We start from the raw sequence: 114,326 nt of genomic DNA, 5'->3' as shown, positions 1-114,326 counted from the left end.
CAACGACTCGCCGCTGCCGGGTGTTCCTCCGGTGCGCGACCGGCGGCGGCCGAGCAGTACCGCGGCGCCGCAGGCCAGCAGGCCCGCGACGGCCAGCGTCCACTCGGGCACGGCGCCGACCCGGTCGGCCACCGTGATGCCGTCACGCAGCGGGACGACGGCGGACAGCTCGGCGGCGGTCAGCTCCTCGGTCTGCTGGACCACCGAGCCGTCGGGGGCGATCACGGCGCTGATGCCGCTGGTGGCGGCGATCAGCACGGCCCGGCCGTGCTCGACGGCGCGCAGCCGGGACATCGCGAGCTGCTGCTCGGGCTGGCCGGTCCTGGCGTAGGTGGCGTTGTTGGTCTGCACGACCAGCACCCGGGCGCCCTGGTCGACGGTGTCGCGGACGATCTCGTCGTAGGCGACCTCGAAGCAGATCACGTCGCCGATCCTGGCCGGTCCGAGCTGCATGACGCCGTTGTGGTCGCCGGGGTAGAAGTCCTGGGCGACCCGCTGGAGGCGGGTGATCACCTTGGAGAGCTGGTCGCGGAACGGCACGTACTCGCCGAACGGGACGGGGTGCTGCTTGGTGTAGGAGGCGCCGGGGCCGGTCTTCGGGTCCCAGACGATGCCCTCGTTCTGGACGTGCTGCTCGTCCGGTCCCTCGACCAGGGTGCCGACCAGGGTGGGCACCCCGATCGCCCTCACGGCCTCGTCGATGCGCTGGTAGGCGAGCGGGTCGGTGAAGGGGTCGAGGTCGGAGGAGTTCTCCGGCCAGATCACGATGTCCGGGCGCTCGACCTTGCCGGCCTTGATGTCGGCGGCGAGCCGCTCGGTCGCGGAGGCGTGGTTGTTGAGGACCATCATCGGGCGGCCGAGGAAGTCCATGCCGGGGTTCGGCACGTTGCCCTGGACCAGGGCGACCTTGACGGTGTCGGCGGGCGCGGTGGGCACCGGGACGAGGTATCCGCCGGCCAGTGCGCCGACCGCCCCGAGGGCGGCGAGCGCGGCGGCCCGCGGCGACCGGCGGGGGCCGCGCAGCCGCAGGGCGGCCCAGGCCAGCAGGGTGCCGCTGAGCGCGACCGCGAAGGTCACCAGCGGGGCACCGCCGAGCGCGGCGAGCGGGGTGAACGGGGTGGCGGTGTTCGCGAAGGCCAGGCGCCCCCACGGGAAGCCGCCGAGCGGCAGCCGGTCGCGGGCCCACTCCTGGGTGACCCAGAGGCAGGCCGCCCACAGCGGCCACCCGGGCAGGCGGGAGGCGACGGCCAGCCCCGCGCCGAGGGCTGCCAGGAACAGCGCCTCGATGACGGACAGCCCGATGGTGGCATCCCAGCCGACCACCCGCAGCCAGCTGAGCAGCAGCAGGAAGAACGGCAGCCCGAAGGCGAACCCCGTCCACGCCCCCTGTCGGGCCGTGCGGCCCCGGGTCAGCAGCGAGAGCACCGCGACGCCGGCGATCGACAGCGGCCACAGGTCGAACGGCGGGAAGGCCAGTGCCAGCAGCAGGCCGGCGAGCACGGCGAGGCCGGTGCGGGGCAGCCCGGCACGGACCTTCGCGAGGGCCCGGGCGGCCCGGCCGGGCCCGGCTGCCACGTCGGGTGTCTCGGGTGCGGCGCCGGGCCGCTCCTGGGTGACGGGCATGGCCACCTGCGCACCATCTTCTCTGGGGGCCGTCCCCGCGGGCGCGGGGCGACTGTTCGGACGCTGTCCGAAGAAGGTACCCCGGAATGACACCCGGCCGTGAGGTCGGGTTCCGGTACCGGCCACCGGCCCGCGTCAGCGCGGGGTGTAGCGGACCTCCCCGAGCGGCCAGGCCTCGGCGAGCCAGCCGGCGACGGCGCGGTACAGCGGGGCGTCGAGGTGGGCGCGGTCCGCGCGGACCCAGGAGCTGACCTTCGCCACGGACGGCTCCTCACGGTCCGGGTAGATGTAGACGCAGCCGATCACCTCGTCGGCGGCGGGCTCCAGGACGGTGTAGGTGAAGCCGCGGCGGTTCTCGAAGTCGGCGGCGTGGCGGCGCAGGTCGGCGAGGTTCTGCTCGGGGGACATGCCCTCGCCGGGCGGCCAGGTGCCCGTCCAGCCCGGGGTGGCGTGGATGTGGTCGATGCTCGCCGTCCAGGCCAGGAGGTCGGAGGTGTTGTGCTGCTCGCCGAGGGGCTCCAGGCGGAACCCCTCGGCGACGAGCTCGCGGGGGACGGTGAAGTCGGCGGGTACCAGCGGGTGATCGGTCATGGCGGCCAACCTACGCACCGGCGGCGCGCCGTTCACCGCGTTTTCGGACCGGGACTCCCCCGGGCGGGGGCGCCGCTCAGGCGAGGTAAACCGTGCGGCCCCGGACGACGGTGCGCAGGCAGGCCGGCAGCGGGCGGCCGGGGGTGAGGTCGGGCAGGCCGGGGGTGCCGGAGCGGGGGTCGGTGGACCAGCCGGCGACCCGGGAGTCGGGGGCCTGGACGACCAGCTCGTCGGCGGCCCAGACCGCGTAGCTGGCGATCGCGCCGGGGACGAGGACGCCGTCCTGGTCCCGGCCGAGCGCCCGCCAGCCGCCCCGGGTGTGGGCGGTGAAGGCCGCGCGGACGGAGATCCGGTGCTCGGCGGTCCGGTGGAAGGCGGCGGCGCGGACGGTGCCCCAGGGGTCGAGCGCGGTGACGGGGGCGTCGGATCCGAAGGCCAGCGGGACGCCGGCCCGCAGCAGGGCCGCGAAGGGGTTCAGGGCGGCGGCGCGCTCGGCGCCCAGGCGCTGGACGTACATGCCGTCCGGGCCGCCCCAGGCGGCGTCGAAGGCGGGCTGGACGGAGGCGGTCAGGCCGAGTTCGGCGAACGCGGCGATGGACTTCCCGTCCAGCGCCTCGGCGTGCTCGACCCGGTGGCGCAGCGCCCTGACCCGGTCGGCGCCGACCCGGTGGCCGGCCGCCCGGACGCCGTCCAGGACGGCGGTGACGGCGGCGTCGCCGATGGCGTGGAAGCCCGCCTGCAGGCCGGCCTCGGTGCAGGCGGCGACGTGGTCGGCGACCTGCTCGGCGCTCAGGTAGGACGTGCCGGTGTGCTCGGCGTCGGCGTAGGGGGTGTGCAGGCAGGCGGTGTGCGAGCCGAGCGCGCCGTCGACGAAGAGGTCGCCGCCGGCGCCCACCGCGCCGAGCCGCCGGGCGGTCTCCACGCCGGTGCGGCCCGCTCCGCCCAACTCTCCCCAGTACCCGAACACTTCGGGTCCGTCGCCGGCGGCGGCCAGGGCCAGCAGGGCGGTCAGGTCCTGCTCGGAGGAGATCTCCGGTCCGGCACACTCGTGCAGGGCGCCGATGCCGAGCTCGGCGGCGCGGTCGAGGGTGGCGCGCTGGGCGCGGCGGCGCTGCTCGGGGGTGAGGTGGGCGAGCGCGGTCCGCCGGACGGCGTGGTGGGCGTCGCGGGTGAGCGGGCCCTCGGGGTGGAAGCCGGGCCGGTCGGCGAGGCCCTCGGTGAGGGCGCGCAGCGCGGTGGTGGCGAGCGCGGAGTGCACGTCGGTGCGGGAGAGGTACACGGCGGCGCCGCCGGCGGCCGCGTCGAGCTCGGCGAGCGTGGGCGGGCGGCCCTCGGGCCAGCCGGTCTCGTCCCAGCCGTGGCCGATCAGGACGCCGTCGGGCTCCGGCCGGGCCGCGACGAAGGCGGCCACGGCGTCGAGTGCGGCGGCCAGCGAGGGGCTGCCGGTGAGGTCGAGGCCGGTGAGCGCCAGTCCGGTGGAGGTGGCGTGCACATGGGCGTCGACGAAGGCGGGGGTGACCAGCGCGCCGTCCAGGTCGACGATCTCGTCGGCGGTGTCGGCGTACGCCTCGGCGGCGCCGTCACTGCCGACCCAGGCGATGTGTTCGCCCTCGACGAGCATCGCGGTGGCGAAGGGGTCGGCGGGGCTGTAGACGGCGCCGCCGCGCAGCAGGACGGTCCGGAGGGTGCGTTCGGTCATGACGCCAAGTCTGCACCTCGTCGGCGCTGCTCAGAGCTTGGGGGGGCGCGCCTCGTACGGGGTGGAGAGGACCACGGTGGTGCGGGTGGAGACGCCGGCCGCGCTGCGGATGCGGGCGAGCAGGTCCTCCAAGTCCCCCGGGGCGCCGACGCGGACCTTGAGGATGTAGTTCTCGTCCCCCGCGACGCTGTGGCAGGCCTCGATCTCGGGCAGGCCGGCCAGCCGCTCCGGTGTGTCGTCAGGGGCGCTGGGGTCGAACGGCTTGACCGAGATGAACGCGGTCAGGGCCAGGTCGACGGAGTCGGGGTCGATGATCGCGGTGTAGCCGCGGATCACCCCGCGCTGTTCGAGGCGGCGCACGCGCTGGTGCACCGCCGAGGTGGACAGGCCGGTGGCCTTGCCCAGGTCCGTGTAGCTCATCCGGCCGTCCTCAAGGAGCAGCTGAACGATGCGCTGGTCGAGATCCTCCACAAGGCGCAAACCTACCCGGTCGGGGGCGCGTGCGGCGCCCGGGTGGGCGCACGCGGTGGCACGGGGGGCGGTGCGGCGTGCCGGGCGGGCACATGCCGGACGAATGTGGCGAAGGACACACCCGGTGCATCACAGTGCGGCGGGCCGCAGGATTATGAGTCCGCGTCGCAGGGAAGTGCTGGTTGTGGCCCCGGGCGACCACGCCGGGCCCGATCCAAGGGGGATCACCATGCCTGCAACTGACGAGCGTTCGCTGGGCGCCGACGACACCCACGATACGAGCGGCCGCGAGGATCTCGCGGTCGGTCACGACCCGGCTCCGGGGGTCGACCCGGGCGAGGGCGACACCTGGGAGATCTTCCGGGTGCACTGCCCCGAGTGCCGCCGCCCGATCGCCCTGGTCGGCGACGAGGAGCGGCTGCCGCAGCACGCGGTGCTGCCGACCGCCTGGCACCCCTTCTCCCCCGCGCTCTGCCCGGGTTCGGGCGTTCCGGCGGACGACCTCGCGGAGGTGGAGGACGCGCAGGACGCGGACGCCCCCTGCCTGGAGGCGCTGCTGACGCTGCCTACCGAACTCGACTGGCGCACGCAGCCGTTCTCGCACGCGGTGGCGCACCGCCCGGTGCGGATCGAGGCGGCCCCGGCGATCCCCGAGCAGCGCCGTAGGCTGGCGCGCCGCTGACGGGTGGCCGACCGCACGCCATCGGGCCCGGCCCGGGCCTGAGATGCCTCCGGGCGTCACTCCGCACCCTGGAGTGACGCCCGGAGGCCGTTCGCGGGGGCTGTCGTCAGCCGTTGGTCAGGTGGCGGCCGATGACCAGGCGCTGGATCTGGTTGGTGCCCTCGACGATCTGCAGGACCTTGGCCTCGCGCATGTAGCGCTCGGCCGGGAAGTCCTGCGTGTAGCCGTAGCCGCCGAGCACCTGGACGGCGTCGGTGGTGACCTTCATCGCCGCGTCGGTGCAGAACAGCTTGGCCATCGCCGCCTCCTTGGAGAACGACAGGCCGGCGTCGCGGCGGCGGGCGGCGGCCAGGTAGAGCGAGCGCCCGGCCTCGATCTGGGTGGCCATGTCGGCGAGCATGAACGACAGGCCCTGGAAGTCGGCGATCGCCCGGCCGAACTGGCGGCGGGTGCGCGCGTAGTCCACGGCGAGGTCGAGCGCGGCCTGGGCGACACCGACCGCGCAGGCGGCGATGCCGAGGCGGCCGGAGTCGAGCGCGGAGAGCGCGATCTGGAAGCCCTGGCCCTCGGTGCCGATCAGCCGCTCGCGGGCCACCCGGGCGCCGTCGAAGTGCAACTGCGCCGTCGGGGAGGAGCGCATCCCCATCTTGTGCTCCGGCGGCGCCGCCGAGAGGCCGGCCGCGGTGCCGGGGACCAGCAGGCAGCTGATGCCGCGGGCGCCCTCCTCGCCGGTGCGCACCAGGGCGCTGTAGAAGTCGGCCTGGCCGCCGTGGGTGATCCACGCCTTGGTGCCGCTGACGACGTAGTCCTCGCCGTCCAGGTCCGCGCGGGTGCGCAGGGCGGCGGCGTCCGAGCCGGACTGCGGCTCGGAGAGGCAGTAGGCGCCCAGCTGCTCGCCGGAGAGCATTCCGGGCAGCCACTCGGCCCGCTGCTCCTCCGTCCCGAAGGTGGCCAGGGCGTGGCAGGAGAGGGTGTGCACGCTGACGCCGAGGCCGATGGCCAGCCAGCCGGCCGCCAGCTCCTCCAGGACCTGCAGGTAGACCTCGTAGGGCTGCTCGCCGCCGCCGTACTGCTCGCCGTAGGGCAGGGAGAGCAGGCCGGCCTCGCCGAGGGTGCGGAAGACCTCGCGCGGGAAGCGTCCGGCGGCCTCGTCCTCCGCCGCGCGGGGCTGGACCTCGCGCTGGACGAGGTCCCGGGTGAGGCTCAGCAGCTCGCGGGCCTCCTCGCTCGGCAGCTGGCGGTCCACGGCTTTCGCAGGGGCGGGGGTCATGGCGGTTGGTCGCCTCCTCGGTCAGGCTCCGGCACCCCGGTGTGAGGGGTGCGGAGCGGGTGTGGCAGGTCGGCCGGACCGGCACCGGGTTACGGTGAACGGCCGTTCACATGGCGGCGATGCGAGTATGCCTGATCAGGGCGCCGCCGTCACGACCTGCATGGAATCACTGTCCGTACTGGAGTGCGGGTCACCGTAGGGTTGCCGTTGTGGCTGCTTCCGAAATCCCCGAGACCGCTGCTTCGGCGCCCGCCCGCTCGGACGGCCTGACCCGGTTGGCCGGGGAGCTGCGCGCCCTGGCGCCGTCCTGCGGACCGGTCCGGCTGGTCGCGGTGGACGGGCACGCGGGCTCGGGCAAGACGACGTTCACGGCCCGGCTGGCGGGGGCGCTGGGCGGGGCGCCGGTCGTCCACCTGGACGACCTGGCGACGCACGCCGAGCCGTTCGGCTGGCCCGGGCGGCTGCAGGCCCAGGTGCTGGAGCCGCTGGCGGCGGGGCGGGACGCCGCGTACCGGGTGTACGACTGGACGCTGCGCCGGTTCGCCGGGACGGCGGCGGTGCCGCTCGCCCCGGTGGTGCTGGTCGAGGGCGTCGGCGCCGGGCGGCGCGAGGTGCGGCCGTGGCTGGCCCGGCTGATCTGGATGGAACTGGACGCCGACTCCGCCCGCCGACGCGGCGAGGAGCGGGACGGGCCGGCCCTGGCGGAGTTCTGGGAGGGCTGGGCGCGGGCCGAATCGGCGCATTTCGCCGCCGACCCGAGCCGTCCGCACGCCGGGACGACGGTGGACGGGGTGACCGGACGGATCTCGCCGGGCACCGTCGGTGAACCTTCAACAAGCCCTTGACCTGCGGTATCGCCAGGACTTAGGTTCTCACCAGTTGCTCGATTAGTTGATCGCGCAACATCGGGCCCGGCATCCCCGGCTTGTTCCCCCGTGAGCCGGGGATGCCGCCCCCTTCTCCCGCCCCCGTGCACCGCGCCCTCGACCGGCGCCCCGGGGAGCCCAACGGACCGGCCCCCGATCGCATTTGACCCGGCGCGGCACCCTTCCGGATCAGCGCTGCGCCGGTACGATTCCTGGCAGGCGCATCTGCGCCCCGGGGGCTATCGACCACCGGCCGGATCTGCGCACCCGACCCGCCGGCCGAGCCCCGAGGCACACCGCGGGGGGCGTGAGTGGCGACGGTGGACAGTTCCGACAGCAACGACACGGGCGGCGGCCACCCGGACGGTGACGGCGCGGTCGGCGGAGCGGGCGGCCAGGCAGGCGGCCCGGCCCCGAACCTGCTCGCCGACCGGGCCTGGCTGCGCGCCATGGACGCCTACACGGCGGGCGCGTACACCCGCGCCGAGGAGGAGTTCCGCGCGGCCGTCCGGCTGGACCCGGGAATGGCCGACGCCTGGCTCGGCCTGCACGCCCTGCGCAGCGACACCTCCGGCGCCCTGCTCGCCATGCACCGCAACCAGAAGCGGTTCGGCGAGCAGCGCCGGATCCACCGGCGGCCGCTCAGCTCCTGGTACTGGCTGGGGTGGTGGGTCCAGCCCGTCCTGGAGGACGCCCGCGACCTCGCCCTCGCGCACGCCTCGCACTGGCTGGACGGGCGCCACCTGGCCAGGCTGGACCAGGCGTTGGAGCAGTGCCCGCCCGCCGAACACGACCCGTCGGTGCGCTTCCTGCACGCCTGCCGCTCCTATCTGCTCAAGGACTGGGAGCAGTTGATCCGGGACACCGACCGCCTGCTCGACGACCAGCTGCTCGGCATCGAGGCCGGGCTGTTCGCCGGGATGGCGCGGGTCCGGCTGGACATGTGCGCGCAGGCGCAGGCTCCGCTGGCGGCCTCGCTCGCCCGCTGCCGCTCCGAGCAGCCGCAGCGCAAGGAGCTGCGCTACTGGCTGGGCCGCGCCTACGAGGGGGCTGGGCGCAGCGCCGCCGCACTGCCCCTCTACCGGGCGGTGCACCGGGCCGACCCGGCGTTCATGGACACCGCGGCCCGGCTCGCCGCGATCTCGGCCGAGGACGGCGTGGTCGACGCGCTGCTCGACTCCGCCGGGACCGGCCGGGAGGCCGGGAGGCCGGCCGGAGCGGGGTCGGAGGACCCGTACGACCCCGCCGGGCTGGACGTCGACCTCGACCTGGACCCGTACGGCTTCCCGGAGTTCGCGGACGAGGAGGGCCCCGCGGCCGACCCGCAGCCGACGCCTGAGCCGGAGGCGGACAGATCCGCCGAGGGGGCGCCGGGCGGCGGATCCGAACCGGTGGAGGAGGAGAGCGAGGCCCTGCCGCCGGAGGCCGGCGAGCGCTCCGGCCCGCCCCTCCCGGCAGACCCGCCCGCCGCCGCGGCGCCCGTGCCCGTGCCCGCCCGCGGCGAGGCCCCGCCCGGCAGCTTCGGCGGATACGGCGCCGAACGCACCGGAGACGACCGGGAGTTGGACGCCGCACTGGCCGAACTCGCCCAAATGGTCGGGATGGAGCCGGTGAAACGGCAGGTCCGGGCGCTCTCCGCACAGCTGCGGATGTCCCGGTTGCGGGCCGAACAGGGCCTGCCGGTACAGCCGCCGAAGCGGCACTTCGTCTTCTCCGGCCCCTCGGGCACGGGCAAGACCACCGTCGCCCGGATCCTCGGCCGGGTCTTCCACGCCCTCGGCCTGCTCTCCGGCGACCACCTGGTGGAGGCCCAACGGGCCGATTTGGTCGGCGAGTTCCTCGGCCAGACCGCGGTCAAGGCGAACGAGCTGATCGACTCCGCGCTGGACGGCGTGCTCTTCATCGACGAGGCCTACAGCCTCTCCAACTCCGGCTACAGCAAGGGCGACGCCTACGGCGACGAGGCCCTGCAGGTCCTGCTGAAGCGGGCCGAGGACAACCGCGACCGGCTGGTGGTGATCCTGGCCGGCTACCCGGAGGGCATGACCCGGCTGCTCGCCACCAACCCGGGCCTCAACTCCCGCTTCACCACCCGGGTGGACTTCCCCAGCTACCGCCCCGGCGAGCTGACCGCGATCGGCGCGGCGCTCGCCGGCCGGGACGGCGACGGCTGGGACGAGGACGCGGCCGAGGAGCTGGCCAGCATCTGCACCCACGTGGTGCGCGAGGGCTGGATCGACGAACTGGGCAACGGGCGGTTCATCCGCACCCTGTACGAGAAGTCCTGCGCCTACCGCGACCTGCGGCTCTCCCTGCTGCGCCGGCCGCCCGGCCGGGAGGACCTGGCGACGCTGCGCCTGCCGGACGTCGTCCAGGCGTACGGGGAGCTGATCGACGGCCGGGGCTGAGCCCGCGCTCCCGGCCGTCGACGCGCCGTCCGGTCGAGATGGTCAGGCGCCCAGGGCCTTGGCCTCCTGCTCCGGGGTCAGGCCGACCACCCGACGGTCCGAGCGCTGCGGGGCGGTGCCGCCGATGGACTGCAGCCACTCCCAGGTGTCGGCGACCGTCTCCGCCAGCGGGCGGCAGCGCAGGCCGGCGGCGACCGCCTTGGCCACGTCGGCGCGGTACAGGGTGTCGTGCAGCTCGCCCGGCGGCACCCAGAACGGGAGGTCCCACCACGGCTCGATCCCGGCGTCGGCGATCGCCTCGGGCGTCGTCCAGCGCAGCTCGGCTTCGGAGCCGGTGACCCGGGCGCACTCCGCCAGCAGCTCGGCCATGGTGCCGTGCCCCTGCGGGCTGACCAGGTCGTACGCGCCGTGCAGGCCGGCCGCGAGGGCGTCCAGGGTCCAGGCGGCCAAGTCCCGGACGTCGATGAACTGCAGTGCCAGGTCCTGCGGGCCCGGGGCGAGCACCGGGCCGCCGCGGGCGATCCGGTTGAGCCACCAGGGCAGCCGGCCGATGTTCTCGTACCGGCCGACGATCAGCCCGGCGCGGGCGAACAGCGCGCGGTCGCCGAACGCGTCCAGCACGGCCAGCTCGCCGCCGCGCTTGGACTGCGGGTACGGCATCTCGCCGTCGTCCGGCGAGCCCTCGACCAGCGGCGCGCTCTCGTCCGCGTCGGCGGGCGTCGGGTACGCGTACACCGAGCGGCTCGACACGTAGGCGTAGCGCCCGACCCGGTCGGCCAGCAGCCGGGCACTGTCCCGCACCGCCGACGGGGCGCCCGCCCAGGTGTCCACGACGGCGTCCCACTCCCCCTCGGCCAGTGCGGCCAGGCCGCCCTCGGCCGTCCGGTCCCCGTGCAGGGCCCGCACACCCGCCGGCGGCGCGTGCGTCCCCCGGTGGAAGACCGTCACCTCCCATCCCCGTGCCAGCGCGTCCTCGGTGAGGGCGCGACCGACGAATTCCGTACCACCCAGCAGTAGAAGCCTCATGCCGACCACCCTGCCCGCAGGTGGTCGGCATGGGAACAGCCGAATGCTGAGAGCAGAATCGCTCTGAGCGGACACCGGGTCAGGCGGCGGAGCGGTGGTCCGGGTCGTGCACCTCTCCGACGAGCTCCTCCAGCACGTCCTCCAGCATGGCCACGCCGAGCGTGCGCCCGTCCTGGTCCAGGACGGCGGCCAGGTGGCAGGCGGCCCTGCGCATCGCGCCGAGGGCGTCGTCCAGCGGGAGCGTGCCGCGCAGCACCGTGATCGGGCGCCAGTGGCGGGCCGGGACGGGCACGGACGGGTCGTCCACGTCCAGGATGTCCTTGAGGTGCAGGTAGCCGAGGTAGCCCTGGCCGGCCGGGTCGCCGTCGGTCACCGGGAAGCGCGAGAAGCCGGTGCGCAGCGCCAGCTCCTCGACCTGCGCGGCGGTCACCTTGGTGTCCACGGTGACCAGCTGCTCGGGCTTCAGCAGGACGTCGGTGACCGGGCGGTGGCCCAGCTCCAGGGCGTCCTCCAGGCGCTCCTGGCGGCCCTGGTCGAGCAGGCCGGCGTCCCGGGAGTCGGCCAGCAGGTACATCAGCTGCTCGGTGGTGAAGACCGACTCCACCTCGTCCTTGCCCTCGACCCTGAACCGCCGCAGCACCGCGTTGGCGAAGGCGTTCAGGAAGCGGATCACCGGGGCGAGCCAGCGGGCCAGGCGGTCCAGCGGCGGGCCGAGCCAGAGGGCGGCCTTCTCCGGGCCGGCCAGGGCCATGTTCTTGGGCACCATCTCGCCCATCACCATGTGCAGGAAGACCACCACGGCGAGCGAGATCCCGTAGGAGAGCGGGTGCATCAGCCCGGCCGGGATGCCGATCGCGTGGAACGGGCCCTCCAGCAGGGCGGCGATGGTGGGCTCGGCGAGCGCGCCCAGGCCCAGCGAGCAGACGGTGATGCCGAGCTGGGCGGCGGCGAGCATCGCGGAGACGTTGGAGAGTGCGTGCAGCACGGTGCGGGCGCGCTTGTTGCCGGCCTCGGCGAGCGGTTCTATCTGGCTGCGGCGCACCGTGATCACGGCGAACTCCGCGCCGACGAAGAAGGCGTTGCCGAGCAGCAGCAGGACGGCGGCGGCCAGTTGGAGCGCGGTCATCGGGTCCCGTCCTCGTGGTCACGGCCGGAGCGGTGGCGCTCGCCGGTCCGCTCGATCCGCACCCGGCTGGTGCGGTGGCGGTCGACGGCCTCCACGGTGAAGCGCCAGCCGGGCAGCTCGGCCTGCTCCCCGGGGACGGGCAGCCGGCCGAGCAGGTCGGAGACCAGGCCGGCCAGCGTCTCGTACGGGCCGTCGGGGGCGTGCAGGCCGATCGACTCCAGCTGGCCGGTCCGGGCGCGGCCGTCGGCGGCCCAGACGGGCAGTCCGTCGACGGGCGGCAGCGGGACCAGCTCCGGGGTGTCGGCGGGGTCGTGCTCGTCCTGCACCTCGCCGACGATCTCCTCGACGATGTCCTCGACCGTGACGACGCCGGCGGTGCCGCCGTACTCGTCGACCACGATGGCCATCGGCTGGAGCCGGCGCAGCTGGTCGAGCAGCCGCTCGGCGGGCAGGGTCTCGGGCACCAGCAGCGGCGGCGAGACGAGCTCGGAGACCCGGACCAGGCCGCGGCGCGCGGGCGGTACGGCGAGCGCGTCCTTGAGGGTCACGGTGCCGGTGACCTCGTCCAGGCTGTCGGTGTAGACCGGGAAGCGGGAGAGGCCGGTGGCCCGGGTGAGGTTGACGACGTCGGCGGCGCTGGCATCGCCCTGCAGGGCGGAGACGTCGACGCGGGGGGTCATCACCGACTCGGCGGTGAGCTCGCCCAGGCCGAGGGTGCGGACGAAGAGCGTGGCCGACTCCTCGTCTATCGCGCCGGCCCGGGCGGAGTGCCGGGCCAGCGAGACCAGCTCGGCGGGGGTGCGGGCGTGGCCCAGCTCCTCCTGCGGCTCGATGCCGAAGGCGCGGACCGTACGGTCGGCGGCGCCGTTGAGGAAGCTGATCAGCGGCCGGCAGACGAAGGAGAACGCCATGTGCGGGGCGGCGACCGCGCGGGCCACCTGGAGCGGCCGGGAGATCGCCCAGTTCTTCGGGACGAGCTCGCCGATCACCATCTGCACCACGGTGGCCAGCACCATGCCGATGATCAGGGCGACGCCGCGGGCGGCGCCGTCGGGCAGGCCGACGCCGGTGAGCACGGGCTTGAGCAGGACGGAGAGCGCCGGTTCGGCGAGCATGCCGACCACCAGCGAGGTGACGGTGATGCCGAGTTGGGCGCCGGAGAGTTCGAACGAGAGGTGCCGCTGGGCCCGGGCGACCCGGCGGGCCTTGGTGTCGCCGGCCTTGGCGGCGCGGTCCACCGCGCCGCGCTCCACGGTCACGAAGGCGAACTCTGCGGCCACGAACAGGCCGTTGGCGAGGATCAGCAGGAGCGCCGCGAACAGCAGCAGCCAGGCGGTGATCACAGTGCCGCCTGCCTTCCGACGGGCGGAAGCGAGGCGGCGCAGGTACTACCGGACGGATCGTCCATCGAGGGGGTGTGTCACTCCTCAGGTCGTTGCGGGAGGCGTTTTCGGGCAGCGCGAAACGTTTGCCCTGCTTTTTCCAGCGTAGACGATACCCCGACGGGAGTCGGATCCCTGTTCGGACCCGCGCTGCGGTCGACGCCCCGGACCGGGCTCGGGCTGGGTCTGGTCAGGCTCGGGCCGGGCTCGGCCGGGGCTCAGGTCAGGCTCGGGCCGGGGCTCGGCCGGGGCTCAGGTCAGGCTCGGGCCGGGGCTCAGACCCGGCCGCGGCTCTCGACCAGGTCGCGCAGGGCGCGGGCGTCCGCGATGGCCTGGGCCTTGCCGACGCCGGACTGGATGCCCACGGCGGCGAGCGAGGTGCCGTCCGCGAGGTCCAGCGTCGCCCACGGGTCGCCCTGGCGGAAGTTGACCCGGACGATCTCCTCCCAGGACAGCCGGCGGCTGCGGACGAAGTTGACCACGGTGATGCCGTCCGCGTCGGCGCTCACCCGGGGCCGGGCCAGCATCAGGCCGGCCGCCGCGAACAGCGCGCCGCTGAGCGCCATCATGATCCGGTCGTTGAGCTGCCAGTTCTGCGGGAGCGCGACGGCGATCGCGGCGAACATCACGACCAGCAGCGCGCAGACCGGCAGCAGCACGGCCCGGGTGCGGCGCGGGGCCCAGGTGACGGGGAACTCGGCGGGGGTGGTCACGTGGGTCTCCGGTGGGGGTTGCCAGGGAACCGGCGGGGTTTCCAGGGAAGGGGGCGGGGACGCTCTGCGCGTCCCCGCCCCCATTGAACCGCTGTTTAGCTCCGCGCCCGGAGCCGGGTCGCCGGTGTCAGAGCCGGCAGGCGTGGATGTTGGTCACCAGGATGGCCCGGGCGCCGATGCTCCACAGGTCGTCCATGATCCGCTGGGCCTCCTTGCGGAGCACCATCGAACGGACCGCGACCCAGCCCTCGGTGTGCAGCGGGGAGACGGTCGGCGACTCCAGGCCCGGGGTCAGCGCGACGGCGGCGCCGACCTGCTCGGCACGGATGTCGTAGTCCATCAGCACGTAGCGGCGGGCCACCAGTACGCCCTGCAGACGGCGCAGGAACTGGTCGACGCCCGCGTCCTCCCCCGCGCCCTTCGGGCGGATCACCACGGCGTCGGACACCAGGATCGGGTCGCCGAACACCTCCAGGCCGGCGTTGCGCAGGCTGGTGCCGGTCTCCACCACGTCGGCGATCACGTCGGCGACGCCCAGCTGCACCGCGGTCTCCACCGCGCCGTCCAGCTTGGTGACGGTGGCCTTCACCCCGTGGTCGGCGAGGTGCTGCTCGACCAGCCCGGTGTAGGAGGTGGCGATCCGCAGGCCCTCCAGGCCCTGGACGTCCTTGACCTCCACGCCCTCCGGGCGGGCGAAGCGGAAGGTGGAGCCGCCGAAGCCGAGCGCCAGCACCTCCTCGGCGTTGGAGTGCGAGTCCAGCAGCAGGTCGCGGCCGGTGATCCCGACGTCCAGGCGGCCGGAGCCGACGTAGACGGCGATGTCGCGCGGGCGCAGGAAGAAGAACTCGACCTCGTTGTTCGGGTCGACGAGGACGAGCTCCTTGGGATCCTTGCGCTGGCGGTAGCCGGCCTCATGGAGCATCTCCGCCGCGGGACCCGAGAGCGAACCCTTGTTGGGGACGGCGATGCGCAGCATGGAGGTCGGTTCCTTACCTGGTGGGGAGTGGAGTGGCACGTCGGCCGGTTCAGAGGTACTTGTAAACGTCTTCGAGCGTCAGCCCGCGGGCGACCATCATCACCTGAAGGTGGTAGAGGAGCTGGGAGATCTCCTCGGCGGTCTGCTCGTCCGACTGGAACTCGGCGGCCATCCAGACCTCGGCGGCCTCCTCGACAACCTTCTTGCCGATCGCATGGACGCCCTGCTGGACGAGCTGCGCGGTACGGGAGGACGAGGGGTCGCCGGTGGCGGCCTTCTGCTGGAGCTCGGTGAAGAGCTCCTCGAATGTCTTCAGAGCCATGATGGACTCACCTTACGGCGTGCGGGCTTACGGGCGGTAAACGGTCCCGGACCGTGGACAGTCCAATGGACGTCCACGGTCCGGGACCCGGTGTGCTGGTCGTACCGCCGGCTCGGGCGGGCTCGGGTGCGGCCGGGGGCTCAGGCGATCGCGCGGAGCACCGCGGCGGTGGCGACGGCCGCGGTGACGGCCTCGTGGCCCTTGTCCTCGGCGGAGCCGGGCAGGCCCGCGCGGTCCAGCGCCTGCTCCTCGTTGTCGCAGGTCAGCACGCCGAAGCCGACGGGGACGCCGGTGTCGACACTGACCTGGGTGAGGCCGGAGGTGGCGGCCTGGCAGACGTAGTCGAAGTGCGGGGTGCCGCCGCGGATGACGACACCGAGGGCGATCACCGCGTCGTAGCCGCGCTCGGCGAGCCGCTTGGCGGCGACCGGCAGCTCGAAGGTGCCGGGCACCCGGAGCACGGTGGGCTCGTCGATGCCGAGCTCCTTGAGCGCCCGGTGGGCGCCGTCCAGCAGCCCGTTCATCACCTGGTCGTGCCACTGGGCGGCGATCACGGCGACCTTCAGGCCGGCGGCGTTGTCGATGGTCAGCTCGGGGGCTCCGTGGCCGCTCATGTGCTGTTCCCTCTCGGTGGTCGGTACGGGGGGTGGGGTGCTTCAGGAGTCCTGGCCGAGGCCGGGCAGGTCGTGGCCCATCCGGTCGCGCTTGGTGCGCAGGTAGCGCAGGTTGTGCTCGCCGGGCGGGGTCTCGATCGGCTCCCGGCCCTTGACCTTGAGGCCGTGCTCGGTGAGCGCGGCCAGCTTGTCCGGGTTGTTGGTGAGCAGGGTCAGCGAGCGCACGCCGAGGTCGCCGAGCATCTGCGCGCCGATGCTGTAGTCCCGGGCGTCGGCCGGCAGGCCGAGGTCGAGGTTGGCGTCGACGGTGTCGCGGCCCTGCTCCTGCAGCTCGTAGGCGCGCAGCTTGTGGGCCAGGCCGATGCCCCGGCCCTCGTGGCCGCGCAGGTAGAGGACGACGCCGCGGCCGGCCTCGGCGACCTTCGCCAGCGAGGCCTGGAGCTGCGGACCGCAGTCGCAGCGCAGCGAGCCGAACACGTCGCCGGTCAGGCACTCGGAGTGGACCCGGACGAGGACGTCCTCGCCGTCGGGCAGCCGGCCGTCGGCGTCCAGGCCGCCGGCGACCAGCGCGAGGTGCTCGACGCCGTCGATGGTGCCCCGGTAGCCGACCGCCGTGAACTCCCCGTACGCGGTGGGCAGCGCGGTGACGGCCGCCCGGTCGACGTGCAGCTCGGTGCGGCGGCGGTAGGCGATCAGGTCCTCGATGGAGATGATCGCCAGGCCGTGCTCGCGGGCGAAGGCGACCAGCTCGGGCAGCCGGGCCATGGTGCCGTCGTCGTTGACCACCTCGGCGATGGCACCGGCCGGCGCCAGCCCGGCCAGCCGGGCCAGGTCGACGGCGGCCTCGGTGTGGCCGGGGCGGACCAGGACGCCGCCCTCGACGGCACGCAGCGGGAAGACGTGCCCGGGGCGGGTGAGGTCGCCGGGCTCGGTGCCGGTGGAGGAGAGCAGGCGGACGGTGCGGGCGCGGTCGGCGGCGGAGATGCCGGTGTCGACCCCGTCGCGGGCGTCCACCGAGACGGCGTAGGCGGTGCCCTTGCGGTCCTCGTTGACCTGGGTCATCGGGGGCAGCTTGAGCCGGTCCAGCTCGTCGCCGGTCATCGGGGTGCAGATCACGCCGGAGCTGTAGCGGATGGTGAAGGCCATCAGCTCGGGGGTGGCGGCGGAGGCGGCGAAGACGATGTCTCCCTCGTTCTCGCGGTCCTCGTCGTCGACCACGATCACGGCGCGGCCGAGGGCGATGTCGGCGATGGCCCGCTCGACGGGGTCGAGCACCAGGTCGAGGTCGTCGCCCGGGCCGGTGGCCTGGTGCGCGGTCCTGCCGGCGGTCTGGTGCGCGGTCTGCTGCGTGGTCCGGTTGGCGGTCATGCCGTGACTCCCTGCGGGACGGTGGCGGACGAGGTGCGCGGCTCACGGGTGCTCAGCCACCAGGAGCGCAGGCCGAGCAGCACCAGGACGAAGTAGATGGAGTAGGTGAGGCCGGAGAAGGCGTAGCCGCTGTTGAAGGCCAGCGGGACGCCGACCACGTCGACGGCGATCCAGGCGAACCAGAACTCGACCCAGCCGCGGGCCTGGGCGACCATCGCCGCCAGCGTGCCGACGAAGATGTACGCGTCCGACCAGGGGCTCCACGACAGGCTGGGGTTGGCCAGGAACAGCCAGGCCAGCGCGCTGGTGCCGAACGCGGTGCCGGCCACCAGCACGGCCCGCTCGGGCCAGGTGGCGAACCGTACGGAGATCCCGCCGGTGTCGCGGCGGCCGCGCTGCCACTGGTTCCAGCCCCAGGCCGCGGTGGCGACCACGATCAGCTGCTTGCCGATCAGGCCCGGCACATGGCCGTTCAGGTACGCGGTGATCAGCACGGCGCCGGAGAGCAGTTGGACCGGCCAGCTCCACACCGAGCGGCGCCAGCCGAGCGCCAGGGCGGACAGACCGAGCAGGTTGCCGATCATGTCGGCCCACTTCACGTGCTCGCCGAAGGCCGTGAAAGCGATTCCGCTGAGCCAGTTCACTGGGGGTCTCCGGCGATGGTGGTGGGGAGGGTGCGGGATTCGAGCAGGCGCTCCACGTACTTGGCGAGGACGTCCACTTCGAGGTTGACGCTCTCGCCGGCCGACTTGGCGCCGAGCGTGGTCAGCGCGAGGGTGGCGGGGATGAGGCTCACGGTGAAGCTGTCGCGGGCGGCCTCGACCACGGTGAGGCTGACGCCGTCGACGGTGATCGAGCCCTTCTCCACCAGGTAGCGGGAGATGGTGGCGGGCAGCGAGAAGCGCAGCACCTCCCAGCGGAGGTTGCCGTCCGCGTCCCGCTCGCCCGGCTCGCGGGCCAACAGCGTTCCGGTGGCGTCGACATGGCCCTGCACGAGGTGCCCGCCGAGCCGTGCGCCCAGCGCCATCGCGCGCTCCAGGTTGACCCGGGAGCCGGGGGCGAGTTCGCCGAGGCTGGAGCGGTGCAGCGTCTCCGCCATCACGTCCGCGCTGAACTCGCCGCTGTCCGCGGCCAGTTGCTCGGGGGTGTCGACAACGGTCAGGCAGACGCCGTTGACCGCGATGGAGTCGCCGTGGTGCGCGTCCTGACAGACCACCGGGCCGCGCAGACGGATTCGCGAGGAGTCGCCGATCTCCTCGATCGACACGACCTCGCCGAGCTCTTCGATGATGCCGGTGAACACCCGGGTTCTCCTCGCGCTTAGGGGCGCGGACTCCGGGGCGGCATGGGAGAGGACACGGACGGGCACGGGTGCGCGAGCCGACCGGGCGGGGCCCGTCGTCGCGGTGGCCGGCCCCCTGAGGAGGGGTGTCGGACCGCCGGGAGGGAGCCTCCCGTCGCACACCTTCCCGAGGTCCACCGGGGGACCACGGGCACTGCTCTTCGTCCGCCGCGCACACCTCCCATCCGGACTTTAACCGTCGGTCCAGGAATTTCACCTGGTCAACCGGCCGCTGGCTGCGGACGGGTCGCGGACTGTAACCGCCGGTTCGGATTTTCACCGACCCCGGAGTGCGCTGAACGTCACTGCTACTTCTGACGTCATTGTGCCATGGTCCGCGCAAGCCCAGGGAGAGGCTTCCACTGTGGTCTGTTTCACGCGACGGCCGGGAATGCGCCGGGGTGCGCTCCACCGCGTCCCCGTCGCCTCCCGCCTTGGTGCGGGCGGCACTCCGGTCTCCGGTGCGCCACCACCGCGGCGGCGTGCCGTCGTTGCAGCTCAGCGTCGCGGTCGTCGCTGCGGTGGGCGGGGATCCGTGCGCTCGTACCGGCCCCGGGCGTCGGTGTGCACCGGCTCGCGGGCGTACCGGGGTTGGCCGTCCGGATCCAGCATTCCCGGAGTACCGGCGGGAGGCCGGTGGACGGCGGGTGGAATCGGCGGGGCGGGGCGGTGGAGGGTGCCTTGAGGGGCTCCGCGTCCTACCCGGCGGCTGCCTTGGCGGCTTCCCTGGCGGTGTCCGGAGGCGTCCCGCGTGGACGGCGGCACGGTGGGCGGCGCACCCTGGAAGGACAGCAAACCCGAGCGGGCCCGGTCGGGGCGGGCGGGCACACTCCCCGATCAGGAGGTACGAGGACGATGGCCAAGTTCATGGACGTCCACCACGGGATGACCGGGATCACCGGCGAGGAGCTCCGCAAGGCCCACCAGGCCGATCTGGCGATCGAGGAGAACGAGGGCGTGCACTTCGAGCAGGCGTGGGCCGACCCGGAGTCGGGCACCGTCTACTGCCTCTCCGAGGCACCCTCCAAGGAGGCCGTGCAGCGCGTCCACGAGCGCACCGGCCACCCGGCGGACGAGATCCACCCGGTGCCGCTCACGGTGTGAGCACGCTCGGCGGTTGCGGGCGGGCCCGGCCGTGCGCGGGCGGGTCCGGCCGTATGCGGGCGGGCTGTGACCGCTCGATCCGGCGGCTGCGACCGCTTCGGACCCCGCGGGTCAGGCGGTCGGGATCGGCGTGAAGTGGGTGACCTCCGGCGGGTGCGCGAGGTACCGGAGTTCACCCTCCGACCAGACCGGGCGGATCCGCCACATCGGCCCGGCGTACCCGCGCAGGGCGGCCTCGTCGCGCCAGCGGCTCACCACGAGCACCCGGTGGCCGTCGTCGGTCACCGACTGCATCAGCTCGCCGCCCAGGCACCCGTCCGTCCGCACGAGCTCGGGGATCACCCGGCTGGTGAGCAGCGAGCGGAACTCCTCGATTCGGCCGGCCGTGACCTGTCCGGCCCAGATCCTGATGATCATGGCCGCCACCTCCCGCGAAAGCGCGTCCCTGGCCCCCATTATCGGCGGAAAACCGCTGGTGGGGAGGGTTCGGGCGAGGTTTCCCAGACGGTGGCCAAAGAGCCCGGCAGAGCCCTCGGCTAGATTTCCGGTATGACCACCACACCGGAAACTGCCGCTCCGTCAACCAGCCCGTCGGGCGCCCCCGGGAGCCTTTTCGCGGCTCTCGACGCGGGCGCCGTCCGGGATACCGAGAACCTGCGGGAGATCTACGAGCAGCCGGGCGACCACGCCCGACGCAAGCAGGTGGACCACATCCACGAGGTGGCCCGGCAGCTGATCGCCTGCTCCTCGCTGGTCTTCGTGGCCAGCGCCGACGCCGCCGGGCGCTGCGACGTGTCGCCGCGCGGTGGACCGGCGGGGCTGGTGTCGGTGCTGGACGAGTACACGCTGGCCATTCCGGACGCCACCGGCAACAAGCGGCTGGACACCCTGCACAACATCGTCGAGACGGGTCGGGCCGGGTTGATCTTCGTGGTGCCCGGTCGGGACACCACCCTCCGGGTCAACGGGCGGGCCTGCGTCTCCACCGACCCGCAGCTGCTGGAACAGCTGACGGCCGTCGGCAAGCCGCCGCGCAGTGCGATCGTGCTGGCGGTCGAGGAGGTGTACGCGCACTGCCCGAAGGCGTTCCTGCGCAGCTCGGCGTGGAAGCCGGAGAACTGGCTCGGCAAGGACGAGCAGCCCAGCTCGGCCGAGGTCACCCTCTCCCACCTGCGGGATCCCTCGCTCACCGTCGAGATGATCGAGCAGAGCGAGCGGGAGTCGCTGCTGTACCGGTACGAGTGACCACGCGGGGCTCGCGAGGGGGCGGGGGCCGGGTCGCCGGTGCGGGTGCCGGGTCGCCGGTGCGGGTGCCGGGTCGCCGGGGCGGGTGCAGGCCGGTGCGGGCCGTTCCGGGGCTGCGGTCTCGGGCACCGGCATCAGGCGGCGGTCTTGGCGATGTCCACCACCGGGGCGCCGGCGGCCGCCCGTTGGACCGCCTCGACTCCCTTGTGGGCGGCCTCCTTGCTCGGGTAGCCCTGGCCGGTGGCGACGATCTCGCCGTTGCCCGCCTTGAGCCGGAACCGGTACTTGCCGCCGGCGTCCTCGTAGACCTCGAACCTGCCCGCCATCCGGGCCACCTCCTCGCGTGGGACGCACGGCGCGCCCCCTCCAGCACGGTGCGCCCCTCCGGCGCCCGTCCGCACCCGGGTCTCCGCCGGACGGGTGAAGCGGCGCCGACGGCGTGCCGGGGCCGCGGGCGGCGGCTTGAATGGACGGATGGACTGCGTCTTCTGTGCGGTGGTGGCGGGCGACGAAGCGGCCCACCGGGTACTGGACGACGAGGCGGCGGTGGCGTTCCTGGACCGGCGACCGCTGTTCCCCGGCCATGTGCTGGTCGTCCCACGCGCCCACCACCGCACGCTCGCCGACCTGCCGGCGGCCGAGGTGGGCCCGTTCTTCCTCCAGGTGCAGCGGGTGGCCGCCGCCGTGGAGCGGGGGCTCGGCGCGGCGGGCAGCTTCGTGGCGGCGAACAACCGGATCAGCCAGTCGGTACCGCATCTGCACGTCCACGTGGTGCCGCGCAACCCGAAGGACGGGTTGCGCGGCTTCTTCTGGCCGCGCGGGCGGTACCCGGACGAGGCGGGCGCGGCGGAGGTCGCCGAGCTGCTGCGCGCCGCACTCGCCGAGCCCGGGTGACCGCCGCACTCGCCGAGCCCGGGTGACCGCCGTCGCGCGCTGTCAGCCCACCCGGACGTTGTCGAGCACCCAGTACCAGTTGTTGTCGCCGGTGTAGCGGAAGCGCAGCCGCAGGCCGGTGGCACCGGCCGGGACGGCGAGGGTGAGCGTCTGCGGGCCGTTGACCTGGGTGGTGTGGCTCCTGACGACGGTCGGCGTGCCGCCGTCCCAGACCGCCAGGACCTGTGCGGTCTGGCTGCCCTCGGGCTGGTAGTAGGTGGTGTAGGAGACGGTGACCGTACCGAGCCCCGCCACCGGGTAGGACGGGCTGACCAGGGTCGAGTCGTAGACCCCCTTGAAGGTCTTGTCGGCCCACTCGTCCGAGTCGGCGACCGCGAAGACGTTCCGGGAGCGGACGTTCAGCTCGCGGTTCTGGTCGCGCTGGGTCTTGGTCCAGAACTCGTCGGTGGTGAAGCTCCAGCCGCGCCACTCGGTGATGCCGCCGGTGCCCATGGCGGAGTTGTCGACCGACCAGCCGCTCGGCGGGGTGTGGGTGAAGCCGAGGGTGCCGGCGGCGATCCCGGTCTCGTCCACCCGGCCGGTGAGCTGGGGGCGCAGTGCGTCGAAGGCGTCCGGGACGAGGCTGCCGATCGGGCTGCCGTCGAGGCCCCAGGCCGGGTCGACGGCGATCCCGAGGTGGGCCAGGGCGGTGGGCGCGATGTCGACCATCCGGACGTCGTGGCGGACCGAACCGGCCGGGAGGCCACCGCCGTTGGCGATCACGAAGGTCTGCCGCTCGCTCCAGCTGGAGCCGCCGTGGCCGCCCAGGTCGGTGTGGCCGTGGTCGGCGGTGACCATGATCAGCCAGTCCTCCTGGGCGTAGCCGGCCCGGCCGCGGACGGCGGCCACCAGCTGGCCGACCTGGGCGTCGACGCCGCGGATCGCGTCCAGATAGGCCTGGCTGGCGGCGCCGCTGGAGTGGCCGGCGTGGTCGACGTTGTCGAGGTGGACGAGGAGGGCGTCCGGGCTGCCGTCCCGCAGGAGGGCGACCGCGCGGGAGGTGGTCCCGGTGTCGTACTCGGCGGACGGGGTGGCGATGCGGGTGTCGACCCTGCCGGAGCAGATGGTGGTGGCGACCGGCCCCCAGGACGCGATCACGTGGGTGGAGAGTGCGGGGGCGGCCGTCTCGACGCGGGTGAGGAAGTCGGGGTAGGCGGCGAAGGCCGGGGCGGTGAAGTTGTTGTCCCTGACGTTGTGCTTGTCGGGCCAGACGCCGGTGGCGACGGTGGACCAGCCCGGGCCGGAGGCGGTCTCGGCCATCGGCTTGGCGTAGAGGCTGCCGGCGGCGGTGAGGCCGCCGGCCATCAGGGCGTTGAGGTTGGCGGCGCCGGCGTCCTTGATGCGGTTGAGCATCGCGCCGTCGAGGCCGATGAGCAGGACCTTCGGCGTACGGGGCGTGGTGGCGGCGGCGGTCGCGGGGGTGGTCGTGGTGCCGGTGGCGGCGGTACCGGTGGCGGCGGCCACGGCGCGGCCGGCCAGCGGGCCGGTGGCCAGCAGGGCGGCGGCGGTGCCGAGGAGCAGTCCTCGGCGGGGGATGCCCGCGGGGCGGGTTCCGGCGGTGCGGGGTTCGGTGGTGCGGGGTTCGGTGGTGCAGGGCTCGGCGGCGGGGGTTCCGGCGGTCACGTCGTCTCCTGAGGCTGCGTCATGGAGCGGGAGGGAGCGGAAGGGGGGAGCGGTGACAACGGTCGGAGCGGCGGGTGGCCGGAGGTCGCCCGGGTTTCGTCCCGGGCGTGAACAGCTCTCGAATTCGGTCCAGACCCGTTACCTTTTGGTGATCAAATGGGGGCGGCGACGGCCGGGTGGCGGCTTGGCAGCTGCAGTGCGGAGCCGGCCTCAGTCGGCGGCGAGGTGGGTGGTGAAGCTGAACCGGTCCCCGCGGTAGAGCGAGCGCACCCGCTCCACCGGGACTCCGGCCGCGTCCCTGGTCAGCCGGTGCAGCAGCAGCATCGGCAGGGCGGGCGGCGTACCGATCAGCAGCGCCTCCCGCGGCGAGGCGAGGACCGTCTCGATCCGCTCGTCCGCCGCACCGAAGGCGATTCCCGCCTGCTCCTTGAGGAACGCGTAGAACGACGACTCCGGGTCGAACTCCCGGTCCAGCCCGGGCACCCTCGCCACCGCGACGTACGTGCTCTCCAGTCCGATCCGCTCGCCGTCCGCCAGCAGCACCCGCTCCAGATGCCAGACCGACTCCCCCACCGGCAGCCGGAGTTGACCGGCCAGGTGGACGTCGGCGGCGATCCGCTCCAGGCCGATCAGGTTGCGGCCCGGGGTGCGCCCCTGACGGCGGACGCCCTCGGTGTAGCTGGACAGCGACAGCGGCTGCTCCAGCTTCGGCCCGGCTACCACGGTACTGCGGCCGCGCCGGCGGACCCGCCCCTGGATCAGCAGATCGCGCAGCGCCTGGCGCAGGGTCTCGCGGGCCACCTCGAAGCGGGCAGCCAGCTCACGCTCGGTCGGCAGCACGCCGCCCTCGCCGAGCTCGTCGATCAGCGCCTCCAACTGCCCCTTCACCGCGTAGTACTTGGGCACCCGACCGTGCTCCGGAATGCCCGACCGGATCGGCCCGCCGGGGCCGGGCAGGGCGGCGGAACCGGGAGTGTCGTCCATCCGGACATCCTCGCAGACCCAGCCGATTCCGGCCGAATCCGGCACGACCGGCACCGCATCACCCCGCAACCCCTTGACAGGTATAGACCATTCCGCTTGAGTCTGGGTCAGCCCCGTCGTCATCGGCGCACCGGCCCGCACCCCGGTCGGCCCGTCCCCCACGACGTGCCCGCGCCGCAACCCCGACGAGGCCCGGCTCCCCTGCCCGAACGCCCTTCCCCTGTTTCCCGCTTCCCCTGCTCCTCCCTTCCTCCCTTCCTCCACGACCGTGCGGCCCCCACCGCACAAGGGGTGATGAAGTGTCCATGAAGCGTCTACTCGCGCTGCTCTCCGCCGTGGCGACCGCGCTGGCGATCGCGCTGCTGCTGCCCGCCTCCGCGGCCAACGCGGCGGCCTGCGCCGCCCCCTGGAACGCGTCCACCGCGTACACCGGCGGCGCGGCCGTCTCCTACAGCGGGCACAACTGGTCCGCCAAGTGGTGGACCCAGAACGAGGCCCCGAGCACCGCCGGCACGGGTGTCTGGGCCGACCAGGGCACCTGCGGCGGTAGCGGCCCGACCTCCCCGACCCCCACCTCGGGCAACTGCTCCTACCCGGACTGGGTCGCCGGGCGCACCTACACGACCGGCACGATCGTGCACTACACCAACGGCGGGCTCTACCGGGCCACCCACGACAACCCGGGCTACGACCCGGTGATCAGCACCTGGTACTGGGAGCCGTTCAACTGCGGCTCGACGCCGACCGCCACACCGACCTCGACCCAGACGCCCAACCCGGGCGGATTCCCGGTCAGCGAGGCGCAGTTCCAGCAGATGTTCCCGAACCGGAACCCCTTCTACACCTACCAGGGCCTGATTGACGCCACCGCCGCCTTCCCCGGGTTCGCCCGCACCGGCAGCGACACCGTCCGCCGCCAGGAGGCCGCGGCATTCCTCGCCAACGTCAACCACGAGACCGGCGCACTCGTCTACGTGGTCGAGCAGAACACCGCCAACTACCCGCACTACTGTGACAGTTCGCAGCCGTACGGCTGCCCGGCCGGACAGGCCGCGTACTACGGGCGCGGGCCGATCCAGCTGAGCTGGAACTTCAACTACAAGGCGGCCGGCGACGCCCTGGGCATCGACCTGCTGCACAACCCGAACCTGGTCCAGACCGACCCGGCCGTCGCCTGGAAGACCGCGCTCTGGTACTGGAACACCCAGACCGGCCCCGGCACCATGACCCCGCACAACGCCATGGTCAACGGGTACGGCTTCGGTGAGACGATCCGCAGCATCAACGGCTCGCTGGAGTGCAACGGCGGCAACCCCGCCCAGGTGCAGAGCCGGATCAACGCCTACCAGAGCTTCACCCAGATCCTCGGCACCGTTCCGGGCTCCAACCTGAGCTGCTGACGCCGCCGATCGGGGGCGGGGGCCGGGTGACCGGTCCCCGCCGTTCGGGCCGGGTCCTCGGGCCGGGCCTGGCCGTTCGGGATAGGTCGTTCGGGATAGGTCGTTCGGGCCTGGCCGACTGCCGTGTTCGGCTCCGGCGGTCGCTCACGTATCCCTTTGGGCATACGCCTGTGGGCGGACCGGCGGGGACCGGAATCATCGCTACGGCTGACGACCGGGCAGGTGGCGGGCACCTAGGCTCACAGGCATGAGCGATCTTGGCAGCCTTGTCCAGCAGACCGCCGACCGGCTCGCGGGCCAGCAGGTCGGTGTGGTCGTCGCCGGGCTGGCCGGTGACGCGGTGGAGATCCGCGGCGCCGGCCGCACCGGCGCGGGCCCGGCCGCCGACGTACCCGGAGCGCACACGCTGTTCGAAGTCGGCTCGGTGACCAAGGTGTTCACCTCCCTCACCCTGGCCCGGCTGGTCACCGCCGGGTCGGCCGCCCTGGACGAGCCGCTCGCCGACGCGCTGCCGGCCGGCTCCACCGTGCCGAGCAAGGGCGGAACGGCGATAACGCTCCAGCACCTCGCCACCCACTCCGCCGGGCTGCCCCGCCTACCCGCGGGGATGCTGCTGCCGGCCCTGCTCAACCCGCGCAAGCCCGACCCGTACGTCCACTGCACCGGCGAGGCCCTGCTCGCCGGACTCGCCCGGACGCGACTGCACAGCGCGCCCGGCCGCGGCTTCCGCTACTCCAACCTGGGCGCAGGGCTGCTGGGCCTGGCCCTCGCCCACCGGTCCGGCATCGGGTACGGGGAGTTGGTGGCGCGGGAGATCGCCGAGCCGCTCGGGCTCGCCGACACGGTGATCGAGGTGAGCGGGGAGCAGTCGGCCCGACTCGCCCAGGGCCACAGCCCGCGGCGAAGGCCCGTACCCCGCTGGAACCTGGCCGATCTGGCGGGCGCCGGCGCGCTGCGCTCGACCGCCGCGGACCTCGCCGTGCTCCTCCGCGCCCAACTGGCCTCCGGCCGTGGCGAGGACGGCCCGCTCGCCCCCGCGATAGCGCTCACCCGCGAGGTCAAGCACCGGGTCAACCCCTTCGCCTGGGCGCACCTGGGCTGGCTCGGCCACCGCCTGCACCCGCACCAGGGCGGCCATCTGCAGATCTGGCACAACGGCGGGACGGGCGGCTTCGCCTCGTTCGTCGCCTTCGACCCGGAGAAGCAGGTGGGCGTGATAGTCCTGGCCAACACCCGCCGCTCGGTCGACCCGGCGGGCACGGCCCTGCTGCGAACCCTGCAGACCGACCACGCGACGGCCGGGTAGGTCGGCGGCCCGCAGACTGATCGCTCGCCGTCCGCCAGGCCAACGGGCGGTTCAGACGGTCAGGGGTTCACGGGCGGGGGGGTGGATCGCCCCCTGATCAGGCGAGGGGCGAGCCGTCAGTCGCGGTCCGCCGGCGGACCAGCACCCTGGTGGTGCTTCCGTCCTCCTCCTCGACGTCCTGGACGTGCTCGAACCCGATCCGGTCCAGCAGGGCCAGTGAGGCCGTGTTCGATGCGGCCACGGTGGCGTGGACACGGGCCAGTCCGAGCGTGCCGAAGCCGTAGGCGGTGACGGCCTCCGCCAGCTCGGTCCCCAGGCCGAGCCCCCAGGCCGCCGGCGCCAGGGCGTAGATGATCTCGTGCCCTCCGGTGGCCTCGGTCGCCTTGATCTCGGCGTGCCCGACCAGGAGTCCGTCCCGGCGGACGGCCCAGACGTCGAAGAGGTCCTGGGCGTAGACCTTGGTGAAGATCCGCCCGAACAGTGCCCGGTCCGCAGCTTCGGAAGCAGGGCCGTCACCCATCCAGCGCGACACCCTGGTGTCCTGGAACAGGGCGACGAAGCCCTCTTCGTCGTCGGGGAGGTAGGGCTCCAGGAGCAGCCGCTCGGTGCGCAGGGTCGGGGTCACGGAAGGCGACGCTACCCACGCGGCGCGCGGTCGGCAAACACTTTCACGGATGCGGCTTGGCCCTCCCGCGAGGCGCCGTAGCGGGCCGGGAGGTGTGGCCCGCACCACATCTTCGAATAGTTGGAATTCCAAACCCACTAGACCTATGGTGGGTTTGCTTTTCCAACTGCCGCCGGAGCCCTGACCGGCCCGGCACCACCCGGAGGAAGGCGGCCGCCATGCGTGACGCCGTGATCGTCGAAGCCGTTCGCACCCCCATCGGCAAGGGCAAGCCGGGAGGGGCCCTCTCCGGCGTCCACCCCGTCGAGCTGCTCGCCCACACCCTCCAGGCCCTGATCGGGCGCAGCGGAATCGACCCGGCGCTGGTCGACGACGTGATCGGCGGCTGCGTCGACCAGGTCGCCGAGCAGGCCATGAACACCACCCGGAACGCCTGGCTGGCGGCCGGGCTGCCGGAGTCCGTCCCGGCGACCACCGTCGACCGGCAGTGCGGCTCCTCCCAGCAGGCCGTCCACTTCGCCGCCCAGGGGGTGATCGCGGGCGCCTACGACGTGGTGGTCGCCTGCGGGATCGAGTCGATGAGCCGGGTGCCGATGTGGTCCAACGTTCCGCCCGGGGCGGACCCGTTCAGCACGGCGATCACCACCCGCTACCCGGGTGGGCTGGTCCCCCAGGGCATCAGCGCGGAGCTGATCGCCGCCCAGTGGTCGCTCTCCCGTGCGGCGATGGACGAGTTCGCCGCCGGTTCGCACGCCAAGGCCGCGCACGCCCATGCGGCCGGGCTGTTCGAGCCGGAGCTGGCTCCGGTCACGACGCCCGGCGGCCTGGTCACGATGGACGAGTCGGTCCGCCCGGGCACCACACCCGAGGTGCTCGCCGGCCTGCGGCCCGCGTTCGCGGACCCGGGTTTCGGCGAGCGGTTCCCGCAGATCGACTGGTCGGTGACGGCGGGCAACAGCAGTCCGATCAACGACGGCGCCTCGGCCGTCCTGATCACCGACGGCGAGACGGCGGCGCGGCTGGGCCTGCGTCCGCTGGCGCGGCTGCACTCCTTCGCGGTCACCGGGTCGGACCCGCTGCTGATGCTGACCGGCGTCCTGCCCGCGACCGAGAAGGTGCTGCGCCGCTCGGGGCTCTCCCTCGCGGACATCGACCTGTTCGAGGTGAACGAGGCCTTCGCCAGCGTGGTGCTGACCTGGCTGCAGGAGACCGGCGCCGACCCGGCGAAGGTCAACGTCAACGGCGGTGCGATCGCGCTCGGCCACCCGCTGGGCGCCAGCGGCACCCGGCTGATGACCACCCTGGTGCACGCGATGCGCGAGCGCGGCGCCCGCTACGCCCTGCAGACCATGTGCGAGGCGGGCGGCCTGGCCAACGCCACCATCCTGGAGGCGCTGGACTGACGCCGACCGGCGGGCCCGAGCCCGCCGGATGCGTCCGCACCGCCGGCTCGGATGCCCGCCGGGTCGGGTACCAGCCCGGTCGTCGCGGACCCGGGGCTCGTGACGACCGGTGACCGCTATCGGCCCGGTCCGGCGGGCACCGTTCCGACGGCCAGCACGCTGCCCTCGCTGATGTACCCCTGCGGATCGCGCAGCGGGTGGTCCGCACTGTGCGGATCGGCGAACGCCGCCCACGCCGCGCCCATCCCCAGCCCCGCCGCCTGCCGTGCGATGCTCGCGCAGGCCTGGCCGTAGAAGTCCAGTACGGCCGCAGGCATCGGGGCGTAGTGCTCGATCAGGACGGTCTCCTGCCGGACCTCTTCCAGGCCGGCCCCGGCGAGCCGGTCGCGCAGCTCGCGTGAGCGCAGCAGCTGGGCCGGGTAGCCCCCTGCCCCGGCGGCCCGGCGGAAGAAGTCGACCGCCTGGAAGGGCTCACCGGGACGGACCGAGACGAGGTCGGCGGCGAGGTCCTTGACGGCGACCAGGCCGCCGGGGCGCACGACCCTGACCAGCTCCTTCAGGACGAGGGCGAGGGCGTCGTCGTCCAGGTACTGGGTGGTGTTCGAGCACCAGACGGCATCGAAGGTGTCGTCCTCGTAGGGCAGCGCGAGCAGGTCGCCCTGGCGGACGTCCACCTGCCCGGCGAGGCCGAGGGCGCTCACCCGGCCCGCGGCCAGCCCGGCGTTCTCGGGCGCGAGATCGATCGCCGAGAGCCGGCCCGAGGGGCCCACCAGCTCGGCGAGCCAAGGGAGGAAGGCGCCGCTGCCGCAGCCGGCGTCCAGGACGTGCCAGCCCGCCCGGATTCCGACCTTGTCCAGCGCGGCGCGGTAGTAGGGGGCGCAGGCGGCGAAGTGGGCGTCCATGATGCCGTCGCTGGTGTAGCCGAGGCCGGTGGAGGCGGTGTGGCCCCACGCGCGGTGCTGGTCGGCGCGGGTGGCCTCCTCCTCGCCTGCGAGGCCCGCGTCGCCCGCGTCGCCCGTGTCGCCCGCTGCGACCCGGGTGAGCAGCCCGAGCAGGGCCTCGGTGACGGCGGCCGGCTCCTCCAGCGGCTGGAGGTGGCCCGCCCGGGGGAGGGTGACGAGGACTCCCCGCCGGGCCAGGGCGGCCAGCGACCGGGCCTCCTCGACCGGGACGAGTTCGTCCTCCGCACCGGCGACGACCAGGACGGGAACGTCGGCGGCGGCCAGCCGGGCGCTGCTGTCCGGGCGGTCCGCGATGGCGCGCTGGGCTGCGGCCACCGCGGCCGGCGCGGCCGCGGCGACCTGCTCGGCCACCGCCGCTGCGACCGCGGGGCGCTCCGCCTTGGTGGTGGCGCCGATCAGCCGCGGGACGGCCGCGGCGACCACGGTGTCGCGCAGGTCGTCGTCGAGCATCGCGGCGGCGAATCGACGGCGCGCCTCGGCCTCGGCCGGCGCGTCGGCGGTGGCCCGGGTGGCGAGCAGGGCCAGACCGCGGACGAGATGCTCGTGCCGGCGCAGCAGCGCCAGGGCGAGGTAGCCGCCCATCGAGCTGCCGACGAGTACGGCGTCCCGGAATCCCTGCTCGTCCAGGGAGTGGGCCAGCCGGTCGGCGAGCTGGTCGAGCGAGAGCGGGGAGTCGTCGAGCGGTGCGTCCCCGAAGCCGGCCTGGTCGGGCACCAGGACCTGGTAGCCGCGGGCCCGGAGTTCGGCGGCCTGGTCCTCCCACATCCACGAGGAGAGCGCCAGGGCGTGCAGCAGGACGACGGCGGTGCCGGGCAGCGGGTTCACCGGCTCTCCTCCTGCTCCGCACCGGAGACCAGCCGGGTCACGGCGGCCGGCTGGGCCTCGCCGCGCAGCCAGGCGAGCGCGACGGGGGCGGGCGGCAGGTCGTGGACCGGCACCGCGACGGTGCCCGGTGGCAGCGCGTCGGCCAGTGACAGGAACGACACGTGCACGGAGCGGCCGTCGGCGAGGACGGCCGCCATCGCCGCCAGGGTGGTCATCGGGTGCACCCGGCGGATCGGGCGGCCCCCCGGGGTGGTCCTGGGGACCACCAGGTCCCAGACGTTCGGGGGGAAGTCGCCAGGCCGTTCGAAGGCGTCGTACCCGGCGACGTCCTCCAGGCTGACGCTCTCCCGCGCGGCCAGCGGGTGTCCGGCGCCGACGATGACGGCCCGGGTGTCGAGGGCCACCGGGCGGCTGAAGGCGATGTCGGGCTCCTGCAGGGTGTACTTGACGATCATCACGTCCACCTGGCGGGCGCGCAGCGGGCCGAACGGGTCGCGTACGTCGTACGGGACGAGTTCGGCCTCCCCCGGGAGCAGGCCGGCCTTGGCGAGGATCGACCGGGCCAGGTGCGGCGAGCCGTGCATGCCGAGCCGGAGCGGGCGGGTCGCGACGGAACCCGTCACGGGGGTGTGGGGCTGATCGGGCATGAGGTCCTCTCTCAGTGGGGCACGGGGGCGGCCTCGGCGGGGCACGGGAGCGGTCGGCCTCAGCGGGGCACGGGGGCGGTCGGCCTCAGCGGGGCACGGGGGCGGTCGGCCTCGGCGGGGCACGGGGGCGGTCGAGCTCAGCGGGGCACGGGGGCGGTCAGCGCGGCGTAGGCGCGCAGCCGGTCGGGGTGGCGGTCGTCGGTGTCGACGCGCAGCGCCTCGACGGGCGCCGGCAGCTCGGTCAGCCGGGGGACGTGGCGCACGGTGAGCTGGTCCCCCGGCGCGATCAGCCCGTCCAGGACCGCCTCGGCGAGCAGGTGGTTGAGCTGGACGAGTGTCGCGGTGAGGGTCAGCCCGGCCGCGGCGACGTACAGGTCGCGGTGGACGGCGCGCGCGGGCGGTCCGTCCGGGGCGGGCAGCCGCACGGTGACCGGCGGCTCGGCGGTGACCGGACGGACGGCCACGAGCGTCTTGAGCAGTCGGCGCAGCGTTCGGCCGGCCTCCTCGGGGGCCGGGCCGAGCCAGGCCGCCGAGCCGTCGGCGGCCAGGTGGTCGAAGCGGAACCGCTCGCGGAGGTTGTCCGGCCGGCCGGCCAGGAAGACCGTCCTGGTGAAGGACGCCCGCCAGGCGAGGGCGTCGGACTCGCCCAGCGAGAGCGCGAACCGGCAGGTCTCGCGCACCCAGTCGGGGAGCACCACGGACCGCACCACGGCGACCACCGTCCGGTCCTCGCTCCGGGCCCGGTCACCGGCCTGTCGGAGGGCGTCCCGGACGGCGGCCAGCCCGGCGGGGGTGGAGAGGTCGTGGCCGGCCGCGAGATCGGGCCGGGCGGCCACCAGCCTCCGGACGGCGGAGTCCAGCAGGACGTCGGGCGAGAGGATCACAGGTACACCTCCGAGAGCAGTCCGCGGTCCGGTGCGGGTCGGCGGCTGCCCAGCAGGGAGGTCGTCAGCCGGTACGGGTCGACGTAGAGGTGGTCGCGCCGGTGCCGCCCGAGCCGGTCCGCCAGGGCCGGAGCGGGGTCGGCTTCGGCGTCGGCGTCGCGGGAGCGCTCCAGCAGCCGCTCGGCGCGGATCGCCCACTGCCGGAGCAGGTCCAGCCGGAAGGACTCCCGCTGCCCGGGGCCGAGCGAGGCGATGAAGTACAGCCTCAGCCCCAGTCGGCCCGCCTCCGGCGTACAGGTGTCGTCCAGCGCGCGCAGCAGGGCTCCGACGGCGTGGTCGCGCCAGCCGCCGTGCCGGGCCGAGGTGATCTTCCCGTCGATCGGGACCCTGCCGATCGGCACCCGCCGCACGGTCGGTCCCGTGGCGGACAGGACCCGCTCCAGCAGCTGGTAGTCGGCGTCGAGTCCGCTGTCGTACAGCAGGACGATCTCGTCGTACCCGGGCGCCAGCGGCAGCAGCTCGCGCAGCGCGCAGGCCAGGTAGTTGGGGCGTCCGTCGGCGGCCACGATCTGGCGCAGCGGCAGGCCGAACCGGGTGGCGTCGAGGTAGACCGGGCCGCCCTCGGGCCGTTGGTCGAGCACGGTGCCCGCCCGGGCGAGCCGGTCGATCGCCTCCTCCAGGCCGAGGCCCGGCGGCTGGTGCGCCTTCAGCCCGGGGTCGTGCAGCCCCAGCCGCGCGTAGTGGCCGGTCCACAGTTGCAGCACCCGCGCGCCGGCCGGGTGGACCCAGTCGGTGTGCTCCACCGCGTCGGCATACGGCTGCAGGCGGTCGGCCGGTACCGCTGCGGCGTCGGCCCGGAAGCGCACGTACAGTTCGCCGATGTCCTCCTCGGACAGGACCGAGTAGTCCGTGTCGCCGTGGGTCTGGTCCAGGTAGTACCAGAAGCCCAGCGTCTGCTCGGTGGGCCGGTAGGTGGTCGGGCTGTACCGGAAGGTGACGTCGGCCAGCCGCCCGGTCGCCCGGTACATCACGTCCGTCCAGAGCAGTCCCTTGAGGTGACTGGGGGTCAGCGGTTTCGACGGGGTCACCGTGACGGGTGCCACCAGCACCCGGGGCTGCACGGTCATGGCCGGGCTCCTTCCGCGGCGGCGACGGCCTCCAGGAGCCGCTCCCTGGTGGGGGGCGCGGGCGTGCCGGGCGGCGGCTCCGGGGGTGCGGCCTGCACCCTGGCCCGGAAGTCCGGGTCGTCGAACACGGCGGCAGGGGTGTCCAGGCTCATCAGGACGCGGGTCAGGCCCCGCCAGACGGCGCCGTCCCAGGCCGCCGCGACCGCTGTCCGTGCCAGGGAGGGGCGGCCGGCGGGGGGTTCGGTCGGCTCGGCCGACTCGGTGGCGGTGGTCGGCCCCGGGGCGGGGGCGCCGGCGGCCGCCTGCCAGGCCCTGGTCCGCAGCGCGGTGTCCTGCACCGCCTGCTCGTACCAGGGCCGCAGCAGGTCGTCGGCCAGTGCCCCGGCCAGCTTGCGCTGGGTGTCGTCGGGCACCGGGTGGGCGGCCAGGACGTCCGCCAGCCCGAAGGCGTGCACCAGCGCGAGCGACATGCCGCGCCCGTACGTCGGGTCGGTGACGCAGGCGGCGTCCCCCACGGCGAGGACCCCGTCCAGGTGGCCGTCGTCGGCCGGGCCCGGGTGCAACGTGTTCGGCGGGAAGGAGATGGCGCGGACCTCGGTGACCGGTCGGGCGGCGGCCCGGTCCAGCCAGGGGGTGACACCCGGGGAGAGCCCGGCCACCGCCGTGAAGGCGCCAGCGCGGCGCAGCGCCGCGGTGCCCGGGTCGCCCGGCAGGACGCCCAGGGTGACGGCGAAGAGCCCCTGCTCCGCGGGGTGCACCACCGCCGCGTAGTGGTTCCAGATGCCGCCGGCCGCGTTGCCACGGTTGAGCGGCCCGGGCCTGCTGCCGGGGTCCGTCAACCGGTAGAAGCGGGTGAGGGCGCGGAGGGTTGTGGGTGTGGTGCGGCTCTCGCCGCGGGCGCCGGCCCAGCCGCGCGAGACGGCCCGGCGGCCGGTCGCGTCCAGCACGATGTCGGCGGGCACGTGCTCGCCGGTGTCGGTGACCACGGCGGCCGGCCGCCGACCCGAGGCGTCCGCCACCAGGCCGCGGACCGTAGTGCCGTACGAGATGGTGACCCCGGGCAGCCGCAGCGCGGCCCGGCGCAGCACGTCGTCGAGCACCACCCGGCGGACGGCCAGCGCCGCCAGTTCGGCGTCCTGCCGCTCCCGGACGAACGGGGTGCGCGCCGCCGGGGCCGCGGCGGTGAGGTCGAGGAGTTCGGCGCCGGCCGCCAGTGCGTCCGCCAGCACTGCGGGGGCGCGCTCGCGCAGCAGGCGCACGCCCAACGAGGTGAGGATGTGGGAGTGCCCGCTCTGCGGCACGCCGGGCCGGGGTGGCCAGGCGGGCCCGGCGGGGGCGGGGGCCTGGGCGGGGGCCGGCGCTGGGACTGGGACTGGGACTGGGACTGGGACTGGGGCCAGGCTTGGGGCCGGGCTTGGGCTTGGGCCGGACGCCGGTGCGGGGGCCGGTGCACGCTCCAGAACCCGGACCGGGAAGCCGTGGCCGGCGAGGGCGACCGCCACGGCGAGGCCGCTGACGCTCCCGCCGGCCACCACCACGCGGGGCCTGCTCAACGCCGGTGCCCGTGGACGAAGAACACCCGTCGGACGCCGGGCACCGACCGGTCGGGCACCGGGTCGGGCCAGCGGCCGAAGTGCGCCTCCGGGTCGCCCGGTTGCACCGCGCGGACGTCGAAACCCAGCTCGTCGAAGAGCTCCTCGGGAGTGTCGCTGCCGAACACCCACGGGCAGCCCCAGCCCTCGAACACGTCCAGCAGCGGCCGCATGTGAGGAAGTGTCAGCGCCGCACTGTTGACGATGTCGGCGGCGACCAGACTGCCGGGGGCGCAGTGCGCGGCGACCCGCTTCAGCATCCGCCGACCGTCCGCCTCGGGGATGTAGTAGAGCAGGCCCTCCAGCAGCCAGATGGACGGTTCGTCCGGTCGGTAGCCGGCGGCGGTGAGGCGCTCCTCCCAGTCCGGTGCGGTGAGGTCGGCCGCGACCGTGCGGTGGTCGACCCGCGGGGCCACGCCGCTCAGCCGCTCGGCCTTGAAGGCGAGGACGTCGGGCCGGTCGACCTCGAAGTACCGGATGTGCTCCGGCCAGTCGAGCCGGTAGGCGCGGGAGTCCATCCCGGCCGGTGCCAGCACCACCTGTCCGATCGCCCCGTCGCGGACGGCGTTCCGGAGGTGGTCGTCGAAGAACCGGGTGCGGATGGCGTTGTAGTCCGGGGTGCTCGGGACGGTCCGGACGCCCTGTGCGGGGAAGGTGGCGCGGCGGATCTCGGCGAGCAGCTCCGGCCCGGTCTCGCCCACCAGCTGCGCCGCGTACGGGTCCTGGTACAGCCGGTCCTCGCGGAGCGTCTCGGCGGCCCGTAGGGCGGCGGTCAGGAGTGCTGTGCGCTCGACGGGGTTGAGTGTTTCGGTCATGGGGGCTTCCTTGGGTGGGGGGCTGTCGGTTCGGAGCAGGCGGGATCGGCGCCCCGGTCAGGTGTTCTCGGTTCGGAGCAGGCGGGATCGGCGCTCCGGTCAGCTGTTCTCGGTCCGGAGCAGGCGGGTCCACTGATCGGGGTCCTGCCGGAACAGCCGGTCCTTGACCTGGGTGGGCCGGATGCCGGTTCCGACGGTCCGCTGCCAGTCGTGCAGGAAGGCGTCCGGGGCCAGGCGCAGCAGGGAGGGGGCGCCGAGCCGGCGGTCGGCGCGGGCCGTGCGGTAGCCGGCCGACTCGCGGCCCAGGGCCTCGTCGAGGAGACGGGTGAAGGCACTGCTCTCGTCCGCACTCCACGGGGTGCGCGGGGCCACGGCGAACTCGTAGGCGGGAGACGCCGGTTCGGTCGCTTCGGCCGTCGTGGCCGGCGCGGCCGTTGCCGCTGCCGTGTCCGTTGCGGCCGGGCCGGTCTGCACGTGGCAGGCCACATTGCGCAGTTCCAGGCCGGTGCCGCTCAGGGCGGCGGCCAGGGCGCGGATGACCTGGCCGTCCCGCAGCCGTTCCCCCGCCGCGTCGGAGCGGGTGTTGCGGCCGGTGTACTCGACCCGGGGTACGCCGCCCACGCGGTCGACGACCCGGACCACGTCACCGACGGCGTACCGGTAGAGCCCGCCGACATGGCTGAAGACGACGTGGTAGTCGCGGCCCGCTTCGAGTTCCTCGAACCCCAGGGTCTCGGTGTCCGGGCGGAGGTCGTCCTCGGCGTCGGCGAACTCGTGGACGGCGGCGGTCACCACCAGGCTTCCCGCGCTCCCGTGCCGGTCGAGCGCGACGCCGGTGGGCCCCTCGGAGGCGGCGACCGGTGCGGGCAGGACGGTCACTCCCGCACCGAACTCCTCGCGCAGTCGCGGCAGGTAGAGGGCGGCGAGACCGGTGGTCCAACAGAACAGCGCGCGCATGTTCGGCCAGATGTGGGCGGGCCGCACGGACCCGTGCCGGGCCGCGATCCGTTCGAGCTCGGCGGCGCGCCCCGGGTTGGGGTCGCCGTGGGGCAGGCCGCCGAGGGTGCCGTCGGCCACCTCCTTGACGATCCTCGACCACCAGAGGTTCAGCTGGTACGGCACGGCGGCGATCATGGCGGGGTTGATCCCGATCACGCAGCGCACGTCGCTCTCCACGGCCAGCCGCAGCCGCAGGTACATCTTCTCCAGGTGTGCGTCGGCATCGACGTGGACGGGCAGGGCCGCCCAGGGCGCGCCCGTCCCCGGTTCGGCGGACAGCGACTCGCCGAACCTCTCCCCGAAGTCGACCTGGCTGGCGCCGACATGGGGCCGACCGGAGCCGGTGGTGGGCGGGGCCGACAGCGGGTCGTGCTTGAGGTTGAGGACCGCGTCCGGCCGGTCGAGGACCTCCGGGAAGTGCTCGATCAGCGGCGCCCAGGCCGCGTAGTAGAACGGGAAGAACGTGGTGCGCATGAAGCGCGGGGTGACGGGGATCTTCTTGTGCGCCCCGGTGCTGCCGCTGCTGGTGAAGTACACGGCCGGCTGGTCGGCGGTCAGGACGTTGTGCTCTCCGGCGGCCGCCCGTTCGATCCACGGCCCCAGCACCGAGTAGTCCTGGACCGGGACCGCCCTGCGGAAGTCCGCCAGGGTGCGGATGCTGCCGAAGCCGTGCTGCTTTCCGTACTGTGTACCGGCGTTGAACTCCAGCAGGTCCGTCAGGACGCGCTGCCGGTGCCCATCGGCGTCCGCGAGGGCGGAGCGCAGCCGGTCGCGCTCCTGGAAGACGCGCTCGCGGTAGCGGCGCAGCCGGTCCTGATCCGTCCAGGCTTCAGCCGAATTCATTCGCGAGCACCTTTCGTATCGCCGCCGCGGTCTGTTCGGGCCGCTCCTGCGCCTCGATCACCGTCACCGGGAGGTGGGCGATCTCGTCGTGCATCGTCTTGGCGAGATCGGTCTGGTATCGGCTGAAGCCGTCCCAGGTCGGGTGATCGCCGTAGTACTCAAGGCAGTTGAGGTCCGCACCCTCGCCGCTGCGGCGCCAGGCGCTGTCGGGCGCCACGTCGAGGTAGACCACCCGGCGGGGCTGGGGGAAGGAACGCCACCAGGAGAGCAACACGCTGTCGTGGGCACCGGCCAGGCGGCACTTGGCCAGGAACTTGTAGTAGTAGGAGTCGACGACGGCAGGGGTGGCCGGGTCGTCGCCCAGTTGGTCGCGCAGGTGCACCACTGCGGTCTGCAGCATGGTGGCGAGGAAGTCCGGGGACCATGCGCCGGCCCGTCCGGCGACCTCCTGGACCACGTTCCGCCGCAGTTGGGTGAGCAGCGCGTGCTCCGGCGCAAGGTAGTCGTCATCCACGGAGACCGTCCGCCACGGCGATTCGGCACCCTGCAGCAGGGACATCGCCGAGGACTTCCCCGCGTAGTCGGGGCCCAGCAGAACGCAGAAGGCGGGACAGGGTTCGGGCATTGACCATCATTCCTTTGTGGGGGATTGGTTGCACCGCGCATCCGGTGACCTGCCAATCTGAACGAACGCCACATGGCACTGCGGCTGCCGATTTCGGCTATCGGATCGACCGACGCCCGGATGCTTTGAGGAATGGGCAATCCCCCCCCCAGGGTGTCACCGGAGATGGCAGGCAGGGCGAGGCGGACTCCTTGCATACTGGGTTGATTCTCCGCGTGGTCGCCAGATCCGCTACATCAGTTGCCAGTTGATTGCACGCTGACGCCCTGAATGGCGACTCTGATCAACCTTTCGCGCCACCACGGACCACGCCGCCTGCGGTGTCGAGGATCCACAGCGGGGGCCGGCGGAGGTGGAATGCACCCTTCCGCACGATCGGTCGCGGACGGGCCCGGCCGGCCGGAAGGGCCGGACAGGTCTTGCGCATGCAGTGTCTCCAATCGATCGTCAGATCCATCTGCCCGCCCGAGGGCCAGGGCATGGCAATGCCGCCTGACGCGCTCAAAGCCGCAGTGAGACAGTCGAGTTGATTGGGTCACCGAGCATCGAGCGGTGTCGTCCCCGGGTCGCGGGGCTCCGCCGGACTTTTGCGGGTGACCTGAATCACCACAGTGGACTAGACCAACTTTGGTGTCAATGACGCACTTTCAGGGATCGGGTGACATACGTCGACACTGCCCGATTGGGCAGGCCGCCCTGCCCTCGTACGAACCTCGACGGGACTCGCCGGGACTCACCGATACTCGCCGGGCGGGCCCGCGGATGCGGTCCGCGAATCGGTCAGGCGTCCCCGGCCAGTACGTCCGATAGGGCAATTGGCGAGAGTGGTTTGACCTCCATCCCACAGTGGTACTCCGTTGGGATGGGATGTCGGCTTCGGCTTATGGACTTCCCTGCAGGGAAAAGGCGTTGGCAGGCACGGCAGGTGGGATCGATGGGGACGTGGCGATGGACTCCACCACCATCCGCGCGCACGGACCCGCCGCCTGCGCTCGCCGCATCAAAAGACATGCCGGTCGGCTGGTGGAGGTCGCGCGGGAGGGGATCCGACTTCCTCGACACCATCACCGTCGCAGCCGTGGTTGTCCGGCTGCGAGCCCGATGCCCTCCTCACAGCACGAAGGGCCGATACTCCAGAGCCTGATCGACCACTCCAGCGACTGCCAGGTCCGGCCCAGCGTTGCCAGGGGTGGCCAGACAGTACTCGGACACCCTGGGCACGGTCGGCGTCAGTGTCCGCGCGCTCCCCGGCACCGTCTCCTGCCCGATGCGCTGGCGACTGCCCCCCCCCCCCCCCCCCGAGTCGTGGGACGAACCCCAGGCGGCGGGCGGCCTGCCGGATCCCCGAGAACGGACGCCGCCGACCGAATGGCAACTGGCCCTGGAGATGCCCGACGAACTCGCCGGCACCCTTTGCGGCCTGCACCTCCGCCGCAGTCCCCGACCCCATCTGGGCCCGCCGCAACATCCTGTGGAGTTCCGGAGTGGGAAGTCGGCAGGTCCGACTTCCCACTCCGGAGCGGTTTGGTGCGGCGGGGGATTATGTAGACCGGTCTAGTGAATTTGTGCACGTAGGCAATTAATATAGAGATCGGTCTACATATTTTGTGCTCCCAGGGCGGATAAGTCAGTAGACCGGTCTGCATATTCGGTCCAGGCCGCCCTCAACGGCCACTCCCGGGCGGGCGAGGGTGTGGCGGTCATGTCCGGCGCGGGAGGTGTGCCGGGTGGCGGCGAGGCAGAGGGCACGCCTCGCCGCCATGGGGAGCTGGTTGGGCGGGAGGGGGAAAGCGGGAGGCGGGAGAGGCGGAAGGGGGTGGCAGGTCACCGGAAGTCGGACGGCAGACAGCGGTCGACAGGTAGCGGGGGCCGGGCGACAAATGGCGAGCGGGGGTAACGGGCAGCGGGTGGGCTGGGGGCGAGGTGGGGTGCTGCTGGGGCGGGCCCTTCCGGAGGGGCGGGGCCGGCACGGAGAGCGGTTCGCCGGGGCAGCGTGGGAAGATGGCAGGGCTGGTGGGAACGATCTCCGGGCGGTTCTCTGGCTATGGTGAACGAGCAGCGAGGTACCGGTCGGGGGCAGCACCAGGACGCCCTGTTGATGGTGCCGATCGCGACCGCGCTGATCGAGGCCGACGGTCGCATCCTGCACTGGAGCAGTGACGCGGAGGCCCTGCTCGGCTTCTCCGCCAAGGAGGCGATCGGCGCCCGGGCCGCACAGCTGCTGGCCACGGACAGCCAGCGGCCGGAGATCCTGGAGCTGTTCCAGGGGATCCTGGACGGCCGCGGCTGGTCCGGCGTCTTCCCGGTCCGGCACCGGGACGGCCACCATGTGAACCTGGAGTTCCGCACCCACCCGATCTCCGGTCCCGGCGGCAGCCCGCTGGTGCTGGCCGTCGCATCGGACGTCACCACACTGCGCCGGATCCAGGCGGACCTCGCCGTCCTGGACGGGTTCTTCACCCAGTCGCCGGTCGGCATGGCGGTGTTCGACTCCCGGCTCGCCTTCGTCCGGCTGAACGAGGCCCTCGCCCGGGTCAACGGCCTCAGCGTCGAGGAGCATCTGGGCCACACCCTCAGCGAGTTGCTCCCGGGGATCAACGGCGAGGAGAGCGAGGCGGTGATGCGGCAGGTACTGGAGAGCGGCGAGCCGGTCATCGACGCCCGCTCGCACGGCCGCACCCCGAACGATCCGGAGCACGACCACGCCTGGTCCGCCTCCTACTTCCGGCTGGAGGAGCCCGGCGGCGAGGTCCTCGGCGTCAGCTCGACCCTCATCGACATCACCGAACGCTTCCGCGCGGACGCCCGCGCCGCCCGGGCGCAGGAGCGGCTGTCCCTGCTCGTCGACGCCACCACCTCCATCGGCACCACGCTCGACCTGCGGCAGACCGCGCGCGAACTGGCCGACGCGATGGTGCCCAGGGTCGCCGACATCAGCGGAGTGTTCGCGCTGGAGGTGCTGGTCTCGGGCCGCAACGTGGAGCCGCTGGACCCGGCCGTCCCCCAGCTGGTGCGCCGCCTCGCGCTGGCCACCGACGACCCGCTGTACCCGGCGGACGCGCTACCCGTCGAGGCGGTGTACGAGGTGGCGCCGGACTCGCCCTACGCCCGCGCGATGGCGAGCGGCCGAACGGTGGTGGTGCCGTCCTGGGAGCTGCCGCTGCTGAGCAAGGGGATCACGGAGAGTCGCCGCCAGGCCTACCTCGGCGACCGCCCGCGCTCGGTGCGGATCACCCCGCTGGTGGCCCGCGGCACCACGCTGGGCATGGTGGTGTACTCCCGGCGCGGCGAGCGGGAGTCCTTCGTCGCGGCGGACATCACCCTCGGCGACGAGTTGGCCTCGCGTGCCGCGGTCGCGATCGACAACGCCCGGCTCTACCTGCGCCAGCACCAGACCGTGCTCGCCCGCCAGCAGGCGCTGCGCGAGGCGAAGGCCGCACAGGAGCGGCTGGCGCTGGTCAACGTGGCATCCACCCGGATCGGCACCACACTCGATCTCGCCCAGACCGCCATGGAGTTGGCGGAGGTCGCGACGCCGAGACTGGCCGACACCGTGGTGGTCGAGGTGCTCGACGACCTGGTGCGCGGCGAGCGCGAGGCCCGGGTGCAGAAGGACGGTTCGGCGGTACTGCGGCGGATGGCGTTCCACTCGGCGCAGGGCTCCACGCTGGAGCCGATCGCCCGGACCGGCGGAGTGCACCGGTTCCAGCCCGGATCCCCGTACGCCTGGAGCCTGGCGAACCGGGCCCCCGTGCTGGTGCCCCGGATGGACGAGGCCGGCATGGCCTGGTTCGCCGACGACCCGGTGCGGCAGTCGGCCGTTCGGAAGCAGAACGTCCGGTCCTTCATGGTGGTGCCGCTGATCGCCCGCGGTGCACCCGTCGGCGTCGCGGGCTTCTACCGGACGGTGGTGGAACGCCCCTACGAGGACGAGGACCTGGCGCTGGCCGGGGAGTTGGCGGTCCGGGCGGCCGTGTCGATCGACAACGCACTGCTCTTCACCCGCGAGCGCGACGCGGCGGAGGCCCGCCAGCGCGCCCTGGACGAGGCCTGGGCGGCCCAGCAGCGGCTGTCACTGCTCAACGAGGCCAGCACCCGGATCGGCACCACGCTCGATCTGCACCGCACCGCCCAGGAGTTGGTGGAGGTGGTGATCCCGCGCTTCGCCGACTTCGTCACCGTCGACCTGCGCGACGCGGTACTCAGCGGCGAGGAGCCGGGACCGGTCCCGGACGACGGCTCGGTGCTGATGCGGGCGGTGGCCGTCGGCGAGTTGGGACCGGAGGGGACGATGTCCTCGGCGGCGGACCAGATCGGCGAGACCTCGATGTCCGCGCAGGTGTACGCGGAGAGCCTGCGGACCGGGCGGTCGATCCTGGTGTCCGAGGTGGACGAGGCGGCGCTGCGTCGGATCGTGGCCTCGCCGGACCGGGTGCAGCCGGGCCTGGACGCCGGGGTGCACTCCTATCTGATGGTGCCGCTGCTGGCGCGTGGCGTGGTGCTGGGCGGCGCGGAGTTCATCCGGATCCGCAATCCGCTGCCGTTCGGCCCGGCGGACCGGGCGCTGGCCGAGGAGTTCGCCGCCCGGACCGCCCTCGCGATGGACAACGGCCGGCTCTACCGGCGCGAGCGGGACACCGCGCTGATGCTCCAACGCAGCCTGCTCCCCCAGGACATCCACCGCACACCGGGGTTGGAGATCGCCTACCGCTACCTGCCGAGCAGTGTGGTGAGCGAGGTCGGCGGCGACTGGTTCGACGTGGTGCCGCTGTCCTCCGGACGGGTCGCCCTGGTGGTCGGGGACGTCATGGGGCACGGCATCCGGGCGGCCGCCACCATGGGCCAGCTCCGCACGGTGGCAAGGACGTTGATAACCCTCGACCTGGACCCGACCCGGGTGCTGCACCGGTTGGACGAGGCGACGACGGCGATCGGCGAGGGCCAGTTCGCCACCTGCGTCTGCGCCGTGTACGACCCGGTGGACCGGCTCTGCACGGCCGCCTGCGCCGGCCATCTGCCGCCGGTACTGGCCGACACCGAGGGACGGGCCGAACTGGTCGAGATGCCGCCCGGGGCGCCGCTGGGCGTCGGCGGAGTGCCCTTCGAGAGCGTCGAGTTCACCCTCCCCGAGGAGGGCATCCTGGCGCTCTACACCGACGGCCTGGTCGAACGGCGGGGCCGCGACCTGGACGAGGGCCTGCGACTGCTCTGCCGGACGATCGCCGACCGCCGCGGCTCGCTGGAGCAGACCTGCGACGCGGTGCTTGCCGAACTCACCGGCCGCACCAGCGAGGACGACATCGCGATCATCCTGGCGCAGGTCCAGCCGGTCGGCACCGACCGGATCGCCACCCTGCCGCTGACCGGCGACCACTCCATGGTCGCGCACTCACGCCGGTTCACCCGCGAGACGCTCGCCGCCTGGGGGCTCGGCTCGCTCGCCGACTGGGCCGAGCTGCTCACCAGCGAGCTGATCACCAACGCCCTGGTACACGCCGGATCCCCCACCCAGCTGCGGCTGTTCTGCAACCGGGTGCTCACCATCGAGGTCGCCGACCAGGAGAGCGAGGCACCCCGGATGCGGCGCGCCCGGGAGGAGGACGAGGGCGGGCGCGGCATGCACCTCGTCAACGAACTGGCCCACCGCTGGGGCAGCCGCCGCACCCGGGACGGGAAGGTGGTCTGGTTCGAGCTGGAACTGCCGCCGGGGATCCACACCGACCACTAGCCGTTGCTGCTGTCGGACGAGGAGCGTGCGGCGCTCACGCGGTGGGCCCGCGGAGCGACGTCCGCCCAGGCGCCGGCTCTGCGGGCGCGGATCGTGCTGGCCTGCGACGGCCCCGATGTGCCGTCGATCGTCGGTGCGGCAAGGGAGTCCTCGTGGATCAACCAGGTCGAGCGCTGGTTCGGCTTCCTCACCGACCAGATGATCCGCCGCGGATCCCACCGGAACGTCCAGGCCCTCGAACGCGACATCCGCACCTGGGTCAAGCGCTGGAACGAGGACCCCACACCGTTCACCTGGAGCAAGACCGCCGACGAGATCCTCGACTCACTCGCCCGATTCTGCCGACGGATCTCCGGCGCAGGACACTAGTACTGGAAGAGTACTTCCGGATTGTTCGGCGAGGGGCCGTCCAGCAGCGGACTGTGGATCCCCTTCAGCGTCTGGTCGAAGAACGCCGTCACGTACTCGCGGGTGATCACCACCCCGCGTTCCGGGGAGAGGGGCGGCGACGGGAACCCGGCCTCCTCCAGGAGCAGGTCCAGGTCGGTGAAGCTGAAGTGGTCGGCGTCGGTGACCGTCAGCCACTTCTTGTAGCCGCCGAGGGCGGCCCAGGTCTGCTCCCACTCGCCGCCGGCCGAGTGGTGGTCGGCGGCCGCACCCAGCATGAGGAACGGCCGGTTGATCTGGCCGGGCATCGGGGCCGGGTGGAAGGAGCCGTCCATGTTCACTCCGGCCCGTACTCGCGAGTCGGCGATCATCGTGGCGGCGGCCGCCGCTCCGCCGAGGGAGTGTCCGGCCATTCCGATCTTGTGCTTGTCGATGAGGTGTGCCAGGCGCCACGCGGTATTGCCGTGCGTCAACTGGTCGATCACGAACGACACGTCCAGCGCGCGGCTGGCGGCGACGGAGTCGAAGTCGAGCCGCGCCGGGTCATCGCAGATCGCGCACGGCGGCGTCTGGCCGTTCGCCAGCGTCTCGCCGCTGTCCTCGTATGTGTGGCCGACGAGCGCGACGATGTAGCCGTGACTCGCCAGGTCGGTCGCGAGCGAGGTGAGCACCATGCGCGGGTCCTCGTACCCGGGTGAGAGGACCACCAGCGGATGCTTGCCGCGTTGCGGCCGCGCGCCGTCGAAGGCGTGAGTGGTGACGCTGGAAAGGTTCTGTGGGGTGACGCCGGAGCTCGCCGGTGTCTTCCGGTGCTGGAGGGATCCGGCTGCCTCGGCGAGGGTCATATAAGGGGCCGGAGTCCCGGTCCCGGGGACGGCCGGGTAGACCATCGTGACGGTCAGTTGGCGGGGGCCCGATGACGGCACCCACGGGTCGGGACGACTCGCGTCGGTGAGGTGGATGACGTCCTCGCCGGCGGCGTAGGGGCCGGTCGGCACGGGGAGCGTGCCCTGGAAGGACCGCGGGGGCGCGGCGGCAGCTGTGGCGGCGGTCGCGTGCACGGTGGACGGCGGGGTCGTGGCGGCGAGTCCGGTGCCGGTCGCGGCCACTGATGCGGCGAGACCCAGGATTGCGACAGTGCTGATACGGCGCTTGCGGTTCGAGGTGGTGTTCACGGGCACGATCCTGCCCGGCCCCGCCCTGACGCTCGATCATGCGGGCTTCCGCCTTGAGGGTGGTGCTGGCTACACCCTGAGATCCCCAGCGGCGCGAGGTTCCCTTCGTCGGCATCGTCGAGCGCCACCTTCAGGGCTTCGTCCCGTAGCCGAAACGGTGGGTGGTGGAGCAGACGAACGGCACCTTGATGCTGCATCGGCGCCTCGCCCGCGAGTACGACCACCGGCCCGACAACTCCGCCTCACGCGTCTACTGGGCCTCCACCGCGAACATGACCCGCCGCCTCACCACACCGGCCCCGGCCTGGCGCGACACCCTCGGACTGGCCGCGTGAACGTCGCCGAACTCCTGGCAGACCTCCAGACCCGGCAGGACGAGGCCACCGCCCGGGCCGCGGAACCACGCGCCCGGATCGAAGAGCTCGCCACCGACCTGACCGAGACCGAAGCGCGGCTCACGGACCTGGCCACCACCCGAAAGATCATCGCGGAGGTCACGCCGGCAGGAACCGAATCCGAACCACCCGAGACGAACACCACCTACCAGGCCATCGTGAACGCCTTCAACCAGCACCCCGACCAGGCATTCCGGGCAGGCGAGCTGCACGAACTCCTCGGCATGCCCACCGACGAGGCGTCCGTCAACATCACCCGCAGCCGCCTCGGACGCCTCACTCGCCAAGGCCTCCTCACCCAACCCGGACGAGGCCGCTACCAGAACGGACTTAACGTCCACTCAGTACCTGTCGATCGGCTCGCGGAGGGCATACCTTTCCGTCGCGACCGGCCCGCTACCCCGGTATCCGGGCTCGCAAGGCCCGGATGAACCAGCCGAGCTCCCGTGCCAGGCTTTCCGGGGCAGACCAGCCGTTGATCACTGCGAGCAACTGAAGGTACCGCTCCCGGCGAGGGTCGTTCACGGTCTCCAGCCGGGTCAACAGCCGACGCCGAAGATCGACGTCGTCGGGGCTGTGCAGAACGTGCGCGTACTGAGCCATGACCGCCGCGACGACCGGATCGGCCTGGTGCGAGGCCGGGTCGATGCCGGCTACCAGGGCCGGGCCGACGTGGTCGCGGACCGCTGCGGCAGGATCGCGGCGCAGGCCCGCGGTGCCATCCTGAGCACGATCGGCCACATAATGGCCAGCCATGCGCCGCATGCCGGCGCGGAAATCCGGATCCTGGGACAGCTCGGCCAACTCCACCCACGCCTCGACCTGCTCGGCCTCGGGGCTGTCGGGCAACTCGGGGGTCATCGACCGCATGATCCCCACGAATTCGGGATTGGCGTCCAGGCCGCCGAAGGCAGTGTCGAGGAAATCGCCGATCAGACGTCGGCGTTCGTCCTCGGAGAGCTTGGCCAGCTTGTGCATGAGATCCATCTCCTCAGGGGTGGACCCGCGCTTGGCAACCGCCGTCAGCACCGCGCGCCGCAGGCGCAGGGTGCTGATCTGCACCGCCAGCGCTTCGGCGTGCGCTGCGGCGACCTCGGGAAGCGAGATCTCCCGGTCCACGACCTTTCGGATCGTGGGCAGGTCCAGTCCCAGGTCACGCAGCGTCCGCACGAGGTCCAAGCGTGCAACAGCTTCGATGCCGTAGAGGCGGTAGCCAGCCGGGCTACGGTCAGTCGGCGGCACGATCCCGCAGTCGGAGTAGAACCGAATGGCCTTGACCGTCAGCCCGGTCCGCCGGGCCAGATCACCGATCGAGTAGAGCGTGTCGCCGTCCATTCCCACACCCTCTCGCCTCCCCCTACTGGAGACTCAAGCCCACGGAACCCAAGGGCCATCGCAAGAGAGTGATTTGAGTCACGTCAATGCCTTCGGAATGCAACACCACGTAATTCAAAGGCAGCGAACGCGTCTTCCGGGCACCACCAGCTCGATGACAACACGGGACCATCTGCACACGGCCTCTGCGGACAGGAGGCGGACGCTGGCCTGGTTCATCGCCCGCCGCCCCGGCGGCGTCATCGCCGGCGCGCTGCAGTACCGGCACCTGCGAGTGCAGATGTTCGAGGGCTACGCCGGTAACTCCAGCTCCGGGTTCCGCGACGAAGTCGAATCCGAGGAGGCCATCGCCCGCGGCGAGAAGCTCGGCGACCTGATCATCAAGGCCGCCCTCGCCGGCCAGTCCTTCGTCGGCCCCGACGAGATCGACCAGGCCACCCGCCTCGCAACCACCCAGCTCAACGCACGTGCCAAGCCCTGGATCTGGGGCGGACCGCTCCCACCAACCCGCCAATGCCGACGGCGATTTGTGTACCGCCTTTGAGGAATCCAGCACTAGAGCCAGTCCGTGTAGCGGGTGGGGGCGAGATGGGCGTCCTTGTCGGTGAGGACGTCGCCCCTGACGGCGGCGAACATGCCGGCGGTGCGGTCGGTGACGACGGTACGGCTGTCGCCCTTGTGGGACAGGGTGATCCGGCCCAGCTCGTCCAGGGGGAAGACCTCGGGGCCGGCGATGTTGCGGATGCCACCCAGCGGGGCGCCCGCCGCGACTTCCGCCACCGCGGCGGCCACGTCCTTGGAGGCGATCGGCTGGATCGGCGTGGCGGGCAACCGGACGGTGTCGCCGTCGGCGGTCCAGGACAGGACGGCGTCCATGAACTCCATGAACTGCGTCGCCCGGACGATCGAGTAGGCGATCGGCCCGGCAGCGAGGATGTCCTCCTGGAGCGCCTTGGCGCGGTAGTAGTCCAGCTCCGGGACCTGGTCCACGCCGACGATCGAGAGGATGACGAAGTGGCCGACGCCACCCTTCTGGGCCGCGGCCAGAAGGGTGGTCATCGAGGTCCGGAAGAAGGCGAGGGAGGCTTCGTCGAAGGTCGGGGAGTTCGTCAGGTTGACGACGACGTCGGCCCCCGCCACCGCCTCGTCCAGTCCCTGGCCGCTGATGACGTCGACTCCGGTGGACTGCGAGTGCGGCACCGCCTCGTGCCCGGCGGCGTTCAGGTTCCTGACGACCTGTGACCCGATCAGCCCGGTACCGCCGATGACTGCGAACTTCATGACATGCCTTTCGTCGGGAGCCTGTCCGAAATATGGCATATGGACCCACCGATGGCGGCCCGGGACGCATCCGGGGACGGCGGCACAGCCGGACGGCGGAAGGCGGGGACGGTCGATCTGACCGGGTTGCGACCTCGGCCGACAACTGGCGGTTGTCGGCGCTCCCGCGCGGTTGTTGGACCGCTCGGGCGGCCCGGGGTTGGCTTGGTCCCGGGCAACCGGCCCGATCCCGATCCCGATCCGCCAGCACAGGAGTCACCGTGGACCAGCTCGACCCCCGGACCGTCGTGGAGCGCTACGTCACCGCCGTCGCCGAGGGCGACCTCGACACCGTCGTGTCCTCCTTCGCCGAGGACGCCACCTGGACGTACCCGGGCAACCTGCCGCTGTCGCGGCAGTGGCGCGGCCGGGACGCCATCGTCCGGGACTTCCTCGGTTCGGTCGGCACCCTGTTCGCCCCCGGCGGCGCCCCCGCGGTGGCGCTCACCGGCCTTCTCGCGGACGGCAACCAGGTGGTCGCCGAGTGGAGCGCCAAGGGCACCGCCGCGAACGGGTCGAGCTACGACAACCAGGCCCTGGGCATCTTCACCGTAGAGAACGGGCTGATCACCTCGGTGCGCGAGTACCTGGACACCCAGCACGCGGCGCAGACGCTGTTCGCGGCCCCGGCGGACCCGGCGGACCCGGCGACCCCTGCTGCCTAGGCAAGCTGAGGCAGCAGGCAGGCGCCGACCGCCGTCAGAGGCTCGCCCGGAGGCCGGGCGGCGGGACGATCCCGAACTCGCCCTCCAGCAACTCGACCACCTCGTCCGGGCTTTCGAGCTCCCGGACCGCGGTAGTGCCGTCGGCAGCGGTACGGGTGAAGGTCATACCGTCGAGCCTCAGGTGGCCGGCACCCTTGGTGTACTGGATGTACAGCCGCTTGAAGGGCGAGCGCGGGTACGTCGCCACGTGCCAGTTGGCGACCCCGATGTCCGGGGTGGGCACCCGGTCCAGGGTGAAGGCGACCTGGCCGTCCCAGACACCGTCCGTCTCCGCCTGGAGCACCCAGACGGGCGCGGGACCGTCCGGCTCCTCGACCAGGAGGCGGTGGTGGCGCCCCGCGCCGTCCCGGACCTGGTCGGGAACCATCGGGAGGGGCTCCAGCAGCGCGCCGCGCCCACCGAAACCGACGTCCGCGAGGTGGCGGCCGGACTCCCCGGGCACCCGGACGGCCAGCACCATATGGGTCCGCGGACGGATCTCCCCCGGGCGTGCGCCGACCAGGACGCGGCCGGTGAGCCGGGTGACCTCGAAGCCCAACTGTTCCAGTACCGCGGCGAACAGGGTGTTCTGCTCGAAGCAGTAACCGCCTCGGGAGCCTTCGACGAGCTTGGCCTGCAGGTCGGCGAGGTCCAGTGACGGGACCGAGCCGACGACCACGTCGACGTTCTCGAACGGGATGCCGAGGACGTGCGCGCGGTGCAGGGAACGGAGGGTGGCGAGGGTGGGCTCGGGCTCGCCGTCCCATCCGATGCGTGCGAAGTACTTCTCCAGATCAACGGTCATACGGCCACCCTACGAACCGTGCAGGGCCGTTGACCTCCACCCGTGGGCCTGACCGCGATGGACCGCGCGACCTAGGACCTGCTAGGACCAGCTAGGACCGGTCGGCCTGGTCGGCCTGGTCGGTCCGGTCAGCCCGGGCGGCTCGTCGGCGGCTCGATGGGCGGCATCAGTTCGGCAGCAGCAGGTTCACATCGCCGAACTCGTGCCACAGGTACCGCTGCTGGACGGCCTCCGCGTAGCAGCGCCGCAGCAGTGGGCGGCCGGCGACGGCGGCGAGCATCAGCAGGTGCGAGGCCTGCGGCTCGTGCCAGCCGGTGAGCAGGCCGTCCACCACCCGCACACCGCGCTCGGGCGTGATGACCAACTCCGTCCAGCCGTCCGCCTCCTGGACCTCTCCCCCAAGGCCGCCCGCCGACTCCAGGGCCCGGACGACGGTCGTCCCGACCGCGATCACCCGCCCGCCGCCGGCCCGGACGTGCCCGACCAGCCGGGCGGTGGCGGCCGGCACGTGGAACCGTTCCGCGTACGGCGCCTCGTGCGCCTCCGGCGAGGCCACGCCGGTGTGCAGCGTGACCGGCGCGACCAGCACCCCCCGACCAGCCAGCCGGGCCACCACCTCGGCGCTGAACGGCCGGGCGGCGCTGGGCATTTCACTGCTGCCGGGGACGGTGGCGAAGACCGTCTGGTAGGCCTCGATCGGCCAGTCCCGGTCCACGTAGCCGTACCGGATCGCCCGCCCGTGGCGGCCCAGGTAGCGCAACAGCGGTACGGGAAGGTCCAGTCGGGCGCGCCAGAGCCGGGGTGTGAACGGTTCGGTCAGCTCGGCCGACGCACCGCCGGGCAGCGCCACCCGCAGCCCCGGGCGGGCCGGCGACTCGGCGGGTGGATAGTAGGCGGCGGCCTCACCGGGGGCGACCCGGCGCAACTCCACCAGGAAGGCGCCGCGCTGGTCCGGCTGGGCGGAGGAGAGGTGCAGCGCGACCGGGGTGCCGTCGGGCAGCCGGCCGGACAGCGCGGCGGGCAGGGTCGCCGAGTTGTTGACCACCAGCAGGTCCCCCGGGCGCAGCACCTCGGGCAGGTCGGTGAAGCGGTGGTGCTCGACGGCCGTCCCGCTCCGGCGGCCGACCAGCATCCGTACGCCGTCCCGGGCCGTCCCGCGGGCCTCCGCCGGTGCGCGGGCGGAGAGTTCGGGCGGGACGACGAGGTCGATCCCGGGATCCGTGCGTGCGGTCACCGGTCCTCCCGGGCGGCCGCCAAGCCCGCCTCGGCCGGCAGGTCGGCGGCGCGGTAGCGGCCGGAGGCGGCGCCCTGCAGCAGGCCGAGCAGTGCGGGTGCCACGGCCTCGGGCGGCAGTTCGCCGGAGATGTCCTCGCTCGGGTAGGCGTCCTGGTACATCCTGGTCCGCATGGTGCCGGGGTCGACCGCCCAGACCTTCAACTCCGGCTCCTCCCGGGCCAGTACGGCGGAGGCCTGGTCCAGCGCCGCCTTGCTCGCGCCGTAGCCGCCCCACCCGACGTAGGCCTCGACGGCCGCGTCGGAGCTGATGTTGAGGACGGCCCCGGCGTGCGCCCGCAGTTGGGGCAGGACGAGCTGGGTCAGCGCGATCGGCGCGAGGGCGTTGACCTCGAAGGTCTCCAGCAGGTCGGGCAGCGGGACGTCGGCGAGCCGGGGCAGCGGCGCACCCTGACCGTCCGAGCCGTTGAGCGTCCCGGCGTTGTTGACCAGCAGGCTTGCCCCGCCCAGGCCCGCGGCGGCCTCGGCGAGCTGGGCGCGGTGGGCGTCGTCGACGACCGACCCGGCCAGTGCGACGACCTTGGTGACGGCGGCCAGTTCGGCCTCGGCGACGGAGAGTTCACGCTCGTTGCGGGCGGTGACGACCAGCTGCCAGCCAGCCTCGGCGAGCGCCTGCGCGAGGGCGCGCCCGAGGCCGCGCGAGGCCCCGGTGACCAGCGCGACCGGGGCGGCGGGAGCGGAGGGAGCGGTGGACCGGGTGGAGCTGTCGGCGTTCTGCGGTGCGTTCATGGCACCACGATCGCTCCGCAGGGGTCCGGAGTGGATCGGCCGCCGGTCCGGTGACCGGGTCGTTCCTTCGGCGTAGTCCTTCGGCGTGGGCGCTGCTGATCGACTTCGCCGTCAACGTATTGCCGTCGAGAACCTCGGCGTCCTCACTCCTGGCAAGCCAGGAGCGAGGACGCCGAGGTTCTCATGGATTCAAGAATTCGAATCCGCTATGGCAACAATGCGATCCTCAGGTCAATCTTCCAATTGGATGCCAAGCTGACTGAGATAATCCAACTGTTCCGCATCCAGCATCTCGGACTTGAGCAGCCGCAGCGGATAGAGCAAATCATTTCCCACTGCGACCGAGTCGGAGATTTCAAGGATCGCATGGAGCTGAGCCTCGCGAACCCGCCCGTGCCGCTCAACCGAAGCCGAGACCGCGAGCATCCGAACAACCGAATCCGCCTCTTCCTGAGAAAACAGACGCGACCAGTCGCTCGCGTTCTCAGCACCAGCCTCCCGCTCGCCAGGAGACTCCGAGACGATTCGCCTCACCAACTCAAGCACGCTCTCAAAACTGACAGTCATCGCAACCCCGGAAACCTCTTGGGCCATGGAATGTGCGTATCATTTGCCGCACCCGAATTGTAGTGTGGACTCTTGTCGTTATGCACCTGACGATGGTAAAGGGTCCCCGCCTCGTCCTGGTACTGATTTCCAATCTGCACTCTGTACGTCTCCCCCGTCGCGGAGTTTGATCCTGCGGGGGCCGTGCCGTCCGGACCATGGATCCGAAGACGGACAGTCTTGCCCTCCTCGTTCTGCCACTTGAACTCAATGCCGTACTGCGATCCGCCGTCCGGGTGCGGCTTCAGTTCTCGCACGCTCGCATTGTCGGGGACGATGCTCAGCGGGTCCTTTCCCCTCAGGTCGTATCCCTCGCAGTTATGAACGAGGACCGGCGTGATGTCTGCGAGCACGTAGTACGTGTGGAGGTTCGAGACTGTGAGGTCGTAGGTGCGCCCCTCGCCGACACGCTGGTCGACTGCGGTCAGCGTGGCGGAGCTCCCGTCCGAGCTCTGGAGCAGATCGCCGGCCCGAAGGTTGCGGGCCTCCTCCCATCGCTGGGTAGCGGCGTTCCAGAACGGATGGCGCGCGGTCGTCGTGAGGGTGGCGGGCTTCGTGCCGGACGAGCCGATGGAGAGGTCGGTGAACTCCTTGTCGTCGTCCGTGACGATCACATCGGTGACGGGCTCGGGACTGGTAAGTCCCTGGTGGGGGTCGGCGGACAGGACCTGGTCCCCCGTCTGGACCTGCTCGATCGGCACCAGGGTGCCATCCGCCATCAACACCAGTGTCCCAGCAGGGAAGCTGTGACACACCATCCGCCAGCCGCCACCGTAGTCGATGTCGTAGGCGCCCGGACCGGAGTTGTTCTTGTCGCCGAATGTCCCTTCGTCGTCCGTGACGAAGGTGGCGTTGTTGCCGCTTCCGCAGGAGCTGTGGAAGGCACAGGAGTTGACCAGCATGCTGGCCCGCTCCATGGGAGCATCCTGCCCGTTGCCACCGAAGCCGTTGATGATGGCGATGTGCTCGATCATCTCCTGGACTTCGCGCGTGCAGGCCGGGCCGATGGCCTTGCACGCGGCGGCGAGGGCGGAGTTCTCGTCCTTCACCGTCATGTACTCGGGGTACGGGACCTTCTTGACCTCGGCCTCGTAGGCCTTCTGGAGCTTCCGGGCCAGACCGGAGCCGTCGTCCTGCACGGCGACGGTCATCGTGATGGCCACATAGACCCGCTGGGTCGAGGCGGCCACCGGGGCCGGGCCCGAGCCGCTGCCGCCACCGCCCCCGTCCCCACCGGTGCCGGTGGTCACGCCGGTCCCGCCGCTTCCGCCGTTGCCGGCGGCCTTCTTGTCCTCCTCGGCCTGGGTCTGCTCGGCGCAGGCCTGGGTGGCGCACCAGCTGCCGTAGAGGCCGCTGGGGTCGCTGGTGTTGACCGGGTCGTTGTAGCTGTAGGCGTAGGCGTTCCACTGGAGCGGGTTCGCCGGGTCGAGGATGGGGTCGGGGCTGATGAAGCGGCCGGTGGCGGGGTCGTACTGCCGTGCCCCGAGGCTGGTGAGGCCGGTGGTCTCGTCCGTGAGGCCGCCGACGAAGCCCTTGGTGCCGGCCCAGGCGGAGGCCGCGGGCTGGGTGCCGCGCGGGTTGCCGAAGGGGTCGGTGGCCCGTCGGGTGACGGTCATCGCGGCGTCGATGCCGATCTGGACGCCGTTGGTCCCGTGCGGGTCGGCGGCCTGGATCACCACGGTGCCGCCGCCGACCGGGGCGGTGACGCGGGTGAAGGTCAGCCCGCCGCCGCCGGCGAGGGAACGGGTGTTGGTGGTGGCCCCGGTGGCCGTGTCCAGGGTGAGCTCGTCGCTGCCGACCACGAGGGTGGTCTTGCCGGGGCTGTGCCGGACCAGCTGGTTGCCGTCGGCGTCGTAGACGTACGTGGTGTCGCCGGTGGTCCCGGTCCTGCCGATCGTGGTCGGCTTGCCCTCGGCGCTCCAGGCCAGGCTGGTGGTACCGGAGGTGTCGGTGATCGCGGTGGTGTTGCCCGCCGCGTCGTACTGGTAGCGGGTGGTCTTGGTGCCCGCCGGGCCCGTGCTGGTGGAGTTCAGCAGCGCGTGCGGGCCGCCGGTGCCGCCACCGGTGTTGGGGGCGCTGGTCGGGGTGTTGCGGGTGCCGGTGGCTCCGAAGGTCTGGGTCGTGGTGGTGTCGTTGAGGCTGTTGCCGGAGATGTCGTGCTGGACCAGGCCGGTGCGGTTGCCGGTGGCGTCGTAGCTGTAGGTGTTCCAGTACGGCGCCGGGCCGCCGACGGTGCGCCCGCCCGGGTTGACGGCCGCCGGGCCGGTGGCGTTGTCGCAGCCGCCCACACCGGGGACGTTGGTGGAGCTGCCGGTGCCGTGGGTGACGCCGGAGGAGTCCGTCCAGTCCGCGGTGGTGTGGGTGGCGCCGGTGTCGGTCCAGGCGTTGGTCAGCCGGCCGAGCGCGTCGTAGGTGAAGCACTGCAGGTCCCGGTCACGGGCGTCCTGCAGGTCGGTCACCGAGGTGAGGCGGCCGGAGGCGGTGTAGGTGTAGGTGGTCTGGTCGGCCGAGACGGTGCCGTTCTGCCGGTCGACGAAGGAGTTGACGACCCGTCCGGTGGCCCAGTCGTACTGCTGGGTGGAGGCCACCTGGCGACCGTACGGGCCGACGGTGGTGCGCACCGGCCGGGCGGCGGCGTCGTAGATCACCTCGGCCACCACGGACTTCTTGAGGCTCTTGCTGGAGACCAGCAGCCCGGTGTCGTTGTAGGTGTAGCCGATGGTCTCCGACGGGAGCCCGCCGGCGGCCGGCAGCGTGAGGGTGTCCACCAGTCCGAGGACGGGATCGTAGGTGGCCGCCGTCTCGTAGATGCCGGCCAGCGCGCCCTCGGCGGAGGGGATGGTCACCGCCGTGCCGGTCGGCCGGTAGCCGACGTCGTAGCCGGTGACGGCGTTGACGTAGGCCGCGCCGTCCGCGCCGCCGACGTAGCGGGTGGACGAGGTGGGCTTGCCCTTGGCGAGCGTGTCGTACGTCCAGGAGCCGAGCTGGTTCGCCGGGGCGACGCTGCCGTTGTACTGACCGGTCTTCCGGCCGATCAGGTCGTAGGTGTAGGCGAGCGTGTTGCCCTTGGCGTCGACGGTGTGGTCGACCCGTGCGTTGGCGTCGTAGAACGTCCTGGAGGTGCCGGCGTCCGGGTCGGTGATCGAGGTCTGCCGCCCGAGCAGGTCGTAGGTGTAGCTCCAGGTGTTCCCGGCGGAGTCCTTGTGCGTGGCCGGCTGGCCGAGCGCGGTGTAGGTGTAGGTGCTGATGTCGGCGTCGGCCGGGTTGCCGGTCGGCGTCGCGGTGCGGTACTGCCAGGCGGCGACGGTGCGGCCGCGGGCGTCGGTGATCGTGGTGGTCGGCGCGCCGCCCTCCGGCGGGGTCACGTCGACGCGGTCGGCGCCGCGGTAGGCGGTGGTGGTGGCCCACTGCAGGTTGGCGTTGGAGCGGAACTCGGCGCGCACCGGGCGGCCGAGGCCGTCGTACGAGGTCCAGGTCTGCGCCGGCACCTGCGAGTCCTGCGGGAGGTACAGCGCGGTGCTGGGCGCGGTGGTGGCCTCGTAGTAGGGCGCCGAGGTCTTGATCACCCAGCCGTGCGAGTCGTACACGGTGTCGGTGATCAGCCGGCCGGTGGCCCGGGCGTCGCTGGTCTGCTGGACCTGCCGGGTGCGGCCGAGGCCGTCGAAGAGCTCACGTCGGCCCGAGTAGGTGCCGCCGCTGCGCTGGAGCCACTCGCTGGTGATCACCGAGGGGCCCGAGGTGCCGTTGACGGCGTAGCTGAACCGCTGGTTGGGCAGCTCGGCGAGGTCGCGGCCGGCGCTCCACACGGCGGTCCGACGGCCGAGGCCGTCGTACTCCTGCGTGGTGGTCCGCTGGTTGGCGTCGGTCTCGTCGAGCGCCAGTCCGCGGCCGGGCTCCTGGTTGACCACGGCCGTCCAGTCGGCGCCCAGCGGGCCGGTGGTGGTGACGGTGGTCGGGAACAGGCCGGTGGCCGGGCTGCGGGTGGTGCCGGTGACGGCGGGGGTGAGCGTCGCGCCGCTCAGCTGCGCGCCGTTGGCGTCGTACGACGACCCGTTCGAGGTGGCGGTGGTGACGGTGCGGCCGTAGGCGTCGTAGGTGGTGCTGCCGCCGTGGGTGTAGACCGGCTTCCCGGCGCCGTCGTAGTGGTCGAGCACCTGGACGCCGGTGGCGTCACCGATCGTGCCGGCCTGCTTGAACGGCCGTCCGTCGTACAGCGTACGGCTGCCGCCGACGGTGTTCGCGGCGGTCGCCGTGGTGCCGCACGGGCCCTGCACGGTGGTCCGGCCGGCCGGCAGGATCATCAGCACCGGGTTGTCGGAGGCCGCGTACTCGATGGTGGTGCACAGCTCCGGGGTGGCGGCGGTGCCGTCGCCCTTGTCGGTGGTGGTCAGCACCCGGTTGCCGTGCGCCGGGTCGGTGGTGGTGACCGACGTGGTGGTGTTCCAGGTGCCGTTCGCCAGTTTGGCCCTGCTGATGTCGGTGACCTGGGAGTCCGGGTAGCGGGCGTAGATCTTCGGCGCGCCCGCGCTCTGGGTCTGGGTCGCGGTGTTCTGCTGGCCGGAGCGGACGCTGCCGGCGACGGACACCACGGCGCCGCCCGCCTGGTCGAGGACCTCGGTGGCGACGACCGTGCCGGCCAGCCAGTCGCTGTCCTTGACGGTGCCGCCGAGCGGGCTGGCGACGTCGACGCTGCGGGTGGTGCCGTTGGCGAGGTAGTCGCCGTCCATGCCCCGCAGGTAGGTGACCTTCCTCTGGGTCTTCGGGGCCTCGCCCGGGGCGGCGCTGCCGGTCGTGGTGGTGACCGCCTCGTAGCCGCGGAAGTAGTCCCAGGTGCGGGCCTTGGGGTCGGTGAACTCGGCGTCGTCGCGGTGCCAGGCGGCGGGACCGTGGTAGGTGTACTCGGTGGTCCGGGTGGTCGACGGGCTGGTGACCAGGTCCTGCTCGGTGACCGTCTGGACCAGCGGCTTGTTGAACCAGTCGTGGACCGGTTGGACCTCGGTCTGGCCGGGAATCGGGATCCGGCCCGGCGGGTACCAGTTGACCGGCATGCAGGCCCTGGTGTTGCCGTCGGCCGAGGCCGGCATGGTGTTGTTGACGCGCGAGCACTCGGCGTCGGTGTAGCGGACGTTGATCCGGCCGCCGGTCTCGGTGGTGATCTCCCGGACGCGTGGGCGCATGAACATCGGTGAGGGCGGCACCAGGCCGTCCACCCGGTTCGCGATCATCTTGTAGGCGAACGTGACGGCCGGGAGCTTCGCCTCGGGGTGGCCGTTGGTTCCGGTCCGCGTGATGGAGTCCAGCCACAGCGTCCGCTTGGTGCCGTCATCCGGGTCCACCAGGGACTGGCCGAGGGCCCAACTGTCCACGGTGACCGGACCGGAGGCGGTCGTCACCTCGGTGCTGATGGAGGTGAGCCGCTTGGTGGAGAAGAAGCTCGGCGCGTAGTTGGTGCAGGTGCCCGAGGAGGCGCAGAGCTGGTCGACCGGCACGTCCGGCCAGGCGTCCGCGTTGGCGGTGGTGCGCTCGCTCTCGGCGCAGGTGACGGCCCCGCCGGGGTTGCAGCGCTCGGCGGTGGCGTCGAACCGCACCAGGGCGCCCGGGGTGAGCGCGCCCTTCGCGGCCTTCTGCTCGTCGTAGCGCTGGTTGTAGCCGATCTGCGTCAGGGTGACGGCCCGCTCGTAGGGGCTGAGGGCGCCGTTGCCGTTGTTCTGCCCGCCGCCGCGGCTGTAGTGGTTGGTCTCCGGCGCGTAGCGGTAGGTGATCAGGTTCTTGTGCGTGTCGACCACGTGGTCGAGCTGCCAGCGCCACGCCATCTGGCACCAGGAGCCCTTGCCGGTGGACGCGCTGTAGCAGGGGTCGCCCGCGTTCGGCGAGTAGACCGGGCTGGTCAGCACGGACTGGGCCGCCGGGTCGGTGCCGTCGCCTCCGGGCAGGTGGTTGCTGCCGAAGTAGTACTCGGTGCCGTCCGGGGTGGTGATCCGCCAGTACTCGGTGTCCCGGTACTCCCGCTCGCCGGCCCCGCGCGGGGCGCCGGTGAGCTGCTCGACCTTGGACCCGTCGTCGCTCTGCAGGTGCCAGGCGCCGGTGGTGTCGTCGCGGACGAGCGTGCCGGAGCGGCCGGCCAGCGACAGCGTCGCGTTCTGCCCGCCCCAGCAGCGGTCGCCCGAGTCCTTGATGCCCTTGTCGCCGGCCTTGTCGCAGGTGCGGTAGGAGCGCTCGATGAAGCCGGGCTCGTACGACCAGCCGTCACCGATCCAGGAGGACTGGGAGTTGGTGGCGGAGGTCCGGCCGTCGACGGCCGAGGAGTTGTAGCCGAGCACCACGGACGGCGCCAGGCCGCCCAGGGTGGGCGGGGTCTGGACGGTGTAGTTGTAGGTGAAGCTGCCGACGTTCGAGCCGGCGCTCCAGTCCATCGACGGTGCCAGCGGCGTCGCCGCGTAGCTGCCGCCGCCGCCCGACGCGGTCGACTCGGCGGCCAGGACCATCGGGGCCGCCGGGCTGCTCTGCGCGGCCGGAGCGGCGTCCGTGCCCGGTGCGGCCTTCGCGGCCGGCTCCTTCGCGGACTTCGCGGTGTCGGCGGGCGGGAGGAGCACGTCGGCGGAGAGCCTGCCGCCCGCCTCCACGGTGGACTCCACCGGGGTCCTGGTGCGGCACACGTCCCGCTCGGGCGTGGTCAGCGCACAGGCGGGCAGCGCCACGAGCCGCGCCCGGTCCGCCCAGCCGGCCGCCTGGAGGCCCTTCAGGTCCAGGGTGACCCGGGTGCGTCGCCCTTCGGCGGACGGCGCGGGGTCGGTGTCGGTCAGCGCGACCAGGGCGCTGCCCGCGCCGGCGGCCCGGCCCTTGGCGGTGTCCGTCACCTCGACGGCCACCGAGGTGGCGGGCGGCGCCGCGGTGGCGGATGCCCCATCGGCGGCGGGCGCCGAGCCTGCGGGCGCCGAGGCCGCGGACGCCGAGCGCGCGGAGGCCGCGTCACCGGCGGCGGGTGCCAGCAGGACCGGCAGCGTGCCCGCCCGGCTCGCCGTGGCCCCGCCCGAGGCCGGGGAGGCCCCACCGGTCGCCGCGCGGGCGGCCTTGGCCGCCGGCCCGTCGGCGCCCAGCAGCACGGTGGCCTTGCCGGGCACCACCGGGGGCGCCACGACGGGCGTCCAGGACTCCGGACGCGGCGCCGTCTTCCCACCGTCCTTGCCGCCCTTGCCGCCTGGCAGGTGGTCACGGCCGGGAACCGACGGTGTGTCAGCGCCCAGCGGTGTCTGCGAAGGGGACCAGACCAGGTCCTCCGGCTCCGGTGCCGCCCAGGCCACACTCGGTGGCACCACCACGCCGGTCAAGGTCAACGCGAGCAGGGCGGCCAGGCCGGGAGACCAGCGGCCGCGCCGCCTCGCCCTCCTGGCCCGCCCCAGGGCATGCCGAAGCTCCACTACTGTCCCCTCCGTCAAGCGGTGTGACGCCGCCTCAGTAGTGGGCGCGCCCCCTCCGTGCACATCAATCGCGCACGGACCTTATTGACCGTCGGCCCCGGCCTGCCACCACGAATCGGGCAAACCGGAATTGGTTTATACCTTTGTTACCGAGCATCGGCACACCAATGGGATATGTGAAGACAAAGCACCGAACGGGTTTGACGATTCGCCAGGTCAGCCAGCATCGTTCGTTCCCGTACGCGCCGCCCGGGACGGGCGGGCTTCACCGGAGGGGACCGATGTCGTCCATCAGATCCGCACAATCACCACAGAACCGGATACCTCGCACCGGCCGTCGCCGATCACCGAACCGGGCCCTCGCCGCGCTCGGCACCAGCCTCGCGCTCGGTCTCGGGCTGCTCGGCGGGACGGGCGCCCCCGTGGCGGCGGCCGCACCGGGCCCGGCCGGCGGCACCTCGGCGACGGCCGCGCCGATGGGCCCCGCGCCGGCCCGCACCCCCGAGCAGCAGGCGATGCTCGACGCGGTCACCACGGCGAAGTCGACCGGCAAGCCGGTGGTCGTCGAGGCGATGACCACCGAGGCGTCCCGGACCGTCGCCAACCCGAACGGCACCCTCACCACCACCGACGACAGCGTTCCGGTCCGCACCAGGCGGTCCGGCGGCTGGGTCGAGCTCGACGCCACGCTGCGCGCGAACCCCGACGGCACCCTGGCGCCGGCCGTCGCCTCCACCCCGGTCTCCTTCTCCGGGGGCGGCCGCGGTCCGATGGCCACGATCAGCACCGACGACGGGAGGAAGCTCTCCGTCGAGGCCCCCTTCACCCTCCCCAAGCCGACCCTGGACGGCGCCACCGCCACCTACCCGGACGTCCTGCCGGGAGTCGACCTCCAGCTCACCGCGCTGTCCGTCGGCGGCTGGCGCGACGTGATCGTCGTCCGCACCGCCGAGGCCGCCGCCAACCCGGCCCTGAAGACCCTGCGCTTCCCGCTCAAGGCCGAGGGGCTCACCGTCTCCGCCTCCGAAACCGGCGAGGTGAACGTCAAGGACGACGGCGGCACCGTCCGGTTCCGGTCCCCCGCCGCACTGCAGTGGGACTCCTCCCGGCCCGCCGCCCAGCCGGCCTCCTCGGGCAGGTCGGCCAAGTCGGCCGCGGCGGGCAACAGCCTCGACGCGCCCCCGCCGCCGCCCGCCTCCACCGCCCAGGCCCCCGGCGACGGTGCCAACGTCGCCGCGATCGCCACCAAGGTGGTCGGCGACGCACTGGAGCTCGTGCCGGACCAGACCGCGCTGCGCTCGGGCACCGGCCCGTGGTACCTCGATCCGACCCTCACCGCGGTGGCCAGCCACTCCGAGGGCTCGGTCCAGGTCCAGGAGAACTACAAGTCCGCCGAGAACTACGACAAGAAGACCAACCTCTCCACCGGCTACTGCGGCTACACGAGCGCCGACCCCAACCTGAACTGCGCCGTCAAGGGCCGCGAGCGCGCCTACTTCCAGTTCCGGATCAACCCGGCCGTCTACACCAAGCCCAACGGCGCCGACGCCCCGCCCACGCTGTACACCTCCACGCTCAACGCCCAGGTCAACAACCCCTCCAGCCCCGGGACCCCGACCGAGCTCGGCGTCTACTCGGCCCCGCAGGGCAGGATCATCCACGGGCACAGCAACTGGAACGACCAGCCCTGCGGCGACAACGGCAACGTGGTCATGCAGAACTGCGCCTTCGTCGGCAGCCAGACCACCACGGGCGGCGGACCGATGTCCGTCGACGTCACCGAGTGGATGAAGCAGGCCGCGGCAGGCCAGTGGTCGGTCTGGACGGTCGGCTTCGCACCCAAGGCCAGCGAGTACGAGAAGCTCTACCGGGTCAAGGTCGCCAGCAACCCCAGCATCGCCACCACCTACGACATCGCCCCCACCGTCTGGTACCCGCGGACCAGCCCCGGTCCGGGCTTCGCCAACAGCCACACCTCCGCCGAGTGCACCAGCGGCGGCACCCGGCCGTGGGACAACCCGGGCTGGATCGGCAACAACATGAACATCAACCTGATCGCCAACAGCTGGTCCCCCACCGGGCAGAGCGTCTACACGCGCTTCCACCTGTGGGACGACAACGACGGCAACTTCGGTGTCGTCAACGGCGGCTGGCTCGGGAGCTACAACGACCCCGGCTACAGCCTCCCGGTCGGCTCGCTCTCCGACGGCCACAAGTACGGCTGGTACGCCGAGGCCACGGACGAGGCCCTGACCTCGCCGATGAGCGCCTGGTGCTACTTCCGCGTCGACCGCACCAACCCGCGCCTCAGCATCAGCTCTCCCGACTTCCCGCCGTCCGGGACGCCCAACGACCACCCCACCCGGTACGCCAACGACACCGACCCGGCCACCTTCCTGATCAACGCCGAGGACCCGGCCCCCGGAGCGGGCCTGGAGGCCTCCGGCATCGCCTGCGTGCGCTTCAGCAACCAGCCGACCCCGGTCACCGGCTGGCAGTGCGGCGACGCCGGCACCTCGGACCCGGGCGCGCCGGTCTCCTTCACCCCCACCCGGTGGGGCACCAACAGCGTCTACGCCTGGGCCATGGACGTCGCCGGCAACTACAGCCAGCGCGCGGACTACTCGTTCTACGCCCCCTGGCGGCCCGGTTTCGTCCCCGTCTTCGGCGACACCGACGGTGACCAGGTCCCCGACATCGTCACCCCCGACGCCGGCGGCAACCTGCGCACCCTGAGCGGCAACGCCGACCCGGCCCGGGCCATCACCGCCACCGGGGTCAGCGCACCGCGCAACGGCGTCAACGACACCACCACCAGCTGGGCCGACTACCAGGTCACCCACCGCGGCACGCTCAACGAGTCCGGGTCGCTGGACCAGCTCATCGTCCACAACACCCGGGACGCCAACCTCAAGAAGTACCTCTACCTGATCGACAACGACGGCACCGGCCGCTACGACATCTACCAGAAGATCCCGCTGACCAGGCAGAAGTCCACCAACTGCGCCGCCGTACCGACCTCCGGTCTGGCCTGCCCGGCCGGCCGGCCGTACGCCGCCGACTGGTCCGAGGTCAGCCAGGTGGTCGCCCTCGGCACCCCCGACGGCGAGCTGACCAGCACCACCCAGCCGACCCCGACCGACCCGGCGAAGACCTCGATCATCAGCCAGACCTCCCTGCTCACCGTCGAGGGCGGCCGGCTCTGGCTGCACGACGCCAGCGAGCTGAAGTGGAACGAGGTCAACTCCCCGGCCCTGCTCATTCCCACCGCCCCCGGTGCGGGCAGCTGGGACGACTACGACCTCGTCAACCCCGGCCCCGCGAACGGCGTGACCACGACGGCCGGCTTCGAGGACGCCAAGCAGGCCACCCTCTGGGCCCGGCACCGCACCACGGGCCAGATCTTCGCCTACCCGATCACCCGCAGTGCGAACGGCAAGGCCGACTTCAGCGCGCTGACCAACCCGAACGGCGGCAGGCCGATCGAGACCGCCAGCGGTCTGAACTCCACCAGCCACCCCGGGATCGGCGCCGCCGACTTCAACGGTGACGGCTTCGCCGACCTCTGGGTCATCGACAACACCGGTGCCATCGCGGTCTTCACCGGCACCGGCGGGGCACCCGGCCGGGTCGACGGCTTCACCGGCTACTCCGTCATGGGCTACGCCAACACGAGCGTGTCCCTGAGTTCCAACCAGGTCCCCTGGCAGTGCGTCGACGCCGAGGGCGGCCCGCGCGACGGGGCCGAGATCTCCGTCTACGGGTGCTGGCAGACCGTCAACCAGCGGTTCACCTTCGGCATCGACGGCACCGTCCGCGCCTCCGGCTACTGCCTGACCGTGCAGGACCCGTCGCTCGACAACGGTGCCAAGGTGGTCCTCGCCGTCTGCCGGAACCAGCCGAGCCAGAAGTGGGCGACGACCTCCGACGGCCGGATCTACCTCCCGGCCACCGTCTCGGCCGGCGCCCCCACCGGGCGCTGCCTGGACCGCCCGGGGTGGAGCCCCGACCAGGGCATCCGCCTCGGGATCTGGGACTGCCCCGTCCTCCAGGCCAACCAGCAGTGGACCCTGAACCCCGAGACCGGTCCCTGACCTCCTGAGGGGCCCCTGGGCCCTGGAGCCCGGGGACAGCCAGGCGCCGCGAGCAGCTCCGTGCTGCTCGCGGCGTCCGTCTGTCCGTCTGTCTGCCCCGACCGCCGTACGGCAGGCGGGAGTTCGACGACAGGCCCTAGCGACCCGGGCTGACGGGCTCGGCCGCCTGCTCGGCCCAGATCTCCGGGGCGGACCAGGCGGTCAGGCTGCGGCGGCTCTCGAAGCGGTGCGGCCTGCCGGTCAGCGGATCGGTGAACTCGACCACCGAGGCGAGCAGTTGCAGCGGCCGACGGAAGTCGTCCGGGGCCGGCTCGGGCAGCAGCACCGGGTAGACCGGGTCCCCGAGGATCGGCAGGCCCAGGCCGCTCATGTGCAGACGCAGCTGGTGGGTGCGCCCGGTCAACGGCCGCAGGCGGTAGCGGCCGAGCCCGTCGCGCAGCTCGGCGAGCTCGATCAGGCTCTCGCTGTTCGGCGGGGCGTCGACCTCCTGGGCGGCGATCACCCCGCGCTCCTTAACGATGTGGCTGCGCACCGTGCACGGCAGCGCGAGCGCCGGGTCGTACCCCGCGACGGCCTGGTACTCCTTGCGGACCAGCCGGTCCCGGAACAGCGTCTGGTAGGCGCCGCGCTCCTCGGGCCGCACCACGAACATCGCCAGGCCCGCGGTGAGGCGGTCCAGCCGGTGAGCGGGGCTGAGCGCGGGCAGGGCGAGCGAGTGCCGCAGTCGGGAGAGCGCCGTCTCCACGACGTGCCGCCCGCGCGGGGTGGTGGCCAGGAAGTGCGGCTTGTCGACCACCACCAGGTGCTCGTCCTGGTACAGCACGTCCAGCTCGAACGGGACGTGCACCTCCTGCGGGAGGTCGCGGTGGAGCCAGAGGTGGGCGCCGGGCCGGAACGGTTCGTCCGGGGCGACCGGGCCGTGCTCGCCGACGATCTCGCCCCCGCCCAGCAGCGCGTCGATCCGTGCCGGGTCCACCGTCGGCAGCCGGTCGGCCAGGTACGCCCGCAGGGTCGGCCACTCCCCCTCGGCGGGCAGCCGCAGGTGCACCGGATCCACCCCGTTGCGCTGTGGCAGGGGGGTGGGCGGCACCTTCCGCTTACGTCTCATCTCCCGGTCAGCCTACGGCCTCTCCTTCGACCGCCGGACGGCGCGGCGGGTCCGCCCCGAGGTGCTGAGGGGGGCGGCCGCGGTGGAGAGTGGACGGAGGAGGGGTCGGACTCCGACCGGCCCGCCCGTTCAGAGGAGCGCGCGTGACCGCCGATCGCCCGCAGGACGCGGTGCCGCCGCACCTGCCGCGGCGGATCCGGGTGCTGCTCGGCTGCGCGTTCCTCCTGCTGGTCGCGGCCGTGGTGGCCGACCTGGTGACCGGGCCGGGGACGACGCTGTCCCCCGTGCTCGCGGTCGCGCCGGTCCTCGTCGGTGTCACCACCCGCAGACCCCGGGTGCCGATGATCACCGGGGCGATCGCCATCGCCGCCGTGGCGCTGCTGGAGCTGAGCAACAAGGGCCTGCCGGACTCCGTCCACGTCACCGCGCTGATCACCGTGCTGGCGGCGACCCTGGCGAGCGCCGCCAACGTCGGCCTGGTCGCGGCCAGGGAGCGCGAACTGTCGCAGGTCAGGACGGTCGCCGAGGCGGCGCAGCGGGCGCTGCTGCGCCCTCCGCCGGAGCGGATCGGGCCGCTGCGGATCGCCGTGCGGTACGCCGCCGCGGCGGCCGAGGCGCGGATCGGCGGGGACCTGTACGAGGTCGCGGACACCCCGTACGGCATCCGGATCCTGCTCGGGGACGTCCAGGGCCACGGACTGCCGGCGGTGGAGACGGCCGCCGACGTGCTCGGGGTGTTCCGGGAGGCTGCGCGCACCGAACCCGACCTCGCCAGGGTCGCCGAGCGCCTGGACGCGGCGCTGGCCGGGCGCCCGGCGAACGAGCGGTTCGTCACGGCGCTGTTCCTGGAGGTGCCGCCGGGCGGGGCGGCCGGTTTCGTCAACTGCGGGCACCCGCATCCGCTGCTGCGCCGCGACGGCCTGGTGGTGGAGCTGGAGCCGCCGCTGCACGCGCCGCCGCTGGGCCTGCTCGGGCTGGTCGGCGGGCAGTACCTGGCGGGCCGGTTCGAGCCGCGGACGGGCGACCTGCTGCTGCTGCACACCGACGGCGTCTCGGAGGCCCGCAACGCGGCCGGTCGCTTCTACCCGCTGGCGCAGCGCTGGGCGGAGCTGCACCCGGGAGGTCCGGAGGACCTGCTCGACGCGCTGCTCGGGGATGTCGGCGCCTGGGTGGGAGCGGGCGGGCTGGACGACGACGCGGCGATGCTGGCGGTCCGCTGGGAGTAGCAGCAGTGGTGGTCCCCTGCGCGGGCGGGCGGGCGGCGGCGCGCTCGGGCGCGGTTGTCAGTGGCCCGTGCGAGGCTGTGGGCGCGGTCGGCGGAGGGCCGGGCGCTCGGGTGCTTCGAGGGGACAGAGCCATGGGGAACACGGCGGGCGGGGCCTTCAAGGTGACCGGCTTCGAGCCGGAGGAGACGGACGAGCAGCCGGGTGCGACGCTCGGCCGGGTCCGGATCACCAAGGACTTCACCGGCGGGATGACGGGGAGCAGCGTGGTGCGGATGCTGTCCGTGCTGGACGGCGCGGGTGCCCCGGCCTCGTACGTGGCGGTGGAGCACTTCACCGGTGAGCTGGAGGGGCGCAAGGGTTCGTTCGCGCTGCAGCACGCCGCGTTCGGCACCGACGGGGTGACGATCCAGGTGGTGGCGGGCACCGGTACGGGTGAGCTGGCGGGGATCACCGGGACGTTCCGGCTGTCCGTGGACGAGGCGGGCGGGCACACCTACGTCCTGGAGTACGAGCTGGGCTGACCGCCGACGCCTGCCCGGCCGACCTGACGCCTGCCCGGCCGCCTGCCTCGGCGGATCACCCTGACGGGCGCCCGTTCGCGCGGCGGCCCCGGCGCGTGGGCGTGCCGCTGTCACGATGATGCGATCAGTGCACGATCGACATCGGAGGGTGGCGCATGCCGGGTGCAGCGATGCGGGCGGGGAGCGGGCTCGCCAGGGTCGACGCGGTGATCGGCCGGCTGCGGGCCGTCGGGGCCGGCCTGCCCGAGGAGGACGGCGTGGCGGTGTTCAACGCCGTGTACCTCACCGTCACGGAGCTGGTGCGCCGGCGCCTCGACGAGCCGTGCTTCGCCGACCCGGCCGCGATGGCCGAGCTGGACGCGGTGTTCGCCGGGCGCTACCTGCTGGCGGTGGACGCGGTCGGGGCCGGGCGGCGGCCGCCCGCCTGCTGGCGTCCGCTGTTCGAGCTGCGTGCGCACCCGGGCGTCCACCCGGTGCAGTTCGCGCTGGCCGGGATGAACGCCCACATCCAGCACGACCTGCCGCTGGCGGTGGTCGAGACCTGCGACCGGCTGGGCTGCGAGCCGCAGGCGCTGGCCGGGGACTACCAGCGGATCGGCGGGCTGCTGGCGGAGGTGGAGACGGCCGTCCGGGAGCGGCTGATGCCCGGCCCGGACGTGCTGGAGCTCGCCGAGCCGCTGACGCACCTGCTCGGTGCCTGGACGGTCGACGCGGCCCGGGACGCGGCCTGGGCGAGCGCGCTCGCGCTGCGGGCGCTGCACGGGGTGCCGCTCGCGTCCCGGGCGCTCACCGCCGCGCTGGACGGCTCGGTCGGGCTGCTCGGCCGGGCCCTGCTCACACCGCTGGGCCTGCCCGGCCAGGACCGGCACCAGCCCCCGGGCCACGCCGACACCCACGCCGACGCCCACGCCCACGCCCACGCCCACGCCCACAGCACAACGGCCGGCCGGCTCCCCGAGGCGAGGAACCGGCCGGCCGTGAGCTGATCGGGATCAGGCCCAGCTGGAGTGCAGCGGCTTGCCCTCGGCGTAGCCGGCGGCGCTCTGGATGCCGACCACGGCCTTCTCGTGGAACTCCTCCAGACTGGAGGCGCCCGCGTAGGTGCAGGAGCTGCGCACGCCCGCGACGATCGAGTCGATCAGGTCCTCGACGCCCGGGCGCGCCGGGTCGACGAACATCCGCGAGTGCGAGATGCCCTCCTCGAACAGCGCCTTGCGGGCCCGGTCGTACGCGGAGTCCTGGGACGTGCGGTTGCTCACCGCACGCGCCGAGGCCATGCCGAAGCTCTCCTTGTACTGGCGGCCGTCGGCGGTGGTCTGCAGGTCGCCGGGCGACTCGAAGGTGCCGGCGAACCAGGAGCCGATCATCACGTTGGAGGCGCCGGCGGCCAGCGCCATCGCGACGTCGCGCGGGTGGCGGACCCCGCCGTCGGCCCAGACGTGCTTGCCGAGCCTGCGCGCCTCGGCGGCGCACTCCAGGACGGCGGAGAACTGCGGCCGGCCGACGCCGGTCATCATCCGGGTGGTGCACATCGCGCCGGGGCCGACACCGACCTTGAGGATGTCGGCGCCCGCCTCGACCAGGTCGCGGACACCCGCGGCGGAGACCACGTTGCCGGCCACGATCGGGATCTGCGGGTCCAGCCCGCGCACCGCGCGCAGGGCGCTGATCATCGACTCCTGGTGGCCGTGCGCGGTGTCGACGACCAGCACGTCGGCGCCGGCCTCGACCAGGGCCTTGGCCTTGCCCGCCACGTCGCCGTTGATGCCGACGGTGGCCGCGACCCGCAGCCGGCCCTCGGTGTCCACGGCCGGGGTGTAGAGGGTGGCGCGCAGCGCGTTCTTGCGGGTCAGCAGGCCGACCAGGCGGCCCTCGCCGTCGACCACGGGGGCGAGCTTGCGGTGCGCCTCGCTCAGCTTGTCGAAGGCGGCGCGCGGGTCGATGCCCTGGTCCAGCAGCAGCAGGTCGCGGGACATCACGTCGGCGAGGCTGGTGAAGCGGTCGACGCCGTGGCAGTCGGAGTCGGTGACCACGCCGATCGGCTTGTCGTCCTCGACCACGACCAGCGCGCCGTGTGCCCGCTTGGGCAGCAGCGAGAGGGCCTCGGCGACGGTGGCGCCGGGGCCGAGGGTGATCGCGGTGTCGTGCACCAGGTGGCGCTGCTTGACCCAGCCGATGACGTCGGCGATGACCTCGGTCGGGATGTCCTGCGGGATGGCGACCAGGCCGCCGCGGCGGGCGACGGTCTCGGCCATCCGGCGGCCGGCGATGGCGGTCATGTTGGCCACGACGAGCGGGATGGTCGTGCCGGTGCCGTCGTTCGACGAGAGGTCGACACCCTGCCGGGAGCCCACGGCGGAGCGGCTGGGGACCATGAAGACGTCGTCGTACGTGAGGTCGTACGAGGGCTTGAGGTCGTTCAGGAAGCGCATGAAATGGGGCTCTCTGGCTGGGAGAAGGTACACCTCGGGTGCGGTTGCGGCGGTTCCGCGGGGCGCACTCGGGCGCCCCGCACCCAACATTCGATTCTCCGGCACGCCGGAGGCAAAAGCCAGTTCGAGCACGATTGCTGGTGCAGTGCACAAAGCATGATCATCGCATCGGCGCCAGGACTGTAGGTTCCTCCAAGCGATCGGCTTTTCGCCCCCGCCACCCCTGCTCCCGTAGCATTCACGCGGTAACGGCGGTGGCAACAGGGAAGCGGCAAACAGGCATGACGGCGGGCGTGGACATCCAGCAGGACCCCATCACGGACAGCGCGAACAGCACGGACGGAGACGGCATCGAGACGGCCGAGGAGATCGACTTCGGCCCGGGGCTCGACCCGGAGCGGCTGAAGCTCTGCCTCGACGTGATCGCCGAACTGGACGGGCTGCACGTCGACCACCCGGACGCGATCACCGTCCGCCAGGCCGTCGGCGGCATATTCCGCACCCTCAAGCAGCGCCGCCGCCAGGAGACCCGGGCCCGCAAGACCGCCAACGACCGCGAGGTCACCGCCCGGACGGCGACCGGCGCCCCGACCCGGATCGACGACGAGACGGCCGGCGCCTTCGGCCTGACCACCGTCACCACCACCGAGATCGCCGGGATCCTGGAGCGGCCGCGCTCCTGCTACACCTGCAAGCAGCGGTACGTCGAGGTGGACGCGTTCTACCACAACCTCTGCCAGACCTGCGCCGTGAAGAACCGCGCCCGCCGCGACGCGCGTGCCGACCTCACCGGCAAGCGCGCGCTGCTCACCGGCGGCCGGGCCAAGATCGGCATGTACATCGCGCTGATGCTGCTGCGCGACGGCGCCCACACCACCATCACCACCCGGTTCCCCAACGACGCCATCCGCCGCTTCACCGCGATGCCGGACAGCGCCGAGTGGCTGCACCGACTGAAGATCATCGGGATCGACCTGCGCGACCCGGCCCAGGTTCTGGCGCTGGCCGACGAGGTCGCCGCCGACGGCCCGCTGGACATCCTGATCAACAACGCCGCACAGACCGTACGGCGCCCGCCGGAGTCCTACCGCGAGTTGGTCAACGCCGAGTCCGCGCCGCTGCCGGCCGGCGAGCTCCCGCAGTCCACCACCATCGGCCGGTTCGGCAGCGGCAGCGTGGACCTGCCCGCCCTCCCCGCCCAGGCGAGCGGCGGCGGCGAGCGGATCTCCGCCGAGGACGTCACCTCCCTCGCCCTGGTCACCGGCTCCGCCACCCCCGCCCGGATCGAGGCCGGCACCGCGATCGACGCGGGCGGCCTGGTGCCCGACCTCGCCCCCACCAACAGCTGGGTGCAGACCGTCAACGAGGTCGGCCCGGTGGAGCTGCTGGAGGTCCAGCTCTGCAACTCCACCGCGCCGTTCATCCTGATCAGCCGGCTGCGCCCGGCGATGGCGGCCGCCGCCTCCCGCCGCAAGTACGTGGTCAACGTCTCCGCGATGGAGGGCGTGTTCCAGCGCGGCTACAAGGGCGCCGGCCATCCGCACACCAACATGGCCAAGGCCGCGCTGAACATGCTCACCCGCACCAGCGCGCAGGAGATGTTCGAGACCGACGGCATCCTGATGACCGCCGTCGACACCGGCTGGATCACCGACGAGCGCCCGCACCCGGACAAGATGCGCCTGGCCGACGAGGGCTTCCACGCCCCGCTCGACCTGGTCGACGGCGCGGCCCGGGTGTACGACCCGATCGTGCGCGGCGAGCAGGGCGAGGACCTGTACGGCTGCTTCCTGAAGGACTTCGACCGCGCCGCCTGGTAACCCCTGCGAGGAGGAACCGAGTTGACCACCGCACCGCTGCTCGGCGCCGGCGTCATCGTCCCCACCGGGGACGGCCGGGTGCTGCTCGGCCGCCGGACCACCGCCGGCGAGCCGCCGACCTGGAGCCTGCCGGGCGGCAAGGTGGACGACCCGGGCGAGTCCTTCGAACAGGCCGCCGCCCGGGAGCTGGCCGAGGAGACCGGCATCGTGCTGCCGGCCGGGCGGATGCGGGTGCTGGCGGTGCTCCTCGACCACGAGCTGGGCCGCCCCCGGCTGACCGCGGCCGTGCTCGCCCCGCCGAGCCTGGCCGCGGCCGAGGTCACCGAGCCGCACGCGTGCGCGGGCTGGGAGCGGTTCCCGCTCGACGCGCTGCCCGGGCCGATGTTCTACCCGTCCGCGCTGGTCCTCGGCAGCTGGCTGCCGGACCTCGCCGACGTCCGGCGCGCCGGGACGTACGCGTACCCCGTCACCCGCGGTGCGCGGGTGACGGGGTAGGGCGCGCAGCCGGTCAGCCGTTGCGGGCCGCCTCCGGGCCGGTGATCCGCCTCAGCAGCGGCAGCGTCGAGGCGATGATGCCCAGCGAGGCCGCCAGGCCGAGCGCCACCAGGACGAAGTACACCGCGCCCGGCGACACCAGGTCGTACTCCATCTGCGACTTGAGGAACATCGCGGACGCCGCGAAACCGGTTCCGGTCGCGATCGCCGCCACCACCACCAGCGGCAGCGCGCTCTCCAGACCGATCACCCACTGCAGCAGGCGCAGCGGCGCGCCCGTCAGCCGCAGCATCGCGAACGGCCGCCTGCGGTCGGACAGGCCCGCGACCACGCTCACCGCCAGGCTGCAGCCGGCGATCGGCAGGGTGGTCAGCAGCACCACGTTCGCCAGCTGCCGCCAGCCGGCCAGCTGCTTCTGCTGGCTGGATCCCCAGTCGCCGACCGTCCTGGACCGGTACTGCGGGTAGGCCTTGGTGAGCGCGGTGCGGACCTGCTCCTTGGCCGCGGCGGAGCCGTCGGTGGTCACGTAGACGTTGCGCACCGGCAGCCGGGCCGCCTCCTCGGCGGAGATCGGCGCGGCCGTCCACTCCTTCGAGGCGTTGGAACGCACGTCCAGGAAGGCCCACGGCGGGACGCCGACGACGCTCGCACCGGCCGGGCAGTAACCGGCCACCGGGGTCTGGGCGAGGTCGGTGCAGAGCACCAGGCTGGGGGCGAACCCGGGGCGCTCGCCCGGCTCGGCGCCGATGGCCTGCGGGTTGTCGTGGCCCACGGCGAGGCCCCGGAACCCGGGCACCGCGCGGAGCTCCGCCAGGAGCCGGTCCGGCAGCGCGTCCGTCATCGGCGCTTCGTCGACGAGGGCGCCGTGCGAGACCACGGCCCTGGTCTCCGGGCCCCCGCTGAGCGAGCCCCGGTTCTCGTTGATGGTGCCGATGATGCAGACCGTCGCCGTGGTGACGAAGAGGGCGAGGACGAGGCCGGCGACGGAGCGGAAGCCCGCCTTCGGGTCGTCGGCGAGGCGCCGGACGGCGATCAGCGTGGCCGGGCGGCTGGTGCGCCGGGCGACGCCCCGGGCGGCGGCCATGGTGAGCCAGGGGCCCGCGACCACCAGACCGAGCATGACCGTCAGGAAGCCGGTCAGATAGGCGGCCGTCTGCCCGTCGGTGCTGTCGGGGCGCCGGTTGACGAAGTAGGCGAGCTCGGCGAGGCCGGCCAGCAGCGGGGCCAGCCGCCAGAGGCCCGGCGGCTTCGGGGTGACCCGGCGGGTGACGCCCAGCGGCGAGATGGTGACCCGCCGCAGCGCCAGCCGGGCGGCGATCGCGGCCGCCACCGGGACGCCCAGCGCCGTGGCCGCCGCCTGGAGCGGAGTGAGCGTCAGGTCCTCGGCGAAGAACCGGTCGCCGGTGAACGGGATGGTCGCCACCAGCGGGCGCAGCAGCAGGAAGAGGCCGAAGCCGACGACCGCGCCGGCCGCCGCGGCCACGGTGGACTCCACCGCCGAGATCGCCGAGACCTGCCGCGGCGTGGCACCGACCAGCCGCATCGCGGCGTAGCGCTGCTCGCGGGTGGCGGTGGAGAGCCTGGTCGCGGTGCCGATGAAGATGACCACGGGGAAGATCAGCGCGCCGGCCACCACGGAGAGGATCAGCGTCATGGCGTCGCCGCGGGTGCCCAGCCCGGGGCAGTCGTTGTCGCAGGTGGGCGGGAGCGCGGTGGCGATGGTGGTGACCTTGCTCGCCCCGGCTATGTGCTCGATCTCCGCGGGCGTCCGGCCCTCGATCACGTACAGCGAGTCCGGGGAGGGCAGTGCCTCGTCGCCGAGCACTCCGGCCATCCGGCCGGGGAAGCGGTCGCCCAGCTCCACGGCCGGGGTCGTACGCAGCAGGTCGGCCAGCGCGGGCGAGGCGTAGTACTCGCCCGGCGCGGGAAGCCTGGTGAGGCCCGGCGGGACGGGCGCGGTCGGCCCGGTCGCGGCGACGTCGACCCGGAAGATCTCCTTGCCGTCGTAGTAGTCGCCGTGGTCCCACCACCAGAGCGGGTCCACCGGGGCCGTCTCGGTGCGGCTGGCCGCCCCGGTGTTGGTCCACAGCACCCGTTCGTTGGCCTTGCCGACGGCGTTGATGCTGGCCAGCGTGGACAGCAGCAGGCCGACCCCGATCGCCACGGCGGCGGCGATGACGATCAGCCGGGCCACGGCCTCCCTCCCGCCGCTGACCGCCAGGCGCAGTGCGAACCGGATCATGAGGCGACCCGCTCCGCCGCGCGGCCCACTGCCGGGAGCGAGGTGGCCCTGCCGTCCCGGACGATCGCCTCGCGGTCCGCGTAGGAGGCGACCCGGGGCTCGTGGGTGACCAGGATGACGGTGGTGCCCTGCTCGCGGGCGGCGCCGACCATCAGCTCCATCACCTGCTCGCCGGTGAGCGAGTCCAGCGCGCCCGTCGGCTCGTCGGCGAACAGCACCTGGGGCCGCGCCACCAGGCCGCGGGCGAGTGCGACGCGCTGCGCCTGACCGCCCGACAGCTCGCCGGAGCGGCGCCCCTCCATGCCGTCCAGGCCGAGCCGGGCGAACCAGGGCCGGGCCTCGGCCAGTGCGGCCGCCCGCCGGGTGCCGCTCAGCAGCAGCGGCAGGGCGACGTTCTCCTCGGCGGTCAACTCGGGGACGAGCTGGCCGAACTGGAAGACGAAGCCGAACCTGTCGCGGCGCAGGGCGCTGCGCTGGGCCTCGGCCATGGTGTCGATCCGCTGCCCGTTGAAGTGGACCTCACCGGAGTCGGGGGTGAGGATGCCGGCGAGGCAGTGCAGCAGCGTGGACTTGCCGGAGCCGCTGGGGCCCATGATGGCGAGCACCTCGCCGGCGTCGACCGCCAGGCCGGCGCCGCGCAGGGCCGGGGTCTCGCCGAAGGCGAGCGTGATGTCGCGGGCCTCGATCAGCGGCGTCATGACCGCACCGCCTCGGCGAGCGCGTCCAGGCGGGCGGTGGTCAGGTCGATCCAGCGCAAGTCGGCCTCCAGGTGGAACAGTCCGTGGTCGGCGAGCAGCGCGTCGACCAGGGCGCCCTTGCGGCGCAGGTCGGTCAGTTCGCGCATCCTCGCCATGTGGGCGGCCCGCTGGGTGTCGAGGTACACCTCGGCGTCGCGGCCGAGCATCAGGGCCAGCACGACCTTGGTGAACAGCACCGTCTGCAGGCTGGGTTCGGGCGAGACGGGCTCGGTGAGCCAGTGCTCGAACTCCGTCACCCCGGCCTCGGTGATCACGTACCGCTTGCGCTCCGGTCCGTCGCCGGGCTCGGCCTCACCGGGGACCACCTTGCCGTCCCGGGCCAGCCGGCCGAGCGTGGCGTAGACCTGGCCGTAGGGCAGGGGCTTGCCCCGGCCGAAGAAGGCGTCGTAGTCGCGCTTGAGGTCGTAGCCATGGCTCGGCTCTCGCTCCAGCAGCCCCAGAAGGGTCAAAGGAACACTCATGAGATGACCATACATCAGATGTATACCCCGAGTGTATAGCTGGCGAGAATAGACCGCTGACCTGCGGTGACAGGAGATTCTCCGGGCTGACCCGACCCGGGACCGGCGGGAGCCGGAGGCGGCCCCATGTCCGCCCCCGGCTCCGCACCACGGGCCGGCAGGCCCCCACAGCAGGCCGGCCCCTGCCGCGCCCCCGGCACGGAGGACGCGATCGGAACCAGCCTGCCCTCCCGCCCCCTCCCCCGCCGAGGGCCGAACGTCCCGGTCCCGCGCGGCCCGTTCCGGCGGCGCCGGTCGGGCCGGCCCTTGTGCCCGGGTGGGGAGCCGGGGGAGATTGGGACCAAGGCCCAGCCGGCGGCACCGCCCCGGGCGCTGAACACCCGTGAGGAGGAAGCGCCTTGCCCCGCACACCCCGCCTGCCCCGCCCGCCCCGCACACCTCGCCGGCCCCGGCCCGCCTCGCCGCTCCGCCGGGCCGCCCGGCAGCTCCGGCGGACTGTCGGTTCCCGCCGCGATCCCCTGGTCCGGCCGGTGGACCGGGCCCGCGGCCGGGCCCTGCTCGCCGCGGCGCTGGGCCTGCTGCTCGCGCTGCTCCTCGCCGCGGGGGCCGCGCTGCTCGCCCACCGGCTCACCGCCCGGCACGCCACGGCCGACCGGGCGCGGCTGCACCAGGTGGAGGCCGTGCTCCTCACCGAACCGCGCCACCCCGCCGCGGGCGGCCGCCGGGCGGGCGGGTACGGGAACCAGGGCGACGCCGAGGCCGCCTGGGCCTCCCCCGACGGGCAGGCGCGCACCGGCACCCTCACGGTGCCCCGGTCCGCCCGGACCGGCTCCACCGTCACCGCCTGGGTGGACGGCGCCGGCGCACCCGCCGACGCTCCGGCCACGGTGACCGGCCTGGTCGTCGACGCCGTCTGCACCGGCCTGTTCGCCTTCGGCGGCCTCACCGGCCTGGTGGTCGGCGGCCTGGCCCTGCGGCTGCGGGTGCTCAACCGGCGGGCGGACCAGGAGTGGCAGCGCTCCTGGGCCAGGCTGGAGCCCGGCTGGAGCGGCCGCACCAGCCGCCACCCGGGGCCGGGCGGCCCGCCGGAGTAGTAGCAGCGCCCGTGGTGTCGACGGGCCGTCGACCACAACGACCGCACCGACCACGCCGACCCGCAGGAGACCGAACGTGTTCCACACCGAGCGACTGACCGCCCGGCTCTGGGAGGAGCGCGACGAGCAGCGCGCCTATGAGATCTACTCCCGGTGGGAGGTCATGCGCTGGCTCGGCGCCCGGCCGCGGGCCCTGGAGTCCCCCGCCGAGGTGCCCGCCATGATCGCGCGCTGGCGGGAGCGGTCCGCCGACCCCCGCTACGGGGTGTGGGCGCTGGAGCGGCGCGACAACGGCGTGGTCGTGGGCTCCGTCCTGCTCGTCCCGCTGCCCGACGGCGACGGCCGCACCGAGGACGGCCGGGTCGAGGTCGGCTGGCACCTGCACCCGGACTCCTGGGGCCACGGCTTCGCCACCGAGGCCGCCCGCGGCGCGCTCGCCAAGGGCTTCGCGGACGGCCTCACCGGCATCCACGCCGTCCTGCGCCCGGACAACGGGCCCTCGGCCGCGGTCTGTCGTCGCCTGGACATGGCCCCGCTCGGGCGCACCGACCGCTGGTACGGCGTCGAGCTGGACGTCTTCCTGGCCACCCGCCCCTGACCGGTCCAGACCCCAGCCCCCAGCCCCCAGCCCGAGGCTCAGCCACCCGGGGCCCGGCCGGGCCCCGGGCTCAGGTCCCCGGGTTCAGGCCCCCGGCGGCCGGGTCCAGGCGGGGTCGGGTGCGCCCGGGCGGTCGGCGCAGGCGCGGCGAGTGATCACGGCGACCGCGGCCACCAGGGCGAGTGCCACCACCAGGGCACTGGTCACGTTCACGTGCAGCACGAGCAGGGCGCCGAGCAGCGCACCGGTGAACATCGAGACCGCCGAGGCGATCCGCCGGACGCCCGCCCGGTCGGCGGCCAGGGCCGTCAGGGTCATGGTGAGCACGGTGGTGGTCAGGTCCGGTACCCGGAGGTCGCGCACGACGGCGTTCTGCAGGCCCACCGCGAAGGCCAGCAGGGCGATCAGGGCGTGGCGGACCGGGGTGGCACCGTGGCCGGCCACACCCTCCAGCACGACGGCGACCGCCACCAGCCCCGCCTGGACCGCCATCGCGGCGACCAGGGTCCGGCCCCGGTGGGCGGGCCGGCACTCGCAGAAGCGCCCGCCGGCGAGGGCGCCCGCCAGGAAGGCGGCCAGCGCCGTGAGCGAGGAGGTCGCGGACAGGCCCGCCGTGCCGGCCAGCGCGAAGCCCAGGAAGATGACGTTCCCGGTCATGTTGGCGACGAACACGTGGCCGAGCGCGAGGAAGCTGACCGCGTCCACCATGCCGGTGCCGAGGGTGAGCAGCAACAGCATCGGCACCAGCGGACCGTGGCGGTCGGGCGCCACCGCCCGCCGCACCCCGGCCGACCACCTGCGCTCCACCACGCGTCCTCCCGTCGTACGCCCCCGGGGATCCCCGGCACCCCGTTCTACGCTCGGCGGGCCGGGTGGGGCGAGCGCCGCCCGGGCGCGTCGCGTCCGTCCTGCGGGCGCCAGTGCGCCCTGCACCCGGTCGGACGGTGCGGGCCGCGCCGGGGAGGACGGTCCGGGCGGTGCCCGGGAGGAGGGTGCGGAGCCTCCGCGAGGTCGGCGGATCGCGGAGGCCCCCGCAGGTCAGAAGGCCAGCGCGGGCCGGTGGTGGTCCAGCCAGAGCCCGAGGTCGACCACCCGCTCCAGACGCAGCCGGTGGCCCCACTGCAGCTGGTCGGCCGGGGTGTCGAGGGCGGCCTTGATGACGGTCTCGTCGGCGATGTCGCGGACGTGCGGCGCGTCCAGCGCCTCGCGGGCGAGCTGCTGCAGGCCGCCGTTGTAGTCGGCGTGGTGGGTCGCCGGGTAGTGGTTCTTGGGGCGCCAGAGCACCGACTCGGGAGCCAGGCCCTGGCCGGTGGCCCGCAGCAGGCTCTTCTCCCGGCCGTCGTAACTCTTCATCGCCCACGGGGCGTTGAAGGCGTACTCGACGAGCCGGTGGTCGCAGTAGGGCACCCGCACCTCCAGGCCCTGGGCCATCGACAGGCGGTCCTTGCGGTGCAGCAGCTGGCGCAGCCAGCGGGTCAGCGAGAGGTGCTGCATCTCGCGCTGCCGGTGCTCGACGGGGCTCTCGTCGTCCAGGTGGGGGACGGCGGCGAGCGCGCTGCGGTAGGTGTCGGCGCGGAACTCGCCGATCCGCAGGTGGGCGGCGAGGTCCGAGTTGATCGGCATGGCGGCCTGGTCGCCGGTGACCAGCAGCCATGGGAAGGCCTGCGCGGCAAGCGCCTTGGGGTTGTGGAACCACGGGTAGCCGCCGAACACCTCGTCCGCGGCCTCCCCGGAGAGGGCCACGGTGGAGTGCTTGCGGATCTCGCCGAACAGCAGGTAGAGCGAGGTGTCCATGTCGCCGACGCCGATCGGCGAGTCGCGTGAGACGACGACCGCCCGGCGGTGCTCGATGTCGAGCAGGGCGCGCGGGTCGAGGACGACGGTGGAGTGGTCGCTGCCGATGAAGGCTCCGGCCTCGGCGGCGAACGGGGTGTCGTGGCCGGTGCGCAGCACGTCGCCGGTGAACTGCTCGGCCTGGTCGCTGTAGTCGACGGCGTAGGAGCGCAGCCGGGCCTCGGGGCCCTCGGAGAGCCGGAGTTCGTCGGCGACCAGGGCGGTGACGACGGTGGAGTCCAGGCCGCCGGAGAGCAGGCTGCAGAGCGGGACGTCGGCCTCCAGCTGGGCCCGGGCGGCGCGGTTGACCAGCGAGCGGACCCGCTCGACGGTGGTGTCCAGGTCGTCGGTGTGCGGGCGGGCCTGGAGCTCCCAGTAGCGGCTCTCGCGGACGCCCCGCCGGTCGAGGACGAGCAGGGCGCCGGGGTGGACCTCGCGCACGCCGGCCCAGACGGTGGGGCCGGTGTTGAAGAGCAGGCTGTAGGCCTCGCGCAGCCCGTCGGCGTCCACGGTCGGGGTGAGGCCGGGGTGGGCGAAGAGCGCCTTGGGCTCGGATCCGAAGACCAGTCCGCCGTCGACCTCGGCCCAGAACAGCGGCTTGACGCCGAGTCGGTCGCGGACCAGCAGCAGCCGTTCGGCGCGCTCGTCCCAGATCGCGAAGGCGTACATCCCCTCCAGCCGGTCGACCAGGGCATCGCCCCACTCCTGGTAGGCGCGCAGCACCACCTCGGTGTCGCTGCGGGTCGCGAACCGGTGCCCCCTGGCCTTGAGTTCGGCGCGCAGCCGGTGGTGGTTGTAGACCTCGCCGCTGTAGGTCAGCACCACTGCGGGGTTGTCCCGGACGTCGGCCATGGGCTGGGCGCCGCCGTCGAGGTCGATGACGGACAGCCGCCGGTGGCCGAGGGCGGCGTGCGGGCCGAGCCAGACCCCTCCGGCGTCGGGCCCCCGCAGGGCCATGGTGGCGGTCATCGCCTCGATGACGGGGGCGCTTTGGCGGACGTCCTGGTGGAAGGACACCCAGCCGGTGATTCCGCACATGTGCGTGCACTCCTTGTTGCGGCGGGTCGGACCGTAGGGGAACCGGCGGGGCACGCGGGTCGGTGTCCGCGGGTCCGGGTGGCCCGGCCGGCGCCGCCGCCCGGAGGTGCCCGTTCCACCAGTCGGGCGGCGGCCGCCCGGGGTTCCAGGCGTTCGGACGGTTTCCCGGTATTCGCTCTCCCGTACGGACGAAGCCCGTGCCGGGATGCCCGCCGACCCCCGCCCGAAGGCCCGCCGGAAGGCGCCGGAAGGCCCGTCGGAGCCGCTCCCCGCCGGCCCTCGCGCCGAGGAATTCCACCCCTCGATCCGGAACCGGGGCTGACTAGTCGCCTTCCTGCATATATAGTCACCCGACATATGCAGTCCGCCTGACCGAAGGCCGGACCACAGAACTGAGGGGGAAGTGTGTCCTACACCGATCCGACCGGCCGTCCCGGGCGTACCAGCAACACCGTCCTGCACCTCGACAACGTCACCCGGGTCCACGGCCAGGGCGCGTCCGAGGTGCAGGCCCTGCGCGGCGTCGATCTCCGGGTGCACCCGGGCGAGTTCGTCGCCGTGATGGGCCCGTCCGGGTCCGGCAAGTCCACCCTGCTGACGCTGGCCGGCGGCCTGGACACCCCGAGCACCGGCCAGGTCCTGGTCGAGGGCACCGCCCTCGGCGGGCTGAGCCGCCGGAAGCTGGCCGCGGTCCGCTGCCGCTCGATCGGCTACGTCTTCCAGGACTACAACCTGATCCCGGCGCTGACCGCCGCCGAGAACATCACGCTGCCCCGCGAACTCGACGGCGCCTCCGGCCGCTCCGTCCGCCGCGAGGCCCTGGCCGCCCTGAAGGAGCTCGGCATCCCGGAGCTCGCCGACCGCTTCCCCGACGACATGTCCGGCGGCCAGCAGCAGCGCGTCGCCATCGCCCGCGCCCTGATCGGCGAGCGCCGCCTGCTGCTGGCCGACGAGCCCACCGGCGCCCTCGACTCCGCCACCGGCGAGGCCGTCCTCGGCGTCCTGCGCGCCCGTTGCAACGCCGGCGCCGCCGCCGTGATGGTCACCCACGAGGCGGCCCACGCCGCCTGGGCCGACCGCGTGGTCTACCTGCGCGACGGCCGGATCGTGGACGAGAGCATGAACGTCTCCCCCGGCGGGCTCGCCCAGCTCGGCGGCTACGGGCAGGCGGGGGTGGCCCTGTGAAGCTGAGTGCCATCAGGGTCGCCCTGCGCATCGCCCGCCGCGACGCCCTGCGCGCCAAGGGCCGCAGCGCCCTCGTCGTCGCCATGGTCGCGCTGCCCGTCCTCGGCGTCGCCGGAGCGGACATCGTCCACCGCAGCGGCCAACTCACCCCCACCGAACGGGTCGAGCGGCTGATGGGCGGATCCGACGCCCTGATCAGCGGCTTCTCACTCGGCCGGACGATCGAGCAGGCGCCGTTCGCCGAGGACGGCACCCTCGTCACCCAGGTCGTGCAGGGCAGGCCCGCCACCTCCGAGGAGAGCAGGAGCGCGAGCACCGACCCCGCCACCCTGGTGACCGGGTTGCTGCCGCCGGGCAGCACGCTGATCTCCGCCCGGCCGGGACCGGAGGCGAGCGCGGGCTCCCGCGAGGGCCTGCTCCGCACCACCACGACCGAGGCCGACCTGACCAACCCGGTCTGGAAGGGCCGGCTCGACCTCGTCGACGGGCGCGTCCCGAGCGCCCCGCACGAGGCGGCCGTCACCCGCGCCTTCCTCGACCGGTCCGGGCTCGGGCTCGGCGGCTCCACCGCGATCAAGGGCCTGGAGAAGACCCCCTTCACCATCACCGGTGTGATCGAGCACCCCGACGACCTGCGGAAGGTCGAGATCGTCGGACGCCCCGGCGAGCTGATCGACCCGCTCGCCGCGAGCGACGCCGCCGCCAAGGCGGCGCCCGCCGAGGCCGCGCCGGCCAAGCAGGCCTGGCTGGTCAAGCTCCCGGCCGGCGCAGCGATCGACTGGGCCAAGGTCCAGGAGTTCAACAAGTACGGCTACACCGTCACCTCGCGCGCCGTCGCCCTCGCCCCGCCCGCCCGGCCGGCCGTCCCCTATTACGCGCACGCCTTCAGCTACGCCGAGGCGTCCGTCCCGGACACCACCAGGCTCGCGGCGGGCACCGTCACGGGCATGGCGCTGCTGGAGGTCACGCTGCTGGCCGGCCCCGCCTTCGCGGTCGGCGCCCGGCGCTCGCGCCGACAGCTCGCCCTGCTCGGCGCCGCCGGCGGCAACCGCGCCCATGTCGGCGCGGTGGTGCTCGGCGCCGGCCTCGTCCTCGGCCTGACCGGCGCCCTCGCGGGTGTCGTCCTCAGCACCGGCCTGGTCGCGCTGCTGCGGCCGTGGATCGAGCGGGCCGGCGGCAGCCGCTTCGGCCACTTCGCCGTGCCGCCGGTCGACCTGCTGGCCATCGCGGGCATCGGCCTGCTCACCGCCCTGCTGGCCGCCGCGCTGCCCGCGGTGCAGGCGGCCCGGCGGAGCGTCACCGCGGGCCTCACCGGCCGCGACTCCGTCCGCCCGCCGAACCGCTGGATCACCCTGCTCGGCCTGCTGATGCTGCTCGGCGGCGCCGCGATCGCCCTGTTCGGCGCCGTCACCCGGACCGGTGTGCCGGGCCCCCCGGTGGTCGCCGGATTCGACGCCCGCACCCTCGCGGTGCTGGGCGGCGCCGCCACCGCCGAACTCGGCCTGCTCGCCTGCACCCCGCTGCTGGTCTCGCTCTTCGGTCGGCTCGCCCGCCACCTCCCGATCAGCCCCCGGCTCGCCCTGCGCGACTCGACCCGACACCGCTCCCGGACCGCCCCCGCCGTCGCGGCGGTGATGGCCGCCGTCGCCGGTTCCGTCGCCGTCGGCCTCTACACCAGCGGCATGGACGCCGAGGGCCGCAACAGCTACCACCCGCAGACCCCGAACGGCGCCGTCACCCTCCGGGTGGTGGGCGACTCCCCCGCGCTGCCGCAGTTGCGCAGCACGATGGAGCAGGAGATGCCGGGCCTCGGCGTGCGCGCCGACCTCTACCAGCCCGTGTACCGGTTCTGCGGCAACTGCTCCAGCACCGTCAACCTCAAGGGCGACCCGGTGAAGCAGCGGTGGGTGGACCCGGGGAGCCTGGTCGTCGGCGACGCCACCGTGCTGCACAACCAGTTCGGCGTGCAGGACCAGGCCGTCGAGCAGGCGCTCGCCGCAGGCAAGGTGGTCGTGTTCGACCGCGCGTACCTGCACGAGGGCAAGGCCGTGCTCGTCCTGCGCGGCGGCGGCGGGGCGACCCAGCCCGGCGAGACCCCCAAGCCCGAGCTCCAGGAGGTCGGGGTGGAGGCGGTGCTGGTCGAGAACGCGTCGGCCGCGCGGTTCGGATCCGGCCTGGTGGGCGCGGCGACCGTCCGCAAGGCCGGGCTCACCCCCGAGGCCACCGGCTCGGTCTGGCTGCCCGCCACGCCGCCGGACGACCGGACGCAGCAGCGCGCCGACGCCGCGGTGTCTCGGCTGGACCGGCTCGCCCAGGTGGAGGTGGAGCGCGGCTACCAGCCGAAGAACGACGCGATGACCCTCGCGCTGACCGGCTTCGCCGCCCTGGTGGTGCTCGGCGCCGCCGGTATCGCGACCGGTCTGGCGGCCGCCGACTCCCGGCAGGACCAGGCGACGCTGGCCGCGGTCGGCGCCCCGCCCCGGATCCGCCGCACCCTGGCCGCCCTGCAGTGCGCGCTGATCGCCTTCCTCGGAGGTGTGCTCGGCACGGTCAGCGGGTTCGTCCCGGCCCTGGGCCTGTTGCGGTCGAGGACCCTCAACCTGGACATGCGCTCGGCCCTGGCGGCCGCGCCCTGGGGGACGATCGGGCTCATGATGCTGGCCCTGCCGGTCGTCGCCGGGCTGGCGGCGGCGGCGCTGACCCGCTCGCGGGTGTCGCTGGTGCGACGCCCCTCCTAGACCGGCCCCTTCTGAAACCGGCTCCTCCCGAGACCGGCCTCTTCTGAGACCGGCCCGGCCGTCGGGCCGTCAGACCGCGCCGCCTCCGCAGCCCTTGTGCTGCGGGGGCGGCGCAGCCGTGTCCGGCGGCGGTCGCAGGCGGTGCGGAACGGTGGCCGGGACAGAATCGGGACAGTCTGACGATCATCTGATGATCGGGGGCGAAGTAGCGTGCTGTCACCGCCCACTGAGGTCACGTCAACCCACCGGAGAAGGCCATGCGTCCCCGCCGCACCGTACGTACGGTCCGCCGGTCGGGCCGCGCTCTCCCGGTCGCCGCGGAGGTCTCCGCCCCCTGAACCACGGTGGCCCGGCAGGGGCCGTGCCGCCGGGGGGCGGCACGGCCCCACCGCCGGGCCACCGTGTCGACCGCTCCGCGGGCCTCCTCCCCGGACCTCCACCGCCGGGTCGGAGCGCTCAGCACGGACAGAGAAGCCTGCCGAAATCCGGGCGGACAATACTGGGCTCACCCCGATGCGGCACTGATCCTGGGTGTCGGTCGGCGTCGGACGCCCGGACCCGCTCGACCAGGGGATCCGCTCCGCTCCGGGATCCGCTCCGCTTGGGGATCCGCTCCACGCACGGTCCGCTCCGCGCAGGTCCGCTCGACCGGAGGATGCCCCTCCGTCACCGGCGGGCCGACACGGCGAAGCGGATGTCGGCGGTCCGGTTGGGCCGGGAAAAAGTTTTTCGCGACCATGTCGAGAACGGCGCATCGGCGCCGACGAAGAAGTAGAGGGGCGCCGCGGGGCGTCTCACGTCGCAAGGAGCGGAACCATGAAGTACCTGATCATGATGTACCCGAACGCCGAGGTCCTGGCCGCGCTGTCCGAGGACGAGCGCAACGCCGTCTTCCAGGGGCACGGCCCGTTCATGGAGAAGATCAAGGAGACCGGCGAGTTCGTCGGGACCCTGGCCCTGGCCGGCCACGATCAGAGCGCCGTGGTGCGTGTTCGCGGCGGCGTGCCCGCGGTGACGGACGGTCCGTACGCCGAGGCCAAGGAGTACGTGGGCGGCGCCTACATCATCGAGGCCAAGGATCTGGAGCGCGCGCACGCGATCGCCGCGATGATCCCGGACGCCGCGGTCGAGGGCCTGGGCATCGAGGTCCGGCCGATCGTTTTCAGCGAGGGTGCGTCCGCCTGACCGGTTGCCCGGGGGCCTGCGCGGCCCCCGGGCACCCTTTTTTCCCCTTTCCTGATCCGTGCGCCCTTCATCGAGAGGACTGACACATGGACGAACACATCGAGGTTCCGGAGCTGCTCCGCGACAAGGTCGTCGTCGTGTCGGGTGTGGGCGCCGGACTCGGCCGGACACTCGCCGTGCGGTGCGCCCAGGCCGGCGCCGACGTGGTGCTCGCGGCGCGCACCTCCTCCTACCTGGACGAGGTGGCCAAGGCCGTCGAGGAGACCGGGCGCCGCGCGCTGGCGGTCCCCACCGACATCACCGATCCGGCTGCCGCCGAGGCGCTCGTCGCCGCAGCCCTCGCCGAGTTCGGCCGGGTCGACACCCTGATCAACAACGCCCTGGTGGAGCCGCCGCACACGGAGCTCGCCGTCACCGAGATGGAGGACATCCGCCTCGGTATGGAGGTGACCGTCTACGCGGCGCTGCGGCTGTCGAAGCTGTTCACCCCGGCGCTGCGCGACAGCGGCGGCTCGATCGTCATGGTCAACTCCTCCGTCCTGCGGCACTCCAAGCGCGCCTGCGGCGCGTACAAGATCGCCAAGTCGGGGCTGCTCGCGGCGGCCCAGATCCTCGCCACCGAGCTGGGCCCGGAGGGCATCCGGGTGAACACCGTGGCGCCGGGACCGATGTGGACGGACAAGGTGAAGGACTTCATCGGGGAGCTCGCGCAGATGCGCGGCCTCACGCTGGAGGAGGGCTACGCGGAGGTGTCCGCCGAGATGGACCTGCGCCGCCTGCAGACCCCTGAGGAGACCGCCGACGTGGTGATCTTCCTCGCCTCACACCTGGCGCGCGCCGTCACGGGCCACTGCTTCGACGTCAACTGCGGCGAGTACCACCACTGACCCCCGCTCCGTCGCCACGGCCGCACCACGCGGGCCGTGCCGGACGGCGCGGGCTACGGACCTGACACCGGCTGCCGACCCGATCGGCAGCCGGTGATCCGTTTTCGGGGCGGCGACGCCTTGCCGCCATGCCGCGGTGCGCAGAGCGGTGCGCCCGCGCAAGGGACGCCTACGCAAGGGGCGCCCGTACAAGGAGCGCCCACGCGAGGGCAGTCCGACGGCCCCACGTCCCGTCCGAGCGGCGCGGCGGCCCACGCGAAGAGGTTTCGCGAAAAAAGTTCCGCGAACCGGCGCAAGAATCGGCCCGCTGCTTCGACAACGTAGTGAGCGACATTCCGAAATGAGCGAAAGGACGGCCATGTCCGTCACTACAGCGGAGACAGACCTCCCGCGCACGAATGCGAGGCCGTGGCTGGCACTCGCGATCCTCGCACTGCCGACACTGCTGGTCGCGCTCGACTCGAACGTCCTGTTCCTGGCGCTGCCGCGGCTCACCGCCGAGCTCGGCGCCAGCAACGTCCAGCAGCTGTGGGTCACCGACGCCTACGCCTTCATGGTGGCCGGCCTGGTCATCACCATGGGCACGGTCGGAGACCGGATCGGGCGCCGCCGACTCCTCATGGCGGGCATGGCGGTGTTCGCGCTGGCCTCGGTGGCCTGCGCCTGGGCGACCAGCCCGCTCATGCTGATCGTGGCGCGCGGCGTGCAGGGCATCGCGGGCGCGACGCTGATGCCCTCCACCCTCGCCCTGATCACCAACATCTTCCGCGACGACAGGCAGCGCGGAAAGGCCATCTCGATCTGGGCCACCTGCACCTTCACGGGTGCCGCGCTCGGGCCCGTGCTCGGCGGCGTGCTGCTGGTGCCGTTCTGGTGGGGCGCGGTGTTCCTGCTGGCCATCCCGGTCGCGGCGGTGGTCCTGATCGCCGGGCCCATGGTGCTCCCGGAGTTCCGCCCCGAGCAGGCGCGGCGCCTGGACCTCGTCAGCGTCGTGCTCTCCCTCCTCGCGATCCTGCCGGTGGTGTACGCGATCAAGGTGCTCTCGCTGGGCAACGGGAGTGTCCTGTCCGGCCTGGTGCCGCTGGCCGTGGGCCTGCTGTTCGGCATCTTCTTCGTGCGCCGGCAGCTCCGGGGTGACGACCCGCTGCTCGACGTGCGGCTCTTCGCGAACAGCTCCTTCACGCTCATCCTGACCGCCCTGGCGCTGGCCGGGATGATCCTGGCGGGCACCGCCCTGAACGTCACCCAGCTGTTGCAGACGGTGCTCGGCTACTCGCCGCTGGCCTCGGCCATGTGGTTCGTCCCGATGGGGCTCTGCATGGCGGTGGGGACGATGTCCACGCCGGCCCTGACCCGCTCGGTCAAGCCGCGGACCGCGATCATCGGCGGCATGCTCCTCTCCGCGATCGGCGCGGCCGTGCTGATCGTGGTGAACGGCGACCACGGCGCCTGGCCGATCGTGCTCGGCACCGCGGTGATCGGCCTGGGTGCCGGTCCGATGTTCGCGCTCGGCATCGGGCTGGTGGTGGGGTCGGTGCCGCCGGAGCGCGCGGGTTCGGCCGCGTCGATGGCCGAGACCGCGAACTACCTCGGCGGTGCGCTCGGTCTGGCCGTCCTCGGCACGATCGGCTCCGCGGTCTACAGCAGCCAGATGGACGGGGTCGGCTCCGACCGCGCCCAGGAGACCGTCGCCGGCGCCGCCGACGAGGCCTCGCAGCTCGGTTCGGACGCCGCCGCGGCGCTGCTGAAGACGGCGCACGCGGCGTTCGTGAGCGGGCTGAACACCGTCGCCGCCGTCTCCGCCGGGGTCTTCGTCGTGCTGGCGCTCCTGGCGGGGGTCTACTTCCAGCGGGCGAGCCGCACCAGCGGCGACTGACCCTGCGCAACCGGTACGAGGAGGCCGGCGCGGGACCTTCGGGTCCCGCGCCGGCCTCGTCGTTTCCGGCTGGTCGTTCCTGACGGGTTGGTCCCGGTCAGTCGCTCCGGTCAGTCGCCCCGGTCAGTGCTCGATCAGGGACAGCGTGCGCGTCGGGCAGTCGTCGACCGCCGCCCGCGCGCCCTCCAACTGGGCGCCCGCGACGCGGTCGACCAGCACCACGACCGTCCCGTCGTGGTCGTTCTGGTCGAACAGCTCGGGCGCGGCGAGGAAGCACCGGCCCGCGCCGATGCAGCGGTCCCGCTCGGTGCGGATCTCCACGGCGTCCCCCCTCACCAGGTGACCGGCAGCGCGTGCAGGCCGTAGTTGACGTGCTGCTCCTTGAACCGCAGGGCCTCGACGGACTCGGCCAGCCGCAGCTCGGGGACGCGTTCGAACAGGGTGGTCAGGGTGACCTCCAGTTCGGTCCGCGCCAGGTGCTGGCCGAGGCACTGGTGCGCGCCGAACCCGAAGGCCAGGCTGCGCTCGGCGCGGTCGATGTCGAAGGTGTCCGGGTCCGGGAACCGCCTCGCGTCCCGGTTGGCTCCCACCGTCAGGCCGAGCACGCCCTCGCCGGCCGCGATCCGGACCCCGCCGAGCTCGACGTCCTCCAGGGCCACCCGGGAGTTGGCGATCTCGGCGATGGTGAAGTACCGCAGCAGCTCGTCGACCGCCGCCGGCCAGCGCGACGGGTCGGCGAGCAGCGACTTGCGCAGCACCGGGCGGTCGAGGAGCAGCATGGCGCCCAGGCCGATGACGTTCGCGATGGTCTCGTGGCCCGCCATCAGCAGCATGAAGGCCATGCCCACGAGGTCGCGGTGGTCGGGCACGCCCGGCTCGCCGCGCCGGGCCGCCAGCCGGCCGATCAGGTCGTCGGTCGGCACCCGCTCCTTGTCGGTGACGAGCTTGTCCATGTAGCCCATGAGGTCCGCGGTGGCGCGGGCGCCAGCCTCGGGGGTGGCGGCGTTCATCAGGGTGAACGAGGTCTCCAGGAAGAACGCGCGGTCGGCGAAGGGGACGCCGATCAGTTCGCAGATCACCAGCAGCGGCACCGGGTTGGCGAAGGCGTCGATGAGGTCGACGGTACGCGGCCCGGCCAGCAGCCGGTCGACGTACTCGTCGGTGATCTCCTGGATCCGGGGCCGCAGGCGGTCGATGCTGCGGGGGGTGAAGTCGGCGGCCACCGCGCGGCGGGCGGCCGTGTGCTCGGGCGGGTCCATCCCGACCAGCGAGGTGGAGAACTCGGGCGGGGGAGCCTGGTGGTCCATCATCAGCGGGTACCCCGGGCGGCGCAGGTCGGAGCTGAACCGGTCGTCGCCCAGCATCGCCTTGACGTCTTCGTACCGCGTCGTGGCCCAGGCGAGCTTCCCGCTGGGCAGCCTGATCTTGCCGAGGGTCGGCCGGTCGCGGAGTTGGCGGTACCCCTCCGGCAGGGCGTACGGGCAGGTCCGGGGCATCGGATAGGACGGGGGCTCGGGGTGCTCGGTTATGTCGGCCGCGTCGGCCATGACTTCCTCCGATGGTGACGTGTTGTCAGGTCTGGGGCTGCGGCTCCGGCTTCGGGTGGTTGGGCGCACGCCGGGCCGCGGGGCGGCTCCAGCGGCGCATGGCGGGCACTTCGACGGTCTTGTGAAGCACCCAGGCGAGCGCGACGCAGAGGGCGTAGAGGCCGATGATGAACAGGATGGCGACGGGCGTGCTGAACGCCGTCGGGGTGTACGAGTGCGCGTAGCCCACCAGGTCACCCGCGAACGCCGCGTGTACCGCGAACATCACGGTGATGTGGATGATGTAGAAGGCGAAGGACAGTTCCCCGAGCCACACCATGAAGGGCGTGCTGAGGATCGTCCGGCGGCCGGACTGGTCCCGGACGGCCAGGGCGCCGATCAGCAGCGCGGCGGGGACGGGGTAGAACGCCGCGATCCCGAAGGGGATGGGCAGGTGGTACAGCAGCAGGAAGGCGGCGAGGTTGAGCAGGACGGCCGGCATGATCCGGATCTTCGGCCACCGCCCGGAGGCGATGATCCGGGCGAGGAACATGCCGATCACGAAGTCGATCGACCGGACGGGCGGGAAGAAGTACAGCGCCCACAGCTGGGGCCAGGAGCCGGCCGGGTAGAACTGGCTCGGCGGGAACCCGGAGAGCAGCGGGTAGCTGATCACCGGGAGCAGGATGGCGGTCGCGCCGAGGCCGATGATCCAGGACCACAGCGCCCGGTAGCTGAGCCCGCGGACGAACCGGAGCAGCAGCGGGAACATCGCGTAGCAGAGCAGTTCCACCGCGAGGGTCCAGGTCGCGCCGTTGAACTGGTACATGATCAGGCTCTGCGAGGGCCACCAGTTCTGCACCAGGAAGAGGTTGGCGAACGCCGGCCCCCAGCGGATCGTCTCGCCCGCGGCGGCGAACTGGCTCAGGGCGATGACCGCGATCAGGACGTGGGCGGGGCCGATGCGCACCATTCTGCGCCGCCAGAAGCCGACCGCCGTCTGGCCCGGCTTGGCCGACCAGGTGAGCACGAACCCGCTGAGGACGAAGAAGAACGAGACCGCGAGGAATCCGATGCGCCCGTTGCCCGTCAGGGTGTTGAAGACGGAGAGGGGGTGCGGGTCCTTGAACGCCCCGAGGACGAGCGCGTGGCTGGCGAAGACGAAGATGACGGCGATGGCCCGCAGGCCCTCCAACGACGGCAGGGTTGCCGCACGGGCGGGTAACGGCGAGTTCGGCGGGGTCATGGGAACCTCTTTCTCCCGGGTGGGGAACGGTCGGGCGGTGGCATCCGGTCTTTCGTTGGGCGCGGCGGCGCCACGCGGCGCCACTCGTAGCTGAGTCGGAACCGGACAGCCGGATTCGACATCGTGATTTCTTCTCCCTTGCTGCGGTTCGAAGGCGGGGTGGGGCGTGTCTGACGGCTGTGGCCGGAGCGTTCCCGACGGACCGACGGGTCGCGGTCGGGGACGCGGCTGACGGACCGAGGGCCGTGGCCCGGACGTGGCTGACGGACCGACGGCTGTGGCCGGGGCGGACGCCCCGGCCACGGATCAGCGGTTGTTGCGACGGGTTCTCCGACCGGCAGGGGCCGGCGGTCACCGCCGCCAGAACAGCAGGTGGGTGACCCCGCTGGAGCTGGGCACCGTGTCGAGGTGGAAGCGGTCGAGCAGCTCGGTGTGGCTCCTCCAGAGCCGCTCGCCCCGGCCGATGTCGACGGGCGCGACGGCGAAGTGCATCGTGTCGACCAGGTCGGCGTCGAGGAACTCGCGGACGGTGGTGACGCCGCCGCTGATCCGCACGTCCCGGTCCCCGGCGACCTTCCGCGCCTCCTCCAGCGCCTCGGCCGGCTTCGCGTCGATGAAGTGGAAGGTGGTGTCGGACAGGGTGAAGGAGGGGCGCTCGTAGTGGGTGAGCACGAAGACCGGCGCGTGGAACGGCGGGTTCTCCCCCCACCAGCCCTGCCACTCGTGGTTCTCCCAGGGCCCGCGCTGGGGGCCGAACTTGTTGCGTCCCATGATCACCGCGCCCGGCGGGCGGGCGTGGTCGCGCGTCAGGTAGTCGTCCAGGCCGCGGGTGCCGCCGGGGTCGGTGCGGTTGACCCAGCTCGCGGTGGCACCGGCCCAGGAGAAGAGGGGGCCCGGGTCCGCGTGGCCGAACGGCCGTTCCAGGGACTGCCCCTCACCGGTGCCGAACCCGTCCTGTGACACGTTGAAGCACTGCACCCTCACCAGCTGCGACATGCCTTCCACACCTTTCCTCGGGGGGCGGTCCCGGCCCTCCGTACGGCCCGGCGCCCGCGCCTCCCAACGACCGCCGCGCGGGCGGGGGCACGGCGTCGTGGGCCGTCCGGGTGAGCACGCCGTCGGACCGGGAGACAGCGGCCCGATGTCTCCGGCGGAAACCGGGGCGAAACGCAGTGGGCTCGGCTTGGATGTCGAGGGCGGCCCGCCTGCGGCGACGTCTCAGGTACAGAGCACCAGTCGGCCGCACAAGGGATCAAGGAATGATGAGATGAAGTACATGCTGCTGATCCACATGAACCCGGTAGTCTGGGACGGCCTGTCCGAGAGAGAGCGGAACGCCGTCTTCTCCGAACACGCCACCTTCCAACAGGACATCCTCGACTCCGGTGAGATGGTGATGACCCAGGCCCTCGCCGATCCGTCCAGCAGCGCCACGGTGAGAGTCCGCGGTGGCCGACCCGCGGTCACCGACGGCCCGTACCTGGACGCCAAGGAGTTCCTGGCCGGCTACTACCTGGTCGACTGCGCCTCCAGGGAGCGCGCGGTCGAACTCGCCGGTCTGATCCCCGAGGCCCGGTACACCGGCATCGAGGTCCGCCAGGTCGTCTTCGAAGCCGATACGGAGAGTTGAGCCGATGAACCGTGACGCCCGGGTCGAGGATCTGCTCCGATCGCTGGCACCGCAGGTCCTCGGCGCGGTCGTCCGCCGCTACGGGCACTTCGACGCCTGCGAGGAGGCGGTCCAGGACGCCCTGCTGGCCGCCGCCGTCCAGTGGCCCGACCAGGGCGTCCCCAACAACCCCCGGGCGTGGCTGATCACCGTGGCCGCCCGCCGGGTGATCGACGGGCTGCGCAGCGAGCAGGCCCGCCAGCGCCGTGAGGCCACCGCCGCCGCGCTCACCCCGGCCGACGAGACGGTGACCCCCGGCCCGGGTGAGGAACCCAAGGCGGCCGAGCAGGACGACATGCTCACCCTGCTCTTCCTGTGCTGCCACCCCTCGCTCACCCCCGGCTCGCAGGTCGCGCTCACCCTGCGGGCCGTCGGCGGTCTGACCACCGCGCAGATCGCACACGCGTTCCTCGTACCCGAGTCGACCATGGCCCAGCGGATCAGCCGGGCCAAGCAGCGGATCAAGGCCACCGGGCTGCCGTTCCGGATGCCGCCGCAGAGCGAGCGCACGGAGCGGCTGGCGGTCGTGCTCCAGGTGCTCTACCTGGTCTTCAACGAGGGCTACACCACCACCAGCGGCCCCGACCTCCAGCAGCCCGAACTCGCCCGCGAGGCCATCCGGCTGAACCGCGAGCTGCACCGGTTACTGCCCGAGGAGGGCGAGGTCGCGGGCCTGCTGGCGCTGATGCTGCTGACCGACGCCCGCCGGCCGGCCCGCACCCGGCCCGACGGCAGCCTCATCCCGCTCGCCGAGCAGGACCGCTCCCGCTGGGACCAGACCGCGCTCAAGGAGGGTCTGGCGCTGATCGCCGAGACCCTCCCGCGGATGGTGACGGGGCCGTACCAGGTGCAGGCGGCCATCGCGGCCGTGCACGGCGAGGCCGCGCACGCCGAGGACACCGACTGGCCGCAGATCATGGCCCTGTACGAGGTGCTGGAGCAGATGGCCCCCGGCCCGGTGGTGACCCTCAACCACGCCGTCGCCCGCGCGATGGTCCAGGGCCCGGCGGCCGGGCTCGAACTCCTCGCGACCCTGGAGGCCGACGGCCGCCTTGAGGGCCACCACCGGCTCGCCGCCGTCCGCGCCCACCTGCTGGAGATGAGCGGGGACCGGACGGCGGCCCGGAACAGCTTCCGGGAGGCCGCCCGGCGTACCGGCAGCATTCCCGAGCGCCGGTACCTGGAGAGCCGGGCCGACGCGCTGGACGACCGGTGACCGGCCGCCGGTCCGGCAGACCCTGAAGCCCCCGCCCGCAGCCGACCCCGGGCCGCCCGGCGGGAAGGCGGGAAGGCGGGCGGGCCGCCCGACAGCCGGGCGGTCGGGACAAAGGCAGGGGGGTGGCAAAGGGGGGAGCGCGCCCGGCCACCGCCCACTCCCGGGCACCCCGGCAGCAGACGCCCCTCCGGTCGCGACCCCCCTCTTCACCCCCCTCTCCTTCCCCGCCCAGCCCCCTCCCCGCGCGCCACTCGGCCCCCTCCCGGCGCGCCCGCCGCCCCCTCCCCCCGTCCGCCCACCCCCCTCTGCCCCTCCTCCCACCCCCCAGGCGTGTGACCAGGAGTGCAACGGAGTGCAAAGGGAGGGAAAGGTCACACCCTCCGCCTCTCCTGCGCTCCCGCCGACGACCGCTAACCTGCGGGGCATGACGGTCCCGCCCGAAGGGCTTCCCCTGGCCGCCGAGTTCCCGGCCGGCACCCGTGAGCAGTGGCAGCACCTCGTCGAGGGTGTGCTGCGCAAGTCGGGTGCGGCGCCCGCGGACGGCGCGGCCGCCGAGGAGGCGCTCACCACTGCGCTCCAGGACGGGCTGCGCGCCCGCCCGCTGTACACCGCCGAGGACACCTCGGCCGACGCCGGCTACCCCGGCTTCCCGCCCTTCGTACGGGGCGGGCGGCCCCAGGGCGCGGCCGTCTCCGGCTGGGACCTGCGCCAGCGGCACGCCGATCCCGACCCGCGCCGCACCAACGAGGCGGTCCTCGCCGACCTGGAGAACGGCGGCGGCTCGATCTGGCTGGAGCTGGGCGGCAACGGCCTGCCGGTCACCGAGCTGTCCGCCGCGCTGTCCGGCGTCTACCTCGACCTGGCCGCCGTCGTGCTCGACGCGGGCCCCGAATCCGTGGACGCCGCCGAGCAGTTGTTCACGCTGCTGCGCGAGCGCGAGGTCTCCCCCGCCGCCGCCACCGGCAACCTCGGCGCCGACCCGCTGGGCCTGCTGGCCCGCACCGGGGACGACGAGCCCACCGACGCCCTGCTCGCCGACGCCGCCGCGCTCGCGGCCCGCTGCGCCGCCGAGTACCCGGGCATCCGGGCGCTGACCGTCGACGCCCTCCCGTACCACGAGGCCGGCGGCTCCCCCGCCCAGGAGCTCGGCTGCTCGCTGGCCACCGGCGTCGCCTACCTGCGGACGCTGACCGCCGCCGGCCTGACCGTCGACGCGGCGCTCGGCCAGCTGGACTTCCGCTACGCGGCGGACGCCGACCAGTTCCTGACGATCGCGAAGTTCCGTGCGGCGCGCCGCCTCTGGGCCCGGATCGCCGAGGTCTCCGGCGCCGCCGCGGAGGCGTCGGCGCAGCGTCAGCACGCCGTCACCTCCACCGTGATGATGACCGAGCGCGACCCCTGGGTGAACATGCTGCGCACCACGGTGGCCTGCCTGGCCGCCGGGGTCGGCGGCGCGGACGCGGTCAGCGTGCTGCCCTTCGACAGCGCGCTCGGCCTGCCGGACGCCTTCGCCCGCCGGATCGCCCGCAACACCCAGTCGATCCTGCTGGAGGAGTCGCACCTGGCCCGGGTCGTCGACCCGGCCGGCGGCTCCTGGTACGTGGAGCAGCTCACCGACGAGCTGGCCCGGGCCGCCTGGGCCTGGTTCCAGGAGATCGAGGGGGCCGGCGGCCAGCGCGCCGCCCTGGCCTCCGGTCTGGTCGGCGAGCGGATCGCCGCCACCTGGGCCGAGCGCACCAAGGCGCTGGCCAAGCGCCGCGAACCGATCACCGGCGTCAGCGAGTTCCCGAACCTGGACGAGCAGCCGCTGGTCCGCACCCCGGCCCCGGCCCGGCCCGGCGGCGGACTGCCCCGGGTACGCCGCTCCCAGGCGTACGAGGCGCTGCGCACCCGCTCGGACGCGCACCTCGCCGCCACCGGCGAGCGCCCCCGGCTCTTCCTGGCCTCCATCGGCACGGCCGCCGCGCACACCGCCCGGACCACCTACGCCGCCAACCTCTTCCAGGCCGGCGGCATCGCGACCAGCTCCGTGGCGGGCACCGGGGCGGCGGCCTTCGCCGAGGCGTTCGCCGCGAGCGGCGCCACCGTGGCCTGCCTGTGCTCCAGCGACCAGCTCTACGGCGAGCACGCCGAGGCCGTCGCGAGCGCGCTCAAGGCGGCGGGCGCCGCGCGGGTGCTGCTGGCCGGGCGTCCCGGCGAGCAGCGCGAGGCCTACGAGCGGGCGGGCGTGGACGACTTCGTCTTCGCGGGCGGCGACGCGGTCGCCGTCCTGACCTCGCTGCTGGACCGGATCCTCGTCGAGAGCCCGGCGCCGACCCTCGGCGAGGCCCCGGCGCCGACCCTCGGCGAGAGCCTGAACGAGAGCCCTGACGCGATCCCGGCCGGGGTCCTCGACACGGACGGAGTGGCGCGATGATCCCCGACTTCACCGCAATCGGGCTGGACGGCGCAGCCGCAGCAGAGGTCGGCGACGGCCAGTGGCGCTCCGCCTGGCGGCAGGCCACCGGCAAGGACGTCGACGAGCTGGTCTGGGACACCCCCGAGGGCATCGGCGTCAAGCCGCTGTACACCTCGGCCGACCTGGCCGGCCTGGACTTCCTGGGCACCTACCCGGGCATCGCCCCGTACCTGCGCGGGCCCTACCCGAGCATGTACGTCAACCAGCCCTGGACGGTCCGCCAGTACGCGGGCTTCTCCACCGCCGAGGAGTCCAACGCCTTCTACCGCCGCAACCTGGCGGCCGGCCAGAAGGGGCTCTCGGTCGCCTTCGACCTGCCGACCCACCGCGGCTACGACAGCGACCACCCGCGCGTCACCGGCGACGTCGGCATGGCCGGCGTGGCCATCGACTCCATCTACGACATGCGCCAGCTCTTCGACGGCATCCCGCTGGACCGGATGTCGGTGTCGATGACCATGAACGGCGCCGTGCTGCCGGTGCTGGCGCTGTACATCGTGGCGGCCGAGGAGCAGGGGGTGCCGCCGGAGAAGCTGGCGGGGACCATCCAGAACGACATCCTCAAGGAGTTCATGGTCCGCAACACCTACATCTACCCGCCGCAGCCCTCGATGCGGATCATCTCGGACATCTTCGCGTACACCTCGCAGAAGATGCCGCGGTACAACTCGATCTCCATCTCCGGGTACCACATCCAGGAGGCCGGGGCGACGGCCGACCTGGAGCTGGCGTACACCCTGGCCGACGGGGTGGAGTACCTGCGGGCGGGCCTGGACGTCGGGCTGGACGTGGACGCCTTCGCGCCGCGGCTGTCGTTCTTCTGGGCGATCGGCATGAACTTCTTCATGGAGGTCGCCAAGCTCCGCGCGGCCCGGCTGCTCTGGGCCAAGCTGGTCAAGCAGTTCGACCCGAAGAACGCCAAGTCGCTGTCGCTGCGCACCCACTCGCAGACCTCCGGCTGGTCGCTCACCGCCCAGGACGTGTTCAACAACGTCACCCGCACCTGTGTCGAGGCGATGGCCGCCACCCAGGGCCACACCCAGTCGCTGCACACCAACGCCCTCGACGAGGCGCTGGCGCTGCCGACCGACTTCTCGGCCCGGATCGCCCGCAACACCCAGCTGCTGCTCCAGCAGGAGTCCGGCACCTGCCGGTCGATCGACCCGTGGGGCGGCAGCGCGTACGTCGAGAAGCTCACCCACGACCTGGCCCGCCGCGCCTGGCAGCACATCCAGGAGGTCGAGGCGGCCGGCGGCATGGCCAAGGCGATCGACGCCGGCATCCCCAAGCTGCGCGTGGAGGAGGCCGCGGCCCGCACCCAGGCCCGGATCGACTCCGGCCGCCAGCCGGTGATCGGCGTCAACAAGTACCGGGTGGAGAGCGACGAGCAGATCGACGTGCTCAAGGTCGACAACTCCTCGGTGCGCAGCCGCCAGATCGAGAAGCTGCGCCGGCTGCGCGACGAGCGCGACGAGGCCGTCTGCCAGGGCGCCCTGCACGCGCTGACCCGGGCCGCCGAGGCCGGCCCGCAGCGCGGCGGCTCGCTGGACGGCAACCTGCTCGCGCTCGCGGTGAACGCGGCCCGGGCCAAGGCCACGGTCGGCGAGATCTCCGACGCCCTGGAGAAGGTGTACGGCCGGCACTCCGGTCAGATCCGTACCATCTCGGGTGTGTACCGAGACGAAGCCGGGCCGTCGGCCCCCGTGCAGCGCACCCGCGACCTGGTCGAGCGGTTCGAGCAGGCCGAGGGCCGGCGCCCGCGCATCCTGGTCGCCAAGATGGGCCAGGACGGCCACGACCGCGGCCAGAAGGTGATCGCCACGGCGTTCGCCGACCTCGGCTTCACGGTGGACGTCGGGCCGCTGTTCCAGACCCCGGAGGAGGTCGCCCGGCAGGCCGTCGAGGCGGACGTGCACATCGTCGGCGTCTCCTCGCTGGCGGCCGGACACCTCACCCTGGTGCCCGCGCTGCGCGCCGAACTCGCCGAGGCGGGCCGGGAGGACATCACCATCGTGGTCGGCGGGGTCATCCCCCCGCAGGACTTCGACGCCCTGTACGAGGCGGGCGCCGCGGCGGTCTTCCCGCCCGGCACGGTGATCCCGGACGCGGCCTACGACCTGCTGAGGGCGCTCGCCGCGGACCTCGGCCACGAGCTGTGAGCCGCTGAACCGATGGCGCCCCGGACGATCGACCTCGACCAGTACGCGCAGGGGGTGCTGGCCGGTTCGCGCGCGCACATCGCGCGGGCCATCACCCTCGTCGAGTCCACCCGGCCCGACCACCGCGCGCTCGCGCAGCAGCTGCTCACCATGCTGCTGCCGCACGCGGGCGGGGCGATCCGGGTGGGCATCACCGGTGTGCCCGGTGTCGGCAAGTCGACTTTCATCGACGCCTTCGGCACCATGCTCACCGGGCTCGACCACCGGGTCGCGGTACTCGCCGTCGACCCGACGTCCAGCCGGACCGGCGGCTCCATCCTGGGCGACAAGACCCGGATGGAGCGGCTGGCGGTCGACCCGAACGCCTTCGTCCGCCCCTCCCCCACCTCGGGGACGCTCGGCGGCGTGGCCCGGGCCACCCGCGAGTCGATGGTGGTGATGGAGGCGGCCGGCTACGACGTGGTGCTGATCGAGACGGTGGGCGTCGGGCAGTCGGAGACCGCGGTGGCCGGCATGGTGGACTCCTTCCTGCTGCTCAGCCTGGCCCGCACCGGGGACCAGCTGCAGGGCATCAAGAAGGGCGTGCTGGAGCTCGCCGACGTGATCGCGGTCAACAAGGCGGACGGCCCGCACGAGACCGACGCCAAGGGCGCCGCCCGCGAACTGGCGGGCGCACTACGGCTGTTGCAGGCACCGGACGCCCCGTGGACGCCGCCGGTGCTCACCTGCAGCGGCCGCGACGGCAGCGGACTGGACACCCTCTGGGAGCGACTGCAGCAGCACCGCAAGGTGCTCGACGCGACCGGCGTCCTGGCGGCCAAGCGCCGCGACCAGCAGGTGGAGTGGACCTGGGCAATGGTCCACGACCAGCTCTACGCCCGCCTGCACGAACACCCCGAAGTACAGCGCCTCGCCCCGGGTTTGGAGACCCAGGTCCGCACCGGCACCCTCCCGGCCGGCCTGGCCGCCCAGCAGATCCTGGACGCCTTCTTCGGCACCGACTAAAGGTTGTCCCGTAACTGGTCTTCGACAGCACGGGAGTGGCTGGCCGGGTTCCCTTTGGGGAGACGGTGGCCTCGGTTCACCCCTGTGACCGGACGACACGACAGCGGGTAGCAGCCCTCCTCCTGATCACCTGCAGACCCCCTGACCTGCGGAGATGAGCAGGGCCCCTGTTATTGTGCGCCAATGTCAACGATCAAACAGTTCCAAGTGGCCTTCGACTGCGCGGAGCCTGTGCGCCTCGCCGCCTTCTGGTGCGAGGTGCTGGGGTACGTCATGCCGGCGGTCCCGGAGGGCTTCGCCACGTGGGAGGAGTGCTTCCGCTCGCTGCCGCCCGAGGATGCGATCTACTTCGCGTGCACTGATCCCTCGGGTGTGGCTCCGCGCCTGCTCTTCCAGCGAGTTCCCGAAGGCAAGGTCGTCAAGAACCGGGTGCATCTCGATGTGCGGGCCGGTGTCGGGCTCGTGGGCGAGGAGCGCCTGGCCACACTCGAGGCCGAATGCGCACGGTTGATGGCGCTCGGCGCGAAGCACGTGCTGACGCAGCGTGCGGATGGCGTCAATGAGTCGTGCATCACGATGCAGGACATCGAGGGCAACGAGTTCTGCCTCGCCTGATTTCTCCTGCGAGACCGCGAGGTGGGGAGCGTCTCCCGGGAACCTTTCAGGTCCCGCATGCGGCGGGAGTCATCCCGTGAGGGCGAGGTTGTGCAGGCGGGCAACGCCGTGCATCGCGTGGCGCACACCGTCGCCTCTCAGGCGGCAGTCGCGCAGGATCTTCCAAGTCTTCATCCGGGCGAAGGCGTGCTCGACGCGGGCGCGAACCCGTTTGTGGTCGTGGTTGTGTTCGGCCTGCCAGTCAGTCAGTTCGCCGCCTCTGGGGCGGCGGTGCGGGATGACGAGGCCGGTTCCGGGGTAGCCGCCGTCGGCGATCGTGGTTGTTCGGCCGACGGCGGCCTTGGCCCCGGATTCCTCCCATGCCCTGCAGTCGTTGCGGTTGCCGGGCAGGGGTCGGCCCACCACCACGACCAGGCGGGTGTCGGCGTCGGTGACCACCTGGTGGTTCGTCGAGTAGCGATAGTTCTTCGACTGCTCGGCGACCTGGTGGTCGCGGGTGGGTACCAGCGTCCCGTCCACGATCAGCACCGCGTCCTTGGCGAATCGCCTACGCGGGGCAAGCGCGAGTCTGGGGCCGAGATGGTCGATGACGCGATCGGCGGTGGACTTCGACACTCCGAAGAGCGGCGCGAGTTGGCGCAAAGTCAAGTTGGTGTGCCAGTAAGCGGCTACCAATAGCACCCGGTCTTCCAGGGACAGCTTCCAGGGTCGGCCTCGGCCCGGCGCGCCTCCGCCTTCGCGGCGCAGCTGCCTCATCAACTTGCCGAAGGCGCGCGGGCTTAGCCCGGCGAACGGGGCTATCCAGGACGGCTCAGACGCCGTGATCACACCAGCCACGGCCGTGATCATCCCACGGCCAGATCACTTACGGGACGGCCCTTAGGCCTGTGTAGTGCCCCGACCTCGCACGCGGGTCGAGGCACTACTGAAGTTGATCGGGTGATGTCGCGGCCGTTCGTCTGGCAAGCGCCGGACGGCTTCGGTGGTTCTGGCCTGTGAGATACGCGCAGGGCGGCGGTTTGACCGACGTCGAGAGGGACGCACGCGAGCGGATCCGTTGTCCATTCGAAGGGATCGCCGGGCCGACCGAGGCTGGGCGAGAAGCAGAACGCCAAGCTGGAGTTCGAGTTGGGAGCGCGGCCCACTGGTGCACGGCCGGGAGGACCAACGCTGGACGCCTGCCCGGGTGAAGACGCTGATCGGTCGAATGGTCCACGTCAAGTATTGGTGGGCTGTCAGAAGTGGCAAGTAGTCGTGCCGTCCGGGTTGCTAGACATGCCCCCGTCTTCCTGCATGCAATATTTCTCGCAGAGGCTTGAAGATCCCTGCTCGCACGTCAGTTGCGCCATCGGAACGATCTGCATGTCAGTGTTGTGACCTTGCCTCACTACGGAGTATCGGCCAGAGGTCCTGTAAGCGGACGCCTCAGCGGTGAAGCCGGGCATAGCCATGACCATGCTTCCTTTCCTGGTGTCCTGGCGGATCGAACGATAGGAGCCGCCGCAAGCTGGAGGCACGACGCGACTAGGTTCTTGCAGCAAGCCTCACTACTTCCAGCGGGCCGCGTCTCGCGTGGACAGAAAACATCAACGGGGCGACTCAGGACTGCCTCTGGGGCAAGTTCCCATGGGCCCTCAGTCAAGATCATCTAATATGTAAAGTCTACATTCAGCCAGCTGCTGCGGCATGTCGAACAGATCGACCGCCGACGATCTCCCAGCCGTCCATGGGCAGCTGGCCTCAAGCGGCCCCCGCGGCCCGCGCCCGGTACCTCCATGACGGCCTCTCCATATGGTGAGGGCTTCGGGAGCGGCACAGCAGCACCGGACGGGTGGCGATCAGGTGCTCGGCCGGCCAGCCGACGAGACGGGGACGGCCCCGGACCGGTGCGGTCCGGGGCCGTTCGGGCCGTTCGCGTGACCAGGGTCAGGCGGAGGTGGCGGCGGCGAAGCGGGTGGAGACGTCCTGCCAGTTGACGACGTCCCAGAGCTTGGTGACGTAGTCCGGGCGGACGTTGCGGTACTGCAGGTAGTAGGCGTGCTCCCAGGCGTCGAAGGCGAGCAGCGGGGTGGTGCCCTGGCCGACGTTGCCGTGGTGGTCGTAGACCTGCTCGACGATCAGGCGCTGGCCGAGCGGCTCCCAGGAGAGGATGCCCCAACCGGAGCCCTGGACGCCGGTGGTGGCGGTGGTGAGCTGCTTCTTGAAGGCCTCGAAGCTCCCGAAGTGCTCGGTGATCGCATCGGCCAGCTCGCCGTCGGGGCGGTCGCCGCCCTCCGGGGAGAGGTTCTCCCAGAACAGCGAGTGCAGCACGTGGCCGGACAGGTGGAAGGCGAAGGTCTTCTGCAGGCCGACGAGGCCGCCGAACTGCTCCTTGTCGCGCGCCTCGGCGAGCTGCTCCAGGGTGTCGTTGGCGCCCTTGACGTACGCCGCGTGGTGCTTGGAGTGGTGCAGCTCCAGGATCTCGGCGGACATCGCCCGCTCGAGCGCGGAGTAGTCGTACGGCAGGTCGGGAAGCGAGTAGGTGCCCATCAGGACACGGCCCCTTTCGGCGAGTTCAGCTGTGATGATCGTGCCGGGTACACACTATTGCGTATTAGTTGCAAGAACGAAGCATATGCGCCCGCGTATTCCTGGCACTCCGAGGGCTCCGTCCGGCCCGGCCCCTCCGCGCGCCGCGGGGGCTGCGGGGGCTGCGGGGGCTGCGCGACCCGGCGGAGGGGGGCTGGCGGCGCACGCCGGTCTACGGGTCCCTGACAACGTTTCGGTTGCGGTGGGGATCAATCCCGCCCAGGGCCTTCCCGTCACGATGCGACATGTGCCATTTTACATGTCACACATCGAGCGGTCGCGCCCCCCAACACGCGGCCCCGAACGGCCCCGGAGGCCCCCACAGATGCGTCCCTTCCGGATATCCAAGGCCCAGGCGCGAAGGGTGCCGGCGCTCGGCGCCGCCTTCTTCATCGCGCTCGGCCTGTTCGCCCCGCAGAGCTTCGCCGCCCCCGTGAACCAGGCGGCGGCCACCGCCCCCTCGGCCGCCGCGACCGGCGCCCCGCGGGCGATCCCGGTTCCCAAGTCCCCCGACGCGACCCTCGACGGCCGCCCGCTCGCCTCGGACACCAGCAAGAAGTCCGCCACCCCGCAGGCCGCGGCCGCCTCCCCGGCCAAGACCGCCAAGAAGTTCTCGGCCGCCCCGTCGGCCACCGGCTGCGACCTCTCCGCCTTCACCGGCGCCACCGGCGCCACCCTGGTGCGGAACGTCAAGGCCGCGAGCCTGGACTGCGTCGGCACGCTCTTCAACATCAGCGGCACCGACGCGACGAAGGCGTTCCGCGAGGCCCAGATGGCCTCCGTCGCCGACGGCCTGCGCGACGCCTCCGCCACCTACCCGGGTGACAACTCCACCTCCGTCGGGCAGCTGGTGCTCTTCCTGCGCGCCGGCTACTACGTGCAGTGGAAGTACCCGAACGACGTCGGCACGTACGGCAGCACGCTGCAGACCTCGATCCGCGGCGGGCTCGACGCCTTCTACGCCGCCCCGCACAGCAAGGACGTCACCCAGGCCAACGGCGAGACCCTGGCCGAGGCCGTCACCCTGATCGACAGCGCCTACGAGAACGGCCGGTACACCGCCCCGGTGAAGCGGCTGCTCGCCGACTACACCACCAGCTGGCCCGGCTCGATGACCGACGCCGTCGCCAACACCAAGACGGTCATCGAGAACGGCTTCGACCGGGACGGCTTCATCCCCGCCCTCCAGGCCGACCCGGGCTTCGCCACCACCATGTCCTCGTTCGTGACGCGGAACGCCTCGCTGATCAACGGCGGCGACATGGTCACCTCGATCGGCATCGTGATCGGCAACTACGTCGCCCACGACGAGCTCAAGGCCCAGGGCCGTCCGATCATCAAGGACCTGGTCACCCGCTTCCCGCTGGTCGGCGCCACCGGCCCGCTCACCATGAACCTGGTCTGGTTCACGGAGAACAAGGACAAGGGCAACTGCTCCGTCTACGGCCTCTGCGACCTGCCCACCCGGCTCCCCCCGCTGGTGCTCACCAACACCAGGACCTGCAACGCCAACCTGCGCGTCCGCGCGCAGGAGATGACCGAGCAGCAGCTGGCGGACACCTGCACCAGCCTGATCAACGAGGACGCCCTGTTCCACAAGGTGATCCAGGACAACGGCGCGATCCCCGGTGACGTCAACACCAACCTCGAGGTCGTCGTCTTCGACGACTACTACGAGTACAGCCTCTACGCGGGGGCGATGTACGGCATCGCGGTCGACAACGGCGGCATGTACGAGGAGGGCAACCCGACCAAGGCCGGCAACCAGGCCCGGTTCATCGCCCACGAGGCCAGCTGGCTGCGCCCGAGCTTCCAGATCTGGAACCTCAACCACGAGTACACCCACTACCTCGACGGTCGCTACAACATGTACGGCGACTTCGACGCCGGCATGGTCACCCCGACCATCTGGTGGGTCGAGGGCATCGCGGAGTACATCTCCTACAGCTACCGCAACGAGCGCAACGCCAACGCCATCGCCGAGGCCGCCAAGAAGACCTACAAGCTGAGCGAGCTGTTCGACACGGTCTACGACCAGACCCCGGACGCCACCGTCAACTCCACCCGGGTCTACGCCTGGGGCTACCTGGCCGTGCGCTACATGCTCCAGTCGCACCCGGACGACGTGAAGGCGGTGCTCGCCAAGTACCGCACCGGTGACTGGAACGGCGCCCGCACCCTGCTCAAGGCCACCATCGGCACCAAGTACGACACCGACTTCGCCACCTGGCTGACCGCCTGCGCGGCCGACAACTGCGGCACCCTGCCGCCGGTCCAGAGCACTCCGCTCTGCACGCTGCCCGACACCCGGCAGTTCGACAAGAACTGCCGCCGCGACAACGCCGCGGCCACCACCGGCAACCTCAGCTACAGCTTCCTGTACCTGCCGGCCGGGGTGAAGTCGCTGACCATCACCAGCGCCGGCGGCACCGGCAACGCCGACCTGTACTACAACGGCGGCAGCTGGGCCACCAACAGCTCGTACCTCGCGAAGTCCACCAACCAGGGCAACGGCGAGAGCCTCACCATCACCAACCCGCCCGCCGGCTGGGTCTACTTCAGCCTCTACGCCCAGCAGGGCTTCAGCGGCGCGACCGTCACCACCACGTACACCACGAGCTGACGCCCGCCGTCACCTCGCAGCGGGCCCCGCGGAGACTCCTCCGCGGGGCCCGCCTTCCGTCTGCCCGCACACGGGCACGGGTCCGGCCGGCCGTCAGTCCTCGACGGGCGGGTGGAGGGCGAGCACCGAGGGGACCAGCCCGGGCGCGGCCAACCGGAGCAGGCCGTACCCGATGCCCGCCAGGCCGACCATCAGCGAGGGGCTGTGCACCCCGTGCGGCAGCCCGCAGACCCAGCCGCGGTCGTCGAGGGCGTCCAGGGTGGCGGCGGCCTGCCGCAGCCCGGCGGCGCGCCAGGGGCCGCCGGCCAGCAGCAGCGGCTCCAGGTTGCCGAAGTCCCCGTGGCAGAGCGAGAAGTTGAGCCCGAACCCGTGGCCGGCCACGGTCTCCAGGGCGGCCTCCCGCCCCTTGCGGGGCGGCTCGGCCCGGTGGCCGTCCAGCAGCCCGGACAGCTCGACCCGGGCCAGCGCGGCGCCCGCGGCGCCATGGCACCAGAGCACCGGGTACGACGGCCCGAGCGGCCCGCCGTCCTCACGGACGTCCCGCCAGTTGGCCTCCCCCGGGTCGAACAGGGTGTCCTCGCAGGCCAGGGCGGCGAGGGCCAGTTCGGGCAGCCGTTCGTCGCCGAGCAGCCGGCCGGCCCGGGCCAGCGCCCAGGCGATGCCGGAGGCGCCGTGGGCGAACCCGGCGAGCGGTCGGTCCGCGGTGCCGGCCAGCGCGGCGGGCAGCCAGCCCGCGCCGCCCTCGGGGTGCGGGCGGGCCTGCCGGACCAGCCGGTCGGCGCAGCGGGCCAGCGCGTCGGTGACGGCCGCGCCGGGGCGCACCGCCCCCCAGGCGGCCAGCCCGCCGATGGTGCCGGCCCCGCCGGCGATCACGTCGTACGCGGTGTCCTCGCCCGCAGTGTCGGCTGCCCGTCGAACCAACTGGTCGGCGAGGTCGTCGAGTTCGCGGTCCGGTCGGTGGGCGGCGAGCTGGGCGAGGGTGTAGAGCAGTCCGCCGGTGCCGGTCAGGCCGCCGCCGAGCCGGTCGGCCTTGCGGCGGATCTGGTGACGGAGCGTCAACCCTGCTGCACGGGCGGCGTTGTGGTGCTCGCGATCGCCGGTGACCCGGGCGAGGCGGTCGAGGAAGAGGGCGACGCCGGCGGTGCCGCTGTACAGGTCCGGTCCGAGCTCGGCCGGGGCCCAGCGCCCGGGGGGCGCCCAGTTCGGCCCGGCCCAGGCGAGGTCGGCCCGGCCCCGGTACGCCTCGCGCAGCAGCTGTTCGCCGGCCTCGACCGCCTTGGCCAGGGCCCGCGAGCACAGCTCGGCCCCGGCGATCGCGGGCTCCGACACGTCGGACACCGCAGCAGGCGAGGCCGGCGCCGGCGCCGTCCGGCGCGGCTCCCGGGCGCCGTCGGCCGTGGTGACGGAGAGCCGCAGCAGCTGTACCTGGCGGGCGAGGTCCGCCGGGCCGAGGCCGGCCAGCTTCTCCAGGGCGAGGTCCAGCGCGGGGCGGTCGGTGACGCCGGGGATGACGGCGCCGCTCGCCGCCCGGGCGTCGACGCCGTCGGGGCGGATGGTGAACACGGGGACGTCGCCTAGCCACAGGTCCGCGCGCTCGTGGTCGAGGAAGGCGCGGGCGTCCCCCTCCCAGCGGGCGAGGGCCCAGAGGCGGTCCAGATGGCGGTCCTGGTCGAGGGCGTCGCGCAGCAGGTCGGGGTGGCAGCCGGTGGCGAGCAGGCTGCGGTACTCCAGGGTGTCGCGGCGCAGCAGCCTGGTCTCGTCCCCCGCGAAGTCCATTAGCAGAGCGCGTACTTCGTCCTTCCCGTCCGCGAGCAACCGGTAGGCCTCGGTGAACCCGGCCTCCAACTCGGCCGCGTAGTCGGCGGTCCGCAGCGGCTGCCCCGGCGGGACGGGCCGGCTGCCGGCCACTTCGACGGGCATCCGCCGGTACTCGATGCGCAGTTCGTCGGTGCCCAGGCCGACCAGGACGGGCGCGGCGCGCGGCGGCAGGCTGTCCGGGTCCCAGCCGAGGGCCGACAGGTCGGTGCCGCCGTTGCCCTCCTCGTCCCACATCCGTTCGGGGAGCAGGCCGGAGCGGAGTACCGAGTGGCGGGCCTGGTGGCGGGCCAGGCGTTCGGACTCGGAGAGGTCCTTGGAGGGTTCGCGCAGGTCCGGGTGGAGCAGCGCCTCCAGGTCGATCAGGACGGGCTGGTCGCGGACGGCGAGCAGGTTCTGGGCGTGGCAGTCGACCGCGTCCAGGACGTACAGGAGCGCCGCGAGCGAGCCGGCCCGGTGGTGGAAGTCCCGCAACTCGCCCTGGTTGCGGGCGGGTTCGGCGGTGATGTGGGCGGCCCAGCCGTAGCCGTCGCCGGCCAGGTGGTCCGGGTCGAGCAGGGGCAGCCGCAGTCGGGCGTTGAGCCACTGCAGCAGTCGGCGGTAGTGGAGTTCGACGCCGAACGGGCGGGGCTTGTAGACGATCCGGGTGCCGTGCTCGAAGCGCAGGCCGCAGACCGTGGCACCGCCGCGGTGGGAGTCCCCGAGGCCGGTGGCGAGTTCGGTGATCCGGCCGAGCGGGCGGCCGGCGGCGAAGACCCGGGAGAGCTCGGGGAGGTCGGCGGCGAGGCGGCGCAGCAGGGTGAGGTTGGTGGCGGTCCACTGCTCGGCGGCCACGGCGAGGCGGCGGGCCAGGACCGGGTACTCGGTGAGGAGGCGGAGCGCCTGCTCGGGCGCGCTGATCCGGTCCAGGAAGGACTGGTAGCGCTGTTCGGGGGTGTCGCCGGTCAGCCGGCCGGTGAGGCGGTCGATGTGGAGCTCGGTGATCACGGTGCGGACGGCCAGCGTGTGCGCGGCGGCGGTGAGCGCCGGGACGAGCAGGGCGGTGAGCTCCTCGGGGGTGCCCAGGGCGGCGGCGCCGGGGTCGGCGGCGTGGAGTTCCGTGAGTCCGGCCCGCAGGCCGTCCCGGGCGGCGGCCAGCAGCGGGGCGGCGATCGCGGCGAAGGCGTTCTCCGCGGCGAGCTCCAGCCCGTCCGCAGCGAGCTCCAGCCCGTCCGCGGCGGCGGGCGCCTCGTAGGCGGCGGCGAGCCGTTCGGCCCAGGGCTCGGGCGCACCGAGGCGTTCGGCCAGTGCCTCGGGCGGTTCGGCGAGCAGGGCGCGCAGGGCGTCGGCGGTGAGGCCGTCGGCGGCGAGCCGGCGCTCGAACCAGTCGTCCTGGTCGAACGGCGCCTGGCCCCGCCAGCGGTGCAGGACGCGCTCGGCCCGCTCGGCAGTGGCGGGGTCGGGCGCGGCGCCCTGCGCGGCCCGGCCGCGTCGGCCGAGCGGTACGGCCCGGGCCGAGGCCCGCCGGAATTCGGACGCGTCGAGCACGGCCGGTGCCACCTCTTTCGTTTCGTGGACCCGGCCGGGGCGGGCGGGCCCGGGCGCGGTGCGCCCCCGGGCCGAGGCGCCCGGGGACACACCGCGTGGTTGGCGGCGGTGACGGCTCAGAAGCTACAGAGCCGGCCGCAGCTGGACTGCGAGCCGCAGGTGCTGTTCTGGATCGCGGCCGTGACGTAGACCTCGCCCGCCGGGTCGCCGGCCGGGTGCAGCTGGTGGCCCTGGCCGAGGGTCAGGCGGAAGTCCTCGTCCTTGAGCGCGCGGACCTGGTCTGCCGTGGGCAGCATGGTGCCTCCTGAGGAGTCGAATCCGACATGAACGTGCGGATCCTCCCAGCGCACCATCCGCCACACCAGGGTCGTGCCGCGGCCGCGGCCGGGTTCCGGCCAGGATCCGGCCGCCGGCCCGGCCCGGTCCGGGGCTCCTGCGGCCCGCCGACCGGCCCCGGGCCTGCGCCTCGGCCGCCGGGCGGGCTGCGCGTCCGCCGGGACGCATGCGACCGGAATCCGGACGGCGCCGACCGGTCGAACAGGACGGAAGGTTTCGGACGCTCCTCCCGGGGCAGCCGGGGGGCGGCTCTGAGTGGCACCCCCGCTCGGCCGCGACCAGGATGAAGGTCCACGGCGAGCCCGACCCGATCGGAGTGCGATGACCGACCACCAGCACCATGTCGTTCTGCTCACCTTCGAGGGCGGCGAGGACTGCCACCGCGCCTTCGAGGAGGCCGAGCACCTGCCGGGCATCCGGCAGAGCGCCGTACTGGAGCGATCCGCCGACGGCCTGCTGGAGGTGCGGGAGGGCTACACCCGGGGGGCGGGCGTGGCCACGGTGGGCTCCGGCGTGGTCGGCGGCCTGGTCGGGCTGCTGGGCGGCCCGCTCGGGATGCTGCTGGGCTTCGCCGCCGGGGCCGCCCTCGGCAACGCCGCCGAGGAGGGCCGGACGACGGCCGACGGGGCCGGGCTGATCGTGCTGTCGGCCCGGGTGCCGGACGGGGCGTCGCTGCTGGTCCTGGACATCAGGGAGTCCTCCCCGGAGCCGGCCGACCAACTGGCCGCGCGTTTCGGGGCGACGGTGGAGCGCCTCGTGGCCGACGAGTTCGCCGAACAGGTCCGCGCCGCGGAGCGCCGGGCCGAGGAGTCCTCCGAGGACGCCGGCTGACGCCGCTCCCGTCACCGGGAACCCGGTGGCGGGAGCGGAACCCGTGCGGCGTCAGGCGTTGTCCCGCCCGAGGTAGTGTCTGGCGACGTCGTTGCTGCGGTTGCGGTTGTTGAGCATGTCGTCCTGGAGCGCGTTGATCTCCGCGCTGTCCGGGCTCCGGCCGTGGTCCCGCGCCCAGATGCCGACCAGGTCGGACATCTCGCGGTTGGCACCCAGGTAGACGTCCGAGATCTTGGCGTTGGCCTCGCTGTTGTTGTGGTCCTTGACGTCGAGGCTGGCCGCGTACGTCCAGACGTCGACCATGCGCTGCGCGCTGTCCCCGACCCACGTGATCCCGGTGACCGGGGCACCGATGACGTGGTAGAGCGCCTTGGCCTTCCAGTCGGCCTGGGCGTTCTTGTCGTCGCGCTTGTCCATCTCGATGTCGGCCCGGATCGCGTCGTAGGCGCCGAGCCCGGCCGCGCCCTTGCCCAGCACGTCCTTCAGCTGGTCATGGGTGGCGTTGGGCCCGAGGGCCGAGAGCTCCTGGGCGACCTTCGCCGTCTCGGCCTGGTGCAGGGTGCCGTAGCCGTCCGGGTCCTCGGAGACCCCGCGCATGAGGCGCACCAGGCTGTCCTGGCCGACGGCCATCCGGACGGTGTCGCCGTCCTTCCAGACCGAGTCGTGCCCGGTGTGGCCGTTGTAGAGGTCGTTGCGGCCGGTGAGCAGCTCGTGGGTGTCACCGACGTAGTCGGCGAGTGCGTTGGCCAGCGGCCGGCGCAGCGGGCCCTTGAGGTCGTCGCCGCCGTGGTCCTCGTCCAGGGTGACGATGGTGTCGTGCATGATGCGGGCCTCGGCCTCGGTGTGCCTCCCGTCGTGGGGGGCGCCGGCCCGCTCGCCGGTGGAGGCGGCCTCCAGGGCGGCGGCCAGACCGCTCCGGGCGAGCGGGTCCGGCACCTTGACAGGGCCGTAGGCGGAGAGCCAGCCCTCGGGCCAGTCCCGGTCCTTCAGCAGGTAGTTCAGCCGCTTGTTGGAACCGTCCGCGCCCGGGTCCAGGTAGGACGTCGCCGCCTCGGGTTGGCGGCCCATCACCCCGAGCACCTCGTCCAGCGGGTCGGCGCCCAGCGAGGTGCCGTCGTGGGAGGCCTTGTAGCCCCACGGGTTCTTGTCGTGTTTCTCGACCTCGACGATGTCGTCGGCGAGGTTGGTGAGGAAGCCGGTCGAGTACTTGGCGTCTCCCTTGCTCATCAGGGTGCCGAGGATCTGGTAGCCGTAGACCGGGTCGGTGTTGGGGCCGAAGTTCTTCGTCCCGGCCTTCTTCATCCCCTCCCGCCACCTGCGGTAGAACTCGCTGTTGGTGTCCTGGGTGGCGGAGGCCAACGAGCGGGTCAGGTCGGTCTGCAGAGCGGCGTACGCGGCCTTCTTGGCGCCGTCCTTGCCGGGGTCGTTCAGGTGCTCGGCGAGTTTGAGGGTGCCGTCGGTGCCGAGCTTGTCGAGCAGCGTCTGCGAGAACTGCGGGCTGTCGGCGTTGGCCCGCATCAGGTTCTGCAGCTGCTGCAGCTCGTCCGCGTTGAGGCCGTCGATCCGGGTGGCGAGGGCCGCGGCCCGCTGGGCGTCGGCCGCGTCGCCGCCGCCGATGGCGTCCTTGTTGAAGGAGTTCTCGACACTGCCGGCCTTGGAGGCGCTGCGCAGGGCGCGTGACGCCCGCTGGTCGGCGTCGGTGGCGCGCTGCATCCCGGCCTGGATGGCGGCGCTCCACTTGGCGGCGGCCTCCTGGTACTCCCGCGACGCCCCGGGGTCGTGCTGGATCGCGTTCCGGGTCTGCGGGTCGAAGACGCCGATGTCGAACACCACGACGCCCGTACCGGTGACCTTGAGGTCCGCCTTCACGGCCCCGTCGGCGGCGTCCCGGACCTGCTTCTGCGCGGCCGCGAAGTCCGCGGCCGCGTCGTCGAGCAGGGAGGCCATGGCCCTCGCCTCGACCTGCGCGGCGACGATCTGGCTCTTGGTGCCCTGCAGTTCGATGGAGGCCAGGAAGGACACCGGCCCGTTCCACCCTGTGCCGGTCACCGCGAGCACGTCGCGGTCCATCGTCCCCTCCATGGCGCGGAAGCGCTCGGCCATGGCGCGCCACTGCACGGCGGCGGCGGAGAGGGTTTCGGGCTTTGCGTTGAGGACGTCCTCGTATCCGAGCACGGTGCTCACCTCGCCTTGAAGGGGTCGGCCAGGAAGCCGTCGGTGGACTGGTAGTTGAGCGAGGTCTGCTGCATGGCCGCACTGTTCTTGTGCAGCCGCGCGGTCAGTGCCTCCACCTGTTCGTGCCACTCGGTCAGGGAGGCGCGCAGCGCCGCCGCGGTGTCCCACCCCCGGTGCCCCTGGGCCGCGGTCTCGGTGGACTCGTTCGCAAGCACACCGATGTTCGCGCTGTCGAGCGCCATGCCGTTCAGTGCCGTCTGGGCGCTGTTGAGCGCCTGCGTGTTCACGCTGAACCCGCCGTTCGGTCCCGGTGCGGTCATGTCCGGAACTCCTCCCCCATCGGAAAACAACCGGTCGAATGTCACGCACGGGCCCCGCGTGACGGGCTCCACTCAACTGGCCACCACTACTGCCAGCAAGAGGCCTTGACGGGTTGTTACCAACTCATCGAAAGCGAACGACGCCCGGGCGACCCGGGGGGTGAGCGCAGCGAACCCCGGTCCGGTGGAGCCGGCCCGGGGTTCGTGCCGCATGTGCCGCCGCGGATCAGCCCGTCGGACGGGGCGAGGGCAGTGCGCCGGTCAGCAGCGGCCACTCCCGGTGGAACGACGGCAGCGGGAGCCTTCCCTCCACGAGCGGCGTCCCGAAGACCTTCAGGTGCGCCAACAGCGAGCCGTTCAGGTCGATTCCGCCGAAGAGACCCCAACTCCCCTGCACCTGCGGCGGGTTGCCTGAGGTGTCGACCGCGATCGAGCCGTCGACCTGGCCGCGCAGGTACGGCGCCAGCGTCGCCTCCACGCCGACCGTGTCGTACAGGCCGACGCTCACCTCGGCGCCCAGGCCGGCGCGTACCGCAGCCTTGCCCGAGAGCCGCAGTCGGACCGGGGAGACCGTGGTGTTGCCGGCGTCGGTGACCGGGCTCCAGCCGCGGTCGCCCGCGTAGTCGGCCCGGACGCTCCAGGCGCCGGTGACCTCCTGTTCGGCCTCCAGGTGGACCTTGCCGTCGGCGCTGATCTCCAGGTAGCAGGTCAGCCCGAGGTTGACCACGACCGGCAGGCCCGCGACCGTCAGGACGGGGCTCGCCTGGAGCTTGGCGAACGGCAGGCGCACCGGGGTGCCGGTGGCGCGGCCGAGGTCGCCGGTGACCTTCCACTGGGCGTGGGCCCCGAGGTCGAAGCCGATCGACGCGGTGCGCGGGCTGCCGACGCCGGCGCCGTGATAGGCGAAGTGGACGGCCGGGTGCAGCTGCAGGGATCCGGACGCGTCGGCGCTCGCGCCGTCGGGCAGCGGGATCGGCGCCTTGACGTCGACCTCCAGGGTGCCGGAGGCGTCGGCCCGGGTGGTGCCGTTCTCCCGGCCCACGGTGGCCTTGAGGTCCTTGACCAGCGGCGTCACCCTGATGGCCTGCGGGTCGACGGCGACCTGGCCGTCCGCCTCGGCGCCGCCCAGCAGCTCGGCCAGGGTCGCCGGCCGGGTCGAGATGCCGACGGTGTCGCCGGCGCCGGGGCGCACCTCGGTCACCGCGACCAGCGCGCCCTGGGGGGCGGCGGCCGTCGGCGGGCTGGCGATCAGCTGGCCGGGCTTGACGGCCGCGACCTGCCCGGCCGGCGGGGGCGCGGCCGGGACGCCGGAGGACGGCGCGGACGGCGACGCGGGTGTCGATGCGGGCACCGTCGTGGGCGGCGCGGCGGGCGGCGCGGTGGGCACCGTCGTGGGCGAGGAGGCCTGGGCCGGCGCCGGGGACACGGGGGCCCCGGACAGCACCGCCGTGCCCTTGACCGGGTCGTAGGCGGCCAGCTGCAGGGCGCTCGCCGCGGAGGAGACGGCGGCACCTTCCTTCCCCGGGGTCCCGATGGCGACCTGCTGGACGCCGGGCTGGGCCGCCGCCACCGGCAGGGTGCCCGCCGCGGGACGCTGGGACGCGGGCGGGGCGGTGGTCGGCGTCGAGGCGGCGCGCGGCGCGCCGGCACCCGACCGGGCCGTCGGGGCCCCCGCCGGGGAGGCGGCGGCCGGGACGGCCGGGGCGACCGCATCGACGGCGGCCGAAGCAGCCTGCGGCGCACCGGAGTCCGGCCCGCAGGCGGCGGCGCCGAGCAGCAGCAGGGAGACGAGGGCAGGGCGGACGGCCGTGCCTATGGAGCTCTTCAACAAGACTCTTCCGGAGCGGCGGACGAGGACACGACCGCTCGTGATCAGGGGACGCGAAGGCGGCGCGAGTGGCCGCGGGCGTCATGTTACTGATGAGGAATTAGTTTGTCGAAGACATGCAAACAGCCTCAGCGATGGCTTGTGTACATCAACTAGCAGTTCAGTAGCGAGAATTGATGAGACATCAGGTGAATCCGGGCAGCCGCCAAGCCCGGCCTTCGGCGGGAGTCGACGCCCCGTTCCCCCCTCGAACGGCAGGGCCGCACCCCCGCCGTTCGGCAGGGGTACGGCCCGGTAGCCGGTCCGGTCCGGTCACGCCACCACGAGCGTCCCCGTCATGTTCGGGTGGACGTCGCAGTGGTACGCGTACGGGCCGGGGCCGGACGGTGCGGTGATCGTCGTCGACTCCCCCGCCGAGAGCAGGCCGGTGTCGAACTCGCGGCCGGGCGTGGTGGCGGTCAGCGTGTGCCCGGTGTCGTCCTGGTTGGTGACGGTGATGGCC

At 73.0% G+C, this 114,326-nt stretch carries 89 protein-coding genes, 3 pseudogenes and 1 riboswitch (2 of these 93 cut by a window edge); of the genes and pseudogenes, 37 read left to right on the top strand and 55 right to left on the bottom strand.

The genetic code is table 11. The features are described 5' to 3' along the window. The 4 genes from lnt to ACGFZP_RS19910 all read right to left on the bottom strand — a co-directional run. Positions 1-1,623, bottom strand: the 5' portion of a protein-coding gene (lnt, locus tag ACGFZP_RS19925) for an apolipoprotein N-acyltransferase (protein WP_392934480.1). Its footprint begins 18 nt before the window's first position; 1,623 of the gene's 1,641 nt are visible here — the first part of the coding sequence; its start codon is at positions 1,621-1,623; the stop codon falls past the left edge of the window. A 135-nt stretch (positions 1,624-1,758) separates the two neighbouring features. Beyond that, on the bottom strand, positions 1,759-2,214 hold the full coding sequence (locus tag ACGFZP_RS19920; RefSeq protein WP_392934477.1) for a GNAT family N-acetyltransferase: 456 nt from the start codon (positions 2,212-2,214) through the stop codon (positions 1,759-1,761). Between the two features lie 76 nt (positions 2,215-2,290). Further along, complete coding sequence (locus tag ACGFZP_RS19915) at positions 2,291-3,913, bottom strand: amidohydrolase (RefSeq protein ID WP_392934476.1); 1,623 nt, start codon at positions 3,911-3,913, stop codon at positions 2,291-2,293. A gap of 30 nt (positions 3,914-3,943) precedes the next feature. After that, positions 3,944-4,384: an Lrp/AsnC family transcriptional regulator gene (locus ACGFZP_RS19910; RefSeq protein ID WP_030243361.1), complete on the bottom strand. Its 441-nt coding sequence runs from the start codon at positions 4,382-4,384 to the stop codon at positions 3,944-3,946. Between the two features lie 229 nt (positions 4,385-4,613). On the opposite strand from ACGFZP_RS19910, the gene ACGFZP_RS19905 reads away from it, so the two are divergent. Next, entirely contained in the window at positions 4,614-5,066 is a 453-nt protein-coding gene (locus ACGFZP_RS19905) for a hypothetical protein (protein WP_392934473.1), read from the top strand. A gap of 106 nt (positions 5,067-5,172) precedes the next feature. Here ACGFZP_RS19905 and ACGFZP_RS19900 read toward each other — a convergent pair whose 3' ends face one another. Then, positions 5,173-6,336: an acyl-CoA dehydrogenase family protein gene (locus tag ACGFZP_RS19900; RefSeq protein WP_392934471.1), complete on the bottom strand. Its 1,164-nt coding sequence runs from the start codon at positions 6,334-6,336 to the stop codon at positions 5,173-5,175. Between the two features lie 209 nt (positions 6,337-6,545). Between ACGFZP_RS19900 and ACGFZP_RS19895 the strand changes: the two genes are divergently transcribed. Together ACGFZP_RS19895 and ACGFZP_RS19890 are read left to right on the top strand one after the other, a co-directional pair. Continuing rightward, on the top strand, positions 6,546-7,181 hold the full coding sequence (locus ACGFZP_RS19895) for a uridine kinase (protein ID WP_392934469.1): 636 nt from the start codon (positions 6,546-6,548) through the stop codon (positions 7,179-7,181). Between the two features lie 440 nt (positions 7,182-7,621). After that, positions 7,622-9,610, top strand: coding sequence for an AAA family ATPase (locus ACGFZP_RS19890; protein WP_392934693.1), 1,989 nt, complete (start codon positions 7,622-7,624; stop codon positions 9,608-9,610). 42 nt (positions 9,611-9,652) lie between these two features. Here ACGFZP_RS19890 and ACGFZP_RS19885 read toward each other — a convergent pair whose 3' ends face one another. From ACGFZP_RS19885 to ACGFZP_RS19840, 10 genes are all read right to left on the bottom strand, one after another. Then, a complete protein-coding gene (locus tag ACGFZP_RS19885; RefSeq protein WP_392934466.1) occupies positions 9,653-10,636 on the bottom strand; it encodes an NAD-dependent epimerase/dehydratase family protein in 984 nt (327 codons plus the stop codon). A 79-nt stretch (positions 10,637-10,715) separates the two neighbouring features. Beyond that, complete coding sequence (locus tag ACGFZP_RS19880; protein ID WP_392934464.1) at positions 10,716-11,762, bottom strand: hemolysin family protein; 1,047 nt, start codon at positions 11,760-11,762, stop codon at positions 10,716-10,718. After that, positions 11,759-13,105, bottom strand: coding sequence for a hemolysin family protein (locus ACGFZP_RS19875; RefSeq protein ID WP_392934462.1), 1,347 nt, complete (start codon positions 13,103-13,105; stop codon positions 11,759-11,761). The genes ACGFZP_RS19880 and ACGFZP_RS19875 overlap by 4 nt, the downstream gene beginning before the upstream one ends. 314 nt (positions 13,106-13,419) lie before the next feature. After that, positions 13,420-13,857, bottom strand: a complete 438-nt coding sequence (locus tag ACGFZP_RS19870) for a PH domain-containing protein (protein ID WP_392934460.1) — start codon at positions 13,855-13,857, stop codon at positions 13,420-13,422. Between the two features lie 127 nt (positions 13,858-13,984). Beyond that, on the bottom strand, positions 13,985-14,833 hold the full coding sequence (hisG, locus tag ACGFZP_RS19865) for an ATP phosphoribosyltransferase (protein ID WP_387942749.1): 849 nt from the start codon (positions 14,831-14,833) through the stop codon (positions 13,985-13,987). A gap of 49 nt (positions 14,834-14,882) precedes the next feature. Beyond that, positions 14,883-15,155, bottom strand: a complete 273-nt coding sequence (locus ACGFZP_RS19860) for a phosphoribosyl-ATP diphosphatase (protein ID WP_387942747.1) — start codon at positions 15,153-15,155, stop codon at positions 14,883-14,885. Positions 15,156-15,295: 140 nt separating this feature from the next. Next, positions 15,296-15,769, bottom strand: a complete 474-nt coding sequence (gene ribH, locus ACGFZP_RS19855) for a 6,7-dimethyl-8-ribityllumazine synthase (protein WP_392934457.1) — start codon at positions 15,767-15,769, stop codon at positions 15,296-15,298. Between the two features lie 42 nt (positions 15,770-15,811). Then, entirely contained in the window at positions 15,812-17,137 is a 1,326-nt protein-coding gene (locus tag ACGFZP_RS19850; protein ID WP_392934456.1) for a bifunctional 3,4-dihydroxy-2-butanone-4-phosphate synthase/GTP cyclohydrolase II, read from the bottom strand. Next, complete coding sequence (locus tag ACGFZP_RS19845; protein ID WP_392934454.1) at positions 17,134-17,781, bottom strand: nicotinamide riboside transporter PnuC; 648 nt, start codon at positions 17,779-17,781, stop codon at positions 17,134-17,136. The genes ACGFZP_RS19850 and ACGFZP_RS19845 overlap by 4 nt, the downstream gene beginning before the upstream one ends. Beyond that, the gene (locus ACGFZP_RS19840; RefSeq protein WP_392934452.1) at positions 17,778-18,440 is read right to left on the bottom strand and encodes a riboflavin synthase; all 663 of its coding nucleotides are present in this window, start codon (positions 18,438-18,440) and stop codon (positions 17,778-17,780) included. Before ACGFZP_RS19840 ends, ACGFZP_RS19845 begins: the two co-directional genes overlap by 4 nt. A 208-nt stretch (positions 18,441-18,648) precedes the next feature. Then, positions 18,649-18,776, bottom strand: a riboswitch (FMN riboswitch). A 558-nt stretch (positions 18,777-19,334) separates the two neighbouring features. Here ACGFZP_RS19840 and ACGFZP_RS19835 point away from each other — a divergent pair. Beyond that, positions 19,335-19,583: an SCO4226 family nickel-binding protein gene (locus tag ACGFZP_RS19835; RefSeq protein WP_392934450.1), complete on the top strand. Its 249-nt coding sequence runs from the start codon at positions 19,335-19,337 to the stop codon at positions 19,581-19,583. 111 nt (positions 19,584-19,694) lie between these two features. On the opposite strand, the gene ACGFZP_RS19830 is transcribed toward ACGFZP_RS19835, so the two are convergent. Further along, the gene (locus ACGFZP_RS19830) at positions 19,695-20,000 is read right to left on the bottom strand and encodes an antibiotic biosynthesis monooxygenase family protein (RefSeq protein ID WP_392934447.1); all 306 of its coding nucleotides are present in this window, start codon (positions 19,998-20,000) and stop codon (positions 19,695-19,697) included. 132 nt (positions 20,001-20,132) lie between these two features. Here ACGFZP_RS19830 and ACGFZP_RS19825 point away from each other — a divergent pair, with 132 nt between their 5' ends. Then, positions 20,133-20,828, top strand: a complete 696-nt coding sequence (locus tag ACGFZP_RS19825; RefSeq protein WP_392934444.1) for an MSMEG_1061 family FMN-dependent PPOX-type flavoprotein — start codon at positions 20,133-20,135, stop codon at positions 20,826-20,828. A gap of 134 nt (positions 20,829-20,962) precedes the next feature. Here the strand turns inward: ACGFZP_RS19825 and ACGFZP_RS19820 are convergent, their stop codons facing one another. Further along, entirely contained in the window at positions 20,963-21,154 is a 192-nt protein-coding gene (locus ACGFZP_RS19820; protein ID WP_392934442.1) for a YegP family protein, read from the bottom strand. Between the two features lie 148 nt (positions 21,155-21,302). Between ACGFZP_RS19820 and ACGFZP_RS19815 the strand changes: the two genes are divergently transcribed. Next, on the top strand, positions 21,303-21,722 hold the full coding sequence (locus tag ACGFZP_RS19815; protein ID WP_392934439.1) for an HIT family protein: 420 nt from the start codon (positions 21,303-21,305) through the stop codon (positions 21,720-21,722). Positions 21,723-21,764: 42 nt separating this feature from the next. Here the strand turns inward: ACGFZP_RS19815 and ACGFZP_RS19810 are convergent, their stop codons facing one another. Both ACGFZP_RS19810 and ACGFZP_RS19805 read right to left on the bottom strand, forming a co-directional pair. Next, complete coding sequence (locus ACGFZP_RS19810) at positions 21,765-23,258, bottom strand: alkaline phosphatase family protein (protein ID WP_392934690.1); 1,494 nt, start codon at positions 23,256-23,258, stop codon at positions 21,765-21,767. Between the two features lie 336 nt (positions 23,259-23,594). Further along, positions 23,595-24,368 (bottom strand): GntR family transcriptional regulator, encoded by a 774-nt coding sequence (locus ACGFZP_RS19805; RefSeq protein ID WP_392934436.1) that lies wholly within the window; start codon positions 24,366-24,368, stop codon positions 23,595-23,597. Between the two features lie 305 nt (positions 24,369-24,673). On the opposite strand from ACGFZP_RS19805, the gene ACGFZP_RS19800 reads away from it, so the two are divergent. Next, positions 24,674-25,768 (top strand): glycoside hydrolase family 19 protein, encoded by a 1,095-nt coding sequence (locus ACGFZP_RS19800; protein WP_392934434.1) that lies wholly within the window; start codon positions 24,674-24,676, stop codon positions 25,766-25,768. 247 nt (positions 25,769-26,015) lie between these two features. Then, positions 26,016-27,074, top strand: coding sequence for a serine hydrolase domain-containing protein (locus ACGFZP_RS19795; RefSeq protein WP_392934432.1), 1,059 nt, complete (start codon positions 26,016-26,018; stop codon positions 27,072-27,074). Positions 27,075-27,171: 97 nt separating this feature from the next. Here the strand turns inward: ACGFZP_RS19795 and ACGFZP_RS19790 are convergent, their stop codons facing one another. Beyond that, positions 27,172-27,699, bottom strand: coding sequence for a GNAT family N-acetyltransferase (locus ACGFZP_RS19790; RefSeq protein ID WP_392934430.1), 528 nt, complete (start codon positions 27,697-27,699; stop codon positions 27,172-27,174). Between the two features lie 218 nt (positions 27,700-27,917). On the opposite strand from ACGFZP_RS19790, the gene ACGFZP_RS19785 reads away from it, so the two are divergent. After that, positions 27,918-29,102 carry a thiolase family protein gene (locus ACGFZP_RS19785; protein WP_392934427.1) on the top strand — a complete coding sequence of 395 codons (1,185 nt, stop codon included), beginning with the start codon at positions 27,918-27,920 and terminating at the stop codon, positions 29,100-29,102. A gap of 116 nt (positions 29,103-29,218) precedes the next feature. On the opposite strand, the gene ACGFZP_RS19780 is transcribed toward ACGFZP_RS19785, so the two are convergent. From ACGFZP_RS19780 to ACGFZP_RS19745, 8 genes are all read right to left on the bottom strand, one after another. After that, a complete protein-coding gene (locus ACGFZP_RS19780; protein ID WP_392934424.1) occupies positions 29,219-30,889 on the bottom strand; it encodes an alpha/beta fold hydrolase in 1,671 nt (556 codons plus the stop codon). Then, complete coding sequence (locus tag ACGFZP_RS19775) at positions 30,886-31,536, bottom strand: LysR substrate-binding domain-containing protein (RefSeq protein WP_392934421.1); 651 nt, start codon at positions 31,534-31,536, stop codon at positions 30,886-30,888. Before ACGFZP_RS19775 ends, ACGFZP_RS19780 begins: the two co-directional genes overlap by 4 nt. 137 nt (positions 31,537-31,673) lie before the next feature. Next, positions 31,674-32,420, bottom strand: a complete 747-nt coding sequence (locus ACGFZP_RS19770) for a DUF6182 family protein (RefSeq protein ID WP_392934419.1) — start codon at positions 32,418-32,420, stop codon at positions 31,674-31,676. Then, positions 32,417-33,547: a hypothetical protein gene (locus ACGFZP_RS19765; RefSeq protein WP_392934416.1), complete on the bottom strand. Its 1,131-nt coding sequence runs from the start codon at positions 33,545-33,547 to the stop codon at positions 32,417-32,419. Before ACGFZP_RS19765 ends, ACGFZP_RS19770 begins: the two co-directional genes overlap by 4 nt. Beyond that, positions 33,544-34,848, bottom strand: coding sequence for an NAD(P)/FAD-dependent oxidoreductase (locus ACGFZP_RS19760; RefSeq protein WP_392934413.1), 1,305 nt, complete (start codon positions 34,846-34,848; stop codon positions 33,544-33,546). Before ACGFZP_RS19760 ends, ACGFZP_RS19765 begins: the two co-directional genes overlap by 4 nt. 248 nt (positions 34,849-35,096) lie before the next feature. Continuing rightward, positions 35,097-35,954, bottom strand: a complete 858-nt coding sequence (locus ACGFZP_RS19755; RefSeq protein ID WP_392934411.1) for a class I SAM-dependent methyltransferase — start codon at positions 35,952-35,954, stop codon at positions 35,097-35,099. Positions 35,955-36,053: 99 nt separating this feature from the next. Then, a complete protein-coding gene (locus ACGFZP_RS19750) occupies positions 36,054-37,796 on the bottom strand; it encodes a GH3 auxin-responsive promoter family protein (protein WP_392934409.1) in 1,743 nt (580 codons plus the stop codon). After that, entirely contained in the window at positions 37,783-38,421 is a 639-nt protein-coding gene (locus tag ACGFZP_RS19745; RefSeq protein ID WP_392934407.1) for a hypothetical protein, read from the bottom strand. Before ACGFZP_RS19745 ends, ACGFZP_RS19750 begins: the two co-directional genes overlap by 14 nt. Before the next feature lie 1,174 nt (positions 38,422-39,595). Between ACGFZP_RS19745 and ACGFZP_RS19740 the strand changes: the two are divergent. From ACGFZP_RS19740 to ACGFZP_RS19730, 3 genes and pseudogenes are all read left to right on the top strand, one after another. Further along, positions 39,596-39,979, top strand: a pseudogene (locus tag ACGFZP_RS19740) (transposase); the annotation flags it as partial. Between the two features lie 486 nt (positions 39,980-40,465). Further along, the gene (locus tag ACGFZP_RS19735) at positions 40,466-44,149 is read left to right on the top strand and encodes a SpoIIE family protein phosphatase (protein WP_392934405.1); all 3,684 of its coding nucleotides are present in this window, start codon (positions 40,466-40,468) and stop codon (positions 44,147-44,149) included. A gap of 147 nt (positions 44,150-44,296) precedes the next feature. After that, a pseudogene (locus tag ACGFZP_RS19730) lies at positions 44,297-44,518 on the top strand (IS630 family transposase); the annotation flags it as partial. Here ACGFZP_RS19730 and ACGFZP_RS19725 read toward each other — a convergent pair. After that, positions 44,515-45,711 carry an alpha/beta hydrolase family protein gene (locus ACGFZP_RS19725; protein WP_392934404.1) on the bottom strand — a complete coding sequence of 399 codons (1,197 nt, stop codon included), beginning with the start codon at positions 45,709-45,711 and terminating at the stop codon, positions 44,515-44,517. The pseudogene ACGFZP_RS19730 and the gene ACGFZP_RS19725 overlap by 4 nt on opposite strands. A 131-nt stretch (positions 45,712-45,842) precedes the next feature. Here ACGFZP_RS19725 and ACGFZP_RS19720 point away from each other — a divergent pair. Together ACGFZP_RS19720 and ACGFZP_RS19715 are read left to right on the top strand one after the other, a co-directional pair. Continuing rightward, positions 45,843-46,046, top strand: a pseudogene (locus ACGFZP_RS19720) (IS5/IS1182 family transposase); the annotation flags it as partial. Beyond that, positions 46,043-46,537 (top strand): hypothetical protein, encoded by a 495-nt coding sequence (locus ACGFZP_RS19715; RefSeq protein WP_392934401.1) that lies wholly within the window; start codon positions 46,043-46,045, stop codon positions 46,535-46,537. The pseudogene ACGFZP_RS19720 and the gene ACGFZP_RS19715, both read left to right, overlap by 4 nt. On the opposite strand, the gene ACGFZP_RS19710 is transcribed toward ACGFZP_RS19715, so the two are convergent. After that, a complete protein-coding gene (locus tag ACGFZP_RS19710) occupies positions 46,503-47,441 on the bottom strand; it encodes a MerR family transcriptional regulator (RefSeq protein ID WP_392934399.1) in 939 nt (312 codons plus the stop codon). The two genes, ACGFZP_RS19715 and ACGFZP_RS19710, sit on opposite strands and share 35 nt — an antisense overlap. 154 nt (positions 47,442-47,595) lie before the next feature. Between ACGFZP_RS19710 and ACGFZP_RS19705 the strand changes: the two genes are divergently transcribed. Continuing rightward, complete coding sequence (locus ACGFZP_RS19705; protein WP_392934397.1) at positions 47,596-47,985, top strand: hypothetical protein; 390 nt, start codon at positions 47,596-47,598, stop codon at positions 47,983-47,985. An 11-nt stretch (positions 47,986-47,996) separates the two neighbouring features. Here the strand turns inward: ACGFZP_RS19705 and ACGFZP_RS19700 are convergent, their stop codons facing one another. Continuing rightward, the gene (locus ACGFZP_RS19700) at positions 47,997-48,722 is read right to left on the bottom strand and encodes an SDR family oxidoreductase (protein WP_392934395.1); all 726 of its coding nucleotides are present in this window, start codon (positions 48,720-48,722) and stop codon (positions 47,997-47,999) included. Between the two features lie 260 nt (positions 48,723-48,982). On the opposite strand from ACGFZP_RS19700, the gene ACGFZP_RS19695 reads away from it, so the two are divergent. Next, positions 48,983-49,426, top strand: coding sequence for a nuclear transport factor 2 family protein (locus tag ACGFZP_RS19695; protein WP_392934392.1), 444 nt, complete (start codon positions 48,983-48,985; stop codon positions 49,424-49,426). Between the two features lie 34 nt (positions 49,427-49,460). On the opposite strand, the gene ACGFZP_RS19690 is transcribed toward ACGFZP_RS19695, so the two are convergent. The 5 genes from ACGFZP_RS19690 to ACGFZP_RS19670 form a co-directional block, all read right to left on the bottom strand. Next, positions 49,461-50,270 (bottom strand): arylamine N-acetyltransferase, encoded by an 810-nt coding sequence (locus ACGFZP_RS19690; RefSeq protein WP_392934390.1) that lies wholly within the window; start codon positions 50,268-50,270, stop codon positions 49,461-49,463. A gap of 166 nt (positions 50,271-50,436) precedes the next feature. Beyond that, on the bottom strand, positions 50,437-51,504 hold the full coding sequence (locus ACGFZP_RS19685) for an S-adenosylmethionine:tRNA ribosyltransferase-isomerase (protein ID WP_392934387.1): 1,068 nt from the start codon (positions 51,502-51,504) through the stop codon (positions 50,437-50,439). Beyond that, positions 51,501-52,292, bottom strand: coding sequence for an SDR family NAD(P)-dependent oxidoreductase (locus tag ACGFZP_RS19680; RefSeq protein WP_392934385.1), 792 nt, complete (start codon positions 52,290-52,292; stop codon positions 51,501-51,503). Before ACGFZP_RS19680 ends, ACGFZP_RS19685 begins: the two co-directional genes overlap by 4 nt. A 231-nt stretch (positions 52,293-52,523) precedes the next feature. Next, positions 52,524-52,886: a hypothetical protein gene (locus ACGFZP_RS19675; RefSeq protein WP_392934382.1), complete on the bottom strand. Its 363-nt coding sequence runs from the start codon at positions 52,884-52,886 to the stop codon at positions 52,524-52,526. Next, positions 52,856-60,034 carry a polymorphic toxin type 30 domain-containing protein gene (locus ACGFZP_RS19670; protein WP_392934381.1) on the bottom strand — a complete coding sequence of 2,393 codons (7,179 nt, stop codon included), beginning with the start codon at positions 60,032-60,034 and terminating at the stop codon, positions 52,856-52,858. Before ACGFZP_RS19670 ends, ACGFZP_RS19675 begins: the two co-directional genes overlap by 31 nt. Positions 60,035-60,597: 563 nt before the next feature. Here ACGFZP_RS19670 and ACGFZP_RS19665 point away from each other — a divergent pair. Further along, positions 60,598-64,410: a ricin-type beta-trefoil lectin domain protein gene (locus ACGFZP_RS19665; protein ID WP_392934379.1), complete on the top strand. Its 3,813-nt coding sequence runs from the start codon at positions 60,598-60,600 to the stop codon at positions 64,408-64,410. 136 nt (positions 64,411-64,546) lie between these two features. Here ACGFZP_RS19665 and ACGFZP_RS19660 read toward each other — a convergent pair whose 3' ends face one another. Further along, a complete protein-coding gene (locus ACGFZP_RS19660) occupies positions 64,547-65,518 on the bottom strand; it encodes a pseudouridine synthase (RefSeq protein WP_392934377.1) in 972 nt (323 codons plus the stop codon). A 143-nt stretch (positions 65,519-65,661) separates the two neighbouring features. On the opposite strand from ACGFZP_RS19660, the gene ACGFZP_RS19655 reads away from it, so the two are divergent. From ACGFZP_RS19655 to ACGFZP_RS19645, 3 genes are all read left to right on the top strand, one after another. Next, positions 65,662-66,744, top strand: coding sequence for a PP2C family protein-serine/threonine phosphatase (locus ACGFZP_RS19655; protein WP_392934375.1), 1,083 nt, complete (start codon positions 65,662-65,664; stop codon positions 66,742-66,744). A 131-nt stretch (positions 66,745-66,875) separates the two neighbouring features. Next, positions 66,876-67,265 (top strand): DUF3224 domain-containing protein, encoded by a 390-nt coding sequence (locus tag ACGFZP_RS19650; protein WP_392934372.1) that lies wholly within the window; start codon positions 66,876-66,878, stop codon positions 67,263-67,265. A gap of 155 nt (positions 67,266-67,420) precedes the next feature. After that, the gene (locus tag ACGFZP_RS19645; protein WP_392934370.1) at positions 67,421-68,251 is read left to right on the top strand and encodes a DUF5995 family protein; all 831 of its coding nucleotides are present in this window, start codon (positions 67,421-67,423) and stop codon (positions 68,249-68,251) included. Positions 68,252-68,257: 6 nt separating this feature from the next. On the opposite strand, the gene ACGFZP_RS19640 is transcribed toward ACGFZP_RS19645, so the two are convergent. Continuing rightward, on the bottom strand, positions 68,258-69,697 hold the full coding sequence (locus tag ACGFZP_RS19640; protein WP_392934369.1) for a GuaB1 family IMP dehydrogenase-related protein: 1,440 nt from the start codon (positions 69,695-69,697) through the stop codon (positions 68,258-68,260). Positions 69,698-70,047: 350 nt separating this feature from the next. Between ACGFZP_RS19640 and ACGFZP_RS19635 the strand changes: the two genes are divergently transcribed. After that, entirely contained in the window at positions 70,048-71,517 is a 1,470-nt protein-coding gene (locus ACGFZP_RS19635; protein ID WP_392934687.1) for an SDR family NAD(P)-dependent oxidoreductase, read from the top strand. 21 nt (positions 71,518-71,538) lie between these two features. Further along, the gene (locus ACGFZP_RS19630) at positions 71,539-72,012 is read left to right on the top strand and encodes an NUDIX hydrolase (protein ID WP_392934367.1); all 474 of its coding nucleotides are present in this window, start codon (positions 71,539-71,541) and stop codon (positions 72,010-72,012) included. 13 nt (positions 72,013-72,025) lie between these two features. Here ACGFZP_RS19630 and ACGFZP_RS19625 read toward each other — a convergent pair whose 3' ends face one another. From ACGFZP_RS19625 to ACGFZP_RS19615, 3 genes are read right to left on the bottom strand one after another with little or no spacing between them, the layout of a single operon-like run. Further along, positions 72,026-74,254 (bottom strand): FtsX-like permease family protein, encoded by a 2,229-nt coding sequence (locus ACGFZP_RS19625; protein ID WP_392934365.1) that lies wholly within the window; start codon positions 74,252-74,254, stop codon positions 72,026-72,028. After that, a complete protein-coding gene (locus ACGFZP_RS19620) occupies positions 74,251-74,952 on the bottom strand; it encodes an ABC transporter ATP-binding protein (RefSeq protein ID WP_392934363.1) in 702 nt (233 codons plus the stop codon). Before ACGFZP_RS19620 ends, ACGFZP_RS19625 begins: the two co-directional genes overlap by 4 nt. Further along, positions 74,949-75,473, bottom strand: a complete 525-nt coding sequence (locus tag ACGFZP_RS19615; RefSeq protein ID WP_392934360.1) for a PadR family transcriptional regulator — start codon at positions 75,471-75,473, stop codon at positions 74,949-74,951. The genes ACGFZP_RS19620 and ACGFZP_RS19615 overlap by 4 nt, the downstream gene beginning before the upstream one ends. A gap of 530 nt (positions 75,474-76,003) precedes the next feature. Between ACGFZP_RS19615 and ACGFZP_RS19610 the strand changes: the two genes are divergently transcribed. Together ACGFZP_RS19610 and ACGFZP_RS19605 are read left to right on the top strand one after the other, a co-directional pair. Continuing rightward, on the top strand, positions 76,004-76,567 hold the full coding sequence (locus ACGFZP_RS19610) for a hypothetical protein (protein ID WP_392934357.1): 564 nt from the start codon (positions 76,004-76,006) through the stop codon (positions 76,565-76,567). Positions 76,568-76,643: 76 nt separating this feature from the next. Next, entirely contained in the window at positions 76,644-77,165 is a 522-nt protein-coding gene (locus ACGFZP_RS19605; protein WP_392934354.1) for a GNAT family N-acetyltransferase, read from the top strand. Between the two features lie 84 nt (positions 77,166-77,249). Here the strand turns inward: ACGFZP_RS19605 and ACGFZP_RS19600 are convergent, their stop codons facing one another. Together ACGFZP_RS19600 and asnB are read right to left on the bottom strand one after the other, a co-directional pair. Further along, positions 77,250-77,975: a DUF1275 family protein gene (locus tag ACGFZP_RS19600; protein WP_392934352.1), complete on the bottom strand. Its 726-nt coding sequence runs from the start codon at positions 77,973-77,975 to the stop codon at positions 77,250-77,252. Between the two features lie 228 nt (positions 77,976-78,203). After that, entirely contained in the window at positions 78,204-80,036 is a 1,833-nt protein-coding gene (gene asnB, locus ACGFZP_RS19595) for an asparagine synthase (glutamine-hydrolyzing) (protein ID WP_392934350.1), read from the bottom strand. Between the two features lie 405 nt (positions 80,037-80,441). Here asnB and ACGFZP_RS19590 point away from each other — a divergent pair, with 405 nt between their 5' ends. The 5 genes from ACGFZP_RS19590 to ACGFZP_RS19570 all read left to right on the top strand — a co-directional run bounded on the left by ACGFZP_RS19590 (position 80,442) and on the right by ACGFZP_RS19570 (position 87,907). Then, on the top strand, positions 80,442-81,221 hold the full coding sequence (locus ACGFZP_RS19590; RefSeq protein ID WP_392934347.1) for an ABC transporter ATP-binding protein: 780 nt from the start codon (positions 80,442-80,444) through the stop codon (positions 81,219-81,221). Next, a complete protein-coding gene (locus ACGFZP_RS19585; protein WP_392934345.1) occupies positions 81,218-83,959 on the top strand; it encodes an FtsX-like permease family protein in 2,742 nt (913 codons plus the stop codon). The genes ACGFZP_RS19590 and ACGFZP_RS19585 overlap by 4 nt, the downstream gene beginning before the upstream one ends. Positions 83,960-84,775: 816 nt before the next feature. Continuing rightward, positions 84,776-85,144 (top strand): YciI family protein, encoded by a 369-nt coding sequence (locus tag ACGFZP_RS19580; protein WP_392934342.1) that lies wholly within the window; start codon positions 84,776-84,778, stop codon positions 85,142-85,144. Between the two features lie 86 nt (positions 85,145-85,230). Continuing rightward, positions 85,231-86,031 carry an SDR family oxidoreductase gene (locus ACGFZP_RS19575; RefSeq protein ID WP_392934340.1) on the top strand — a complete coding sequence of 267 codons (801 nt, stop codon included), beginning with the start codon at positions 85,231-85,233 and terminating at the stop codon, positions 86,029-86,031. A 358-nt stretch (positions 86,032-86,389) separates the two neighbouring features. After that, complete coding sequence (locus ACGFZP_RS19570; protein ID WP_392934338.1) at positions 86,390-87,907, top strand: MFS transporter; 1,518 nt, start codon at positions 86,390-86,392, stop codon at positions 87,905-87,907. Between the two features lie 123 nt (positions 87,908-88,030). On the opposite strand, the gene ACGFZP_RS19565 is transcribed toward ACGFZP_RS19570, so the two are convergent. From ACGFZP_RS19565 to ACGFZP_RS19550, 4 genes are all read right to left on the bottom strand, one after another. Next, positions 88,031-88,228, bottom strand: a complete 198-nt coding sequence (locus ACGFZP_RS19565; RefSeq protein ID WP_392934336.1) for a ferredoxin — start codon at positions 88,226-88,228, stop codon at positions 88,031-88,033. A gap of 11 nt (positions 88,229-88,239) precedes the next feature. Continuing rightward, positions 88,240-89,454, bottom strand: a complete 1,215-nt coding sequence (locus ACGFZP_RS19560; RefSeq protein WP_392934333.1) for a cytochrome P450 — start codon at positions 89,452-89,454, stop codon at positions 88,240-88,242. A 25-nt stretch (positions 89,455-89,479) separates the two neighbouring features. Continuing rightward, positions 89,480-90,679 carry an acyltransferase family protein gene (locus ACGFZP_RS19555; protein ID WP_392934330.1) on the bottom strand — a complete coding sequence of 400 codons (1,200 nt, stop codon included), beginning with the start codon at positions 90,677-90,679 and terminating at the stop codon, positions 89,480-89,482. Between the two features lie 351 nt (positions 90,680-91,030). Then, positions 91,031-91,675, bottom strand: coding sequence for a dihydrofolate reductase family protein (locus tag ACGFZP_RS19550; protein ID WP_392934328.1), 645 nt, complete (start codon positions 91,673-91,675; stop codon positions 91,031-91,033). A 271-nt stretch (positions 91,676-91,946) separates the two neighbouring features. On the opposite strand from ACGFZP_RS19550, the gene ACGFZP_RS19545 reads away from it, so the two are divergent. From ACGFZP_RS19545 to ACGFZP_RS19520, 6 genes are all read left to right on the top strand, one after another. Beyond that, entirely contained in the window at positions 91,947-92,309 is a 363-nt protein-coding gene (locus tag ACGFZP_RS19545) for a YciI family protein (RefSeq protein WP_392934326.1), read from the top strand. Positions 92,310-92,313: 4 nt separating this feature from the next. Further along, positions 92,314-93,564, top strand: coding sequence for an RNA polymerase sigma factor (locus ACGFZP_RS19540; protein ID WP_392934324.1), 1,251 nt, complete (start codon positions 92,314-92,316; stop codon positions 93,562-93,564). Between the two features lie 424 nt (positions 93,565-93,988). Further along, on the top strand, positions 93,989-95,980 hold the full coding sequence (locus ACGFZP_RS19535) for a methylmalonyl-CoA mutase subunit beta (RefSeq protein WP_392934321.1): 1,992 nt from the start codon (positions 93,989-93,991) through the stop codon (positions 95,978-95,980). Then, on the top strand, positions 95,977-98,181 hold the full coding sequence (scpA, locus tag ACGFZP_RS19530; protein ID WP_392934318.1) for a methylmalonyl-CoA mutase: 2,205 nt from the start codon (positions 95,977-95,979) through the stop codon (positions 98,179-98,181). The genes ACGFZP_RS19535 and scpA overlap by 4 nt, the downstream gene beginning before the upstream one ends. A gap of 12 nt (positions 98,182-98,193) precedes the next feature. Continuing rightward, positions 98,194-99,186, top strand: a complete 993-nt coding sequence (meaB, locus tag ACGFZP_RS19525; RefSeq protein WP_392934316.1) for a methylmalonyl Co-A mutase-associated GTPase MeaB — start codon at positions 98,194-98,196, stop codon at positions 99,184-99,186. A 183-nt stretch (positions 99,187-99,369) separates the two neighbouring features. After that, the gene (locus ACGFZP_RS19520) at positions 99,370-99,801 is read left to right on the top strand and encodes a VOC family protein (protein WP_371648428.1); all 432 of its coding nucleotides are present in this window, start codon (positions 99,370-99,372) and stop codon (positions 99,799-99,801) included. Between the two features lie 69 nt (positions 99,802-99,870). Here the strand turns inward: ACGFZP_RS19520 and ACGFZP_RS19515 are convergent, their stop codons facing one another. Together ACGFZP_RS19515 and ACGFZP_RS19510 are read right to left on the bottom strand one after the other, a co-directional pair. Next, complete coding sequence (locus tag ACGFZP_RS19515) at positions 99,871-100,638, bottom strand: transposase (protein ID WP_392934312.1); 768 nt, start codon at positions 100,636-100,638, stop codon at positions 99,871-99,873. Positions 100,639-101,727: 1,089 nt separating this feature from the next. Beyond that, positions 101,728-102,330 carry a superoxide dismutase gene (locus ACGFZP_RS19510; RefSeq protein WP_392934309.1) on the bottom strand — a complete coding sequence of 201 codons (603 nt, stop codon included), beginning with the start codon at positions 102,328-102,330 and terminating at the stop codon, positions 101,728-101,730. 364 nt (positions 102,331-102,694) lie between these two features. Between ACGFZP_RS19510 and ACGFZP_RS19505 the strand changes: the two genes are divergently transcribed. Further along, positions 102,695-104,992, top strand: a complete 2,298-nt coding sequence (locus ACGFZP_RS19505; RefSeq protein ID WP_392934306.1) for a M9 family metallopeptidase — start codon at positions 102,695-102,697, stop codon at positions 104,990-104,992. Between the two features lie 93 nt (positions 104,993-105,085). On the opposite strand, the gene ACGFZP_RS19500 is transcribed toward ACGFZP_RS19505, so the two are convergent. Further along, the gene (locus ACGFZP_RS19500; protein WP_392934304.1) at positions 105,086-108,334 is read right to left on the bottom strand and encodes a type 2 lanthipeptide synthetase LanM family protein; all 3,249 of its coding nucleotides are present in this window, start codon (positions 108,332-108,334) and stop codon (positions 105,086-105,088) included. Positions 108,335-108,450: 116 nt separating this feature from the next. Further along, positions 108,451-108,630 (bottom strand): hypothetical protein, encoded by a 180-nt coding sequence (locus ACGFZP_RS19495; RefSeq protein WP_392934302.1) that lies wholly within the window; start codon positions 108,628-108,630, stop codon positions 108,451-108,453. 361 nt (positions 108,631-108,991) lie between these two features. On the opposite strand from ACGFZP_RS19495, the gene ACGFZP_RS19490 reads away from it, so the two are divergent. Beyond that, positions 108,992-109,501 (top strand): histidine kinase, encoded by a 510-nt coding sequence (locus tag ACGFZP_RS19490; protein WP_392934300.1) that lies wholly within the window; start codon positions 108,992-108,994, stop codon positions 109,499-109,501. A 51-nt stretch (positions 109,502-109,552) separates the two neighbouring features. On the opposite strand, the gene ACGFZP_RS19485 is transcribed toward ACGFZP_RS19490, so the two are convergent. The 4 genes from ACGFZP_RS19485 to ACGFZP_RS19470 form a co-directional block, all read right to left on the bottom strand. Beyond that, positions 109,553-111,676 carry a hypothetical protein gene (locus ACGFZP_RS19485; protein WP_392934297.1) on the bottom strand — a complete coding sequence of 708 codons (2,124 nt, stop codon included), beginning with the start codon at positions 111,674-111,676 and terminating at the stop codon, positions 109,553-109,555. A gap of 5 nt (positions 111,677-111,681) precedes the next feature. After that, complete coding sequence (locus ACGFZP_RS19480) at positions 111,682-111,996, bottom strand: hypothetical protein (protein WP_392934295.1); 315 nt, start codon at positions 111,994-111,996, stop codon at positions 111,682-111,684. Positions 111,997-112,222: 226 nt separating this feature from the next. After that, the gene (locus ACGFZP_RS19475; protein ID WP_392934294.1) at positions 112,223-113,824 is read right to left on the bottom strand and encodes a hypothetical protein; all 1,602 of its coding nucleotides are present in this window, start codon (positions 113,822-113,824) and stop codon (positions 112,223-112,225) included. 312 nt (positions 113,825-114,136) lie between these two features. After that, positions 114,137-114,326 carry the final stretch of a cupredoxin domain-containing protein gene (locus ACGFZP_RS19470; protein WP_392934292.1) on the bottom strand. Its footprint extends 332 nt past the window's final position, so only the last 190 of its 522 coding nucleotides appear in the window; its start codon lies off the right edge, out of view; it ends in the stop codon at positions 114,137-114,139.

This window comes from Kitasatospora sp. NPDC048239 (assembly GCF_043202015.1).
Taxonomy (GTDB): domain Bacteria; phylum Actinomycetota; class Actinomycetes; order Streptomycetales; family Streptomycetaceae; genus Kitasatospora.
Note: the sequence above shows the minus strand (reverse complement) of the source record. Positions and strands in the feature narration are given on the sequence as shown.

What these genes read in the sequence shown, in the direction of transcription:
- ACGFZP_RS19555 (WP_392934330.1), bottom strand. Translation starts at nt 90,679, where the DNA reads ATGACCCCGCCGAACTCGCCGTTACCCGCCCGTGCGGCAACCCTGCCG.
- ACGFZP_RS19825 (WP_392934444.1), top strand. Translation starts at nt 20,133, where the DNA reads ATGACCACCACACCGGAAACTGCCGCTCCGTCAACCAGCCCGTCGGGC.
- ACGFZP_RS19490 (WP_392934300.1), top strand. Translation starts at nt 108,992, where the DNA reads ATGACCGACCACCAGCACCATGTCGTTCTGCTCACCTTCGAGGGCGGC.
- ACGFZP_RS19805 (WP_392934436.1), bottom strand. Translation starts at nt 24,368, where the DNA reads ATGGACGACACTCCCGGTTCCGCCGCCCTGCCCGGCCCCGGCGGGCCG.
- ACGFZP_RS19570 (WP_392934338.1), top strand. Translation starts at nt 86,390, where the DNA reads ATGTCCGTCACTACAGCGGAGACAGACCTCCCGCGCACGAATGCGAGG.
- ACGFZP_RS19795 (WP_392934432.1), top strand. Translation starts at nt 26,016, where the DNA reads ATGAGCGATCTTGGCAGCCTTGTCCAGCAGACCGCCGACCGGCTCGCG.
- ACGFZP_RS19765 (WP_392934416.1), bottom strand. Translation starts at nt 33,547, where the DNA reads ATGACCGTGCAGCCCCGGGTGCTGGTGGCACCCGTCACGGTGACCCCG.
- ACGFZP_RS19755 (WP_392934411.1), bottom strand. Translation starts at nt 35,954, where the DNA reads ATGACCGAAACACTCAACCCCGTCGAGCGCACAGCACTCCTGACCGCC.
- ACGFZP_RS19650 (WP_392934372.1), top strand. Translation starts at nt 66,876, where the DNA reads ATGGGGAACACGGCGGGCGGGGCCTTCAAGGTGACCGGCTTCGAGCCG.
- ACGFZP_RS19620 (WP_392934363.1), bottom strand. Translation starts at nt 74,952, where the DNA reads ATGACGCCGCTGATCGAGGCCCGCGACATCACGCTCGCCTTCGGCGAG.
- ACGFZP_RS19675 (WP_392934382.1), bottom strand. Translation starts at nt 52,886, where the DNA reads ATGGCCCAAGAGGTTTCCGGGGTTGCGATGACTGTCAGTTTTGAGAGC.
- ACGFZP_RS19900 (WP_392934471.1), bottom strand. Translation starts at nt 6,336, where the DNA reads ATGACCCCCGCCCCTGCGAAAGCCGTGGACCGCCAGCTGCCGAGCGAG.
- ACGFZP_RS19815 (WP_392934439.1), top strand. Translation starts at nt 21,303, where the DNA reads ATGGACTGCGTCTTCTGTGCGGTGGTGGCGGGCGACGAAGCGGCCCAC.
- ACGFZP_RS19710 (WP_392934399.1), bottom strand. Translation starts at nt 47,441, where the DNA reads ATGGACGGCGACACGCTCTACTCGATCGGTGATCTGGCCCGGCGGACC.
- ACGFZP_RS19830 (WP_392934447.1), bottom strand. Translation starts at nt 20,000, where the DNA reads ATGATCATCAGGATCTGGGCCGGACAGGTCACGGCCGGCCGAATCGAG.
- ACGFZP_RS19560 (WP_392934333.1), bottom strand. Translation starts at nt 89,454, where the DNA reads ATGGCCGACGCGGCCGACATAACCGAGCACCCCGAGCCCCCGTCCTAT.
- ACGFZP_RS19860 (WP_387942747.1), bottom strand. Translation starts at nt 15,155, where the DNA reads ATGGCTCTGAAGACATTCGAGGAGCTCTTCACCGAGCTCCAGCAGAAG.
- ACGFZP_RS19735 (WP_392934405.1), top strand. Translation starts at nt 40,466, where the DNA reads ATGGTGAACGAGCAGCGAGGTACCGGTCGGGGGCAGCACCAGGACGCC.
- ACGFZP_RS19835 (WP_392934450.1), top strand. Translation starts at nt 19,335, where the DNA reads ATGGCCAAGTTCATGGACGTCCACCACGGGATGACCGGGATCACCGGC.
- ACGFZP_RS19535 (WP_392934321.1), top strand. Translation starts at nt 93,989, where the DNA reads ATGACGGTCCCGCCCGAAGGGCTTCCCCTGGCCGCCGAGTTCCCGGCC.
- ACGFZP_RS19505 (WP_392934306.1), top strand. Translation starts at nt 102,695, where the DNA reads ATGCGTCCCTTCCGGATATCCAAGGCCCAGGCGCGAAGGGTGCCGGCG.
- ACGFZP_RS19750 (WP_392934409.1), bottom strand. Translation starts at nt 37,796, where the DNA reads ATGAATTCGGCTGAAGCCTGGACGGATCAGGACCGGCTGCGCCGCTAC.
- ACGFZP_RS19645 (WP_392934370.1), top strand. Translation starts at nt 67,421, where the DNA reads ATGCCGGGTGCAGCGATGCGGGCGGGGAGCGGGCTCGCCAGGGTCGAC.
- ACGFZP_RS19625 (WP_392934365.1), bottom strand. Translation starts at nt 74,254, where the DNA reads ATGATCCGGTTCGCACTGCGCCTGGCGGTCAGCGGCGGGAGGGAGGCC.
- ACGFZP_RS19665 (WP_392934379.1), top strand. Translation starts at nt 60,598, where the DNA reads ATGTCGTCCATCAGATCCGCACAATCACCACAGAACCGGATACCTCGC.
- hisG (WP_387942749.1), bottom strand. Translation starts at nt 14,833, where the DNA reads ATGCTGCGCATCGCCGTCCCCAACAAGGGTTCGCTCTCGGGTCCCGCG.
- ACGFZP_RS19580 (WP_392934342.1), top strand. Translation starts at nt 84,776, where the DNA reads ATGAAGTACCTGATCATGATGTACCCGAACGCCGAGGTCCTGGCCGCG.
- ACGFZP_RS19885 (WP_392934466.1), bottom strand. Translation starts at nt 10,636, where the DNA reads ATGAGGCTTCTACTGCTGGGTGGTACGGAATTCGTCGGTCGCGCCCTC.
- ACGFZP_RS19550 (WP_392934328.1), bottom strand. Translation starts at nt 91,675, where the DNA reads ATGTCGCAGCTGGTGAGGGTGCAGTGCTTCAACGTGTCACAGGACGGG.
- ACGFZP_RS19680 (WP_392934385.1), bottom strand. Translation starts at nt 52,292, where the DNA reads ATGAACGCACCGCAGAACGCCGACAGCTCCACCCGGTCCACCGCTCCC.
- ACGFZP_RS19520 (WP_371648428.1), top strand. Translation starts at nt 99,370, where the DNA reads ATGTCAACGATCAAACAGTTCCAAGTGGCCTTCGACTGCGCGGAGCCT.
- ACGFZP_RS19660 (WP_392934377.1), bottom strand. Translation starts at nt 65,518, where the DNA reads ATGAGACGTAAGCGGAAGGTGCCGCCCACCCCCCTGCCACAGCGCAAC.
- ACGFZP_RS19785 (WP_392934427.1), top strand. Translation starts at nt 27,918, where the DNA reads ATGCGTGACGCCGTGATCGTCGAAGCCGTTCGCACCCCCATCGGCAAG.
- ACGFZP_RS19775 (WP_392934421.1), bottom strand. Translation starts at nt 31,536, where the DNA reads ATGCCCGATCAGCCCCACACCCCCGTGACGGGTTCCGTCGCGACCCGC.
- ACGFZP_RS19745 (WP_392934407.1), bottom strand. Translation starts at nt 38,421, where the DNA reads ATGCCCGAACCCTGTCCCGCCTTCTGCGTTCTGCTGGGCCCCGACTAC.
- ACGFZP_RS19540 (WP_392934324.1), top strand. Translation starts at nt 92,314, where the DNA reads ATGAACCGTGACGCCCGGGTCGAGGATCTGCTCCGATCGCTGGCACCG.
- ACGFZP_RS19575 (WP_392934340.1), top strand. Translation starts at nt 85,231, where the DNA reads ATGGACGAACACATCGAGGTTCCGGAGCTGCTCCGCGACAAGGTCGTC.
- scpA (WP_392934318.1), top strand. Translation starts at nt 95,977, where the DNA reads ATGATCCCCGACTTCACCGCAATCGGGCTGGACGGCGCAGCCGCAGCA.
- ACGFZP_RS19510 (WP_392934309.1), bottom strand. Translation starts at nt 102,330, where the DNA reads ATGGGCACCTACTCGCTTCCCGACCTGCCGTACGACTACTCCGCGCTC.
- ACGFZP_RS19800 (WP_392934434.1), top strand. Translation starts at nt 24,674, where the DNA reads ATGAAGCGTCTACTCGCGCTGCTCTCCGCCGTGGCGACCGCGCTGGCG.
- ACGFZP_RS19495 (WP_392934302.1), bottom strand. Translation starts at nt 108,630, where the DNA reads ATGCTGCCCACGGCAGACCAGGTCCGCGCGCTCAAGGACGAGGACTTC.
- ACGFZP_RS19545 (WP_392934326.1), top strand. Translation starts at nt 91,947, where the DNA reads ATGAAGTACATGCTGCTGATCCACATGAACCCGGTAGTCTGGGACGGC.
- ribH (WP_392934457.1), bottom strand. Translation starts at nt 15,769, where the DNA reads ATGAGCGGCCACGGAGCCCCCGAGCTGACCATCGACAACGCCGCCGGC.
- ACGFZP_RS19905 (WP_392934473.1), top strand. Translation starts at nt 4,614, where the DNA reads ATGCCTGCAACTGACGAGCGTTCGCTGGGCGCCGACGACACCCACGAT.
- ACGFZP_RS19820 (WP_392934442.1), bottom strand. Translation starts at nt 21,154, where the DNA reads ATGGCGGGCAGGTTCGAGGTCTACGAGGACGCCGGCGGCAAGTACCGG.
- ACGFZP_RS19705 (WP_392934397.1), top strand. Translation starts at nt 47,596, where the DNA reads ATGACAACACGGGACCATCTGCACACGGCCTCTGCGGACAGGAGGCGG.
- ACGFZP_RS19880 (WP_392934464.1), bottom strand. Translation starts at nt 11,762, where the DNA reads ATGACCGCGCTCCAACTGGCCGCCGCCGTCCTGCTGCTGCTCGGCAAC.
- ACGFZP_RS19480 (WP_392934295.1), bottom strand. Translation starts at nt 111,996, where the DNA reads ATGACCGCACCGGGACCGAACGGCGGGTTCAGCGTGAACACGCAGGCG.
- ACGFZP_RS19615 (WP_392934360.1), bottom strand. Translation starts at nt 75,473, where the DNA reads ATGAGTGTTCCTTTGACCCTTCTGGGGCTGCTGGAGCGAGAGCCGAGC.
- ACGFZP_RS19690 (WP_392934390.1), bottom strand. Translation starts at nt 50,270, where the DNA reads ATGACCGTTGATCTGGAGAAGTACTTCGCACGCATCGGATGGGACGGC.
- ACGFZP_RS19850 (WP_392934456.1), bottom strand. Translation starts at nt 17,137, where the DNA reads ATGACCGCCAACCGGACCACGCAGCAGACCGCGCACCAGACCGCCGGC.
- ACGFZP_RS19700 (WP_392934395.1), bottom strand. Translation starts at nt 48,722, where the DNA reads ATGAAGTTCGCAGTCATCGGCGGTACCGGGCTGATCGGGTCACAGGTC.
- meaB (WP_392934316.1), top strand. Translation starts at nt 98,194, where the DNA reads ATGGCGCCCCGGACGATCGACCTCGACCAGTACGCGCAGGGGGTGCTG.
- ACGFZP_RS19915 (WP_392934476.1), bottom strand. Translation starts at nt 3,913, where the DNA reads ATGACCGAACGCACCCTCCGGACCGTCCTGCTGCGCGGCGGCGCCGTC.
- ACGFZP_RS19640 (WP_392934369.1), bottom strand. Translation starts at nt 69,697, where the DNA reads ATGCGCTTCCTGAACGACCTCAAGCCCTCGTACGACCTCACGTACGAC.
- asnB (WP_392934350.1), bottom strand. Translation starts at nt 80,036, where the DNA reads ATGTGCGGAATCACCGGCTGGGTGTCCTTCCACCAGGACGTCCGCCAA.
- ACGFZP_RS19920 (WP_392934477.1), bottom strand. Translation starts at nt 2,214, where the DNA reads ATGACCGATCACCCGCTGGTACCCGCCGACTTCACCGTCCCCCGCGAG.